The organism is Amycolatopsis panacis (assembly GCF_003600245.1).
In the GTDB taxonomy this organism is placed as follows: Bacteria; Actinomycetota; Actinomycetes; order Mycobacteriales; family Pseudonocardiaceae; genus Amycolatopsis; species Amycolatopsis sulphurea.
Genome location: NZ_QZFV01000066.1, coordinates 1 through 101,678 on the forward strand (window position 1 = coordinate 1; position 101,678 = coordinate 101,678).

General features: G+C 70.8%; 100 protein-coding genes and 3 pseudogenes. 60 read left to right on the plus strand and 43 right to left on the minus strand.

What is annotated here, in order from left to right:
• Positions 1-402: 402 nt before the first annotated feature.
• The 9 genes and pseudogenes from ruvC to D5S19_RS08305 form a co-directional block, all read left to right on the plus strand.
• Positions 403-969: pseudogene (gene ruvC, locus D5S19_RS08265) on the plus strand (crossover junction endodeoxyribonuclease RuvC); the annotation flags it as partial.
• Between the two features lie 290 nt (positions 970-1,259).
• Positions 1,260-1,856, plus strand: coding sequence for a Holliday junction branch migration protein RuvA (ruvA, locus tag D5S19_RS08270; protein ID WP_120022742.1), 597 nt, complete (start codon positions 1,260-1,262; stop codon positions 1,854-1,856).
• 3 nt (positions 1,857-1,859) lie between these two features.
• Positions 1,860-2,942 carry a Holliday junction branch migration DNA helicase RuvB gene (ruvB, locus tag D5S19_RS08275; RefSeq protein ID WP_120022743.1) on the plus strand — a complete coding sequence of 361 codons (1,083 nt, stop codon included), beginning with the start codon at positions 1,860-1,862 and terminating at the stop codon, positions 2,940-2,942.
• 120 nt (positions 2,943-3,062) lie between these two features.
• Positions 3,063-3,479, plus strand: a complete 417-nt coding sequence (yajC, locus tag D5S19_RS08280; protein ID WP_120022744.1) for a preprotein translocase subunit YajC — start codon at positions 3,063-3,065, stop codon at positions 3,477-3,479.
• 207 nt (positions 3,480-3,686) lie between these two features.
• Positions 3,687-5,399: a protein translocase subunit SecD gene (gene secD, locus D5S19_RS08285; RefSeq protein ID WP_199730396.1), complete on the plus strand. Its 1,713-nt coding sequence runs from the start codon at positions 3,687-3,689 to the stop codon at positions 5,397-5,399.
• A 46-nt stretch (positions 5,400-5,445) separates the two neighbouring features.
• Complete coding sequence (gene secF / locus D5S19_RS08290) at positions 5,446-6,654, plus strand: protein translocase subunit SecF (protein WP_120022833.1); 1,209 nt, start codon at positions 5,446-5,448, stop codon at positions 6,652-6,654.
• 4 nt (positions 6,655-6,658) lie between these two features.
• The gene (locus tag D5S19_RS08295) at positions 6,659-7,177 is read left to right on the plus strand and encodes an adenine phosphoribosyltransferase (protein WP_120022745.1); all 519 of its coding nucleotides are present in this window, start codon (positions 6,659-6,661) and stop codon (positions 7,175-7,177) included.
• Between the two features lie 250 nt (positions 7,178-7,427).
• Entirely contained in the window at positions 7,428-9,821 is a 2,394-nt protein-coding gene (locus tag D5S19_RS08300; protein WP_407641732.1) for a RelA/SpoT family protein, read from the plus strand.
• 31 nt (positions 9,822-9,852) lie between these two features.
• Positions 9,853-10,629 carry an enoyl-CoA hydratase/isomerase family protein gene (locus D5S19_RS08305; protein WP_120022746.1) on the plus strand — a complete coding sequence of 259 codons (777 nt, stop codon included), beginning with the start codon at positions 9,853-9,855 and terminating at the stop codon, positions 10,627-10,629.
• A gap of 92 nt (positions 10,630-10,721) precedes the next feature.
• Here the strand turns inward: D5S19_RS08305 and D5S19_RS08310 are convergent, their stop codons facing one another.
• Positions 10,722-11,603: a peptidylprolyl isomerase gene (locus D5S19_RS08310; RefSeq protein WP_120022747.1), complete on the minus strand. Its 882-nt coding sequence runs from the start codon at positions 11,601-11,603 to the stop codon at positions 10,722-10,724.
• A 135-nt stretch (positions 11,604-11,738) separates the two neighbouring features.
• Between D5S19_RS08310 and D5S19_RS08315 the strand changes: the two genes are divergently transcribed.
• Both D5S19_RS08315 and D5S19_RS08320 read left to right on the plus strand, forming a co-directional pair.
• On the plus strand, positions 11,739-12,323 hold the full coding sequence (locus tag D5S19_RS08315; RefSeq protein ID WP_120022748.1) for an MBL fold metallo-hydrolase: 585 nt from the start codon (positions 11,739-11,741) through the stop codon (positions 12,321-12,323).
• Positions 12,320-12,973 carry a hypothetical protein gene (locus D5S19_RS08320; RefSeq protein WP_120022749.1) on the plus strand — a complete coding sequence of 218 codons (654 nt, stop codon included), beginning with the start codon at positions 12,320-12,322 and terminating at the stop codon, positions 12,971-12,973. The genes D5S19_RS08315 and D5S19_RS08320 overlap by 4 nt, the downstream gene beginning before the upstream one ends.
• Before the next feature lie 7 nt (positions 12,974-12,980).
• Here D5S19_RS08320 and D5S19_RS08325 read toward each other — a convergent pair whose 3' ends face one another.
• The 3 genes from D5S19_RS08325 to D5S19_RS08335 form a co-directional block, all read right to left on the minus strand.
• Positions 12,981-13,247 carry a hypothetical protein gene (locus tag D5S19_RS08325; RefSeq protein ID WP_120022750.1) on the minus strand — a complete coding sequence of 89 codons (267 nt, stop codon included), beginning with the start codon at positions 13,245-13,247 and terminating at the stop codon, positions 12,981-12,983.
• 77 nt (positions 13,248-13,324) lie between these two features.
• Positions 13,325-14,725 (minus strand): YibE/F family protein, encoded by a 1,401-nt coding sequence (locus D5S19_RS08330; protein ID WP_199730397.1) that lies wholly within the window; start codon positions 14,723-14,725, stop codon positions 13,325-13,327.
• A 692-nt stretch (positions 14,726-15,417) separates the two neighbouring features.
• The gene (locus tag D5S19_RS08335; protein ID WP_120022751.1) at positions 15,418-16,395 is read right to left on the minus strand and encodes a GlxA family transcriptional regulator; all 978 of its coding nucleotides are present in this window, start codon (positions 16,393-16,395) and stop codon (positions 15,418-15,420) included.
• Positions 16,396-16,494: 99 nt separating this feature from the next.
• Between D5S19_RS08335 and D5S19_RS08340 the strand changes: the two genes are divergently transcribed.
• From D5S19_RS08340 to D5S19_RS08350, 3 genes are all read left to right on the plus strand, one after another.
• Entirely contained in the window at positions 16,495-17,193 is a 699-nt protein-coding gene (locus D5S19_RS08340) for a DJ-1/PfpI family protein (RefSeq protein ID WP_120022837.1), read from the plus strand.
• A gap of 641 nt (positions 17,194-17,834) precedes the next feature.
• Positions 17,835-18,188, plus strand: a complete 354-nt coding sequence (locus D5S19_RS08345; protein WP_120022838.1) for an STAS domain-containing protein — start codon at positions 17,835-17,837, stop codon at positions 18,186-18,188.
• Between the two features lie 83 nt (positions 18,189-18,271).
• Positions 18,272-18,631: an SPW repeat domain-containing protein gene (locus D5S19_RS08350; protein WP_120022752.1), complete on the plus strand. Its 360-nt coding sequence runs from the start codon at positions 18,272-18,274 to the stop codon at positions 18,629-18,631.
• 4 nt (positions 18,632-18,635) lie between these two features.
• On the opposite strand, the gene D5S19_RS08355 is transcribed toward D5S19_RS08350, so the two are convergent.
• A complete protein-coding gene (locus tag D5S19_RS08355; protein ID WP_120022753.1) occupies positions 18,636-19,382 on the minus strand; it encodes an SRPBCC family protein in 747 nt (248 codons plus the stop codon).
• Positions 19,383-19,503: 121 nt separating this feature from the next.
• Between D5S19_RS08355 and D5S19_RS08360 the strand changes: the two genes are divergently transcribed.
• On the plus strand, positions 19,504-21,252 hold the full coding sequence (locus D5S19_RS08360; protein ID WP_120022754.1) for a pyruvate dehydrogenase: 1,749 nt from the start codon (positions 19,504-19,506) through the stop codon (positions 21,250-21,252).
• 269 nt (positions 21,253-21,521) lie between these two features.
• Entirely contained in the window at positions 21,522-21,773 is a 252-nt protein-coding gene (locus D5S19_RS08365) for a hypothetical protein (RefSeq protein ID WP_120022755.1), read from the plus strand.
• Between the two features lie 48 nt (positions 21,774-21,821).
• On the opposite strand, the gene D5S19_RS08370 is transcribed toward D5S19_RS08365, so the two are convergent.
• From D5S19_RS08370 to D5S19_RS08380, 3 genes are read right to left on the minus strand one after another with little or no spacing between them, the layout of a single operon-like run.
• Complete coding sequence (locus D5S19_RS08370) at positions 21,822-23,768, minus strand: ABC transporter ATP-binding protein (protein ID WP_120022840.1); 1,947 nt, start codon at positions 23,766-23,768, stop codon at positions 21,822-21,824.
• Between the two features lie 56 nt (positions 23,769-23,824).
• Positions 23,825-25,558: an ABC transporter ATP-binding protein gene (locus D5S19_RS08375; protein ID WP_120022756.1), complete on the minus strand. Its 1,734-nt coding sequence runs from the start codon at positions 25,556-25,558 to the stop codon at positions 23,825-23,827.
• Between the two features lie 49 nt (positions 25,559-25,607).
• A complete protein-coding gene (locus D5S19_RS08380) occupies positions 25,608-26,261 on the minus strand; it encodes a TetR/AcrR family transcriptional regulator (protein ID WP_120022757.1) in 654 nt (217 codons plus the stop codon).
• Between the two features lie 214 nt (positions 26,262-26,475).
• Between D5S19_RS08380 and ku the strand changes: the two genes are divergently transcribed.
• Both ku and D5S19_RS08390 read left to right on the plus strand, forming a co-directional pair.
• Entirely contained in the window at positions 26,476-27,354 is an 879-nt protein-coding gene (gene ku, locus D5S19_RS08385; RefSeq protein WP_120022842.1) for a non-homologous end joining protein Ku, read from the plus strand.
• A gap of 406 nt (positions 27,355-27,760) precedes the next feature.
• A complete protein-coding gene (locus D5S19_RS08390; RefSeq protein WP_098509728.1) occupies positions 27,761-27,973 on the plus strand; it encodes a hypothetical protein in 213 nt (70 codons plus the stop codon).
• Between the two features lie 191 nt (positions 27,974-28,164).
• On the opposite strand, the gene ahcY is transcribed toward D5S19_RS08390, so the two are convergent.
• The 5 genes from ahcY to D5S19_RS08415 all read right to left on the minus strand — a co-directional run bounded on the left by ahcY (position 28,165) and on the right by D5S19_RS08415 (position 33,249).
• Entirely contained in the window at positions 28,165-29,655 is a 1,491-nt protein-coding gene (ahcY, locus tag D5S19_RS08395) for an adenosylhomocysteinase (RefSeq protein ID WP_233573772.1), read from the minus strand.
• A 231-nt stretch (positions 29,656-29,886) separates the two neighbouring features.
• Positions 29,887-30,921 carry a DNA polymerase IV gene (locus D5S19_RS08400; protein ID WP_120022758.1) on the minus strand — a complete coding sequence of 345 codons (1,035 nt, stop codon included), beginning with the start codon at positions 30,919-30,921 and terminating at the stop codon, positions 29,887-29,889.
• A 117-nt stretch (positions 30,922-31,038) separates the two neighbouring features.
• The gene (locus D5S19_RS08405) at positions 31,039-31,308 is read right to left on the minus strand and encodes a DUF3040 domain-containing protein (protein WP_120022759.1); all 270 of its coding nucleotides are present in this window, start codon (positions 31,306-31,308) and stop codon (positions 31,039-31,041) included.
• 308 nt (positions 31,309-31,616) lie between these two features.
• Entirely contained in the window at positions 31,617-32,192 is a 576-nt protein-coding gene (locus D5S19_RS31950) for a hypothetical protein (RefSeq protein ID WP_158605507.1), read from the minus strand.
• A 277-nt stretch (positions 32,193-32,469) separates the two neighbouring features.
• Positions 32,470-33,249 carry a GNAT family N-acetyltransferase gene (locus tag D5S19_RS08415; protein ID WP_199730398.1) on the minus strand — a complete coding sequence of 260 codons (780 nt, stop codon included), beginning with the start codon at positions 33,247-33,249 and terminating at the stop codon, positions 32,470-32,472.
• A 146-nt stretch (positions 33,250-33,395) separates the two neighbouring features.
• Here D5S19_RS08415 and D5S19_RS08420 point away from each other — a divergent pair, with 146 nt between their 5' ends.
• The 9 genes from D5S19_RS08420 (at position 33,396) to D5S19_RS08455 (ending at position 40,579) form a co-directional block, all read left to right on the plus strand.
• On the plus strand, positions 33,396-34,034 hold the full coding sequence (locus D5S19_RS08420) for a GTP cyclohydrolase II (RefSeq protein ID WP_120022760.1): 639 nt from the start codon (positions 33,396-33,398) through the stop codon (positions 34,032-34,034).
• Between the two features lie 52 nt (positions 34,035-34,086).
• Positions 34,087-34,851, plus strand: a complete 765-nt coding sequence (locus tag D5S19_RS08425) for a sulfite exporter TauE/SafE family protein (protein WP_120022761.1) — start codon at positions 34,087-34,089, stop codon at positions 34,849-34,851.
• A gap of 332 nt (positions 34,852-35,183) precedes the next feature.
• Positions 35,184-35,537 carry a ketopantoate reductase family protein gene (locus D5S19_RS32380; RefSeq protein ID WP_199730399.1) on the plus strand — a complete coding sequence of 118 codons (354 nt, stop codon included), beginning with the start codon at positions 35,184-35,186 and terminating at the stop codon, positions 35,535-35,537.
• 19 nt (positions 35,538-35,556) lie between these two features.
• Positions 35,557-35,994: a ketopantoate reductase C-terminal domain-containing protein gene (locus tag D5S19_RS32385; RefSeq protein ID WP_199730400.1), complete on the plus strand. Its 438-nt coding sequence runs from the start codon at positions 35,557-35,559 to the stop codon at positions 35,992-35,994.
• Positions 35,995-36,165: 171 nt separating this feature from the next.
• A complete protein-coding gene (locus tag D5S19_RS08435) occupies positions 36,166-37,017 on the plus strand; it encodes an ESX secretion-associated protein EspG (protein WP_120022762.1) in 852 nt (283 codons plus the stop codon).
• Positions 37,018-37,084: 67 nt separating this feature from the next.
• Positions 37,085-37,579 (plus strand): hypothetical protein, encoded by a 495-nt coding sequence (locus D5S19_RS08440; RefSeq protein WP_233573773.1) that lies wholly within the window; start codon positions 37,085-37,087, stop codon positions 37,577-37,579.
• 13 nt (positions 37,580-37,592) lie between these two features.
• On the plus strand, positions 37,593-39,545 hold the full coding sequence (locus D5S19_RS08445; RefSeq protein ID WP_233573774.1) for a hypothetical protein: 1,953 nt from the start codon (positions 37,593-37,595) through the stop codon (positions 39,543-39,545).
• A 7-nt stretch (positions 39,546-39,552) separates the two neighbouring features.
• On the plus strand, positions 39,553-39,879 hold the full coding sequence (locus D5S19_RS08450) for a type VII secretion target (RefSeq protein WP_120022851.1): 327 nt from the start codon (positions 39,553-39,555) through the stop codon (positions 39,877-39,879).
• A 121-nt stretch (positions 39,880-40,000) separates the two neighbouring features.
• Positions 40,001-40,579: a YbaB/EbfC family nucleoid-associated protein gene (locus D5S19_RS08455; RefSeq protein ID WP_120022763.1), complete on the plus strand. Its 579-nt coding sequence runs from the start codon at positions 40,001-40,003 to the stop codon at positions 40,577-40,579.
• Positions 40,580-40,955: 376 nt separating this feature from the next.
• On the opposite strand, the gene D5S19_RS08460 is transcribed toward D5S19_RS08455, so the two are convergent.
• Positions 40,956-41,297: an MmcQ/YjbR family DNA-binding protein gene (locus D5S19_RS08460; protein WP_120022764.1), complete on the minus strand. Its 342-nt coding sequence runs from the start codon at positions 41,295-41,297 to the stop codon at positions 40,956-40,958.
• Positions 41,298-41,449: 152 nt separating this feature from the next.
• On the opposite strand from D5S19_RS08460, the gene ligD reads away from it, so the two are divergent.
• Positions 41,450-42,448: a non-homologous end-joining DNA ligase gene (gene ligD, locus D5S19_RS08465; protein ID WP_120022765.1), complete on the plus strand. Its 999-nt coding sequence runs from the start codon at positions 41,450-41,452 to the stop codon at positions 42,446-42,448.
• A gap of 186 nt (positions 42,449-42,634) precedes the next feature.
• A complete protein-coding gene (locus tag D5S19_RS08470) occupies positions 42,635-43,936 on the plus strand; it encodes an MFS transporter (protein ID WP_199730407.1) in 1,302 nt (433 codons plus the stop codon).
• On the opposite strand, the gene D5S19_RS08475 is transcribed toward D5S19_RS08470, so the two are convergent.
• Entirely contained in the window at positions 43,917-45,119 is a 1,203-nt protein-coding gene (locus tag D5S19_RS08475; protein ID WP_120022766.1) for an SGNH/GDSL hydrolase family protein, read from the minus strand. The two genes, D5S19_RS08470 and D5S19_RS08475, sit on opposite strands and share 20 nt — an antisense overlap.
• 152 nt (positions 45,120-45,271) lie before the next feature.
• On the opposite strand from D5S19_RS08475, the gene D5S19_RS08480 reads away from it, so the two are divergent.
• The gene (locus tag D5S19_RS08480; protein WP_233573775.1) at positions 45,272-46,798 is read left to right on the plus strand and encodes a S53 family peptidase; all 1,527 of its coding nucleotides are present in this window, start codon (positions 45,272-45,274) and stop codon (positions 46,796-46,798) included.
• Between the two features lie 49 nt (positions 46,799-46,847).
• Here the strand turns inward: D5S19_RS08480 and D5S19_RS08485 are convergent, their stop codons facing one another.
• Together D5S19_RS08485 and D5S19_RS08490 are read right to left on the minus strand one after the other, a co-directional pair.
• Positions 46,848-48,371, minus strand: a complete 1,524-nt coding sequence (locus D5S19_RS08485; RefSeq protein ID WP_120022854.1) for a multicopper oxidase family protein — start codon at positions 48,369-48,371, stop codon at positions 46,848-46,850.
• On the minus strand, positions 48,368-48,760 hold the full coding sequence (locus D5S19_RS08490; RefSeq protein ID WP_120022767.1) for a hypothetical protein: 393 nt from the start codon (positions 48,758-48,760) through the stop codon (positions 48,368-48,370). Before D5S19_RS08490 ends, D5S19_RS08485 begins: the two co-directional genes overlap by 4 nt.
• Positions 48,761-48,821: 61 nt before the next feature.
• Here D5S19_RS08490 and D5S19_RS08495 point away from each other — a divergent pair, with 61 nt between their 5' ends.
• A complete protein-coding gene (locus D5S19_RS08495) occupies positions 48,822-49,247 on the plus strand; it encodes a MarR family winged helix-turn-helix transcriptional regulator (RefSeq protein WP_120022768.1) in 426 nt (141 codons plus the stop codon).
• A 19-nt stretch (positions 49,248-49,266) separates the two neighbouring features.
• On the opposite strand, the gene D5S19_RS08500 is transcribed toward D5S19_RS08495, so the two are convergent.
• The 5 genes and pseudogenes from D5S19_RS08500 to D5S19_RS08515 all read right to left on the minus strand — a co-directional run bounded on the left by D5S19_RS08500 (position 49,267) and on the right by D5S19_RS08515 (position 52,275).
• Entirely contained in the window at positions 49,267-50,529 is a 1,263-nt protein-coding gene (locus tag D5S19_RS08500; protein ID WP_407641733.1) for a UDP-N-acetylmuramate--L-alanine ligase, read from the minus strand.
• A gap of 23 nt (positions 50,530-50,552) precedes the next feature.
• Positions 50,553-50,666 (minus strand): annotated as a pseudogene (locus tag D5S19_RS34080) (Mur ligase domain-containing protein); the annotation flags it as partial.
• A 113-nt stretch (positions 50,667-50,779) separates the two neighbouring features.
• A complete protein-coding gene (locus D5S19_RS08505; RefSeq protein ID WP_120022769.1) occupies positions 50,780-51,820 on the minus strand; it encodes an LLM class flavin-dependent oxidoreductase in 1,041 nt (346 codons plus the stop codon).
• Between the two features lie 26 nt (positions 51,821-51,846).
• Entirely contained in the window at positions 51,847-51,984 is a 138-nt protein-coding gene (locus D5S19_RS32390) for a hypothetical protein (protein WP_199730402.1), read from the minus strand.
• Between the two features lie 78 nt (positions 51,985-52,062).
• On the minus strand, positions 52,063-52,275 hold the full coding sequence (locus tag D5S19_RS08515; RefSeq protein ID WP_120022770.1) for a hypothetical protein: 213 nt from the start codon (positions 52,273-52,275) through the stop codon (positions 52,063-52,065).
• A gap of 82 nt (positions 52,276-52,357) precedes the next feature.
• Between D5S19_RS08515 and D5S19_RS08520 the strand changes: the two genes are divergently transcribed.
• Positions 52,358-52,783, plus strand: coding sequence for a pyridoxamine 5'-phosphate oxidase family protein (locus D5S19_RS08520; protein WP_120022855.1), 426 nt, complete (start codon positions 52,358-52,360; stop codon positions 52,781-52,783).
• 13 nt (positions 52,784-52,796) lie between these two features.
• Here the strand turns inward: D5S19_RS08520 and D5S19_RS08525 are convergent, their stop codons facing one another.
• Positions 52,797-53,213, minus strand: coding sequence for a VOC family protein (locus tag D5S19_RS08525; RefSeq protein ID WP_120022771.1), 417 nt, complete (start codon positions 53,211-53,213; stop codon positions 52,797-52,799).
• Positions 53,214-53,478: 265 nt separating this feature from the next.
• On the opposite strand from D5S19_RS08525, the gene D5S19_RS08530 reads away from it, so the two are divergent.
• From D5S19_RS08530 to D5S19_RS08545, 4 genes are all read left to right on the plus strand, one after another.
• Positions 53,479-54,066: a helix-turn-helix domain-containing protein gene (locus tag D5S19_RS08530; protein ID WP_120022772.1), complete on the plus strand. Its 588-nt coding sequence runs from the start codon at positions 53,479-53,481 to the stop codon at positions 54,064-54,066.
• A gap of 61 nt (positions 54,067-54,127) precedes the next feature.
• Entirely contained in the window at positions 54,128-54,646 is a 519-nt protein-coding gene (locus D5S19_RS08535; protein WP_120022773.1) for a bifunctional nuclease family protein, read from the plus strand.
• Positions 54,647-54,852: 206 nt separating this feature from the next.
• Positions 54,853-55,131, plus strand: a complete 279-nt coding sequence (locus D5S19_RS08540; RefSeq protein ID WP_233573776.1) for a DUF1490 family protein — start codon at positions 54,853-54,855, stop codon at positions 55,129-55,131.
• A gap of 2 nt (positions 55,132-55,133) precedes the next feature.
• Complete coding sequence (locus tag D5S19_RS08545; RefSeq protein ID WP_120022774.1) at positions 55,134-57,290, plus strand: heavy metal translocating P-type ATPase; 2,157 nt, start codon at positions 55,134-55,136, stop codon at positions 57,288-57,290.
• Positions 57,291-57,294: 4 nt separating this feature from the next.
• On the opposite strand, the gene D5S19_RS08550 is transcribed toward D5S19_RS08545, so the two are convergent.
• Positions 57,295-58,695, minus strand: a complete 1,401-nt coding sequence (locus tag D5S19_RS08550) for an extracellular solute-binding protein (RefSeq protein ID WP_199730403.1) — start codon at positions 58,693-58,695, stop codon at positions 57,295-57,297.
• 167 nt (positions 58,696-58,862) lie between these two features.
• Entirely contained in the window at positions 58,863-59,762 is a 900-nt protein-coding gene (locus D5S19_RS08555) for an NAD-dependent protein deacetylase (RefSeq protein WP_120022776.1), read from the minus strand.
• A 1-nt stretch (position 59,763) separates the two neighbouring features.
• On the opposite strand from D5S19_RS08555, the gene D5S19_RS08560 reads away from it, so the two are divergent.
• Entirely contained in the window at positions 59,764-60,075 is a 312-nt protein-coding gene (locus D5S19_RS08560; RefSeq protein WP_120022777.1) for a hypothetical protein, read from the plus strand.
• Between the two features lie 414 nt (positions 60,076-60,489).
• Here D5S19_RS08560 and D5S19_RS08565 read toward each other — a convergent pair whose 3' ends face one another.
• Complete coding sequence (locus D5S19_RS08565) at positions 60,490-60,909, minus strand: PI-PLC domain-containing protein (RefSeq protein WP_233573777.1); 420 nt, start codon at positions 60,907-60,909, stop codon at positions 60,490-60,492.
• Positions 60,910-60,982: 73 nt separating this feature from the next.
• Here D5S19_RS08565 and D5S19_RS08570 point away from each other — a divergent pair, with 73 nt between their 5' ends.
• The 5 genes from D5S19_RS08570 to D5S19_RS08590 all read left to right on the plus strand — a co-directional run bounded on the left by D5S19_RS08570 (position 60,983) and on the right by D5S19_RS08590 (position 64,488).
• The gene (locus D5S19_RS08570) at positions 60,983-61,750 is read left to right on the plus strand and encodes a nucleotidyltransferase domain-containing protein (RefSeq protein WP_120022778.1); all 768 of its coding nucleotides are present in this window, start codon (positions 60,983-60,985) and stop codon (positions 61,748-61,750) included.
• A 164-nt stretch (positions 61,751-61,914) separates the two neighbouring features.
• Positions 61,915-62,664, plus strand: a complete 750-nt coding sequence (locus D5S19_RS08575; RefSeq protein WP_120022779.1) for a dienelactone hydrolase family protein — start codon at positions 61,915-61,917, stop codon at positions 62,662-62,664.
• 184 nt (positions 62,665-62,848) lie between these two features.
• Positions 62,849-63,439, plus strand: a complete 591-nt coding sequence (locus tag D5S19_RS08580; RefSeq protein ID WP_120022780.1) for a TetR/AcrR family transcriptional regulator — start codon at positions 62,849-62,851, stop codon at positions 63,437-63,439.
• Between the two features lie 76 nt (positions 63,440-63,515).
• Complete coding sequence (locus D5S19_RS08585) at positions 63,516-63,833, plus strand: hypothetical protein (protein WP_120022781.1); 318 nt, start codon at positions 63,516-63,518, stop codon at positions 63,831-63,833.
• A 10-nt stretch (positions 63,834-63,843) separates the two neighbouring features.
• Positions 63,844-64,488: a phosphate signaling complex PhoU family protein gene (locus tag D5S19_RS08590; protein ID WP_120022782.1), complete on the plus strand. Its 645-nt coding sequence runs from the start codon at positions 63,844-63,846 to the stop codon at positions 64,486-64,488.
• Between the two features lie 262 nt (positions 64,489-64,750).
• Here D5S19_RS08590 and ftsW read toward each other — a convergent pair whose 3' ends face one another.
• Both ftsW and D5S19_RS08600 read right to left on the minus strand, forming a co-directional pair.
• Positions 64,751-65,914 (minus strand): putative lipid II flippase FtsW, encoded by a 1,164-nt coding sequence (gene ftsW / locus D5S19_RS08595; RefSeq protein WP_120022783.1) that lies wholly within the window; start codon positions 65,912-65,914, stop codon positions 64,751-64,753.
• Positions 65,915-65,959: 45 nt separating this feature from the next.
• A complete protein-coding gene (locus tag D5S19_RS08600) occupies positions 65,960-66,547 on the minus strand; it encodes a TetR family transcriptional regulator (protein ID WP_120022784.1) in 588 nt (195 codons plus the stop codon).
• Between the two features lie 102 nt (positions 66,548-66,649).
• On the opposite strand from D5S19_RS08600, the gene D5S19_RS08605 reads away from it, so the two are divergent.
• Positions 66,650-67,579, plus strand: coding sequence for an aldo/keto reductase (locus D5S19_RS08605; RefSeq protein ID WP_233573781.1), 930 nt, complete (start codon positions 66,650-66,652; stop codon positions 67,577-67,579).
• 75 nt (positions 67,580-67,654) lie between these two features.
• Here D5S19_RS08605 and D5S19_RS08610 read toward each other — a convergent pair whose 3' ends face one another.
• Both D5S19_RS08610 and D5S19_RS08615 read right to left on the minus strand, forming a co-directional pair.
• Positions 67,655-68,314, minus strand: coding sequence for an FAD-dependent monooxygenase (locus tag D5S19_RS08610; protein WP_120022785.1), 660 nt, complete (start codon positions 68,312-68,314; stop codon positions 67,655-67,657).
• Positions 68,315-68,317: 3 nt separating this feature from the next.
• Positions 68,318-69,265 carry a DMT family transporter gene (locus D5S19_RS08615; protein WP_325050246.1) on the minus strand — a complete coding sequence of 316 codons (948 nt, stop codon included), beginning with the start codon at positions 69,263-69,265 and terminating at the stop codon, positions 68,318-68,320.
• 44 nt (positions 69,266-69,309) lie between these two features.
• On the opposite strand from D5S19_RS08615, the gene D5S19_RS08620 reads away from it, so the two are divergent.
• A complete protein-coding gene (locus tag D5S19_RS08620) occupies positions 69,310-70,218 on the plus strand; it encodes a LysR family transcriptional regulator (protein ID WP_120022787.1) in 909 nt (302 codons plus the stop codon).
• An 807-nt stretch (positions 70,219-71,025) separates the two neighbouring features.
• Here D5S19_RS08620 and D5S19_RS08625 read toward each other — a convergent pair.
• Both D5S19_RS08625 and D5S19_RS08630 read right to left on the minus strand, forming a co-directional pair.
• Positions 71,026-71,748, minus strand: coding sequence for a hypothetical protein (locus D5S19_RS08625; protein WP_120022788.1), 723 nt, complete (start codon positions 71,746-71,748; stop codon positions 71,026-71,028).
• A gap of 60 nt (positions 71,749-71,808) precedes the next feature.
• Positions 71,809-72,150, minus strand: coding sequence for an alpha/beta hydrolase family protein (locus D5S19_RS08630; protein ID WP_325050248.1), 342 nt, complete (start codon positions 72,148-72,150; stop codon positions 71,809-71,811).
• A 64-nt stretch (positions 72,151-72,214) separates the two neighbouring features.
• Between D5S19_RS08630 and D5S19_RS08635 the strand changes: the two genes are divergently transcribed.
• From D5S19_RS08635 to D5S19_RS08655, 6 genes are all read left to right on the plus strand, one after another.
• Positions 72,215-73,039, plus strand: coding sequence for a DUF72 domain-containing protein (locus tag D5S19_RS08635; protein WP_120022789.1), 825 nt, complete (start codon positions 72,215-72,217; stop codon positions 73,037-73,039).
• 161 nt (positions 73,040-73,200) lie between these two features.
• Positions 73,201-73,446, plus strand: coding sequence for a hypothetical protein (locus D5S19_RS08640; protein ID WP_199730405.1), 246 nt, complete (start codon positions 73,201-73,203; stop codon positions 73,444-73,446).
• A 46-nt stretch (positions 73,447-73,492) separates the two neighbouring features.
• Positions 73,493-73,645 carry a hypothetical protein gene (locus D5S19_RS31955; protein WP_158605508.1) on the plus strand — a complete coding sequence of 51 codons (153 nt, stop codon included), beginning with the start codon at positions 73,493-73,495 and terminating at the stop codon, positions 73,643-73,645.
• Positions 73,646-73,745: 100 nt separating this feature from the next.
• Positions 73,746-74,627: a formylglycine-generating enzyme family protein gene (locus D5S19_RS08645; RefSeq protein ID WP_120022790.1), complete on the plus strand. Its 882-nt coding sequence runs from the start codon at positions 73,746-73,748 to the stop codon at positions 74,625-74,627.
• 24 nt (positions 74,628-74,651) lie between these two features.
• A complete protein-coding gene (locus D5S19_RS08650) occupies positions 74,652-75,179 on the plus strand; it encodes a TetR/AcrR family transcriptional regulator (RefSeq protein ID WP_120022791.1) in 528 nt (175 codons plus the stop codon).
• Between the two features lie 290 nt (positions 75,180-75,469).
• A complete protein-coding gene (locus tag D5S19_RS08655) occupies positions 75,470-76,993 on the plus strand; it encodes an APC family permease (protein WP_120022792.1) in 1,524 nt (507 codons plus the stop codon).
• 125 nt (positions 76,994-77,118) lie between these two features.
• Here D5S19_RS08655 and D5S19_RS08660 read toward each other — a convergent pair whose 3' ends face one another.
• The 4 genes from D5S19_RS08660 to D5S19_RS08675 are packed head-to-tail and all read right to left on the minus strand — an operon-like array spanning position 77,119 to position 82,872.
• Positions 77,119-78,579 carry an aldehyde dehydrogenase family protein gene (locus D5S19_RS08660; RefSeq protein WP_120022793.1) on the minus strand — a complete coding sequence of 487 codons (1,461 nt, stop codon included), beginning with the start codon at positions 78,577-78,579 and terminating at the stop codon, positions 77,119-77,121.
• Positions 78,576-79,733 carry a Zn-dependent alcohol dehydrogenase gene (locus tag D5S19_RS08665; protein WP_120022794.1) on the minus strand — a complete coding sequence of 386 codons (1,158 nt, stop codon included), beginning with the start codon at positions 79,731-79,733 and terminating at the stop codon, positions 78,576-78,578. The genes D5S19_RS08660 and D5S19_RS08665 overlap by 4 nt, the downstream gene beginning before the upstream one ends.
• 31 nt (positions 79,734-79,764) lie before the next feature.
• Positions 79,765-81,459, minus strand: coding sequence for an FAD-dependent oxidoreductase (locus D5S19_RS08670; RefSeq protein WP_120022795.1), 1,695 nt, complete (start codon positions 81,457-81,459; stop codon positions 79,765-79,767).
• 42 nt (positions 81,460-81,501) lie between these two features.
• On the minus strand, positions 81,502-82,872 hold the full coding sequence (locus D5S19_RS08675; RefSeq protein ID WP_120022796.1) for an aldehyde dehydrogenase family protein: 1,371 nt from the start codon (positions 82,870-82,872) through the stop codon (positions 81,502-81,504).
• Positions 82,873-83,216: 344 nt separating this feature from the next.
• Between D5S19_RS08675 and D5S19_RS08680 the strand changes: the two genes are divergently transcribed.
• From D5S19_RS08680 to D5S19_RS08710, 7 genes are read left to right on the plus strand one after another with little or no spacing between them, the layout of a single operon-like run.
• Complete coding sequence (locus D5S19_RS08680; protein WP_120022798.1) at positions 83,217-84,590, plus strand: glutamine synthetase family protein; 1,374 nt, start codon at positions 83,217-83,219, stop codon at positions 84,588-84,590.
• A gap of 44 nt (positions 84,591-84,634) precedes the next feature.
• Positions 84,635-85,408 carry an SDR family NAD(P)-dependent oxidoreductase gene (locus D5S19_RS08685; protein ID WP_120022800.1) on the plus strand — a complete coding sequence of 258 codons (774 nt, stop codon included), beginning with the start codon at positions 84,635-84,637 and terminating at the stop codon, positions 85,406-85,408.
• A gap of 1 nt (position 85,409) precedes the next feature.
• Entirely contained in the window at positions 85,410-86,126 is a 717-nt protein-coding gene (locus D5S19_RS08690; RefSeq protein ID WP_120022801.1) for a gamma-glutamyl-gamma-aminobutyrate hydrolase family protein, read from the plus strand.
• Between the two features lie 12 nt (positions 86,127-86,138).
• Positions 86,139-87,302, plus strand: coding sequence for a cytochrome P450 (locus D5S19_RS08695; RefSeq protein WP_120022802.1), 1,164 nt, complete (start codon positions 86,139-86,141; stop codon positions 87,300-87,302).
• A gap of 5 nt (positions 87,303-87,307) precedes the next feature.
• On the plus strand, positions 87,308-87,508 hold the full coding sequence (locus D5S19_RS08700) for a ferredoxin (RefSeq protein ID WP_120022804.1): 201 nt from the start codon (positions 87,308-87,310) through the stop codon (positions 87,506-87,508).
• A gap of 5 nt (positions 87,509-87,513) precedes the next feature.
• Entirely contained in the window at positions 87,514-88,683 is a 1,170-nt protein-coding gene (locus D5S19_RS08705) for an NAD(P)/FAD-dependent oxidoreductase (protein ID WP_120022806.1), read from the plus strand.
• Positions 88,684-88,694: 11 nt separating this feature from the next.
• Positions 88,695-90,512: a helix-turn-helix domain-containing protein gene (locus tag D5S19_RS08710; protein WP_120022807.1), complete on the plus strand. Its 1,818-nt coding sequence runs from the start codon at positions 88,695-88,697 to the stop codon at positions 90,510-90,512.
• 4 nt (positions 90,513-90,516) lie between these two features.
• Here the strand turns inward: D5S19_RS08710 and D5S19_RS08715 are convergent, their stop codons facing one another.
• A complete protein-coding gene (locus D5S19_RS08715) occupies positions 90,517-92,169 on the minus strand; it encodes a PucR family transcriptional regulator (protein WP_158605509.1) in 1,653 nt (550 codons plus the stop codon).
• A 59-nt stretch (positions 92,170-92,228) separates the two neighbouring features.
• Between D5S19_RS08715 and D5S19_RS08720 the strand changes: the two genes are divergently transcribed.
• Entirely contained in the window at positions 92,229-93,566 is a 1,338-nt protein-coding gene (locus D5S19_RS08720) for an aminotransferase class III-fold pyridoxal phosphate-dependent enzyme (protein ID WP_120022814.1), read from the plus strand.
• Between the two features lie 179 nt (positions 93,567-93,745).
• Here D5S19_RS08720 and D5S19_RS08725 read toward each other — a convergent pair whose 3' ends face one another.
• The 6 genes and pseudogenes from D5S19_RS08725 to D5S19_RS08745 form a co-directional block, all read right to left on the minus strand.
• Entirely contained in the window at positions 93,746-94,933 is a 1,188-nt protein-coding gene (locus tag D5S19_RS08725) for an MFS transporter (protein ID WP_120022816.1), read from the minus strand.
• Positions 94,934-95,396: 463 nt separating this feature from the next.
• The gene (locus tag D5S19_RS08730) at positions 95,397-96,590 is read right to left on the minus strand and encodes a S8 family peptidase (protein ID WP_120022819.1); all 1,194 of its coding nucleotides are present in this window, start codon (positions 96,588-96,590) and stop codon (positions 95,397-95,399) included.
• A 61-nt stretch (positions 96,591-96,651) separates the two neighbouring features.
• Positions 96,652-97,116, minus strand: coding sequence for a thioredoxin family protein (locus D5S19_RS08735; RefSeq protein ID WP_120022820.1), 465 nt, complete (start codon positions 97,114-97,116; stop codon positions 96,652-96,654).
• 10 nt (positions 97,117-97,126) lie between these two features.
• Positions 97,127-97,522: a rhodanese-like domain-containing protein gene (locus D5S19_RS32930; RefSeq protein ID WP_233573782.1), complete on the minus strand. Its 396-nt coding sequence runs from the start codon at positions 97,520-97,522 to the stop codon at positions 97,127-97,129.
• Positions 97,523-97,639: 117 nt separating this feature from the next.
• Positions 97,640-98,815, minus strand: a pseudogene (locus tag D5S19_RS32935) (purine-cytosine permease family protein); the annotation flags it as partial.
• A complete protein-coding gene (locus tag D5S19_RS08745) occupies positions 98,812-99,495 on the minus strand; it encodes a tRNA-dependent cyclodipeptide synthase (RefSeq protein WP_120022824.1) in 684 nt (227 codons plus the stop codon). The pseudogene D5S19_RS32935 and the gene D5S19_RS08745, both read right to left, overlap by 4 nt.
• Before the next feature lie 226 nt (positions 99,496-99,721).
• On the opposite strand from D5S19_RS08745, the gene D5S19_RS08750 reads away from it, so the two are divergent.
• Both D5S19_RS08750 and D5S19_RS08755 read left to right on the plus strand, forming a co-directional pair.
• Positions 99,722-100,663: a LysR family transcriptional regulator gene (locus D5S19_RS08750; protein WP_158605510.1), complete on the plus strand. Its 942-nt coding sequence runs from the start codon at positions 99,722-99,724 to the stop codon at positions 100,661-100,663.
• 17 nt (positions 100,664-100,680) lie between these two features.
• Positions 100,681-101,604, plus strand: coding sequence for a LysR family transcriptional regulator (locus D5S19_RS08755; protein ID WP_120022830.1), 924 nt, complete (start codon positions 100,681-100,683; stop codon positions 101,602-101,604).
• The last annotated feature ends 74 nt before the right edge of the window (positions 101,605-101,678 follow it).

The following is a 101,678-nucleotide window of genomic DNA, read 5'->3' on the forward strand; positions in this document are numbered from 1 at the left end:
GCAACCGGCTGCCCCGGCACGAACACCTCCATCACGAACCGCTCCAGCTCACCATTCAAAGCCCGCACCACAGCAAGATCCACACCAGAATCACACCACAAGATCAACAACTCCTGACAAAGCCCTATCAGAGTCCGTGAAGGGTCCCTTCACAGACCCGAAACCGGTCCGGCGCACGCCACGAGGTGGTCGCACACACCTCCGCATCGCCCACTGCCGGGCCCCCGACCAACTTTGCCGGGACCCTGGACTCTGGGGCTGTGAAGGTGGCCTTCACAGCCTCTTCGGGAGTCGCGCCGGGATCGTCCGGACCGGCGGGGCGGGCGTGTCCGTCGGCGGTGGCGCGGGGGCGACCGCTAGCCTGCATGTCGAACGGATGTTCGCGCGGGTGAAGGAGAACGGGTGCGGGTGCTCGGGGTCGACCCCGGACTGACCAGGTGCGGCCTGGGGATCGTCGACGGCGGCAAGGGCCGGTCCGTGCGCCCGGTCGCGGTCGGGGTGGTGCGCACGCCCGCCGGTACCGACCTCGCGCAGCGGCTGCTCGGCGTCGCCGACGAGGTGGAGCGCTGGCTCGACCGGTACCGCCCGGCGGCGGTCGCGGTGGAGCGGGTGTTCGCCCAGCACAACGTGCGCACCGCGATGGGCACCGCGCAGGCGGGCGGGGTGGTCGCGCTGGCCGCCGCCCGGCGCGGGCTGCCGGTGGTGTTCCACACCCCGAGCGAGGTCAAGGCCGCGGTCACGGGGTCCGGGCGGGCGGACAAGGCCCAGGTCACCGCGATGGTGATGCGCCTGCTCGGACTCGAGGTCAAACCCCAGCCGGCGGACGCGGCGGACGCGCTCGCGCTGGCCATCTGCCACCTCTGGCGCGAACCGATGCGGGTCCGGCTGGCCGAAGCCGAGCAACGCGCGGCCGAACTGGCCCGCGGGCACAAGGCCCGGCTGGCCGCGGCGGCCAAACAGGCCGGAGCGGCGAAGCCGCCGAACGGGTCCCTCAAGCACCGGGCCGGAACTTCCCCGCCGCAGGCCGGATCGCCTCGGGAGATCGGGTCGCCGCCCCAGCAGGCCGGCGCCTCGATCGATCAGATCGAGCCACCGCGGAAGAAGTCTCGGCCTCCGGCCCGGTACCCGGGTGCCCCGAAGCGCCAGGCCGTGCGTCCAGCGCAGCCTGAGCCTCCGGACCGGCAGCCTGATACCTCGAAGCACCAGCCCGACCCCCAGGCCGACCCCCCGAAGACGCAGGACGAAACAGGAGCACCACGATGATCTCCTCGGTACGCGGCGAAGTGCTGTCCGTCGGGCTCGACCACGTGGTGGTCGAGGTCGGCGGGGTCGGCCTCGCCGTGCAGGCCACCCCGGCGACGCTGGCCACGCTGCGCCGCGGCGAGCAGACGCGGCTGCACACCGCGCTCATCGTGCGGGAAGACTCGTTGACCCTCTTCGGGTTCGCGGAGCAGGATGCGCGGGAGCTGTTCGGCCTGCTGCAGACCGTCTCCGGGATCGGGCCGCGGCTCGCGCTGGCCACGCTCGCCGTGCTGGAACCGGACAAGCTGCGGGCGGCGTTGGTGGAAGGGAACATCACCGTGCTCACGCAGGTGCCCGGCATCGGCCGCAAGGGCGCCGAACGGCTCAGCCTGGAACTGCGCGACAAGGTCACCGCGCTCGGCGGGACGGGGGACGTCCCGGCTGTCGCGGCGCCGGGGGCGTTGCGTGGCGAGGTGGTGGAGGCGTTGTCCGGCCTCGGCTTCCCGGCCAAGCAGGCGGAACAGGCCGTCGACCGGGTCCTCGGCGAAGGGGAGGGGCACACCACCTCCTCGGTGCTGCGTGCCGCGCTCGCCGTGCTCGGCCGCAAGCAGTAGCCGATGGACCCCGAGGTGACCGAGTTCGAAACCGGCGGGTACGAGACGGCCGACGAGACGCTGTCCGCGCTCGCCCAGACCGGCGAGGGCGATCTCGAGACCACGCTGCGCCCGCGCCGCCTGGACGAGTTCGTCGGCCAGCCCCGCGTGCGCGAGCAGCTGGAGCTGGTGCTGGAGAGCGCCCGGCGGCGCGGGGTGCCGCCGGACCACGTGCTGCTGTCCGGCCCGCCTGGACTGGGCAAGACGAGCATGGCGATGATCGTGGCCGCGGAACTCGGCGCGGCCATCCGGATCACCTCGGGGCCGGCCCTGGAACGGGCCGGCGACCTGGCCGCGATGCTGTCCAACCTGGCCGCGGGCGACGTGCTGTTCATCGACGAGATCCACCGGATCGCCCGGCCCGCCGAGGAGATGCTCTACCTCGCGATGGAGGACTTCCGTGTCGACGTCGTGGTCGGCAAGGGCCCGGGCGCGACCAGCATCCCGCTGGAGATCGCGCCGTTCACGCTGGTCGGGGCCACCACCCGGTCCGGCTCGCTGACCGGGCCGCTGCGCGACCGGTTCGGGTTCACCGGCCAGATGGAGTTCTATTCCGACGCCGAGCTGGAGCTGGTGGTCCGGCGGGCGGCGACCATCCTCGGCATCGCGATCGACCGCGACGGCTGCGCGGAGATCGCCGGCCGCTCGCGGGGCACCCCGCGGATCGCGAACCGGCTGCTGCGCCGCGTCCGCGACTACGCCGAGGTACGCGCGGACGGCTCCGTCACCCGCGAGGTGGCGCAGGCCGCACTGAAGGTCTACGACGTGGACGAGCTGGGGCTCGACCGGCTGGACCGGGCCGTGCTCGGCGCGCTGACCCGCTCGTTCGGCGGGGGACCGGTGGGCATTTCCACACTCGCGGTGGCCGTCGGTGAGGAGGCGACCACGGTGGAGGAAGTGTGCGAACCGTACCTGGTACGCGCGGGTATGCTCGCCCGCACGCCGCGGGGCCGGGTGGCGACCCCGGCCGCGTGGGCGCATCTCGGCCTGGTGCCGCCGGCCGGGCGGCCGGATCAGGGCGGCCCGACGCTGTTCGACCAGGGCTGATGAGGTGCGAACCGACGGTGGGTGCTGGCGTTCTCGCGAGCACCTGGCACACTCGAACCCAGCACATCCGTCAAAACCGGGCGCGGCCCTCGGCCGGCGGCGTCCGTCGAATGGAGAGTCATGAATAGTTTACTGCTGCCGTTGCTGCTGCTGCTCGTGGTGGCCGTGCCGCTCATCATGGGTACCCGCAAGCAGAAGAAGCAGCAGGCCGCCCAGCAGGAGCTGCAGAACACCCTCGCTCCCGGCGACCGGGTGATGACCACCTCGGGCCTCTACGCCACGGTCGCGGACTCGACCGGGGACACCACGATCGATCTCGAGATCGCCCCCGGTGTGGTGACCACCTGGCTGCGGCAGGCGGTGCGCGAGAAGGTCGAGCCGGCCGTCGAGACCGACGAGACCGAGGAGAGCACCGGGGCGGCCGTCGCGGAGATCTCGTCGACCCCTTCGGAGGCCCCCGCGCAGGAGACCATCACCGTGGAGGCCGAGCAGTCGGGCGCACAGGTGGCGCCGCCGCTGGAGCACGAGAAGAAGTGACCTCCCGCTCAGCGGGGCACTGAGCCGCCCGCGGCCGGCCGCGTCGCAGGGCGAACGCCGGGCTCACGCAGCACCGAGTAGGGTCTCGGTGCTGCGTGCGTGTCCGTCGTCACGGTCATGCCCGCCGCGTCCGGGAGGACATCGCTTCCCGGCTCGCCGACCGCACCTGTCGGGGGTTCACCCCCAGTCCGAGGAGACCGAAGTACCGTGGCACCATCGGCCGGGCATCTCCGCCCGGGACGCTATCTCGCCTTCTTCGCCCTGATCGTGGTCGCGCTGTACGCCCTGGTGTTCTTCACCGGCGACGGCAAGCCCACCCCGAAGCTCGGCATCGACCTGCAGGGCGGTACCCGGGTCACGCTCACCGCGCGCACCCCGGACGGCGGCCAGCCCAGCCGTGACCAGCTCAACCAGGCTCGGCAGATCATCGAGACCCGGGTCAACGGCATCGGCGTGGGCGGCACGAACGTGGTGCTCGACGGCAGCAACGTCGTCATCACGGTGCCGGGTGAGCAGGGCGACGAGGCGAAGAACCTCGGCCGGACCGCGAAGCTGGGCTTCCGCCAGGTGATCACCTCGGTGCCCAACGCCCCGGCGGCGCCCCAGCAGGGCCAGCCGGGCGCGCCGGGCAAGCCGGGTAGCTCGACCGCGCCGAGCAGCAGCCCGGCCAAGCCGGGCGGTGGTGGCGCCGCGGGCGCCCCGGCGCAGCAGCCCCCGGGCAGTACGCCCTCGGCACCGCCGTCCTCCTCGGCGGCGGGCACGGGCGGGCCGACCCCGGTCGAGCAGGCCAGGAAGCTCCGGCAGAACCCCGACCTGACCTCCACCGACCAGGCCAAGGCCCAGGCCGCCCAGCAGGCTGCGCTGTCCGCGCTGGTCTGCGCGCCGAACGAGCCCGACCCGCTGGAGGGCAACGACCTGCCGAACCAGCCGCTGGTCGCCTGCGGGGACAAGGACGCGACCAAGTACGTGCTCGGCCCGGAGTTCCTGCCCGGCACGGAGATCTCCGACGCCAACTCGGGCTACGACCAGACCAAGGGCCAGTGGATGGTCGACCTGAACTTCAAGGCCGGCGGCAGCAAGACCTGGGGTGACTTCACCTCCGCGAACGTCGGCAAGCAGGCCGCGTTCGTGCTGGACACCGACGTGGTGTCGGCGCCGACCATCCAGGGCGCGATCCTCGGCGGCCAGACCCAGATCACCGGCCAGTTCAACCAGTCCGACGCGAAGAACCTGGCGGACATCCTCAAGTACGGTTCGCTGCCGCTGTCGTTCGACTCCTCCGACGCCACCACGGTGTCCGCGACGCTGGGCCTGGCCTCGTTGCAGGCCGGGCTGATCGCCGGCGCGATCGGCCTGTTCGTGGTGTTCGTCTACTGCCTGTTCTACTACCGGCTGCTGGGCATCCTGACGATCCTGTCGCTGGGCATGGCCGGACTGCTGGTGTACGCGACGCTGGTGCTGCTGGGCCGGTGGATCGGCTACACGCTGGACCTGGCCGGGGTGGCCGGCCTGATCATCGCGATCGGCATCACCGCGGACTCGTTCGTGATCTACTTCGAACGGCTCAAGGACGAGATCCGGGAGGGCCGCACCTTCCGCTCCGCGGTCCCGCGCGGCTGGACCCGGGCCCGGCGCACGATCCTGGCCTCGGACGCGGTCAGCTTCCTCGCCGCGGCGATCCTCTACCTGATCGCGGTCGGCGACGTGCAGGGCTTCGCGTTCACCCTCGGCATGTCCACGGTGCTCGACCTGGTGGTGGTCTACCTGGTCACGCATCCGCTGGTGGCGCTCGTGTCCACCTCGAAATCCCCGTTCCTGTCGAACCCGCGGCACCTCGGTCTCGGTTCCGTGCAGCGGCTGAGCGCGCAGCGCAAGGCCACGCGCCGGCCGGCCGGCCGCACGAACCCGAAGGAGGCCTGACGTGGCTACCGAAGACCCCACCCCGGACGCCGGTACCCCGGCAGGCGTGCCCGGCGCGCAGGACGCCCCCGCCTCCGCCCCGGCGGGCGCGGAGGAGAAGAAGGAGACCTTCTTCCACCGGCTCTACGTCGGCACCGGCGCGCTGGACATCATCGGCGCCCGCAAGCGCTGGTACCTGTTCTTCGTCCTGCTGCTGCTGGCCTGCATCGGCTCGATGGTCTTCCGCGGCTTCCAGCTCGGCATCGAGTTCGAGGGCGGCACGCAGCTGCAGCTGCCCGCGCACGGCGCGCACGGCGAGATCACCAAATCGCAGGTCATCGAGTCGTTCCAGAAGGCGCTCGGCGAGCAGCCCGCGGAGACCCAGCAGGTCGGCGCGGGCTCGGCCTCGACCTTCCAGCTGCGCACCGAGACCCTCGACGCCGCTTCGGTGGCGAAGGTCAAGCAGCAGCTGTTCACCGACCTCGCGCCGGAGGGCAGCAACGGCCAGCCGAGCGTGGCGGCGATCAGCGACAGCGCGGTGAGCGCGTCCTGGGGCGGGGAGATCTCCCGGCAGGCCCTGATCGCGCTCAGCGTGTTCCTGGTCGCCGTGGTGATCTTCCTGGCGATCTACTTCGACACGCGGATGGCGCTGGCGGCGCTGATCTCGCTGCTGCACGACATCGTGGTCACCGCGGGTGTGTACTCGCTGGTCGGCTTCGAGGTCACCCCGGCCACGGTGATCGGCCTGCTGACCATTCTCGGGTTCTCGCTCTACGACACGGTGGTGGTGTTCGACAAGGTCCGGGAGAACAGCCGTGGGCTGCTCGGGCTCAGCCGTCGCACCTACGCCGAGGCGGCGAACCTGGCGCTGAACCAGACGCTGATGCGCTCGTTCAACACCGCGTTCATCGCGCTGCTGCCGATTCTCGGGCTGCTCATCGTCGGGTACATCCTGCTCGGCTCGGGCACCCTGCAGGACCTGGCGCTGGTGCAGCTGACCGGGACGCTGGTCGGCGTGCTGTCCTCGGTCGCGCTGGCCACTCCGTTGCTGGTGGACTTCAAGATGCGCGATCCGCGGTACAAGCAGCAGGCCGAACGGGTCCGGGCGCGCCGGGCGAAGGCAGCCTCCCGCGAGGGCGCGGACTTCGACGCGGGCGACGACGACCAGCTGGCCACGGAGCTGCGCAAGGAGAAGGCGTACGCGGCGGCGGCCGGGGTTCCCGCGCGCATCCCGAAGGCGAAGCCGCGTTCGTCCGCGCCCCGGAAGAAGCGCTGAGCGGATGCGGCTGGAGGCGGCCCTCGACCTGATCGCCGAGGTGCCGGACTTCCCCGAGCCGGGGGTGCTGTTCCGCGACCTGAGCCCGCTGTTCGCCGACGGTGCCGGGTTCGCCGCGGTGACCGACGGCCTCGCCGCCACGCTGGCGCCGGAGGCCGAGCTGGTCGCCGGGGTCGAGGCCCGGGGATTCCTGCTCGCCGCAGCGGTGGGTTACTTGCGGGGTCTCGGCGTGGTGCTCGTGCGCAAGCCGGGCAAGCTGCCCGCGGTGGCCGGGCGGGTGGACTACGCCCTGGAGTACGGCACTGCGAGCGTCGAGCTGCCGGCCGGGGTGGTTCGGGCCGGGCAGCGGATCGCGGTGCTCGACGACGTGCTCGCCACCGGTGGCACGGCCGTGGCCGCCGGCAAGCTGCTGGAGGACGCCGGGGCCACGGTGACCGGCGTGTCGGTCGTGCTGGAACTCGCCGCGCTGGGCGGCCGGGCTGCACTCGGCGGCCGTTCCGTGCACGCGCTGCGGTCAGTCTGACCTGCAAGGGCTGTGAAGGGACCCTTCACAGACTCTGCGTCCGTGAAGGGTCCCTTCACAGCTTCGGGGTGAGTGGCCCGGCTCACCCGGGAACGGGGCGTCGCCGGGGGGCGGCGGGGGCGCAGCGGTTACGCTGGAGGTTCAGAAGCCGCACGAGCAGCAGGAGGTGCGGGTGAGCCAGGAGCTCGACGCCGATGTGCCCGCCAAGGGCTCGGTCTCCGGGAAGAGCCCAGTCTCCGGGAAGAACTCCGTGTCCGGGCAGAATCCGGGCTCCCCGAAGAGCGCGGCCCCCGGGAAGAACCAGGGCACGGGCTCGGCGGCCGGGAAGGACGCCGGTCCCGGGAAGGGCTCCGGCGCGCAGCCGCCGCGGGGCAACGGCGCGGCGCCCATTCCCTCGGCGACCCGCCGGGTGCGCGCGCGGCTGGCCCGGCGCATCACCGCGCAGCGCGCGGCCCCGGTCAAGCAGGTGCTCGAACCGCTCGCGGTCAGCCACCGGGAGCTGCATCCCAACGCGGATCTCGGGCTGCTGCAACGGGCCTACGACGTGGCCGAGGAGCTGCACCGTGAGCAGCGGCGCAAGTCCGGCGACCCGTACATCACGCATCCGCTCGCGGTGGCCACGATCCTCGCCGAACTCGGCATGGACACCACCACGCTGGTCGCGGCGCTGCTGCACGACACGGTGGAGGACACCGGGTACTCGCTGGAGCAGCTGAAGGCCGATTTCGGCGACAAGGTCGGCGAGCTGGTCGACGGGGTCACCAAGCTGGACAAGATGAAGCTCGGCACCTCGGCGGAGGCGGAGACCATCCGCAAGATGGTGATCGCGATGGCGAAGGACCCCCGGGTGCTCGTCATCAAGCTGGCCGACCGGCTGCACAACATGCGCACCATGCGGTTCCTGCCGCCGGAGAAGCAGGCCCGCAAGGCCCGCGAGACGCTGGAGGTGCTCGCCCCGCTCGCGCACCGGCTCGGCATGGCGACGGTGAAGTGGGAGCTGGAGGACCTCGCGTTCGCCATCCTGCAGCCGAAGAAGTACGACGAGATCGTCCGGCTGGTCGCCGACCGCGCGCCGTCTCGGGACACCTACCTGCGCAAGGTGATCGCGGATCTGACCGCGAACCTGGTGTCCTCACGGGTCACCGCAAAGGTCGAGGGGCGGCCCAAGCACTACTACTCGATCCACCAGAAGATGATCGTCCGCGGCCGCGATCTCGACGACATCCACGATCTGGTGGGCGTGCGGATCCTGGTCGAGGACGTGCGGGACTGCTACGCCGCGATGGGTGTGGTGCACGCGCTGTGGCAGCCGGTGCCCGGCCGGTTCAAGGACTACATCGCGCAGCCGCGGTTCGGCGTGTACCAGTCCTTGCACACCACCGTGATCGGCCCGGACGGCAAACCGCTGGAAGTGCAGATCCGCACCTACGAGATGCACCGCACCGCGGAGTACGGCATCGCCGCGCACTGGCGGTACAAGGAGACCAAGGGTACGCACGCCACCAACGGCGGCGGCATGGAGCTGGACGAGATCGCCTGGATGCGCCAGCTGCTCGACTGGCAGCGGGAGGCGGCCGATCCGGGTGATTTCCTGGAGTCGCTGCGCTACGAACTCGGCGCGCGGGAGATCTTCGTGTTCACGCCCAAGGGTGACGTGATCACGCTGCCCGCCGAGTCCACCCCGGTGGACTTCGCCTACGCGGTGCACACCGAGGTCGGGCACCGCTGCATCGGCGCCCGGGTGAACGGGCGGCTCGTCGCGCTGGAGCGCAAGCTCGAAAACGGCGAGGTCGTGGAGATCTTCACGTCCAAGGCGGACAACGCCGGGCCGAGCCGGGACTGGCTGCAGTTCGCCGGGTCGCCGAAGGCGCGGGCGAAGGTCCGCCAGTGGTTCGCCAAGGAACGCCGCGACGAGGCGATCGACGCCGGCAAGGAGGCGATCACCAAGGAGATCCGCAAGGTCGGCCTGCCGATCCAGCGGCTGGTGTCGGCGGAGTCGATGGGCTCGGTGGCCAAGGAGCTGCGCCACGGCGACATCTCCTCGCTGTACGCGGCCGTCGGCGAGGGGCACACCAGCGCCAAGCACGTCGTGCAGCGGCTGGTCGCGCTGCTCGGCGGGGTGGACGAGGCGGAGGAGGAGCTGGCCGAGCGGGCCACGCCGTCCACCGTCACGCGCCGCCGCGGCTCCAATGACGTGGGCGTGATCGTCAAGGGCGCGGGGGACATCTGGGCGAAGCTGGCGCGCTGCTGCACCCCGGTGCCGGGCGACGAGATCCTCGGGTTCGTCACCCGCGGCGGCGGGGTGAGCGTGCACCGCACCGACTGCACCAACGCCGGCGATCTGCGCGCCCAGCCCGAGCGGCTGGTCGAGGTGGAGTGGGCGCCGTCCTCGTCCTCGGTGTTCCTGGTCGCGATCCAGGTCGAGGCGCTGGACCGGCACCGGCTGCTCTCGGACGTGACGAAGGTGCTCGCGGACGAGAAGGTCAACATCCTCTCCGCCTCGGTCACCACCTCGCGCGACCGGGTCGCGGTGAGCCGGTTCTCCTTCGAGATGGGCGATCCGAAGCACCTCGGGCACGTGCTGAAGGTGGTGCGCGGGGTGGAGGGCGTCTACGACGTGTACCGGGTCACTTCCGCGTCCTGACCGGGGCCCGGTTCCGGCTAGGGTGCTGGCCATGACCGACGGTTTCTCCTTCACCTCCGACGGCGCGATCGGCAGGCTCACCTTCTGCAGGCCGGCGAAGATGAACGCCATCACGCACGAGATCTGGTCGGCGATCCCGGACGTCGTCGCGCGGGTCGAGGCGGATCCGGGGCTGAAGGTGCTCCTGCTGACCGGCGAGGGGCCGCACTTCTCCGCCGGTGCGGACATCGGCGAGTTCCGCACGCTGCGCGCCACCGCCGAGGCCGTCACGACCTACGACCAGGCCGTCGACGCCGCGGTGGCCGCGCTGACCGGTATGCGGAAGCCGTCCGTGGCGATGATCCAGGGCAACTGCATCGGCGGCGGCTGCCAGCTCTCGGTGGCCTGCGATTTCCGCTTCGCCGCCGGCGACGCCCGGTTCGGCATCACCCCGGCGCGGCTGGGCATCGTCTACCACTTCGCCTCCACCCGGCTGCTGGTCTCGCTGGTCGGCCCGGCGCACGCGAAATACCTGCTGCTGTCCGGAGAACTGGTGGGCGCCTCGCGCGCCCGCGAGATCGGCCTCGTGCACGAGGTGGTCCCGGCCGCCGAACTCGAAGCCGCCACCGCGCGGTTCATCGGCACGCTCTGCGCGCGTTCGCAGGGCTCGGTGCGCGGGATGAACCGGATCATCGAGAAGATCGTGGCCGGCCAGACGGAACCGGACCAGGAGACCGAGGACCTCCGGCTGTCGGTCCTGCACGGCGCGGACTACGCGGAGGGCGTGGACGCGTTCCTGACCCGCCGCACGCCGGAGTTCACCGACTGACCCCGCGCTGCCGGACCCTGAAAGCTGTGAAGGGACCCTTCACGGACTCAGAGTCCGTGAAGGGACCCTTCACAGCTTGTGGTCGGGAGTGGTCAGGAGACGGTGACCGAGGTGAACTTGACGGGTTCCTTCGGCTCGCCGGTGACGCCGTCCTGGCCGACCGAGCCGAGGCCGGCCTTCGCGATCTTGTCCAGCACCTGCAGCCCGGAGTCGGCGATGCTGCCGAAGACGGTGTACTGCGGCTGCAGCTGCGCGTTGCCGTAGAGCATGAAGAACTGGCTGCCGCCGCTGTTCGGCTGGCCGGTGTTGGCCATCGCGAGCAGGCCGCGGCCGTACTTCGTGGTGTCGACGACCTCGTCCGGCACCGTGTAGCCGGGGCCGCCGCGGCCGTCCTGGCTGACGTCGCCCTTCGCGGTGGGGTCGCCGCACTGCAGCATCTGCAGCTGGTCGTCCACGCCGAGGCGGTGGCAGATCGTGTCGGTGTAGAAGCCGGCCTTGGCCAGGCTCACGAAGCTCTGCACGGTGCACGGCGCGAGCGCGCGGTCCAGGGTCATCGGGATGTCGCCCTGGGTGGTCTTCATGGTGACCGTGACGGTGCCGCTGGAGGACACGTTCTTGCCGTCGGGCACCGGCGGCTTCTTCGCCGGCGCCTGGCCGGTCTTGTCCTCCGGGTAGGCGCACGTCGCCGGGTTCGGCAGCGCCTTGGGGCGGGTCGGCATCGCGGCCCGCTCGGACGGGATGTTCTTGACCGTCGGCATCGGCGGGTTCGAACTCGACGGCGGGGTGGCGGCGGCCTGGTCGCCGTTGCCCCCGCTGTTCACGATCCACACGACCAGACCGGCGACGATGAGCACCACACCGCCGACCACTCCAGCGCCCACGATCTTGCGCCGCTTCGCTCGCTCGGCCCGGCGCACGAGCTGCCGCTCGAGTTTGCGCTTCGCAGCCTCGCGGCGCTGCTGGTTGGTCGCCACCCGCCCTCCAGTTTCCGCTCGGAGTCACACGTCTGAGGTAGCGGCAGTGTATTGCCACGGCCTGTGAGGACTCTGTACAGGGGCGGCTAGTCTCTTCGTGATCGTGATCGGGACGACTTCGCCGGAGGATATTTCGTGCTCGTCGCCGGATTCTCCGCGGGCCCGCTGCAGTCGAACTGTTATCTGCTGGCGCGCGTGTCGGGAGGCCCGTGCGTCGTGGTGGATCCGGGGGAGGGCGCGGCCGAGCCGCTTGCGGCCGCGCTGGCCGAGCACGGCCTGACGCACGCCGCGCTGCTGGCCACGCACGGGCATCCGGACCACATCGGCGGGGCCATGGCCGCGTCGGAGCGATACGGCGTGCGGCTGCGGCTGCACCCGGCGGACGCGGACGGCTACGAGGGGCCGTGGGAACCGCTCGCCGAGGGACCGTTGACTGTCGCGGGCCTGACCGTCGGGGTGCTTCCGTTGCCGGGGCACACGCCCGGGTCGGTGGCCTTCACCGTCGAAACGGACGAAGGTGGCAGGCTGGTGCTCACGGGGGACACGCTGTTCGCCGGGTCGATCGGGCGTACCCGCGGCTCCGGCGCCGACCTGGAGAAATCGTTGCGTACCTTGCTCACCTTGGCCGACGACACCGTCGTGCTGCCCGGCCACGGCCCGGCCACCACACTCGGGCGGGAACGCGCCGGCAACCCGCACCTGCCCGGCGCGGCGCGGTGAGCGGCGGGAACGGCGCGCCGTCGCCGGAGCGCACGCCGTTGTTCGAGCAGGACCCGAAGGGGCGCCGCCGCCGGCTGTGGTCGGGGATCGTCGGCGTGCTGATCGTGGCGGCCGCGTTCGGCGGGATCGCCGGGCTGATCGGCGGCCGGGTGCCCGGACTGGTGACCGCGGGGGTGATCGGGCTGCCGCTGGTGTACGTGGTGCTGTTCGCCTTCCGCCGGCGGATCTGGCTGGAGGGTACCGAACTGGTGGTCCGGACCTGGGGCGTGCGGCGGGTGGACCTGATGGCCGCGCCGCGGGTGGAGGTGGTGGTCACCGACGTTCGCGGCACCCGCACGGTGGGCCTGCTGGTGCACGCCGGTCACCGCCGCCGCTCGGTGAAGCTGGACGTGGCCGCGTTCGCCGGCACCGGCGGACGGGAACTCGGCCCGCTGGTGCTGCGCCGGCTCGCGGACGCGCTGCTGAACAACACCGAGGCCAACGGGCTGGTCTTCTCCGAGTTGCTGGTGGCCGAACTCCGTGCGGAAGCCCGGGGTGACGCGGTCGCGGAACGCCCGCTGTACCGGTTCGCCTCGGCCGCTCCGTCCGGCCGTTACCTGCAGCGCTTCCCGATGGAGGCCGTGAGCCGGTTCGTGGCCACGCTGGACTGACCCGGCCTCAGGACCGGGCCGTCTCGGTGCGGTGCCGTGCCTGTTGTTCGAGGCCGTCCACCCGGGCGCGGATGCGGTCGAGCTGGTCGGACAGCTCCGGCAGCTCCTCGGCGACGTAGGTGAGCAGCCGTTCCAGCTGACGGAGCGTGGCGCGGACGTCGTCGAGGGCGGTGGCGATGCGCGGCACCGATTCGGCGGCCTCCAGCGCCGCGGCGAAGAGACGGCGGACGAGGTGCACGGTGACCCGGGGCCCGGCCAGGACGGCTGTGAACACGGTCCCTCCTCGAGTGCGGCGTCGGGCACTTCGTACCGCACCTGCCGACGACGGGCGAGACCGGGGCGGAGCCGGTGTTACTGCTGTGGCGCGGCGCGTTTGGTGGTGCTGATGAGGTGGTCCACCGGCTCGCGGGAGGCGATCAGCGCGGCCAGCACGGTGGTCACCGGGACCGCCGCGACGATGCCCACCGAACCGGCCAGCGTCCGGATGATCTCCGAGGCGATGTCCTCGCTGGTGAGCAGCGAACCCAGCCCGACGCCGGAAATCGCGGAGTACAGCATCACCGGCAGCGCGGCGCCGGCGTAGGCCATCACGAGCGTGTTGACCGCCGAACCCACGTGGTCACGGCCGATGCGCAGGCCCGCGCCGTACAGCTCGCGCCAGCCGAGCGACGGGTTGGCGCGGCGCAGTTCCCACACCGCGCTCGTCTGCGTGATCGTCACGTCGTCGAGCACGCCCAGCGCGCCGATCACGATCCCGGCGAGCAGGAGACCGCGGGCGTCGATGCCGTGGCCGAGCGAGCCGATCAGGGTGGTCGTGGCGTCGTCGAGGCCGGTGAGTGAGGCGGCGGCGGAGAAGATCGCCGACAGCACGCCGATCAGGGCCAGGCTGACCAGCGTGCCGAGTACCGCCACGGAGGTTCTCGCGGACAGCCCGTGCGTCAGGTACAGCGCCAGGAACATGATCGCGCCCGCTCCCGCGATCGCGACCAGCAGCGGGCTTTCCCCGGCGAGGATCGCGGGCAGCACGAACAGCACGATCACCACGAAGCTCAGCCCCAGCGCGACCAGCGCGGCCAGGCCCTGCCAGCGGCCCAGCACGAGCACCGCCACCGCGAAGAGCGCGGCCAGCAGCACCAGCGGTGTGCTCCGCTGGAAGTCGACCAGCTGGAACGACTGGGGATCCAGCGCGTTGCCGCCGTTGTAGGCGAGCACCACGTCGTCGCCCGCGGAGAACCGCGGCGTGCTCGGCTCGATCGGCACGGTCAGCTGCAGGGACTTGCCCGGCGCCGGACCGTTGGTCATCCGCAGCTGCACGGTCAGGCAGGGCTTGTCGCCCGGCGCGGGCTGCGAGCCGACCTGCACTTGCCCCGGTTGCAGGCACGGCCCGGAGGCGGCGGTGACGATGTTCGCCGCCACCGGCGTGCCCTGCGTGACGGTGCTCGACGGCAGCGCTTTTCCCCAGGGATAGAGCACGATCATCGCGACGACGGTCGCGACGGCGAGCGGGGCCAGCAACCAGGTGAGCAGGGTGCGGACCCGTTCCGAGGCGGGGGCGGCGGGGCCGTGGCCATGCCCATGTCCGTGGCCGTGTCGGTGGCCAGGGTCCGGCTCGTGGTCGTAGCCGGTCTCGTGGTCGCCGGCCTGCCGGTGGTCCGGCCCGTCGTCGTGGTCCGGTCGCGGCCGGTTCCGGGTGCCCGGCCCGGTGCGTGCCCGGCGGATCGGCGGGTGCGGACCGGTTTCCGCGGTGTCCACTTCGGACGGTCCGGCCGGGCCGCGGTCTTCGCCGGGTCGCCCTCCGGCCCGCGGACGGCCGGGAGCCGGATGCTCGCCGGTGGTCCGGCGAGGCCTGGCCGGAGGCGGGGTGTCCCGGTCTCGGCGCGCCGGGCGCCGGGGTGAATCGCCCTCCGCCGGGACACTTTCGTCGCGCGGACGGCGCGCACGGCCGGTCCCGTCCGTGGGGTGTCCGGTGCGGGTACGGCGTGGTGCGTCGGGCCGCTCGGGACGAGGGGGATGGGGCTCGTGTCGTGGTCGGCGAGGCGGCTCGGCGCCCTGCCACGCACCGGTCGGTTCGCCGCTGGGCCGCTGCCTGCGTGACTGTTCGGGGCCGGGCCAGGGTGCGGCCGGGTCACCGCCAGTCCACCCGGCATCTGAATCCGCCCCATGCCACTGCCCACTGGAGTCCACTCCGGGATGGGGATCGCCGCCGGGCCGTCGCGCCGGGACAGAGCGTTCCGGTCCGCCGGCGCGGGGACGCCGGGCTCGGCGTGGGTCGTCCGGGGGCACCGGCCGGGCGCGCGAAGGGGGCGGTGTGCCGGGGTCCCGGTGTTCGGGGCCGGGGTCGTCGTCGGGGTAGTCGCGCGGTGCCACGGCGCACATCCTGCCCTCCCGGCGGCGGGTTCACCGGTACCGGGTGGGGGAGGAGCCGGGCGGATCCGGCGTTTCGCTCACGCGTACGCGGTGCGCACGTGCACCCGCCGGTAAGCCGAGGGCGGGGTGTCGAAGTGGTCGAGGAACGCCTGTCGCAGCGTTTCGGTCGACCCGAAGCCGCAGCGCCGGGCGATGGCGGTGAGCGGGAGGTCCGTGCCGGACAGCATGCGGGCGGCGTGTTCGGCGCGCACGGTGCGGACGTATTTCCCGGGCGTGGTCCCGAGATGGGCGTCGAACAGCCGGGTGAGCTGCCGGGCGCTGATGCCCGCCTGCCGCGCGAGCACGGGCGTGCCGAGGTCCCCGGCGAGGTGCTCGGCGACGTAGGCGGTGAGGTCGCGGACCTGCCGGTGCTCCGGCGGCGGCCCGGACAGGAACATGCTCACCTGGGCCTGATTTCCCGGCCGCTGCAGGTAGGTCACCAGCGCGCGGGCGGCTTCGCGGGCGAGGGTCGGGCCGTGGTCCTCCTCGACGAAGGCGAGGGTGAGGTCGAGCCCGCTGGTCACGCCGGCCGAGGTGTAGGTGTCGCCGTGCCGCACGAAGAGCGGGACCGGGTCCACCGACACGGCCGGATACCGCGCGGCCAGCTCCGTCGCGTGGGCCCAGTGCGTGGTCGCGCGGCGCCCGCTGAGCAGCCCGGCCGCGGCGAGCACGCCGGATCCGGTGCACACCGACGCGGTCCGCCGGCTTCGCTGGGACAGCCGCCGGACGTGTTCGAGCAGCCGCTGATCCGCGGCGGCCGCCCGGTGCCCGATGCCGCCCGCGACCACGAGCGTGTCGAGTTCGCCGCGGATCTGGTCGAGCCGCGCGTGCGGGGTGAGGGTGAGTCCGGACTGGCAGGGGAACGGCTGTCCGTCCACAGTGGCCAGACGGACCCGGTACGGCCGGCCGGCGCCGAGCCGGTTGGCCACGTCGAGCACGTCCGCGACGCAGGCGATGTCCAGCAGTTCGGCGTCGGCGTACCCGATGAGCACGACCTGCCGCGGGGCACCCGGCATGGCCGGTACGGTAGCAGCCCCGCCCGTCCGGAAGACAGGGTTCGCAGGATTCCGGACATCGGCCGGGCGGCGCCCGGCGTGCGGCGGGACGGTGGGGACATGATCGAAAAGACCTTCGCCTTCGTCGTGTACCCGGGTTTCACCGTGCTGGATCTGGTCGGCCCGCTTCAGGTACTCAACCACCACGCGGCAACCGATCCGTCGGTGCGGGTCGTGGTCGTGGGCGAGACCCGGGAGGTGCTCGGCACGGACACCCCGCTGCGGGTCGCGCCGAGCCACACGTTCGCCGAGGTCCCGGATCCGGACTGGGTGCTCGTGCCCGGCGGCGCCGCGCCCACGCTGCGCGCGCTGTCCGACACCACGCTGATCGGCTACCTCCGCCGCGCCGCGGCCGGGGCCGCGCTGATGACGTCGGTGTGCACCGGTTCGCTGCTGCTCGGCGAGGCGGGCCTGCTGGAAGGACGGAAAGCCACCACGCACTGGCTGTTCCGGGATCTGCTGCGGGCCTTCGGTGCGGAGCCGGTCGCGCAGCGGTGGGTGGAGGACGGCCCGGTGATCACCGCCGCCGGCGTGTCGGCCGGCATCGACCTCGCCCTGCACCTGGTCGAACGGATCGCGGGCCCGGCCGCGGCCCGGAGCGTGCAATTCGCCATCGAGTACGACCCGCAGCCGCCGCACGGCCCGCTGGACTGGGCGGAGGCACCGCACGAGGGCCTGCGGTCACGGCGGGAGGCCGTTCTGCGTGATGGCCTGGCCGATGCTCCGCAACTGCGGGACAAGCTGCTCGCCCAGGGGTGAGCGCCGGTGCGGGTGGTGGCGTGGCCCAGGGCGCCTGTGACCGGTCCGGATCGCGTGCTGCTCCGCGGTAGGTCGACGGGCGCGGGGCGGGTTCGCAGGGTGACGGTGGAGATGCTTGGCCTCACCTGTGTGGGTAAGGCTGTTCCACCGCGGGCGTGAATGGCTTGCGGTGGAACAGCTTGCGCGGGTTCCGTGGGCGTGATCGGTGCCGTAGCCGATGGTAGATGGGGGACTTTCGGGCGCAGGGTCGCTGCGCACCGGGGTGATCGCAGCGCATGGGGTTGGCCGCGCGGTTGGGTCAGTGATGCGGCCCGCAGGCATGTATGGACAGGCTCGATGAAACATGGAGGCTCAAGCGACGCCGGTTTTTGCGGGCGCGGGCCGCATCGGCGCGAGGCGGCATTGCTTCGCTCAGTCCGAATGACCCCGGCGAAGCTGCCACAGGGGTTCGTTCGGCATGCCCTGGCTCGCGCACCACCCGAACGATCCGTTCCCGATGCTGCCGCACCACGGAACGACCCGTCGCGCACCGCCCGGACCGCACGACCCGGTACCGGTATCACGCACCGCACGCGTCCATCTCGGTGACCTGCCCTGCCGGAACCTTTGACCGGCCCCCGGGGGCGCGTACCGTCGTGTGGATGGCTTCCTGCCGCGGGGCGAACGGTCTCACTCTCCTCACCACCGTCCGTGACGGTGACGTGGTGCTGGTGACCGCCGCGGGGGAAATCGATCTGGCCTCGGTCGGGTACTTCCGCGCCGTGCTGTCCGATGCGTGCGGGGCGGGGGAGAAGCTGGTCGTCGACCTTACCCGGGTGGGTTACCTCAGTTGTGCCGGATTGCGGGCATTGGAGGAGGCTCTGCGGTCCCGTCCGGCACTCTCCGTGGTCGCGACGGGATCGCTGGTGCTGCGGGCGTTCGCGGTGTCCGGGGTCGGTGCGGCCGTCCCGGTGCGGCCGCGGTTGCGGGAGGCGTGCGCGGCGGCCGGGGCCTGAGCGCGGGGTACGGATCCCGGCGTGAACGCGGGCCGGAGCGGGTATCCCCCCAGGGAAGCCGATTTCTGCTGAGGTGATCCGAGATGTCCCATGGATCCGATACCGCGTCCGGGACCGGCGCGGTCACGGCGGCCGCGGCGGGGCTCGCCCTGCTGGCAGGGCTGTACCTGATCGCCGCGCCGTGGCTGATCCGTTTCGGCGGCTCCGCGGAGCTGGCGGTGAGCAACACCGTGGCCGGGCTGGCCGTCGTGCTCCTGGCGGCGTTGCGCCCACGGCCGTTGACCTGGGTGCTGCCGGTCCTCGGCGCGTGGGCCGCGGTCTCCCCGCTGGTCCTGCGCTACGGCGACGAAACCGCTGCGTCGTCCGCGGCTTTTCTCGGCAACCTGGCCGCCGGCGTGGTCGTGGCAGCGGCCGGGGTCGCGTTGCTGGCGCGCCGCGGCTGACCGGTCAGAGTGCGTTTACGAGCCACGCACGCCACTTCGCGCTTTCCGCCGCATCGTCCACGTCGGACTCGAACAGGTGATGCCCGATCGCGATGGGCAGGCCGAGGCCGGATCGTTCGTGGAATCGATACAACGCGTCCGGCGTGCGGATGCCGAGGTAGTGCGCAGTGGTGTAGTCCAGCACGCCTTCGAGCGTGGGTAACCCCTTCAGGTGGCAGCGGATCTGTTGTCCGGCAACAGGTTCTGCCGGAATCCCGAGTGTGGAGAGCAGCTTCGGCCACGCCTCGGGGACTGCGGCGGAGGCCGGGCCGTCGGCGGTCACGTACGTGGCGAAGCGGCCCGGAAAGTACCGCAGCAGCTCGCCCAGGGTGTGCAGATACATGTCCCAGCCGAGCGAGAATGCCTCGTAGTACTCGTCGCCCCAGTCGGTGGCGCTGAAACCACGGTGCACGAACCGCAGCACCGAAGTGCCGCCCTCGGCCGCTTCGATGAGGTACTCGAACGCGTCGAAGGAACCGTCCTCGCCGGGCGCGGCCCGGTAGGCGAACCGGCGGGGCGGTTCCCAGGCGGTGATCTCGGCGTCGGACTGCATATCGCCGAGCCGGAACCGGACCCGTTTCGCCGTGGCGTCCACCTCGTGCTTGCCCATGAACCAGGAATCGATGCCCGGCCCGCTCGCCACCGCCTGCCACACCGCCTCCGGCGAGGCGGGCAGCCGGACCTCCTTGGCGGTCTCGAACTCGTGCGCCATCGTGTGCCCTCCGTTCGGCTCGCCCGGTACGCTGCCATTGACAGAAATTATTGTCAATGCCGCGGCGGATCCCCGGAATCGATGTCAGACTGCGGGAGGAGCCTTCGAAGGGAAACCCGGCATGGCGACGGTGGCCGAGCAGCTGATCGACGTACTCCGGCAATCCGGCGTGCGCCGTATCTACGGCGTGGTGGGCGACAGCCTCAATCCGGTGGTCGACGCGGTGCGTCGCTCGGGCGGGTCGGACCGCGGCGGGATCGACTGGGTGCACGTGCGCAACGAAGAGGCCGGTGCGTTCGCCGCCGCGGCCGAGGCCCAGCTCACCGGGCGGCTCGCGGTGTGCGCGGGCAGCTGCGGGCCGGGGAATCTGCATCTGCTGCAAGGCGTCTACGACGCGCACCGCTCTGGGGCGCCGGTGCTCGCGATCGCCTCGCACATCCCGGCCGCCCAGATCGGCACCGGCTTCTTCCAGGAAACCCGTCCGCAGCACCTGTTCGCGGAATGCTCCTACTACTGCGAGCTGGTCAGCACGCCCGAGCAGATGCCGCGGCTCGCGCGGATAGCCGTGCAGAACGCGGTGGGCCGCCGGGGCGCGGCGGTACTCGTGCTGCCCGGCGACGTTTCCCACGAAACGGCCGCGCACGCCACCGGCGAGTCGGCCTCGCTCGGCAGCCCGCCCGCGATGCTGCCCGCCGAAGATGACGTGGCCCGCCTGGCCGAGCGGATCGACCGCGCGGAGAAGGTGATGATCATGGCCGGCGCGGGCTGCCGAGACGCGCACGCGGACGTTCTCGCGCTGGCGGACGCGGTCGGCGCTCCGGTCGGGCATTCGTTGCGGGGCAAGGAGTTCGTGCAGTACGACAATCCGTTCGACGTGGGCATGAGCGGGCTGCTCGGGTACGGCGCCTGCTACCAGGCGATGCACGAGGCGGACCTGGTCCTGTTGCTGGGCACGGATTTCCCATACGACACGTTCCTGCCGCAGCGCAACACCGTGCAGGTGGACATCGACCCGGCGCGGATCGGCCGCCGCACGGTGCTGGAGTTCGGCGTGCAGGGCGACGTCGGCGCCACCATCCGCGCGGTACTGCCGAAACTGCGCGGGCGCGAGGATCGCTCGTTCCTGCACGACATGCTGCGCAAGCACGAACGCAGCCTGCAGCGGGTCGTCGACGCCTACACCGCGGACGTTTCGCAGCACGTGCCGCTGCACCCGGAGTATGTCGCCGACGTACTCGACGAGGAGGCCGCTGCCGACGCAGTGTTCACTGTGGACACCGGGATGTGCAACGTCTGGGCGGCCCGGTACGTTTCCCCGAACGGGAACCGGCGGATCCTCGGTTCGTTCGTGCACGGCAGCATGGCCAACGCGCTGCCCCACGCGATCGGCGCGCAGTCGGCCGCTCCCGGCCGCCAGGTGATCGCGATGTGCGGCGACGGCGGCTTGGCCATGCTGCTGGGCGAGCTGCTCACTCTGAAGACCCACGGCCTGCCGGTGAAAGCCGTGGTGTTCAACAACTCCTCGCTCGGCATGGTGAAGCTGGAGATGCTCGTGGACGGCCTGCCGGAGTTCGGCACCGACCACGACCGGGTGGACTTCGCCGCCGTCGCCCGCGCGGCCGGCCTGCACACCCGCCGGATCGAGGACCCGGCCGACGTCCGCGACGGGATCCGCGAAATCCTCGCCTGCGACGGCCCGGCGCTGCTCGACGTGGTCACCGACCCGAACGCCCTGTCCATCCCGCCGAACATCACCGCCGCGCAGGTCCGCGGTTTCGCCCTCGCCGCGAGCAAGACGGTCCTCGGTGGCGGGGTGGGCAGGATGCTGACCCTGGCGAAGTCCAACCTGCGCAACATCCCACGGCCGTGAGCTGCTGAGGGACCCCGCGGTTCGGGCGGTGGCGGCTTGGTGGGGAGATCCGGCGGCCCGGCTCGACGGTGGGTGGTCGTGCGGTCTGGACTACCGCGTCGCCTTTACCGCGGGCGAGGGGACCGCACCGGCTGACACGACCGTTCGGGCTCATTCGGGGCGGGCTTGGGTGCGTGTTCGGGCAGATCTCGCACCGTCCACTGTGACCTGCGCGGACGCGCTGGAAGAGTCGGCCACGCCCATCCGGACAACCCCGAGGAGTGCTACGCATGACCAGTTTGCGCACGATCCGGTCCGCCGGTCTGCTGGTGGCCGCGTCGGCCGCCATCGCCGTGTCGTCGGCGGGTACCGCCGCCGCGGACGCCTCGCCCCCGCGGATCTACGCCTCGTACGGCGCCTGCATGTCAGCCGGCAACATCCTTGCCCAGCAAGGACAGGCGCACGTCTTCGAATGTGTCCCGCGGGGCGCGGCCCCCGCCGGGGCGCCGCCGAGCGAGTGGGAGCTGATCATCCGCTCCTGACCGGACTCGGCGAGGCCCCGCACGTACGGGGCCTCGCCGGGCCGCGGATCAGTCGGTCTCGGCCATCGCCTCGGCGAACTGCGCCGCGTACAGCCGGGAGTAGGCCCCGCCGGCGTTCAGCAGGGTCTCGTGGTCGCCCTGCTCCACGATGTGGCCGTCCTCCATCACCAGGATGACGTCCGCGTCGCGGATGGTGGAGAGCCGGTGCGCGATGACGAAGCTCGTCCGGCCGGTGCGCAGCGAGTTCATCGCCCGCTGGATGAGCACCTCGGTGCGGGTGTCCACCGAGCTGGTCGCCTCGTCCAGGATCAGGATGGCCGGCTTCGCCAGGAACGCCCTGGCCACCGTGATCAGCTGTTTCTCGCCCGCGCTCACCGTGTCGCCCTCGTCGTCGAGCACGGTGTCGTAGCCCTCGGGCAGCATGCGCACGAACCGGTCCACATAGGTCGCCCTGGCCGCCTCGACGATTTCCTCGCGGGTCGCCTCGTCCGCGCCGTAGGCGATGTTCTCCGCGATCGTCCCGCCGAACAGCCAGGCGTCCTGCAGCACCATGCCGGTCTTGTCGCGCAGCTCCTCGCGGTCCATCTCGCCGATGTCCACCCCGTCCAGGGTGATCCGGCCGCCGTCGATCTCGTAGAACCGCATCAGCAGGTTCACCAGGGTGGTCTTGCCCGCCCCGGTCGGGCCGACGATGGCCACCGTCTGGCCCGGTTCCACGGTCAGCGACAGATCCTCGATCAGCGGGGTGCCGGGCAGATAGCGGAACGACACGTGCTCGAACTCGACCCGCCCGCGGACCACCTCCGGATGCGCCGGGTGATCCGGCTCCGGCTCCTGCTCGTCCGCGTCCAGCAGCGCGAACACCCGCTCCGCCGAGGCGACCCCGGACTGCAGGAGGTTGGCCATGCTGGCGATCTGCGTGACCGGCTGGCTGAACTGGCGCGAGTACTGGATGAACGCCTGCACGTCGCCCAGCGACAGGCTGCCCGAGGCCACCCGCAGCGCGCCGATCACCGCGACCAGCGCGTAGTTCAGGTTGCCGAGGAACATCATCGCCGGCTGGATCGTGCCGGAGATGAACTGGGCGCGGAAACTGGCCCCGTACAGGGTCTCGTTCTGCTCGGCGAAGACCTGCTCGGACTCCGCCCGCCGGCCGAAGATCTTCACCAGCGAGTGCCCGGTGTACATCTCCTCGATGTGCGCGTTGAGCTTCCCGGTGGTCGCCCACTGCCGGATGAACTGCGGCTGGGCCCGTTTGCCGATCTTGGCCGCCACGATCACCGAGACCGGCACGGTCAGCACCGCGATCAGTGCGAGCAGCGGCGAGATGAGCACCATCATCACCAGCACGCCGATCACGGTGAACAGCGACGTGACGATCTGCGACAACGTCTGCTGCAGCGACTGCGCCAGGTTGTCGATGTCGTTGGTGACCCGGCTCAGCACCTCACCGCGTGGCTGGCGGTCGAAGTAGCGCAAGGGCAGCCGCGCGAACTTCTCCTCGATGTCCTGGCGCAGCCGGAACACCGCCTGCTGCACCAGGCTCGTGGTCAGCCGGGCCTGGACCAGGCCGAGGAACGACGCGATCACGTACAGCGCCAGCACGATCGCCAGCACTCGCCCGACCGAGCTGAAGTCGACACCCTGCCCGGGTGTCAGATCGACCCGGCCGAGAATGTCGGCGAGCGTGGTGTCGCCCCGCGCCCGCAGCCCGTCGACGATCGCGTCCTTCGGCGTGCCCGAGGGCAGCGACCGGCCGAGCACCCCGGCGAAGATCAGGTCGGTGGCCTCCGCGAGCACCTTCGGCCCGATCACCGTCAGCGCGACGCTTGCCGCGCCGAACACCAGCACGCCCAGCAGCGCGGCCCGCTGCGGCTTCAGCAGGCGCAACAGCCTGCCGAGCGAACCACGGAAGTCGAGCGCCTTCTCCGGCGGCATCGCTCCGGCCATGAACCGTCCGGGACCGGGACCCGCGGGGGCCGGGCGGTTCTGCATGCGCTCCGCCGTGGCCCGTTCCCCGGTCTCGGTGGCGACGGTGCTCCTCTCCTCGCTCACGCGGCCTCCTGCTCGGTCAGCTGCGACAAGACGATCTCGCGATAGGTCTCGTTGCCGTCCATCAGCTCGCGGTGCGTCCCCGTGCCGACGACGCGGCCGTCGTCGAGCACGATGATCCGGTCCGCGCCGCGGATCGTGCTGACCCGCTGGGCCACGATGACCACGGTCGCGTCCCGGGTCTCGGTGGCCAGCGCGCGGCGCAGGGCCGCGTCGGTCGCGTAGTCCAGCGCGCTGAACGAGTCGTCGAACAGGTAGATCTCCGGCCGGTGCACCAGCATCCGCGCGATCGCGAGCCGCTGGCGCTGCCCGCCGGAGACGTTCGTGCCGCCCTGGGCGATGGGGGAGTCGAGGCCCGCGTCCATTTTCTGCACGAAGTCCTTGCCCTGCGCGATCTCCAGCGCGTGCCAGAGCTGCTCGTCGGTGGCGCCCGGATTGCCGTAGCGCAGGTTGCTCGCGACCGTCCCGGAGAACAGGTACGGCTTCTGCGGCACCATGCCCACCGTCGCGGCCAGCACCGCCGGGTCCAGCCGGCGCACGTCCACCCCGTCCACCCGGACCTCGCCGGTTGTGGTGTCCATCAGCCGCGGGATCAGGTTGAGCAGGGTGGTCTTCCCGCTGCCGGTACTGCCGATCACCGCGGTCGTCTCGCCGGGCCGCGCCAGCAGGCTCACGTCCTGCAGCACCGGCTTCTCCGCGCCGGGGTAGCAGAACCCGGCGCCGGTCAGCTCCAGCTGCCCGCGCACGGTGCCGGGGGAGACCGGCTCGGCGGGCGGGAGGACGCTCGGCTCGGTGTCGAGCACCTCGCTGATCCGCTCCGCGCTGACCTCGGCGCGGGGCACCATCATGAACATGAAGGTGGCCATCATGACCGACATCAGGATCTGCAGCAGGTAGGTCAGGAACGCGGTGAGCGCGCCGATCTGCATCTGCCCGTCGTCGATCCGGTGCCCGCCGAACCACATCACCGCGACCGTGGACACGTTCATCACCAGCATCACGGTGGGGAACATCAGCGCCATCAGCCGGCCGACCCGCAGCGAGACGGTGAGCAGCTCTTCGTTGGCATCGCCGAAGCGGGCCCGCTCGTGCCGGTCGCGCACGAACGCCCGGATCACCCGGATGCCCATGATCTGCTCGCGCAGCACCTGGTTGATCTTGTCGATCCGGGTCTGCATGAGCCGGAACGCCGGGCGCATCCGGGACACGATCAGACCCACCGCGATCGCCAGCACCGGCACGATGACCAGCAGCAGCAGCGACAGCGGGCCGTCCTGGCCGATGGCCAGCACGATGCCGCCGATGCACATGATCGGCGCGGACACCATCAGGGTCAGCGTCATCAGCACCAGCATCTGGATCTGCTGGACGTCGTTGGTGGTCCGGGTGATCAGTGACGGGGTGCCGAACTGGCCGACCTCCCGGGCCGAGAAGTCCTGCACCCGGTGGAACACCGCGGCGCGCACGTCCCGGCCGACCCCCATCGCGGTGCGCGCGCCGAAATACACCGCACCGATCGAGCCGGCGATCTGGACCAGCGTGACCAGCAGCATCACGCCACCGATCCGCAGGATGTACCCGGTGTCCCCCTTCACCAGGCCGTCGTCGACGATGTCCGCGTTGAGCGTCGGCAGATACAGCGCGGCGATGGTCTGCGCCAGCTGCAGCACGACGACGAGCCACAAGGTGGCTTGATAAGGGCGCAGATGCCTGCGCAGCAATCTGACCAGCACGGTCGTGGTTCCCCCAACATCTGTGGTGATTCGGGTCGGTTCGGGTGGATCAGGACGCCTGCGCGGCATGCTCCTGCGGGGCGGAGCGGGCCGCCAGGGCGGTGAGGTCCGGCATGCCCGCCTGCGCCTGCCGCAGCAGCTCGGCGAACACCGGCATGTTCCCCTCTTCGGTGTCCGAACCCAGCCAGCTGTCGAAGGCGACGCGGGACGCAACCTGCACGATCCCCGCCATCATCCGCGCGTGCAACGGATTTGCGTCCGCTCCGGCGCGTTCGGCGATCGCCTCGGCGAGCACCCGCTCGACCTTGGCGTGCGAGCGGAGCATTTCGCCGAACAAGGCGGGGTGGCGGAGCATCTCGCGGAACCGCCGGACCTCCTCGCGGCTCGGGCCGCCCTGCTCGGCGTGCTGCTCCGCCAGCGCGGTGAGCACCGCCTCCCACAGCGGCTCGTGCGCCGGCCGGGCCAGGAGTGCCTCTCGCAGGCGCTCCTGCTGCTCGACGATGAACGAGCAGACCGCTTCCTCCTTGCTCGAGAAATAGTTGTTGAACGTCCGCGGGGACACGCCCACCTCGTTCGCGATGTCCTCCACCCGTACCTGGTCGGCGCCGCGTTCGAGGGTGAGCCGCAGCGCCGCCTCGGCGAGCGCGCGGCGGGCCGCCTGCTTCTTGCGTTCACGCAGGCCGGGTCGGGAAGGGGAGGACACGACCGCGAGGATAGCAAGAAAAATTGCGGGGTGCGAAGAATTATGCGGCCCGCGAAACTTTGTCGCCGACGCTGCTCACTCAGGGTCACCAATGCGCGGTTCTCCGGTGAGCCGGGTGGGTTCGCGACGGGCGCGGACTGTCGCGCTGGGACGATCCCGGCTACGGTTGTTACCGAGCGTGAGTACGTATCGGCGACCGGTGGAGGTGCGCGGCATGCGGTCGATGTGGAAGGGCTCCGTCTCGTTCGGGCTGGTCAACATCCCGATCCAGCTGTACGCGGCCACCGAGAACAAGAACGTGTCGCTGCGGCAGGTGCACGTCGCCGACGGCGGGCGGATCCAGTACAAGCGGTTCTGCACGGTCGACGGCGAGGAGGTGCCCTACGCCGAGATCGCCAAGGGCTACGAGCTGCCGGACGGGGAGATGGTTGTGCTCACCGACGCCGACCTCGCCGAGCTGCCGCTGCCCACCCAGCACGCGATCGACGTGCTGGAGTTCGTGCCGCTGGAGTCGATCGACCCGATCCGCTTTGACCGCACGTACTACCTGGAGCCGCAGAAGAACGCGGTGAAGCCGTACGTGGTGCTTCGCGACGCGTTGCACAAGGCGGGTCACGTGGCGATCGCGAAGGTCGCCGTACGCCAGCGAGAGAGCCTCGCCCTGCTGCGCGTGGTGGACGACGTGCTGGTAATGACCACGATGCTGTGGGCGGACGAGGTGCGTACGCCGGACTTCGGCTTCCTGCGCGAGGACCCGCCCCAGGTGCGCCCGCAGGAGCTGACCATGGCCGGCTCTCTGATCGATTCGCTGTCCGAGCCGGTGTTCGAGCCGGACAAGTATTCCGACAGCTACCGCGAAGCGCTGGAATCGATGATCGAGACGAAGGCGGGCGGCGGGGAGACGGCCCGCCCTGCGACGCAGGGGGAAAAGGCCGAGGTGGTCGACCTCATGGCGGCCTTGGAGGCGAGCGTCTCGGCTGCGAAGAAGTCCCGCGGCTCGGCGAAATCGGGCAAGGCGGGAGCTTCCGGCGAGAGCGGCGAAGGGGGCCGGAAGAAGGCGGCGTCCCGCACGCGGCGGCCGAAGAGCGCCTGATCGGCCGCGCTGGGAGAAGCGGCTCGCGGATCTGGCAGGGTTGGTGCCTGTATCCGGGTGAACCCGTGGTCGCGGTGCCCGTGTATCTGCTGTGGTGCTGGTGCCCGGTGCGGGACTGGCGATTTTCTTGCTGTCGCAGGAAATTGCCTGGCTGAGCATCGGTGTGGGGTCGGCGCGTTGCCGCGGCGGATCGGTCCCGGCCGGCAGTCGTCGCGGGTTCGCGAGCAGCATCACCCGTCGGTGTGACGGCGGTGACCAGGCCGGTCTCCGGGCCGGTCCGCGGGCGGCTCCGACACGCCGGGGGTATGCCGGGCGGAGCGGGGTGCCGGTGGTACCAAGGAGCCGTCCGGGGGCTCGCCAGGTTGTGCGGCCCGACGCGGACGTGACGCGGAAGGCGGCTCGAATCATGGAATGCGCGTTCTGCACCGACGGCATCGACCACTGTCACGGCACCCTGGTCGTCCATCCGGACGGCGGGTACGCCGAGTGCACCGATCCCTGCTGCGAGGATCTCGACCGGGTCCGGCACGGGCTGATCGTGGACTGTCACGCCGTGGATCCGGCGTGCGGCTGTGTCCCGGCGGCGCTCCCCGCGCCGGTGCTGCGCCGCGCCTCGTGAAAGGGTTTCGTGTTACGGGTTTCGTGGCGAAACGCCTCCCAAGTCCGTGATCCTTACCCGATCGTGTGCGTCGCCGTGTACAAGCGGCTTGGCGGTGTGCTAACACTAACGGGGTCCTTCGGCTCTCCCTCCCCCTCGGAGCCGGAGGACCCTTTTCGTCCCCCGGCTCCGGCGCGGCCTCCGCGGGAGCGTCAGTAGCGGTAGTGATCCAGTTTGTAGGGCCCGTCCACGTCGACGCCGAGGTACTCCGCCTGCTCCGGGCTCAGCCGGGTCAGCCGTGCGCCGACCGCGTCCAGGTGCAGCCGCGCGACCTGCTCGTCGAGCTGCTTGGGCAGCCGGTGCACCCCCACCGGATAGTGGCCGGGCCGGGTGAACAGCTCGATCTGCGCCAGCACTTGATTCGCGAACGACGCGGACATCACGAACGACGGGTGCCCGGTGGCGTTGCCGAGATTCATCAGCCGGCCCTCGGACAGCACGATGATCGCGTGGCCGTCCGGGAAGACCCATTCGTGCACCTGCGGCTTGATCTCCGCCTTCCGCAGGCCCGGCACCTTCGCCAGCCCGGCCATGTCGATCTCGTTGTCGAAGTGCCCGACGTTCGCGACGATCGCGTTGTGCTTCATGCGGGCCATCTGCGCGGCGGACACGATGTCGCGTCCGCCGGTGGTGGTGAGGAAGATGTCCGCGCGCTCGACCACGTCGTCCAGTTCGACCACGTCGAGGCCGTCCATCGCGGCCTGCAGCGCGCAGATCGGGTCGATCTCGGTGATCACCACGCGCGCGCCCTGCCCACGCAACGCGGCGACGGCGCCCTTGCCGACATCGCCGTACCCGCAGACGACGGCGAGCTTGCCGCCGATCATCACGTCGGTGGCGCGGTTGAGCCCGTCCACCATGGAATGCCGGATGCCGTAACGGTTGTCGAATTTGGACTTCGTCACCGAGTCGTTCACGTTGATCGCGGGGAAACGCAGCGCACCCTGCTCGGCCAGCCGGTAGAGCCGCTTGACGCCGTTGGTCGTCTCTTCGGTGACACCGAGGACCTGCTCGGCGATGCGGGTGAACCGCCGGGGATCCTCGGCGAGGCTCTGCGCGAGCGTGCGCAGGATGATTCGGTATTCCTCGGGATCGTTCTCGTCGGGCTGCGGCACCGTGCCCGCCGCTTCGTACTCCGCTCCTTTGTGGACGAGCAGGGTGGCGTCGCCGCCGTCGTCGAGGATCATGTTCGGCAGTGCTCCGCCGGGGAAGCGGAACAACTGTTCGGTGCACCACCAGTATTCGTCGAGGGTTTCGCCCTTCCACGCGAACACGGCGGAACCGGCCGGATGCTCGGCGGTGCCGTCCGGGCCGGCCACGACCGCGGCCGCGGCTTCGTCCTGGGTGGAGAAGATGTTGCAGGACACCCAGCGCACCTCGGCGCCGAGCGTGACGAGCGTCTCGATCAGCACCGCGGTCTGCACGGTCATGTGCAGCGAGCCGGCGATCCGCGCGCCACGCAACGGTTTCGTCTCCGCGAACTCGCGCCGGAGCGCCATCAGCCCGGGCATTTCGTGCTCGGCCAGGCGCAGCTGCGTGCGTCCGGAAGCGGCGAGGGACAGGTCCGCGACGGCGAATTCGAGATCGCCCGCGGTCTGCACCACAGGGTTCGTCGGAACAGCGTTCATCAGCGCAGGGGTCATCGGTGGTTCCCTTTCCGGGTCCGCGGGTGTACAGGCCAGGGCAGGAGGCTGTGCGGAATCCGGGGAGCACGAGCACCGGACACGAAAGGCGCCTCCTTCACAGGAGGCGCCCTTTGCTCGGTTACGCACGAGCCGAGCGTGGCGGGAAACCCCGTCACAGCGCCTCTCGGCTCGTGGGCCGCGCCGGCAGGACGCGCCGGGATCCACCTTGGCAACTGCCGGGTGGCGCTGTCAAGCGTCCGGCGGACGGGGGAATTCGGCCCGGACCCCGAGCAGCCGCACCGGCCTTCCGGACGGGAACCGGCCGAGCAGTTCCCGCGCCGCGCGGGCGAGCACGGCGGGGTCGGACGACGGTTCGGGCAACGTCATGCTGTGCGTCTGGGTGAAGAACGGCGCGAAGCGGACCTTCACCGCCACTCGCGCGGCCGGGCGCCCTTCGTCGGCGACGTCCTGCGCGACCCGTGCGGCCAGCACGTCGATCTCTTCGGTGATCCGGGCCGGGTCGGTGAGGTCCTGCGGGTAGGTCGTTTCCCGGCCATGGGAACGGGCGACGTACGGGGTCGCGCTCACCTCGGCCTCGCCGATGCCTCCGGCGAGCAGCCGGTACCACGGACCCATCCGCGGCCCGAACCGCGCGGCGAGTACGTCCGGATCGGCGCCCGCGAGTTCGAGCACGGTGGGGTAGCCGGCGGCGATCAGCTTCTTCGCGGTCTTGCGGCCGATGCCCCACAGCGCGTCCGGGGCCCGCTCGGCCATGACCTCCCACCAGTTTTCCTGGGTCAGCCGGAAGATCCCGGCCGGCTTGGCGAAGCCGGTGGCGAGCTTGGCCCGCAGCTTGTTGTCGTCGATGCCGACCGAACAGGACAGCCCGGTCTCCTCGGCGATCCCTTGCCGGACTTCCGCCGCGAGCGCCTCGGGATCGCCGGTGTCCGTGCCGAGGAACGCCTCGTCCCAGCCGAGCACCTCGACCACCACCGGGAACTCCCGCAGCCGCGCCATCACCCGGTCGGAGACCTCCTGGTACACCGGCCCGTCAACCGGCAGCAGCACCGCGTCCGGGCAGCGTTTCATCGCCAGCCGCAAGGGCATTCCGGAATCGACCCCGAACGCCCGCGCCTCGTACGAGGCCGTGGCCACCACCGCGCGCGCCGCCGGATCCCCGGTGCCGCCGACGATCACCGGCCGCCCGCGCAGCTCCGGTCGCCGGGCCACTTCGACCGCGGCGAGGAACTGATCGAGATCGATGTGCAGGACCCAGTCGGACACCTTGTCAGTGTGCGGCGTGCGGGTGGGATTCGCAGGGGGACGGCGCGCTGCACCGGTGCTGTCCTCGAAAACCCCGGCGCGCGGCGATTCCCGGGCACTACCGTGGCAGTGCGACGGTCACCGGCCTTCGCGGAAGTGGGCGAGGTGCGCGACGGCTCCGCCGGCGGCGGCCAGCAGCGCGCACAGGGTCAGCGCGGGACTCGTGGTGAGCAGCCCGGCCGTCAGCAGTCCGGCGGCGGTGACGTCGAGCAGCACGGTGAGCACGAGCAGTGGCGCGGTCGAAGGGATCGGCTTGCCGCGGCGGAGCGCGGTGGCCAGCGCCGGGTCGGCGGTCTCGAACCAGTGCTCGATCTTGTCCAGCTCGGCACGTTCATCGTGACTCAGCATGGAGGTCTCCCTTCGGCCCCGCCCACCGTTGCCGGAAAGGTACCCCCGCGCGGCCGTCGCGAACCGCGATTCACCCGGCTGCCTCGGCGCGGCGCGCTGCGTGACCCAGGAGCTCACTGTGCGTACCCATCGGTGCGGGGGATAGGGCCGGACCGGCGAAAGTGCGCCGTCACGGCGTGTACGGTCCGAAAGTCCACAGCGGACAGTCCACAGTGGCCGGACGACGGCGAGCCGGCCCGGCCGGCGGTGACCTGAGACCGCCAGGGCGGGTTATGCCACACGGCGTGATGCAGTATGGTCACGGCGAGTTACCTGAACCAGGGGCATCCGAGCCTGGCGCTGGGGCTCGCGTCGCCGCCGGGCACGCTGGGGGTGCTCGGGCTTGCCGGGGAGTCCTGGTGCCGCCCGCCGACCCGGAGCCGGTGAGCTTCGGCCGCAACAGCGCCGAGGTGACCGTGCCGCTGGGTGAGGACGACCGGCGGGTCAGCCGGCACCACGGCGTGCTGCACCAGCACGGTGGCCGGTGGTGGGTCCGGGCCACCGGTAAGGTCCTGCCGCGGCCCCGGCTGCTGTTCCCCGGCGCCGGGCCGGTCGCGCTGTCGCCGGGATACCTGCCGGTGTTCGTCCGCGGCTCGGGTGGCCGTGAGCACGTGCTGGAGATCCGTGTCGCCGACGGTGTCCCCGCTGCCTCGGCCCCGCCGCTGACCGATCGTGAACGGCTTGCGCTTGTCGTGCTGGGGCGGGGATTCCTGTGCTGTGAGGAACATCCGCGGCCGGTGCCGCCCGTGCTCGCTGCCGCCCTCCTGGCCGTTCTCGACCCCGGCGGTGGTCGGGGCGCGGATGAGGTGACCGCCGTTGTGGCGGCGGTTCGTGCCCGGTTGCACCCGGGCGTTCCGGTGGAGCGGCTGCTGCCCGCTCTGGTGTCCGCTGGCGTCTTGGTGCCGCCGGATCTCGCTTTGCTGGCAACGATTTCCGGGCGGGAGCCGGCGGTGGCGAAGTGGATGCCGCCAACCTGGGGAGACTGGGGCGCGTTCCCTTCTGGACACTGTGGACGGTCGGTCGTTCCGGCTCTGGGGCGATCGCGAACTCCGCGTACTGCCCACCTGGGTGGAGACCAGGACCTGTTCTCCTCTGGACATTGTGGACGGTCGGCGACTTCGGTCAAGGAAGGATCGCGAACTCCGTATACTGCCCGCACGGTCGGAAGCCGAGCCGCCGGTAGACCGGTTCCCCGTCCGCGGAGGCCTGCAGCGTGATCAGGTCGGCACCCGCATCGCGGGCGGTCTGCATCGCGGCCAGGGTGATCGCGCTGCCGAAGCCGCGGCGGCGGTGGGCAGCGAGCGTGGACACGTTGTACAGCCCGGCGGTTCCTTCGTGCAGCAGGATTTCCGCCGCGCAGACCGGGATTCCGTCCCGGTGGCCGAGCAGCAGGCGGCCGGGACAGCCGGGGGCGAGCAGCCGGGCGGCGGCGTATCGGTAGAACGCAGCCACTCCTGGCGAAGGCGGAGTCCCGTTAGCCGCCTGGATCGCGGCGAACTCCCGGACCTGTGCGGCGGTCGTGACCGGGGTGATCACCAGGTCCGGTGCCGGGCCGGGCGGACCGGACGGCGCGGCCCACATCGCGGTCGCGGTTTCGGTCGGCGTCAGCCCACGGGCGGCCAGCCGCTCGGCGAGATCGTCCGGTCGTGCGGCGGGGCCGATCCACCAGGAGAACGGGCGTCCGGTGGCGCGCAGCGCGGTGATCGTCTCCGTGATCCGCTGCTCCGCCCGGTCCGGGGTGAAGTCGGCCGCGGCGACGATGTTGAAGGTGTCGTCGGCGATGCCGCTGTCGGCTATCACCAGGTCGCCGGTGCGGTGCACCCGGGCGCCGGGCAGCGCCGCGTGCAGGTAACCGGCGTGCTCGGCGAGATTGCGATCGATCCAAGCAGGGTATGAGTCCATTGTGGAGCGTCCTTCGGGGTGGCGGGGCGGCGGTCCTTTTGTGAGCGACGACACGATTTTCGTGCAGCGGTCAAGCGAATAGGGAGCCTCAGTCCGGCCGGGGCCGCGGGTAGGGTCGGATCATCAAGGGGTACAGGGAGTGATCGATGAACACAGGCCGGGCAGCGGTGCGGACCCGGGTACGGATTCCGCTGCGGTTCGAGGACGGCACGGGCGCCGAGGCCGAGGCGATCACCTTCACCGGCTTGCCGGACGGGCTGGAGCACCTCGTATTCGTACTCGGCGATCCGGGCCCGGTGCCGTTGGTCCGGCTGCATTCGGAATGCCTGACCGGCGACGTCTTCGGCTCGGCGCGCTGCGATTGCGGACCCCAGCTGCGCGAGGCGGTCGGCCGGATGGCCGGGACCGGCGGTTACGTCGTGTACCTGCGGCAGGAAGGCCGGGGAATCGGGCTGTACCGCAAACTCGACGCGTACGCCCTGCAAGACGGCGGCCTCGACACCTACGCCGCCAACCATGCCCTCGGGCTGCCCGAAGACGCGCGCGACTACACCCCCGCCGCGCAGATGCTCGATGCCCTCGGCGTGCGACGGCTCGATCTGCTGACCAACAACCCGGACAAGGTCGCCCAGCTCGAAGCGTACGGGCTGCAGGTTCGCGAGCGTGTCCGCACCGGCGTCTTCGCGACCGAGACGAACATGCGCTACCTGCGGGCGAAGGTCGAGCACACCGGGCACAGTCTCAACTTGCCGGGCGGCCTTGATGCGGCGGGGCTGGCGGGCTGAGCGTGCTGTATAACGCCCTATACCTCCGCGCTCTTGTGCCCTGCTGTCCGGGGTGACCGTGGACGTGGGGGAGTTCGCTCTGCTGGTACTCGCAGGGCTCGGAGCGGGACTGGTGGGGGCGACGGCCGGGCTCGCTTCGCTGGTGTCCTATCCGGCGCTGCTCGCCGCGGGGCTGCCGCCGGTGGTGGCGAACATGACCAACACCGTGGCGATGCTGGGCACCACGGCCGGTGCGGCCACCGGGGCGCGGCCGGAGCTGTCCGGGCAGTGGCGCCGGCTGCTGCCGTTGTGCGTGATCACCACCGCCGGGGGTGCCTGCGGGGGAGTCCTGCTGCTGGCCGGCCCGGCGGATTCGTTCACGGCGGTGGTGCCGTGGCTGATCGGCGGTGCTTCGCTGGTGCTGATGGCCGGTCCGCGGCTGCGGCGGTTGGCCGAGCACCGGGCGCACCGGGGGATCGGGCCGGGCACCGGGATCGCGGCGTTCCTGGCCGGGGTCTATGGCGGCTACTTCGGCGCCGCGGCGGGCGTGCTCATGCTCGCGCTGCTGATGACGGTGTGGGACCAGTCGCTGGCCCGCACGAACGCGGCGAAGAACATCGCCACCGGCTGCGCGAACCTCGTCGCCGCGGCGGTTTTCGCCGTCACCGGCGACGTGTGCTGGCCGGCCGCGATCGCGCTGTGCCTCGGCTCGGCCGGTGGATCGTGGCTGGGCTCGGTGGTGGTGCGGTACCTGCCCGCGACCCCGCTGCGGATCGCGATCGGCCTCGGCGGGCTGACGCTCGCGATCGTGCTGGGCTGGCAGGCCTACCGGACGTGACCGCCCGGTGGTGCCGATCGCGGCGTCCACTGAGGACGGTCCGGCGCGCACTGGTCGCCGCCGGTCCGGATGGCGGTACAGATACCGCCAGGTGGCCGACGAATCCCGCCACGGTCCGGGTCTCCTTGTCCGGTAACGTACGTTTCGCGGCAGTCCGGCGGCACGCTCCACTGTGGACGGTCCGGCTTGCCTGGTGAATCCCGGCGGCCTACCGTCGGCGGAGTGGTGAGCGGAACACGGATTCTGGTGGCAGGGGCCGGGGCGACCGGCGGATTCTTCGGCGGCAGGGTGCAGCAGGCAGGCCGGGACGTGACCTTCCGGGCCGGGCGCGGGTGCTGGCCGAACGGGGCCTGCGGATCACCGGGCTGGGCGAGCAGAGCGTGCTCACCCCGAAACTCGTGCAGGCCGGGCGTCTCGACCAGCCGTACGACGTGGTGCTGTGCACCGTCAAGGCGGCCGGGCTCGACGAGGTGCCCGAGGACCTGGTGTCCGCGGTCGGCCCGCGGACACTGGTGCTGCCGGTGCTCAACGGGATGCGCCACCTCGCCGCGCTGAGCGCGCGGTTCGGCGAGGACCGGGTGCTCGGCGGGGTGGCGTTCGTGATGACCACGCTCGAAGCCGACGGGGACATCCGGCGGCTGGCCGATCTCCAGTCGCTCACCTACGGCGCGCGATCCGGGCGCTGACCCGGAGCGTCTCGGCGCGGTGCACGAGGTGCTGTCCGGCGCGGGCTTCGACACCGTGCTCTCTCCGGACATTCTCGGGCAGATGTGGGCGAAATGGGTCTTCATCGCCTCGATGAGCGCAGTGACCACGCTGATGCGCGGGACGATCGGCGAAGTCGCCGATCAGCCCGGCGGAATCGGTTTCGCCACTGCCGTGGTGGCCGAATGCGCGGCGGTGGCGGCGGCTGCCGGGCACCCGGTGCCGCTTGCCCGGCTCGACCGGATCCGCGCGGACACGACCGAACCCGGGGCCGCGCGCGCCACCTCGCTGTATCGCGATCTCACCGCGGGGTACCCGATCGAAGGGGAGCAGATCATCGGCGATCTGGTGGAGCGCGCGCATCGGCTGGACGTCGCGGTGCCGCTGCTGGAACTGGTCCGGCTGAACCTGCGGGTGTATCAGGCCCGGGTGGGCTGAGCGCGTCTGCCCGGCCCGGCCGTCCGTGGCGAACTTTCGGGCAGGCGGAGGAGTTCGGCAGTGCGACAGCTGCCGGACTGCTAATGTCGATCATGACGGGATGTGCCGCGCGGGCTGGCGCGGCTGCGGCCGCGGGGCGCGGAACCGGGTTGGGGGAAGGAACTTTCGGCTATGGCGGACAGGTTCGAGTTCGTGCTCGACGTGGTCGAATCCCTGGTGATCGCGCAGGCAGCCGGGGGCGACATCCGCCAATACCCATTGCGTATCGGCACGGTGCCCGCGGACCCGGTGCGCTACGTGCGCGTGGCGGCCCAGGTCTACCGGGGGCTGGAGGAACGCCGGCTGACCGTGCAGGGCGAACTGCATCCCAGCGTGGAAAAGGCCTTCGGGCTGCTGGCGAAGCCGCGGGTCTCGGTGGCGGTCACCGGGGTGGACGGGCTCGGCGCGGACATCGCGGTGCTCGCGCTCACCGACGGCAGGCAGGCGGTCGGCATCACCCAGGAGCCGCGGACCGACGACCTGCTCTTCTCGCTCTTCGACGACGAGGACCTCGTCGAGGTCGTCACCGGGGTGCTGCCACCGGCCCGCGCGGCCACCACCGGGGCGCACACCGTGCACCAGGAGGCGCCCCGCGTGGTCTCCGCGATGACCGCCCGGCGGCGCGCGGAAGCCGCCGAGGACGAGGAGGAGACCGACGCCTTCGGCACCATCGAGGTGAGCGGGCGGGTGCAGCCCGGCCGGCCCGAGCCGCGCTCGGCCCGGCCGTCGCGGGGCGGGGCCGAGGTGCTGGAGCGGGTGCTCGCCGAGCCCCGGCTCGGTGGCGGCCACGTGATCGTCACCGGCTGGGGGCGGCGCGGGGAGCGGCGCGCGGCGAGCCCGCTGAGCTGGCTGGACACCGCCGACGGCCGCTATCTGGTCAAGACCACCGAAGGGGAGTCCGGGGACCTGAGCGCGGACTACCTGCCCGCCGGGCGATCGGACCTCGCCCGTGCCGTGCGTCACGCCGTCTCCGCCGTTTACTGACCGCGCCGACTGCCGGACGGTGACCGACCGTGCCGGGCAGAGCGGGCCGACGAGGAGGGAAAGTCCGATGACCGAGGAGATGCCGCCGCGATCGGCGGAGGTGAGCCCGTCCCCGGTGAACGTGGAGTCATCGGCGGCCCAGTGGGCTTCGGCGGCGCAGCCGGCCGAGCCGGCGTCGGCCGGATGGGCCCCGGTGCTGTCCGGCAAGCGGATGACGGAGCTGGCGAAGAGCGGTTCCTTCGCGGTGGACGAGGGCACCGGGGACAAGATGATCTCCGCGCTGCAGGGCGTGATCGACTCGCTGCAGGCCCGCTGGGACGCGCTGCAGAAGGTGGGCGAGCTGCCGATGATGTCGCAGTCCGCGGCGGGCCGGTGGGTCGCCGGGCACATGGTCGCCACCGCCAGCGACTCGCAGGGCCTGCTCACCCAGCTGCGAGCGGCGCGGGACGAGTTCCCGTCCTACATCGAGGCGATCGAGCTGGCGAAGAAGACCTACCGCGAGCGGGAGCACACCGCGACCGAGTCCTTCCGGCACCTGCCGGGTGACCCCGGACCGCACTGAGGAGGGATTTCCCGTGGCCATCACCGACAAGACGAACTCCGCTGCGGACGTGTCCGATCCGTCCTCGCCGCACTACGACCCGCACAGCCCGTACTACGAGCTGACCGCCGACCCGTCGTCGAAGTACTACGTGGGTCCGCTGCGGTCCGACGAGATGCACTCCGGCGGCGAGATCCGCGACGAGGCCAACCAGAACGCCGACCTGCAGGCGATCCTGTTCGGCGCCATCGGGATGAACCTGCCCCCGAAGCTGCGCGAGCAGTACGCGCAGGAGCTGTACCTGCGCCAGATCGGCGAATCGGGGCAGGGCCTGCGGGACGGGCTGGACATGCGCACTCCGGGCGCACCACCGCGGACCCGGTGGGAGAACGCGTCGCACGAGCAGATGGTCCGGGCGATCAGCGAGGACGCGAATGCCCCCTCGGTCGCCGAATCGGCGGAAGAGTGGGTGCGGGCCGGCGGCGAGCTGACCGAGCACCAGCGCTCCCTCGCCGAGGCGATCACCGCGAGCGCGGCCGACTGGAAGGGCGAAGGCGGCGACGCGGTTCGCGAGCACATGGCGAACGTCGGCAAGTGGCTCGGCACCACCGCGCAGGGCGCGACGCTGTCCGGACGGCAGCAGGAGATCCACTCGCAGGCGCTGGACCAGACCCAGCAGGCCATGGGGGCCAACCCGCCGGTGGAGTTCTCGGTGCGGTCGGCGAACGCGCGCCTGCAGGGGATCACCGATCCGGTGGAGTACGCCCGGCAGGCCGTCCAGGCGTCGCGGACCTACACCGAACAGCAGGCCGCGCGCGAGCAGGCGGCCCAGATCATGACTCGCTACGACCAGACGATCGGCTCGGCGGTGGCCACGCCCCGGTTCGCGGCGCCGCCGAAGCTCGCCACCGCGCTGCGGGCGGACCGGCTCATGCCCAGCCCCACCGCGCGTGGCCGCACCGTCGCCGGGGACCTGATCGACCCCGACATGCGTGGGCGGTCCTCTGTCCCGGACCGGCGCGACCCCCGGCAGCTGTCCCCGGAGGAGGGCACCCCGGTCGGCGGTCCCGGCGACCCGGGCGGTCCCGCTCCGAGGGGCGACGACGGGCGGCCGCCCACGGGTGGTCCGGGGGACGGGGTGCGCCCCAGCTTCCAGCCGCCGCCCGCGCCACCGGCCGGCAGCCCCGGCAGTCCCGGCGGTGGCGGCCCGGGTGGTGCTCCGTTCTCTCCGCCGCCGTTCGTCCCGCCCGGCGGTACTCCGCACGGTGGCAATCCCGGCAGCCTGCCGCCGATCTCGCTACCCCCCGGCGACACGACGAAACCGTCGTCCACCACTCATCCCTCGTTCGTCCCGCCGCCCTTGTCCCCGCCTGGGGGCGAGCCGCTCGGCGGCAACCCGGGGCGGCTGCCGCCGCTGTCCCCGCCGTCCGGCGGACCGGTCGGCAGCCCGCTCGGCAACCCCGGCGGCCTGCCGCCGATCTCGCTGCCGCCCGGCGGTCCCAGCGGACGGCCGGGCGGTCCCGGCCCGCGGATCCCGCCGTTGAAGCTGCCCGACGGCGAGCCGCTTGGCGGCAGTGGTCCTGGTAGCGGTCCCGGCGGTGGTTCGGGGAGTGGCAAGGTCCCGACCATCGGCCGGGGCGGCGGGATCAACGGCGAGAGCATCGGCAGCAGGCTCGGCGGCGGCGGTCTCGGCGGTGCCGCCGGTGGCCGTGGCGGCTCGCTCAGTGGTGGTCCCGGCACCGGGGCCGGTGTGCCCGAGGAGCCGGTGCCCGGCCGTGGTGGTGCGGCGGGTGCCGGGGCGAAGGGCACGCCCGGCAGCCCGGGCATGAACGGCATGGGCGGCGGCAACAAGGGCGGCAAGGGCCCGGAGGACAAGGAACACAAGATCGCCGACTACGTCGAATCGGACGATCCGTCGTTCTTCTCCGCGGACGAGGTCGTCGCGCCGCCGGTGATCGGCGACTGGAAGAACACCGACTGGAAGTGAGGTGGCGATGGCAGGACAGGGCGGGTTCGAGGTCCAGGCCGACGAGCTGACGGCGCACGCGAGCCACGTCGAGGCGCTGGTCGATCGCCTGCACACGGCCCAGCAGGCGGCGAACTACGCGATGTCCGATGACGCGTACGGGCTGCTGTGCGCCTTTCTCCCGCCGATCATCAACCCGGCTGGCGAGAAGGCCAAGGAGGCCATCGATGCGGCCGCCGAGGGCGTGCAGTCGACCGCGGACAACGTGCGTGCCGCGGCGAAGTCCTATCAGGACGGTGACGACGGGCAGGCGCAGCCACTGCGCAAGGTGCTCTCGACGCCCGGAACGCTGTGAAGGGTCCCTTCACGGACTCCAAGTCCGTGAAGGGACCCTTCACAGCACGGTGCTCCGGTGCGCGAGGACGGTGAGGTGGTCTCCGAGGCGGGGACCGGTATTTCGAGGGAGTACGACGAGTATGACCGGTGCGGGCGGCGGCCTCGGCGAGGCGATGAGCGACCCCGACGAGGCGATCCGGCGGATGGACGAATGGTCGGCGGGGTTCGCGCGCAAGGCGCAGCGGTACGCCGCCGCGCAGCAGGAGACCGAGCGGCTGCGCCTGACCGCGTCCAGCCCGGACGGCACCGTGCGGGTCACCGTCGGCGCGGACGGGGTCGTTCGCGAGCTGGTGTTCGGCTCCCGCACCCGCACCATCCCGCCCGAGGAGCTGTCCCGGATGGTGCTCACCACGATGCGCAAGGCCCAGGCGGGCATCAGCGAGCAGGTCGCCGAGGTGATGAGCGAACGCCTTGGCGACGAGGACCAGGAGACCCGCGCTGTCCTGCTCGACTCGCTGCGCGACCGCTTCCCCGACCCGCAGGATCCGCCCGGCGATGCGGAAGAGCCCGATCCGGAGCCCGCGCCGCCACCTCCACCCCCTCCGGCGCCCGCGGGTGGGGCGGCGAGCCCGCCCCCGGCGTCTCCGCCGCCTGCCGACGGCCCGGCACCGCGTCGGGGCGGGGTCGATCCGGAGGAGCAGGACAACAACCCCTGGTGACGGTTGAGGGGTAGGAGTCGGCTGTCCTTTGTGGATGGTTGGTGTGGTGAGCCGGGTGCCGGTGGGCTGGGTTCGTGGAGAGGTGCGCGCAGGTCTGCCGGGCTCGGACGGGCGGGCCGGGCTCTCGGGCTCCGGCGGGTGGCGAGCCGCGGTCGATCAGCGTCCGGTTGATGGCGGTCCAGCCCTGACCGAGGGTGCCGGGGACCGTTGCGGCGGACCTCGCTTGGGCGGATGGCGGATTTCGGCTGACGGTGCTGCGGCGGTAGGACTGGGATGGACCGGGCTGCGGCGGGTCGCGGACTCTGCCTGGCCGGAACCGGACGCAGCCGAACCGGACCCCGCCGGCCCGGTCACCCAAGCGACCGCCGACCCGGGGTCACAGCCGGGGAAGCGGAACCTCCGCAGCCAGGTCCTCCGGGGCCGAGAGCCGCCAGGCCTCGTAGACCAGCTCGGCGAGTTCGTCCGCGGGCAGGCCGGGCAGGTGCACCACCACCCAGCCGAACCCGCCCGAGGTGAACTGTTCCTCGAACACGTCCGGCCGTTCCGCGACGAGTGCCTGCTGCTCGCTGATCGTCTGTTTCAACCCGACGGTGTCGGTGCGCGGCCAGTGGTAGCCGAACCGCTTGCCGCGCACGCTGAACGACGTGTAGTCGCGGCCGCGGCCGCGCTCGACGTCGCGCAGGGCGGCGATGATCCGTTCGAAATCCGTGCTCGGCACCCGGACATCCTAGGCCGCGGCCGGCGCGTGTTCGAGCATCCGGACCGGAACCGGCCCGCGCCGCCTGCCGCGGACCGGAGCCGCCCTGCCGTCGACAGTCATCCGGAGCGAAACCCGCCCGCGCGCCCTACCGTGGAGCACGGAGGTGGCCGATGCCCGACGACGCACGGCCCGGGATGCCGGCCGCGATCGAGCCGATGCTGGCGACCCCGGACGGTGGCGTGCTCCGGGACGACCCCGCCTGCGCGTACGAGTTCAAATGGGACGGTTACCGTGCGGTGCTGCGGATCGCGCCGTCCGGCGAGACGATGCTGACCAGCCGCAACAATAACGATTTCACGCCCCGGTTCCCGGAGCTGGCCGGCGCGTTCGGCACGGCGCTCGGCGGCCGTGCGGCGGTGCTGGACGGCGAGATCGTCGCGCTCGACGAGCACGGGCGGCCGGATTTCGGGTTGCTGCAGCAGCCCGGACCCGGCGGGCGCACGATCGCCTACTTCGTCTTCGACGCGCTGAGTCTCGGCCGGGAGAGCCTGCTGGAGGCGAGTTACGACGAACGCCGCGAAGTGCTGGCCGGGCTCGAACCGCCGGATCCGCGGCTGGTCGCGATCACCCCGTCCTACACCCACGCCGAACTCGCCGCCCAGGACCTGACCCCGGCCGGCCTGCTCGAAGTGGCCCGCAAGATGCTGCTGGAAGGGCTGGTGGTCAAGACCCGCGCGTCGAGGTATCACCCGGGGCGGCGCAGCCCGGAGTGGCTCAAGCATCCACTGGTCCAGACCACGGAGGTGATCGTCGGCGGCTGGCGTCCCGGTCGTGGCCGCCGCGAGGGCACCATCGGGGCGTTGCTGCTGGGCGGGTACGACCGGGAGACGGGCGAGCTGCGCTACCTCGGCGACGTCGGCACCGGCTTCACCGACGCCGCGCTGCACGCGCTGCAGGAACAGCTGACCCCGCTGGAACGGCGCGCGAGCCCGTTCGCCGACGAAGTCCCGCGTGAGCGGGCGCGCGGGGCGCGCTGGCTGTCCCCGGAAACGGTCGGTGAAGTCGTCTACCGCAGGCTGACCCCGGGGGACGGCAGGCTCCGCCACACGGCCTGGCGCGGGCTCCGGCCGGACCGCCGCCCGGCGGAGGTGCGCGCGCCAGGCCGGTGACGCGGGAGCAAGGGGTGGACGATCGGTCGCCCGGGTGTGACCTTGCTCGCCGGCGGTGGGCGTTGCGCCAGCTCTCCCGAGCCCGGCCCGGACGGCGGCGCCGATTTCCAGCCTTCCGGCCCCTCGACCGCACTGGACCGCCGTGCCATCCTGGCCGCTGGTTTTCACGGCGGGGAAAGGCAGGACGTGCTCGATCAGGATGGGGACACCAGGGGCCGGATCCGGCGGGTGGCGCTGGCCAGCGCGATCGGCACCACGATCGAATGGTACGACTACTTCGCCTACAGCACGGCCACCGCGCTGGTGTTCAACCACGCGTTCTTCCCGAAACTGTCCGCGGCTTCCGGCACGCTCGCCGCGTTCGCCACGCTCGGGGTGGGATTCGTGGCGCGGCCGCTCGGCGGAATCGTCTGGGGGCATTTCGGCGACCGGGTGGGGCGCAAGGCGATGCTGGTCGCCTCGCTGCTGCTGATGGGCGTCGCGACCGCGGGTGTCGGGGTGCTGCCGACCTATGCCGAGGCCGGGGTCGTGGCGCCGGTGCTGCTGGTCGTTCTCCGTGTGCTGCAAGGGATTTCCGCGGGCGGGGAATGGGGTGGGGCGGCGCTGATGGCGGTCGAGCACGCGCCGGAGGGGCGCCGTGGACGGTACGGTTCGTTCTCGCAGATCGGCGTGCCCGCCGGGCTGATTTTGGCGCAGCTGGTGTTCTTCGCGCTGAACAGCTCGCTCACGCCGGAGGCGTTCCGCTCCTGGGGCTGGCGGGTGCCGTTCCTGCTCAGCCTGGTGCTCGTCGCGGTCGGCCTGGTGATCCGGCTGCGTGTGGAGGAAAGCCCGGTGTTCGCGCAGCTGCGCACCGACGGCAGGCGCAGCAAGCTGCCGATCGTGGAAGTCCTGCGCGCGCGGCCCTGGCAGGTCCTGATCGCCGCGGTGAGCTTCATCGCGAACACCGCGCTGGGCTACGTCTTCTTCGCCTATCTGCTCTCCTACGGCACTTCGGTCCTGAAGCTGTCCAGCGCGACGATGCTCGTGGTGGTGATCACGGGCAGCGTGGTGTGGCTGGCGAGCATCGTCGGCGCCGCGATCTGGTCCGACACGGCTGGGCGGAAACCCGTGTACCTGGCCGGATCCGTGCTCCTGGTGGTCTGGTCCATCCCGTTCTTCCTGCTGGTGGACACGCGGCAGCCGTGGCTCCTGATCGTCGCGGTGGCCGTGCTGAACGTCGGTCTCGGCGCGACCTACGGACCGCAGGCGGCGTTGTTCGCGGAGCTGTTCGAGCCGCGCTTCCGCTACAGCGGTTCCTCGTTCGCGTACGCCGTGGGTGCGGTGCTGGGTGGCGGGTTCGCGCCGTTGATCGCGACCGCGCTGCAGAACGCCACCGGCACGTCGATGTCGGTGGCGCTCTACATGGTCGGCGTGAGCGTGCTCAGCCTGCTGGCGGTGCTGGCGTTCCCACGCCGCCCGCTCGTCGCGGCTACAGCAGGCCGAGGTTGACCGAGTCCGCCATCCTGCGGTAGCCCGCGTCGTTCGGGTGCAGGTGGTCGCCGGCGTCGTAGGCCGGGAGCATGGCGTGCGGGTCGGCCGGGTTCCGGATCGCCGCGTCGAAGTCGATGACCCCGTCGTAGGCGCCGCCGGTGCGGATGAACCGGTTCAGCGTCTCCCGGGTGTTCTCCAGGGTCTCGTTGTAGGCAGCCCAGCCCTTGAACGGCACGAGGGTGGCGCCCAGCACGCGGATTCCGTGCGCCTTGGCCCGGGCGATGAGCTGCCGCTGCGCGGAGATCAGCAGCTGCGGATCGGTCTGGTTCGGTTGCTGCTGGATGTCGTTGATGCCTTCGAGGATGATCAGCGTGCGCACCCCGGTGGCGGCGAGCACGTCGTGGTCGAAGCGGGCGAGTGCGTTGGGGCCGTACGGCGAACCGGGCACGTCGAGCAGCATCCGGTTGCCGCCGATGCCCGCGTTGAGCACGCCGTAGCGCCCGTGCAGCCGGTCGCTGAGCAGGTCCGGCCAGCGGTGGTCGGTGCCCGGGGTGGAGCCGGTGCCGTCGGTGATCGAGTCGCCGAGGGTGACCACCGCGCCGGCCGCGGCGCCCTGCACGTCGACTTCGGTGACGTAGTGCCAGGCGCCGGTCTTCTCGGTGAACGACGCGCCGGATTCCTCCGCGGTGAAGTCGCCGTCGCGGGTGAAGAACGAAGTCTGCTCGGCCGCCGCGTGATAGGTCACCGGCCCGGATTTCGCCGGCACGAAGGTGGTCACGAGCAGATCCGCGTCCGCGGGCACCCGCACCGCCGCCGGGTCGCTCAGCACGTCGGCACCCGCGGGCACGACGACGCTGCGCTGCCCGCCGAAGGTAAGGGAGCGCACGGTGCCCGAGGCGGCACGCGGGCTGCCGGGTGCCGCGGCGACCGCGACGGTCACATGCCCGAAAATCAGCGGGGCCGTGCCGAATCTGTTGGACAGCCGCACTCTCGCCTTCGCGCCGCCGGCACTGGTGTGCACGACATTGCGGATCGAATAGTCCGGATATCCGCCGGGCGTGTCGGCGACGCCGGTGCCCGGGGACGCGGACCAGGTGCCGGTCCAGCCGTCCGGGGTCTGCGGTACTTGCGCGGTGCTCGCCGTGGTGAGGACGCCGAGACCGATCGCCACGGCCGCGCCCAGGATGGCCATTCTTCGCATGGAAAAAGTCTGTGATCCGGATCATGGCGCTGTCCAGCGGCGCTTCGGGCAGAAACACGGGTACCGCCGGACAGGTGATCCCCCGTCCGGACGGTGTGGCTTCCTGCGGGTGGGGGTACCTCACCGTCATGAACCGAGTACAGCACGTATCCTTGTCAGGCAGTCTTCGTTCCGAGCTGTCCGGGGTCGAGGTTCTCGGCCCGGTCGATCCGGACGCCACGATCACCGCGACCGTGGTGCTCCGGCGGCGTGCGGAGCTCTCGGTGGCCGATCTGGCCGCACCACTGAGTCCCGGCGATCTCGCCGAGCGGTTCGGCGCCGCGCCCGAAGAACTCGAGCAGGTCCGGACCGTGCTCACCGACGCCGGGCTCACGGTGACCGAGGCGCACGCCGGGTCCCGGCGGGTGGCGGTCCGCGGCCCGGCCCGGGTGATGGCCGCCGTTTTCGGCACGGAGCTCAATCGGGTCCGCGGTGCCGGATCCGCGGAGTTCGCGGCACGCAGCGGGGGACTCCACGTGCCCGCGGAAATCGGCGATTTCGTGGTCGCGGTGCTGGGCCTGGACGAACGGCCGCAGGCGCGGGCGCAGTTCCGGGTGCACACCGAAGCCGCCGGGCAGGGGTACCGCCCGGACGAAGTCGGTTCGCTGTACGGCTTCCCGGCCGGGACCGACGGCCGGGGCAAGACCGTCGCGGTGATCGAACTCGGCGGGGGATACCGGCCCCAGGACCTGAAGAACTACTTCGCCGAATTGAAGATCCCCGAACCGAAAGTGACCGCGGCGGGGGTGGACGGCGCGCACAACGCACCGGCGGGCGACCCGAATTCCGCGGACGGTGAGGTGGCCCTCGACATCGAGGTGATCGGCGCGCTCGCCCCTGGCGCGGCCCAGATCGTCTACTTCGCACCGAACACCGACCAGGGTTTCCTCGACGCGGTCAGCACCGCGGTGCACGCCAGCCCCACACCCGTCGCGGTCAGCATCAGCTGGGGCCAGTCCGAGGACCAGTGGACGGCGCAGGCCCGGACGGCGATGGACCAGGCCTTCGCCGACGCGGCCGCGCTCGGGGTGACGGTGTGCACGGCCTCCGGCGACAACGGCAGTGCCGACGGCCAGAAGGACGGCGCGCAGCACGTGGACTTCCCGGCGTCGAGTCCGCACGCGCTGGCCTGCGGCGGCACCCGGCTCGAAGGAACACCGCCGGCCACGATCACCGCGGAGAAAGTCTGGAACACCTCCGGCGGCGGCTCGACCGGCGGCGGCGTCAGCGACGCGTTCCCGGTGCCGGACTTCCAGAAGACGGCCGGGGTGCCCGTCCGGGCCGGTGCGGGCAAGCCGGGCCGCGGCGTGCCGGACGTGGCCGGCGACGCCGATCCGGCCACCGGGTACCGGATCCTCGTGGACGGGCAGCACGCCGTGGTCGGCGGCACGAGCGCGGTGGCACCGTTGTGGGCGGCGTTGCTCAGCCGCATCGCGCAGCACACCGGTCATGGTTTCGGCCTGGTGCACAACAAGCTCTACGCCGCCGCGGCGGCGGGCAAGGCCCAGCCGGGCTTCCGCGATATCACCCAGGGCAACAACGGTGCGTATTCGGCGGCCGCGGGCTGGGACGCGTGCACCGGGCTCGGCGCACCGGACGGTGCGGCACTGCAGCGGATTCTCGGAGGTGCCAAGGCCTGATCTCATCTGTCCGAAGTGGACTGACGGCACGCTCGCGAACCCGGGGCGTTCAGGTCACCACGAAGTTCCCCATCATGGCCATGTCCTCGTGTTCGAGGTTGTGGCAGTGGAACACGTACTTGCCGCGGTACCCGTCGAACCGGACCGCGATCGCCGCATCTTCGGCCGGTCGCAGGTCGATCGTGTCCTTCCAGCCCGCGTCGAACGGGCCGGGGCCGGCGAGTCCGCGCGAGAGCACCTGGAACGGGTTGAGGTGCAGGTGCACGGGATGGTGGAAGTCCGACACCAGCCGCCACACCTCGGTGCTGCCGAACGTCGGGCTCGCGGCCACCGTGTCCACGCCGAACGGGGCGCCGTTGATCCGCCAGCCGTCCGTGCCCGCGGACGCGAAATGCATCGTCCGTGTCACGGACGGCGGGCCGAGCGGTTCGACGGTGCCCAGCCGGCCGGGCAGGCGGAACCGGTCCGGTGCGCGCTCGCCCACGGCGAAGCGCAGGATCTCGCCCATGCGGCCCTCGCCGAAGTCGTTGACCAGGGTGACGATCGTGCCCGGCCGGTAGGCCGAGAAGTCCACGACCACGTCCAGGCGCTGGGCCGGGGCGAGTTCGAAATGGTTGTGCTGCAGGGGAGCGGCGAGCAGGCCACCGTCGGTGCCGATCTGGGTCAACGGGGCGCCCGGATCCAGCCGGAGGTCCAGGCGGCGGGCGTTGCACGCGTTGAGGATCCGCAGCCGGTACTGCGCGCCTTCGACGGTGGCGACCGGCCAGGGTGCCCCGTTGACGAGCATGACGTCGCCGAGTACGCCCGCCATGTAGGCGTCGGTGACGCCCGGCTCCCTCAGCGCCGGTTCACGGCTGGGATACCGCAGTGAACCGTCCGCGTCGAAGCTGCGGTCGGTGATCATCAGCGGCAGTTCCCGCGGGCCGGACGGCAGGCCGAGCGCGTCCTCCTCCTCGTCGCGCACCAGGTGGAACCCGGCCAGCCCGCGCCAGACGCTCGGCCCGGTGAAATCCATCCGGTGGTCGTGGTACCACAGCGTCGCTGCGCGCTGGTCCATCGGATAGGTGTAGGCGCGGCGGACCATCCGGGTGCCGCCGGGCATCCCCATCCCGGGCATCCCGGGCATCGGGCCGTCCGGGTACAGGAAGTCCACCGGGTACCCGTCGTCGGTGTGCGGGGTCCGGCCGCCGTGCAGGTGCACCACGGTCGGCACGGGCAGCCGGTTCGTGTGCGTGACGACGGCCGGCCGGCCGCGGCGGGAGACCAGGGTCGGGCCGGGGAAGATCCCGTTGTAGCCCCAGATTCCGGTGCGCAGGCCGGGCAGCAGGCAGACCTGTGCGGGAGCCTGGGTGATCTCGTAGTAGTCGGCGTGCGCGTCGCGCCGGACCGGGCTCAGCACCGGCGGGATCGGCAGCGGCACCGCGAACGCGGGAACCGGCGGAAGCAGGCTGGGCAGCACCGCGCCGGTACTGGTCGACCCGCGGGCACCGAGCGCGAACGGGATTCCCACGCCGAGGCCGATGCCGGCGGCCAGCCCGGCGCCGAGGAACACCCGGCGGCTCACCCCGGTCATCGGCGCCACGCCGCGACCGCCATCGCCGTGGCGAGCAGGATCGTGGCCACCCCGACCGGCACGTGCACCGTGATCAGCCGCGCGAAACCCAGCACGATCTGCAGCGCGATCAGCCCGAAGAGGCCGAGGCTGCCGAGAATCGGCCACCACGGCCCGCGGCCGGGCCGGCGCACCAGCACCGCGGCCACCGCGGAGACGAGTACCGAGATCCCCGCGTAGGTCGCGTTCTCCCGATGTGCCTGCAGCGAGTCGTAGCCGCCGGAGAGGAACTGGCCCGCGAAGACCGCCTGGTCGAACAGCATGACCGCGCTCACCAGCGTGGTCGCCCGGAACACCAGGCGCGGCCAGCGCGGCGGCGCCGGGGCGCGGACGGCTTCGGTCGTGGACACGGCGACCCCCTTTTAGGTTCATATGGATCGGATTCATATGAATCTAACATAGGATGGGCCGGTGACCACCCCACCTCCGACGATCCGGCTCGGCCTGCTGCTGCGCCAGGCGCACCGGCGCGCGGCGGCGGCGCTGAACGAGGCCCTCGGGCCGCTGGGCCTCACCGGCCGGCATTTCGGGGTGCTGCTGCTGATCGACCGGGACGGCGCGACGACCCAGCGCGATCTGATCCGGGAGACCGGCAGCGACAAGGCGGGCATGGTGCGGACCGTGGAGGATCTCGAACGGCTGGGCTACCTGACCCGCACCCGTTCGGCGACCGACCGGCGGGTCGCGGACCTGACCCTGACCCCGGCCGGTGAGGAGGCCTTCGCCACCGCCCGCGAGCTGGCCGGGAAGGCGGCCGGGGAGCTGTTCGGGATGTTCCGCGCCGAGGAGACCGAGGCCCTCGAAGACCTGTTGACCCGCTTCCTGGCCGTCGACTGACCGGCCGCCGCGGGTGGTCTCAGCCGGCGCAGGCGGCCGTGGTCTCCAGGGCCTCGACGGCCTGCCCGGCGAGCGTGGCCATCTCCGGGGAGCCGAGGGTGACGACCACATCACCCGGGCGCGCGCGTCGGACGACTTCGGTGATGGCGTTGGACGCCGTGCCGGCGAACGCCTTGGCGTCCTGCGGAAGCGGGATCGCGTCGGTGAGGGCGCGGCCGTCGACGTCGGGCGTGACCGTCTCTCCCGGGGCGAAGATCTCCAGGACCACCGCTTCGTCGGCGATGGCGAGGGAGCCGGCCGTCTCGTGGAGGAACTGGCGCATGCGCCACACGCGGTTGGGCTGGCACACCACGATGAGCCGGTGGTCCTCGGCGACCGTACGCATCGCTCGCAGCGAGGCGGCCATCGACGTGTGATGGCCGGCGTAGTCGTCGTACACGCGTACGCCGTTCGCGACGCCGCGCAACTCGAAACGCCTTCGTACGCCGGGGAAACGCTGAAGCCCACGTACGCCACCCGGTACGCCGAGATGGCGCGTGACCAGGAGTGCGGCTGCGGAGTTGAGCCCGAGATGGGTTCCCACGACCGGGACGCGGACAGGACCGATCAGGGCGCCGTCGAGTACGGCGTCGTAGCGGATACCGTCGGTGACCGTGGTGAGCCCGACCACCTTCAGGTCCGCGTCGTTGGCTTCGCCGTAGGTGAAGACCGTGCGGCCTTCCTCACGCAGGGTCGCGGCGAGCCGGCGGCAGGGTTCGTCGTCGGCGTTGGTGACCACGAAACCGGTCGGCGGCACACGGCGGCAGAAGTCGAGAAACGCTTCCGCGAGACCGTCAACATCGCCATACGTATTCAGATGATCGGAGTCGATGTTGGTGATGACAACGACCTCGGGGCTGTACGCGACGAACGAGCGGTCGCTTTCGTCCGCCTCGACGACGAAGTGCGGACCGGAGCCGTGCCCGCCGGAGCCGAGCGTGAGGACGTCACCACCGATCACATAGGACGGATCCGCCCCGCCGGCCCGCAACGCGACGGTGATCATCGCGGTCGTGGTGGTCTTGCCGTGTGTGCCCGTGACGGCGATGGTGCGCCGGCCCGCCAGCACCCTGGCCAGTGCCTCGGAACGGTGCAGGACCGGCAGTCCGCGATCGTGCGCCGCGACGAGTTCGACGTGGTCGTCGGGGATCGCGGTGGAGCGCACCACCGTGTCGGCGTTCCACAGGTTGCCCGGCTGGTGCTGCCGGTGGATCGTCGCGCCGAGCCGGGCCAGCTTGGCCAGACCGGGCGGTCGCCGGTCTCGCTGCCGCTCACCGGCACCCCGCGGCGGAGCAGGATCTCCGCCAGCCCCGACATCCCGACTCCGCCGATGCCGATCAGGTACACATGGCCGAGGTCCCGTATGGTCGGCTCGCTCATCACGCACTCCTCCTGTCCGGGGATGTTCCCTCGGAATACAGGGTTCGGCGGGCATGTCAGGAACGATCATGAGTCGTGTCGCAGCCATGTCCCAATCGCGGTGGAAGCCCGTTTCAGGGGGCCGAGCCGAACTCTTTCCGGACGGCCGGGAGCACCTCCGTGCCCAGCAGCTCGATCGCTTTCAGCACCACGGGGTGCGGGACGCCCGACCAGTCCATCTGCAGGGCGTAGCGGCTCGCGCCGGTCAGCCTGCCCACGGTGATCAGGCGCTCGGCGACCTCGGCGGGGCTGCCGGTGAACAGCGCCCGGGCATGATGGGTGTAGGCGTCGTACTCGGCTCGTGACGGGATCGCCCAGCCGCGGGCGCGGGCGCCGTACTTCATCGTCTCCAGCCAGTACGGGTAGAAGATCTCCTTGGCGTCCTGGGACTTCTCCGCGATCAGGCCGATCGCGCTCATGGTCACCGGCAGCTCGTCCGCGGTGTGCCCGCCCGCCTCGCCGGCCTGCCGGTACAGGTCCACGAGCGGGGCGAACCGCTCCGGCTCGCCACCGATCACGGCGTACACCACGGGCAGCCCGAGCAGCCCGGCGCGGATCGAGGACTCCGGATTGCCGCCGGTGCCCACGGAGATGCGCAGCCGGTCGCGGTACGGGCGCGGGTACACGTGCGCCTGCTCCAGCGGCGGGCGGAAACGGCCGGACCAGGTGATGGGGTCCTCACGGTCCAGGCGCAGCAGCAGCGCCAGCTTCTCCTCGAACAGCTCGTCGTACTCGGCGAGGTCGGCGCCGAAGAGCGGGAACGACTCGGTGAACGACCCCCGGCCCGCGAGCAGTTCAGCCCGGCCGCGGCTGAGCTGGTCGAGCGTGGTGAACTGCTGATACACCCTGACCGGATCCTCGGTGGAGAGCACGGTGACCGCGCTGGAGAGCGTGATCCGCTCGGTCACGCTCGCCGCCGCGGCCAGCACCGTCGCCGGGTTGGAGATGGCGTAGTCCGCGAGGTGATGCTCGCCGAGGCCGTAGAAACCGAGGCCGAGTTCGTCCGCGAGCCGGATCCGCTCGACGGTCTCCGCCAGCCGCTGCGCGACCGGCACCTGCACCCCGGTCAGCGGGTCCGGCGGCCGGTCGCCGAAGCTGTAGATGCCCAGTTCCATCGCCGCCCCTTTTCTTCGCTGCTGCCTCAACCTCGGCGGCTGCCGGGAAATTCCGGCGTGATCCGCGGTGGAAGCTCCTCAGTGGACAGCGAGGCCCAGGCTGCTTCGATCATCCCGAACACCTCGTCCACGGCGGCCTCGGGCTCGTCCGCCTCCCGGGCCACCGAACAGGCGTCGCAGACGGACTTCGCGATCGCCTGGCAACAGGCGGCGGCCAGCGCTTCGGCATGGCTTCGTCGTACTCACGCAGCGCCGGCGAACCGTCGATCATCGGCCAGAGCGGTGCAATGCCGCACCACGGCGTGGATCTCCCCGCGCAGTTGGTAGGCGCCGACGATGAGCGTGGTGCGGCCTTCCGCCGTGCCCCCGGCGATGACCGTCTCGCGGGCGCGAAGGGGCCACGGCCGTCCGGCGGGATCCAGCCTTCGCCGGATCAAGTCGCTGAAGGCGTCCACGGTGCCGAGGCGGGACGAATACCGGGGGTGATCCGGCGTTTCACCTATGGGATTGTCCGGGACGGTCGGGTTGACTGGGTTCATGCCTACCGACGCCGCCCTGACCGCCCCGGACATCGAATTCCTGCGCCGCCCGCTGCACGGCTTCTTCTCGGCAGCAGCAGGGCCGCGCCCGCCGCAGCCCCGCCCGGTGTGGTTCGAGGTGACGGACGAGGGCACGGTCGAGCTGTTCACCGCCCCGGATTCGAGCAAGGTCCGGCGGCTGGCGCGCGACCCCCGCGCGTCGCTCGTCGTGGCCGCGCCGGCGGGGGAGCGGGAACAGTGGGTGTCGATCGCGGGCCCCGCCACGGTGGAACCCGGCGGAGCGCACGACCTGGCCCGCCGGCTCGCGGCGCGCTACTGGGACCTCGGCGATCCGGCGCGCGCCGCGGACCTGGACGGGATCCTCGCCACCGAGCAGGTCCGGCTCGTGCTGCGCCCGCGGATCGTGCACCGGTTCCGGTTCTGAGCGGGCTTCCGGCTCAGCCCGCAGGCTGCCCGATGTTCACCATCCAGGTGATGCCGAATCGGTCGGTGCACGAGCCGAATTCGTCGCCCCACATCTGCTTCTCCAGCGGGACGGCCACGGCGCCGCCGTCGGAGAGCTTCGCCCAGTAGCCGCGCAGCAGCTCGGCCTCGTCGCCGCTGAGGCTGATGGAGATGTTCGTGCCCGGCCGGTGTTCCATGCCCGGCGGGGTGTCCGCGGCCATCAGCGTGAAACCCTGGTCGGTGTCGAGTGAACCGTGCATGATCTTGTCCGCGTAGCCGTCGTCGGCCGACGCGCCGAATTCGCCGAACGTGTTGAGCGCGAGGTCCCCGCCGAACACCTCATGGTAGAACTCCAGCGCCTCCCGGGCGTTGTCGCGGAAGCTGACGTAGGGGTTGAGTTTCGCTGCCATCGGAACCCTCCAGAGTTCGGGACGGTTCCGAATCCTCGCAGATCCTCGGGGGTGCGACAACGCAATCGGGCTCGTCCGGGGGACCTCTTCCCCCGGCCGGGTGCCCTGGTGCCGGGGTCCCGGAAGCCTGCTGTAGCCGGTGGGTTTCCCACGGCGGCCGAGCCGGGATTTTCGTTGCCGGCGAGGGGGTCCACGGTCTTCGCACGCCCGGACGAAACGGCAACCGGATTTGCCGGAACCGCAAACCCGGGCGCACAGTGGAGCCATGACCGACGAGTTCGACGAGGTGCTCAGCGCGGTGGGGCCGCGGCTGCGGGAGCTGCGGCGGCGCGCAGGGATCACGCTGGCCGGGCTCTCGGCGAGCACCGGCATCCCGGTCAGCACGCTTTCGCGGCTGGAATCCGGGCAGCGTCGCCCGGGACTGGAGCTTCTTCTCCCGCTGGCGAAGGCGTACCGGGTGCCGCTCGACGATCTGGTCGTCGCGCCGGCCACGGGCGATCCCCGGGTGTACCCGCGGCCGTTCACCCGGCACGGGATGACCGTGGTGCCGCTGACCCGCAACCCCGGCGGGCTGCAGGCGTTCAAGCACATCATTCCGGCCGGGCTGACCCGGCGCGAGCCCGATCCGCGCTCGCACGAGGGCTACCACTGGCTGTACGTGCTCAGCGGGCGGCTGCGGGTGATGCTCGGGGACCAGGACCTCGTGCTGACGGCGGGCGAGGTCGCGGAGTTCGACACGCATCTGCCGCACTGGTTCGGCAACGCGGACGAGCGCGCGGTGGAATTCCTCAGCATTCTCGGCCCCCAGGGTGAACGGTTCCACATTCGCGCGCGATACCGTCCGGGCAGGTGAGAAACGTGGCCCGGCTGGGTATTCCTTCTTCGAGAACTCCACGGGAGGCAGGGTGATCCCCATGGTGGCGGTGCGGGTTCAGGGACTGGCCGTGGTCGCGCAGGATGTGGCGCCGGTCGTGCTGCTGCGCGAGGAGAGCGGCACACGCCGATGGCTGGCGATCACGATCGGCGCGCCGGAGGCGCAGGAGCTGGCCGCGGCGCAGGAGCACGTGGTCTCCGCGCGGCCGGGCACGGTCGAGCTGATCATCGACGTGCTCGGCGCGCTCGGCCAGCGGGTCGTGCGGGTGGAGATCACCCAGCTGCGCGACAGCGTCTTCCACGCCGATCTGGTGCTGGCCGACGGGGTGCGGGTCTCCGCCCGGCCCAGCGACGCGATCGCGATCGGGCTGCGCACCGAGGCGCCGCTGGAGGTCGCCGAAGCGGTCCTGGAGGAGGCGGCGGTCGACGTGACCGTGGCCGCGGGCGACGAACTGCCGAGTGAGCCGGACGGTGAACCGGACGAGGAGCAGATCCGCCGGTTCCGCGACCTGCTCGACGAGATGAGCCCGGAGGACTTCCGCGACCCCGGCACGGAGTGACCGGCCGCGGTCCATTGTGGCCGTCCGCGCGCTGTGCGGTGCTGTGAAGGGACCCTTCACGGACTCTGCGTCCGTGAAGGGTCCCTTCACAGCTTTGCGGTGCCCAGCCGAGAGGCTAGGCTGCGCGGCTCGACGAGGGCGCCGCCGGTCCGGCCGGGCCGGCGGCGCAGGGGCCATGACATCGGCCTGGAGCTGCGGAGGTGGGCATGAAGAGCGAGATCGCCGGCAGGGCGGTCGGGCTGGTCGTCACCGGTCTGGCCGGGGCGGCGGCGTACGACGGGGTGAAGCGGTTCGCCCGATCGAAGGGTTTCCGGTCGGCGGCCGTCTCGGTCACCACGTGGGGGCTGCGCAGTGTCCGGGCGGCGGAGACCGGGGCGGAGAAGGTCCGGCTCGCGACCGCGGACCTGGTGAGCGAGGCTCGCGACCGGATCGGTGAGCAGGCCCCGCCGCCCGGTGCCGCCACGGGCCACGGCCACGAGCACTGACCGTGGCCACGGTCGAACCGCAGGTGCTGTCCGACGCGGCGGGACGGGTGCGTTTCCACGTCCCGCCGCTGTCCGGCGACGCCTCGCGCGCGGTCGCGGTGGAGGACGTCGTGGACCGCGTGCCCGGTGTGCGCCAGGTGCATGCGTATCCGCGCACCGCGAGCGTCGTCGTGTGGTACGACCGGGCGCGCTGTGACCGCGCGGAGTTGCTCGCCGCGATCCGGGACGGAGCCGCGCGGCCCGCGCCGTCCGCCACCCGGTCGCCGCGCTCGGCGGACGTGCGCAACGCCGACCTCGTCCGGATGGTCGTGGGCGGGCTCGCGCTCGTGGTGCTGGGGATCCGCCGTTACGGCCTGCGCCGTCCGCCGGTGCTCGGTGCGGCCGGCCGGACGGCGGCCACCGGCGTCACCATCTTCACCGGCTACCCGTTCCTGCGCGGTGCGCTCCGCTCGCTGGGCGGCGGACGGGGCGCAGGCACCGACGCGCTGGTCTCTGCCGCGACGGTGGCGAGCCTCGTGCTGCGCGAGAACGTCGTGGCGCTCACCGTGCTCTGGCTGCTCAATATCGGTGAATACCTCCAAGACCTGACGTTGCGACGAAGCCGCCGCGCGGTTTCCGAGCTGCTGACCGGCACACAGACCCGAATCTGGCGCCGCATCGGCACGGTCGAGGCGGAGGTCGACATCGCCGATCTCGCCGTGGGCGACGAGGTCGTGCTGCACGAACACGTGGTGCTGCCGGTCGACGGGGAGGTGGCCGAGGGTGAGGGGATCGTGGACCAGTCCGCGGTCACGGGGGAGCAGCTGCCGGTCAGCGTGACCGCCGGGACCGCGTTGCACGCCGGTTCGGTGCTGCTGCGGGGAAGGCTCGTGGTGCGGGCGAGCGCGGTCGGCGCGGACACCGCGATCGGCCGGATCATCCGCCGGGTCGAGCAGGCGCAGGAGGACCGCGCGCCGATCCAGACCGTGGCCGAGGTGTTCTCGCGGCGGTTCGTGCCCGCCTCCTTCGCGCTCGCCGGGCTGACTTTACTGGCCACCCGGGACGTGCGGCGGGCGATGACCATGCTGCTGGTCGCGTGCCCGTGCGCGGTCGGGCTGGCCACGCCCACCGCGATCAGCGCTGCGATCGGCAACGGCGCGCGGCGCGGCATCCTGGTCAAGGGCGGCGCGCACCTGGAGGCGGCCGGCCGGGTGGACGCGATGGTCTTCGACAAGACCGGCACGCTCACCCTCGGCCGTCCGGTGGTCACGAACGTGATCTCCTTCGCCGAGGACTGGACGCCGGAGCGGGTGCTGGCGCACGCGGCCAGCTCGGAGATCCACTCCCGGCATCCGCTGGCGCAGGCGGTGATCCGCTCCACCGAGGAGCGGCGGATCCGGATCCCGCCGCACGAGGAGTGCGAAGTCCTGCTGGGACAAGGGATGCGGGTGGCCAGCGACGGCCGGGTGCTGCTGATCGGCAGCGCGGAACTGGTGCAGGGCGAGGGCGTGGAGCTGCCCGGCGAGGCTCGCCGCTGGGTCGCGAAACTCCGTGAGGCGGCCGAAACCCCGTTGCTGCTGGCGGTGGACGGCGCGCTCACCGGGCTGGTTTCGTTGCGGGACAAGGTACGTCCCGAAGCGCGTGAAGTACTTCAGGCGTTGCGCGCGGACGGTGTGCGCCGGATCGTGCTGCTGACCGGGGACCACCCGGGCACGGCGGCCGCGGTCGCCGCGGAGCTGGGCGTCGAGGAGTTCCAGGCGCAGGTGCTGCCCGAGGACAAACAGGACGTGGTGCGGCGGCTGCGGGAGGACGGGCATGTGGTCGCCGTGGTCGGCGACGGCACGAACGACGCTCCCGCGCTGGCGCTGGCCGACATCGGCATCGCGATGGGCGTGAACGGCACGGACGTGGCCGTGGAGACCGCGGACGTGGCGCTGGCCGGCGACGACCTGCGTGCCCTGCTGTCCCTGCGCGACCTCAGCCGCCGCAGTGTCACGCTGATCCGGCAGAACTACGGCCTGTCCATCGCGGTCAACGCGCTGGGCCTGGTGGTCTCCGCCGCGGGCGCGCTGTCCCCGGTGGTGGCGGCGGTGCTGCACAACGCGTCGTCGGTCGCGGTGGTCGGGAACAGTTCCCGGCTGATCCGGCACCGGGTGCCCGGCGGCCGCGCGGCGCGCTGAGCGGTCACTTCTTCCGGTACTGCGCCGCGACCTTCTCCGCCATCCCGCGGATGTCGGCGAGCGCGTCGTCCAGTTTCGTCTTCCCTTCGAGCACCCCGGCCAGCGCCTGCGAGGCCTGGGTGCCGAGCTGGCGGAACTCCGGCACCGCGACGAACTGGATGCCCGCCGTGGGCCGCGGCTGCAGCCCCGCCTTGCGCGGGTCGACCGAGGTGATGGACAGGAAGGTGGGCATGGCGAACGCCCCGGCGTCGGCCAGGTATTCGGGATCGTTGTAAGTCGAGTACCGGGTGCCCGCGGGCGCCTTCGCCTGGCCGACGACCTTGCCCGCCAGCCGCTGGTAGTCCCGGCCGCTCGCCCAGGACATGAACTTCCAGGCCTCGTCCGGGTGATCGGTGCTCTCCTCCATCCCCCAGGCCCAGGTGTAGAGCCAGCCGGCGGTCGAGGTCTTGAGCACGGGTGCGGAGAGGTAGCCGATCCGGCTGCGGACCGCGCTGGTGGGCGCCTCCAGCTGCGCGGCGCCCGCGGTCGAGTCGTACCACATGGCGACCTTGCCCTGTTCGATCGCGGTGGCGCACTCCTGATAGCCGCTGCGCTCCGGAACGTCCTCGCCGGCCTTGTGCAGCAGGTCCAGATAGAACCGCACGGCCTCGCGGAACTCCGGGGCGTCGGTGCGCACGTTCCAGCCGGCGTCGAACCAGGTGCCGCCGAAGGTGTTGATCATCGTGGTCAGCGGCGCGATCATGTTGCCCCAGCCGGGCTGGCCGCGCAGGCAGATCCCGTGCATCCCGTTCTTGGCGTGCTCCACGGCCTCCGCGGCGTCGGAGACCTGCTGCCAGGTCGGCGTCGCCGGCAGCCGGATACCGAGGTTGCCGAGCACGTCGGTGCGGTACATCAGGATCGAGGATTCGCCGTAGAACGGCGCCGCGTACAGCCGTCCGTCCGGCCCGCGCAGCGAGTCCGCGATCGGGGCGATCAGGTCCTTCACGTCGAAGGTGCTGTCGTCCTTGGTGTACGAGTCCAGGGCCTTGAGCTGATGGCGGCCCGCGTAGATCGGCGTCTCGAAGTTGCTCACCGACGCCACGTCGTACTTGCCCGCCTGCGCGGTGAACTCGCGGTCGACCTCGTCCCGGAGCCGGTTCTCGGGCAGCACGGTGAAGTTGACCTTGATCCCGGTCCGCGGGGTGAACTCGGTCGCGGTGAGCTGCTGCAGCTCGACCATCTGCGGGTTGTCCACCATGAGCACGTCGATGGTCACGTCGGACTTGCTCGCGCACGCTTGCGCGGACAGCAGGACCAGGACCGTCGCCACCGCCGCCGAGGATCGGCGCACCCGCCTTGCCCCGTGCCCGCTCCGTTGTTCCCGCACCCCGGTTCCTCCCGCTTCGGCCGCTTTGCGGCGACTCACGCGAGAAATCTAAGAGCACGAGGCGAAAAGCCCAGAGCGAACGTTCGGGGCCTGGAGTGTTCGTGCAGTTCTCCTGCCCTTGCGGGCCGCTTGTACAGCGGTAGGCCCTGGTCCTGGCTTCGCTGGAGGACGGCTGTGCCTCCGTCCATCGTGGACGCGCGGTCCTGCTAGGGCGTGGCCGCCGCGTCGGGCACCGGATCCAGCAAGGAGCGCAACTCCACGAGCGCCGCACCGAGCGGCCGGTCGACCCGTATGGACGCGTACTCGTCGCCCCGGGTCTGGCCGCGGTTGACGATCATGACCGGCTTCCCGGCCTTCGCGGCGTGCCGGACGAAGCGGAGCCCGGACATCACCGTCAACGAGGAGCCGAGCACGAGCAGCGCGGCCGCCCGGTCGACGAGCCGGTAGCACCGCTCGACCCGGGCGCGGGGCACGTTCTCGCCGAAGAAGACGACATCGGGTTTGAGTATTCCGCCGCACCGCAGGCACTCGACGACCGTGAAGGCGCGGACGGCCTCCTCGGCCAGCTCGACGTCACCGTCCGGGTTGATCCGGGAGGCGGTGCCGCCGAAGTCCGGATTGGCCGTGCGAAGCCGGGTGTCCAGCTCTTCCCGGGCACTGCCGCGGCGGCAGCCGAGACAGATCACGCGATCGAGATTGCCGTGCAGCTCCACCACTCCCGGGGTACCGGCCGCGCGGTGCAGGCCGTCCACGTTCTGCGTGATCACGCCGGAAACCCGGCCACTCGCGCGCAGTGCGGCGAGGGCGTGGTGCCCGGAATTGGGTGCGGCGCGCGCGATGGTGCGCCAGCCGAGATGGCTGCGTGCCCAATACCGGCGCCGCCCGGCGGCACTCGTGGTGAACTCGTCGTAGGTCATCGGCGTGTGCCGGCGCAGGCTGCCGGACTCGCCGCGGTAGTCGGGAATGCCGGACTCGGTGGAGATCCCGGCCCCGGTCAGCACCAGCACCCGGCCGTCGGCGAGCACTTCGGCCACCTCGGCGAGGTGGCTCGTGCGGGGGAGCGGATCGCCCGGAGCGGCCCAGGTCAGCGTCGGTCGGGTACGCACGATGCCAGCTTACGTGCGCGGGCCGTGCGCGGTGCCGGGCAAGCGCGACACGCCGGATCGCCGCCGTTTCACCGGGACCGGTGATCACCTGGCCGGGCGACACGGGGATTGGCCCGCCGGGCCGCTGGGTATCCGAAGGACCATGTGGTTCGCGCTGGCTACGCCCGTGGTCGTGATGATCGCCACCGTCCTGATGGAACGGTTCGAGCGATATTGCGACCGGGCGGAGGCCGGGGCGCGCGTGCGAGTACCCGAGCCCCGGGGCGAGCCGGTCCGTCCGGTCTCGTTCGGGTCCGTGGTGCTGCGGCACTAGGCGCGAGGCGCGGACCGGGCGCGGACGCCCGGCAGGGCGAGCGGTGGCCGGTGTTCTTGGGAGGAACACCGGTCCCGCGGCCCGGGTTCTCCCCGTCGGGGTGAGAGAGCGCGGGCCCTCTGCCGGGCTTCGGATGCCTCGCGGTGACCGGCGAACCGGCCCTGCTCACCGGAGCACGGTGCAGGGTTCCGGCAAAGTCGGTGTAGAGGTCTGTGAAGGGTCCCTTCACGGACTCTGAGTCTGTGAAGGGTCCCTTCACGGACCCGAAAACGGTCCGGCGCACGCTACGAGGTGGTCGCACACACCTCCGCATCGCCCACTGCCGGGTCCCCGACCAACTTTGCCGACACCCTGGGAGCACGGTGCGTTCGGCGGCGGATCGGTTCGCCGGTCGGCAGTCCTTGTCCCCGCAGGTCAGCGCGTCGCGTTCCAGGTGGCGTTGTCGGTGAGGTCGTCCTTGAGGTCCAGCATCACCATGATCGGTGCGGCCGTGGGGTGCGCGGTGGACCAGGTGTTCACCAGGGCGAGCCAGTCGCGGAGGTTGTTCGAGGCCGGGTTGCCGGCGTGGTCCACGAGGTCGCCGGGGGAGCTGTGGCCGATACCGTAGTCGTGTGCGGTGGCGTAACCGTTGTCGTGCACGTCCAGCTCGATGAAGCGCACGCCCCGGTTCAGCTGGCCGGCGATCGGCCCCTTGGCGCCGTCGACGTTGCCGGAGTAGCTGTTGTGTGTGGCCAGGAAGGTCGATGGCTCCGCGGCCTGCGCTGCCGGAGCTGTCGCGGTGAGGAGTGCGGTACCGATCAGTGCGGCGAGGACGGCAGTGCCAAGGCGATGCATGAAACCCCCTGTTCGGGATGGTATTCCGGGAAAACGTAGCGATCTTGCCGCGGTTTCGTGGCATCTTCGGGAGATGCCGGAGAACTCCAGGGACACCTTCGCCGAGGACGTCGCCGCCCTGCTCGCCGCGCTGCCCGGGGTGCGCGCCGTGGCACTCGGCGGCTCGCGCGCGCAGGGCACCCATCGCCCGGACAGCGACTGGGACTTCGCCCTCTACTACCGCGGCCACTTCGATCCCGGCGATCTGCGCGCGCTCGGCCTGCCCGGCGAGGTCTCGGACCTCGGCGCCTGGGGTGGCGGCGTGTTCAACGGCGGCGCCTGGCTGAGGGTCGAGGGCCGGCCGGTGGACGTGCACTACCGCGATCTCGACGTGATCGACCACGAGCTGGCCGAAGCCCGGGAAGGCCGGTTCCACTGGGAACCGCTGGCGTTCCACCTGGCCGGGATCCCGAGTTACCTGGTGCTCGGCGAGCTGGCGGGCAACCGGGTCCTGCACGGGGAGCTGCCGCGCCCGGCCTACCCGGACCCGTTGCGCAGCACCGCGGCGGAGTTCTGGCGCGCGGCCGCCGACCGCACCCTCGGCTACGCGGAACCGGCCTACGTCGCCCGCGGCCGCGTCACCGAGACGGCGGCCTCACTGGGCCTGGCAGCGCTGCAAGCCGCACACGCGATCCTCGCCGCACGGGGGGAATGGGTGACCAACGAGAAGACCCTGCTGGACCGCGCCGGCCTGCGGGCGCTGGATGACGTCGTCTCCGGGCTCGGCCACGACCTGCCGGGCGCGTTCGCCACCGCACGCGCGCTGCTGGCCGCGGCGTACGACCGTCCACAAGGGACTTGACCAGGGGGCGGTGCCCGAACGTTGTATAACGTCCTATACGACGAGCTTTCAGGTATCGGATTCCGTTCACAAGCAAGGAGAATCGGACGAATCCCCACCCGGCGGGCCCCGTCCCGGCCGGGCTAGATTGGAGTCGATACCCCAAGCAACAGGAGTGACTGCGCATGCGCAAGGACTACGTGGACGTGCCGGCCGGTGACGGGGTCGCCGATGCGTATCTGGTCGTCCCCGACGGTGGGCCGCACCCGGGTGTGATGCTGTTCATGGACGCCTTCGGGGTCCGCCCGCGGATCGAGGAGATGGCGGAGCGGATCGCCGCGGCGGGCTACGCCGTGCTCGCGCCGAACCTGCTCTACCGGGGCGGGCGTTCGCCGATGGTGGAGGATATGGCCGCGCTGGCCGACGCGAGCCGGCGCGAAGCGATCTTCGGGCGGCTCATGCCGATGATGAGGCAGCTGGACACCGACGCGATCGTGCGTGACGCCGGGAAGTACCTGGACTTCTTTCATGCGCAGGAGGGCGTGGCCGAGAAGCCGGTGGTGATCACCGGGTACTGCATGGGCGGGCTCAACGCGCTGAAGGTGATCGAGGCACTGCCGGAGCGGGTCAAGGCGGTCGCGAGCTTCCACGGCGGCAGGCTGGCCACCGACGATCCGGACAGCCCGCACCTGCGGGTCGGCTCGATCACCGGCGAGGTCTACTTCGGGCACGCCGACCAGGACCACTCGATGAACGCCGACCAGATCGCGACCCTCGAACGGGCGCTGGACGAGGCCGGGGTGACCTATCGATCCGAGGTGTACGAGGGTGCCGCGCACGGATACACGATGACCGACACGGCGGCGTATCAGGAGAAGGCCGAGAAGCGGCACTGGGAGAACCTGTTCGCGTTGCTGGAGCGGGTAAACGGGTAGCGGGTTAGGACCACTGTGGACACTCTTGTCCGCCTGTGTGTCTCTTGTGGACGGTCAAGGGCAGTCGTGAGGCGTGGGTGAGCTGGCCGGGCTGGGTCCTGGACTGAAACGTCTAGACGGCGCAGTCCAGTCCTGCTCCGGCTAGACTCGGCCGTCCCGAGCCGGAGGAGCGAGAAAGCCACCGATGAGCGCCGTGACCACCGTTCCGCACCGCGAGAAGCTGCTCCGTGAAGGACTTCGCCAGCTGTATGCGCGCGGGTTCCACGGCACCACGATCGACGGGATCCTGGACGCGGCCGGGGTGCCGAAGGGTTCCTTCTACCACCACTTCGGGTCGAAGGAGGCGTTCGCGCGCCAGGTGCTGGCCCGGTACATGCAGTTCCAGCTCGATCAGCTGGCGGAGTGGAGCGGGCGGGCCGAGCTGCCGGTGCCCGCTCTGCTGGCCGGATACTTCCGGGCGATGGCCGCGCGGTTCACCGGGTCCGGGCACCAGCGGGCCTGCCTGGCCGGGAAGCTGGCGACCGAGCTGGCCGCCGGGCACGAGGGTTTCCGGGCCCGGCTGGCCGAGGACCTGGGCGGCTGGCGCGAGCGGATCGCCGGGCTGCTGGAGACCGGGCAGCAGCGCGGGGAGGTCCGCGCGGACCAGCCGGCCGGGCTGCTCGCGGACGCGGTGCTCGCGCTGGTACAGGGCGCGTTCGTGCTCGCGCTCGCCGCGCGGGAGGAAGCGTCGCTGGAGTCCGTGGCCACCGCGATCGAGCTGCTCGTCGCCGGGTGAAGCGCGGACCTGCGGAGTTGGGCCGACCGTGGACTCCGGGCGCGCCCGGGTGAGCCGGTTCCCTTAAGCTGATCACATGGCCGAAGGCGTGCTGTGCCGGGAATCGGTGGAGCTTTCCGGACGGGAGCGGTCGGTGCTGCGGAGCATGGCGCTGCGCGGGACGGGCTCGGAACTGTATTGCGCACTCGAAGCCGGTCACGGGCACGAGCACGTGGCGCCGGTCGTGGTGGGCGAGTGGTGGCTGAGGTGGTGGCCGGGGCGACGCGTGCTGGAATCGCGTGCCGAATGCGAGGCGGTGTCCGAGACGGGCGTCGGGTGTTCCGGCCCGGGCGGCCACGAGGGCGGCCACAGGTTCACCCCGGCCGACGCCGCGCGGCACGCCGAACGTCGGTAATCTCGGGTTCATGCGCGACGGCTTCCAGGGCGATCTCGTACAGCTGGACGGCAAACTGGCCACGATGGCCGATGCCGCCGCCGAGGCCATGCGGCGCGCCACCCGTGCGCTGCTCACCGCGGATCTCTTGCTGGCCGAGGAAGTCCTCGGCGCCGACGACCAGCTCGACGAACTGCGCGCGGTCTGCGAGGAGGACGCGTACGCGCTGCTCGCCCTGCAGGCCCCGGTCGCCGGTGACCTGCGCGGGGTGCTGGCCGTGGTGTACTGCGCGGAGAAGATCGAGCGCATGGGTGACCTGGCCGCGCACATCGCCGGCACGGCCCGTCGCCGCCATCCGGACCACGCCGTGCCCGCCGAGCTGGAGCAGGTGTTCACCGACCTGGGCCGGGAAACCGCCGGCATGGCCGACCGCGTGGCCTCCCTCGTCCGCGACGGCGGCCGCGGCGGCTACGCCGAGCTGAGCCGCACCGACGAGACCGTGGACGCCCTGCACGCTCGTGTGCTGGCCACGATCACCTCCCCGTCCTGGCCGCACGACCAGCGCGTCGCGGTGGCGCTGACCTTGGTGACCCGGTTCTACGAGCGGTTCGCCGACCAGGCGGTGTCGGTGTCGAAACGCCTGGACTTCGCGGCGACGGGGGATCTTCCGGAGTAGGCGCGGATTGCTCCGAAACGCATGACACGTCGTTCTCGTGGGGAGAGCTTCGCGTTCGCGGCCGGTGTCGTTGCCACGGAGGTGCTTTCGTGGCAACGATATGGACGCTTTGAACAACCTGGGTCGGGTCCAGTCGCCCAACCCTCCGGCAAGGGGTGCGGTCACCGAGGTGTCGCGTCGGCGTTGACGATCACGTTCTGTTTCCAGGACAGCGCGCGCAGACCGTGAGCCCGGCGCCGCCCAGGCTCGGCGAGGGACTTGATCACGCCCGGACGGTGCCGACTGGACTCGTGCGAGCCTCCTGCCGGGCGGCCTGGGCCAGGACGCCGAACTGCAGCATGGTGATCACCAGTGAAGTGCCGCCCGAGGAGACGAGTGGCAGCGTCACCCCGGTCACCGGCAGGATCCCGGTCACGTATCCGATGTTGATCAACGCCTGCGCGACCAGCAGCAATGTGGTCGTCGCCGCGACCAGGCGGACCCACGGGTCGGCGGCGTCTGCCGCGGTCCGTAGCCCGGCGACGGCGAGCAGGCCGAACAGCACCAATACCAGCACACAGCCGGCGAATCCCAGCTCTTCGCCGATGAGGGCGAAGACGAAGTCGTTCTGCACGTCGGGCAGGTAGCTCCATTTCGCCGCGCCCTGGCCGAGCCCGACGCCGAACCAGCCGCCGTCGGCGAGTGCGTATTGCGCTTGCTGGGCCTGGTAGCCGCTGCCGCTCACGTCCGCGTCCGAGGACAGGAAGGACAGCACGCGCGCGAGCCGGTAGTTGGCGAACAGTGCGAGCACGAGAATTCCGGCACCGCCTCCGGCGACCAGCGCGAGGAACAGCCGCCTGGGCGCGTCGGCGAACCACAGTAGTCCCAGCGCGATCAGGGCCAGGGTGACGGTGCCGCTGAGGTTTGGTTGGGCCAATACCAGGGCACACAGCACCAGCGTCACCGGGACGAGTGGTACCAGCAGATGCCGCCATTGCTGAACCAAGTGGCGCTTCGCCACGAGCAGGTGCGCGCCCCACAACACGAGCGCGACCTTCGCGATCTCCACCGGTTGCACGGTGATCGGGCCCGCCGCGAGCCAGCGCTGGGCACCGCCGTGATCGCTGCCGAGCGGGGTGAGCACCAGGACCAGTCCGACGATCGCGACGCCCAGCGCCGGGACCGCGGCCCGGCGCAGTTTCGCCAGCGGAATCCGGAGTCCGGCCACGAATGCGGCCAAACCGATTGCGACATAAAGGAGATGTCGTGCGAAACCCTGGTATACGCCGACGCCGGAAGCGGGATTCGCCGCGGCGGCCGTGGCCGACAATGCCATCACCGCGCCGAGGACGGTGAGTGCCAGGCCCACAACGACGATGATCCGAAACGACGCGAGCGGGTGCGCGAAGAAATCCCGGATCGCGGATCCGCCGGCTCGAAAGTCCACAGTGGATGTTTGCGCGACGGCGCTGTGGGGACGCTGAGAAACGGTTCAGCGGGCGCGGATGCCGTCGAGAAGAAGGGATACGACCGCGGCGGATTCCGCTTCGATGCCCGGATTCCGCCAGTCGCCGGCGTGTCTCGGATCGTGGAAGCGGCTGGTCCCGTCGAACACCGCGCGGGCGATGGTGTCCGGTTCGCCCGGCGCGAATTCGCCGGCGTCGATTCCGTCAGTGACGATTTCGCGGATCTGCTCGAGCAGAAAGGCGACGTGTGCCGCGGAGGTGCCGCTGTGCTCGGACGCGAGGGTGAGGAAGGCGGCGAACAGCTCCGGATCCTCGTCCGCCTTGGCCCATTTGACGCGGAACAGGGTGGTGAGCAGTTCGCGGAGTCGTTCGACAGCCGGCTGCCCGGGATCCCCGGTGGTGCCGGCGAGCTGGTCCCGCGTCCGGTCGAGCCAGCGGCTGATCACCGCCTCTCGCAGCGCCGCCTTGGACGGGAAGTGCCGGTACACGCTGCCGTGGCTGACGCCGAGGAGCCGGGCGACGTCGAGCACCGTGGTCTTGTCCGGCCCGTACCGGCGCAGCGCGTCCTCCGCGGCCGACACGATCGTGCCCGCGTCGAGCGGCTCTTTCCGCATGCGGTCTCCTCCTCACGCCGGGCCGCTTCGGCGGGCAGCCTACCCCGCGGGACGCGGACCAGCTTGCTGACAGATATTGAAATCTGTCATCTGTTGTCGGTACTGTGCGGGCGACGGACATCGACCGAGGAGGTTCCCATCACCACCGCACTTGCCCCGTTCGCCGGCCGGACCGTGGCCCGGGTCGGCTACGGCGCGGCCCAGCTCCCGCGGCTGCACGAACGGCGTGCCGACGCCGTCGCCCTGGTGCGCCGCGCCGTCGAGCTGGGCGTGAATCACTTCGACACGGCCGAGTTCTACGGCTTCGGGTTCGCCAACTCGGTGCTGAGGGAAGCCCTCCGCCCCGACGACGGCGCGCTGGTCGTGACGAAAGTCGGCGCGGATCCGGACCCGGGCGGGCGGCTGCCGCTGCGCACCGCGCAGCGGCCCGAGCAGCTGCGGGCCACCGTCGAGGACAACCTGCGCAGCCTCGGCGCCGACCGTCTCGACGTGGTCAACCTGCGGCGCCTGGACACCGGGCCGGGCCTGCGCCCGGCCGGGGATCAGGCCGTGGACCTCGACGATCAGCTCGCCGTCCTGACCGCGCTGCGCGACGAGGGCAAGATCGGCGCGATCGGGCTGAGCAGCGTGACCCTCGACGGCCTGCGCACCGCGCTGCCGGCCGGGATCGCCTGCGTCCAGAACGCCTACAGCCTCGTCTCCCGAGACGACGAGGACATGCTGCGGCTGTGTCTTTCCACGGGCATCCCGTGGGTCCCGTTCTTCCCCCTGGGCGGAGCGTTCCCGGGCCTGCGGAAGCTCGCCGACGAGCCGGTCGCGCACGCGGTGGCGGAGTCGCTCGGCGTGACCGTCGCGCAGGTGGGCCTGGCCTGGCTCCTGCACCACGCGCCGAACACGCTGGTGATCCCGGGTACCGCCGAGATCGCGCACCTGGAGGCCAACGCCGCGGTCGCCGGGATCGGCTTCGACGCCGGAACGCTGGCCGCGCTGGACGCGGTGGAATCCCGTTCGAACGAAGTCCCGCTGGGCTGAGCACCGTGCCGTGCGCCTGCCGGCCGGCAGGCGCACGGCACGGGATCGTTGCGCACCAAGAGAATCGGGCGTGTTTCAGCCGACCCCGGCTGCGGCGAGATGTCCGTCCGGCCGGACGAGTCCCATTCCGGTGGCGACGTGTGTTCCGGTGCGCAGCTTCTCGAATAGCGTGCTGCCGTTCGGAAGTTCGAGGTTGCGGACGCGCTTGCCGGTCGCGTAGGCGACGTTGAGCCCGGACAGCCGTTCGGCGAGTTCCCTGGACATGTCCGGGGTTTTCGCGAGCAGCTCGCTCAGCAATGCGCGCAGTGCCTGCCCTTCCGGCGAGAACGCGCCCATCAACGCGGTCTGGGCGCGGGTGTGGCCGAGCAGTTCGGTGCCGACGGGGTGCCGTTCATCGTGGTAGGTGTCGAGCAGGGTTTCGTCCGTGCGCCCGGCCAGTACGGCGGCGAGCTTCCAGCCCAGGTTGTGCGCGTCCTGGATGCCGACGTTCATGCCGACACCGCCGGTCGGGTAATGCATGTGGGCGGCGTCCCCGGCCAGGAGCACGGTGCCTGACCGGTAGGTCACCGCCTGCCGGTTCGCGTTGCCGAAACGGGAGGGCCACACCGGATCACGCATGCCGAAGTCAGTGCCGGCGATCCTGAGCACCGTCGACCGCAGCTCCTCGAAGGTGAGCTCGCCCCGCCCGTTGTTCCGGGGACCGCTGCCGACGATGCGGTGGAGCCCGCCCGGCAGCCGTCAGCGCCGTCGTGCCCGCCCTGCGAAGCACACTGCGGCGAGCACGACCGCGCAGCCGATCAGCTGCAGCGCACTCGGTTCCTCGCCGAGCAGCACGATGCCGAACAGCACTGCGCCGATCGGCTGCAGCAGCATCAGCACCGCCCCGGTCGACGAGGGCATCCGCGGCAGCGCGCCGGCGATCAGCAGCCAGCCGGCCACCTGACCGAGCAGGCCCAGCGCCACGAACCAGCCGAACGCGGACCAACCCGGCGTGAAGTCCAGCTGGTGGAACGGCAGGCCCAGCGCCAGCGACACGGCACCGGCGGACAGCGTCGCCAGCAACAGGGAGCGAACCTGCGTCGAGGGCGTGGTGCTGAACCGGATCAGTAGCAGATACACCGAATATCCGGCACCCGCGGCGAGCGCGAAGAGCGCGCCCAGCAGCGGGTCCGGGCCGGTCACCACGGTGCCGACGAACCCGCCGGCCAGCACGATGCCGACGAGCAGCACCGGTGTGGTGATCAGGAACCGGCGGTCCGGACGGTCCCGCAGGAACAGAAACGCCAGCAGTGGCACGAGCACGACCTGTACCGACAGCAGCACCGTGGCGATCCCGGCGCCGACCCGCGGGATCGCCTCGCCCCACAGCACGAAGTCCACGCCGATGCCGAGCCCGGCGAACAGTGGCGCGACGACGTTCACCCGCACCCGCGTGCGCCGGGCCTCGTTTCGCGCGAGCAGCGCCAGTATCGGCAGCGCGATGAGGCAGCGCCAGAACGCGCTGGTCGCCCCGCTCGCTCCGGACAGCTTGATGAACACCGACGACAATGCGACGCAGAGACTGCCGGCCGTCGCCAGCAGCCGCGGGTCGAAGCGGCCGGTGAACGCCGCGATCGGCCCGGCCGGTGGGGCGGTGGGGAGTTCGGTGGTCGTCACGACGTCCAGCCTGCGAGTGATGACTGTCAAGGACAAGCGAATATTCGTATGGAGAATTCGGTAGTATCACTACCGTGTTCAACGTGGATCGGCTGCGTGCGCTGCATGCGGTGGCGCAGCACGGCTCGGTCGCCGCCGCGGCCGCTGCGCTGCACGTCACGCCGTCGGGTGTGTCACAGCAACTGGCGAAGCTCGAACGGGAGGCGGGGCAGGGGCTGCTGGAGCCGCGCGGCCGGGGCGTGCGGCTCACCCGTGCCGGGCGGTTGCTTGCCTCGCACGCCGAACGGGTGCTCGCGCAGCTGGCACAGGCCCGCACGGATCTGGAACGGCTGCGCGAGGATGTTCTGGGGCCGCTCCGCATCGCCGCGATCTCCACTTGCGTGCACGCGCTGCTGCCGCCGACGCTGGCCGCACTCGGCGAGCAGCACCCGCGGCTGGAGGTGACGCTGCGCGAGGGTGAGGCCGAGGTGACGCTGCCGCAGCTGGTCACGGGCGACGTCGATGTGGCGGTGGTGGAAAGCTGGGCGGACCTGCCGACCGTGGTACCGCCGTCGGCGACGCGCGTGACGCTGTTCTCCGACGTCGCGGACCTGGCGCTGCCCGCCGGGCATCGGCTCGCCCACCGCCGGGTCGTCGACCTCACCGAGGTTGACGACCTCCCGTGGATCGCGTGGACCGCCGGTTCCCGGTGCCACACCTGGCTCGTGCAGGTGCTGCGGGCACAGGACGTGGAGCCGCGGATCAGCTGCACCGTCGGTGGTTACCCGACACAGCTGGCGCTCGTGGCCGGAAACGCGGGCGCCGCACTGGTGCCGCGGCTCGCCCGCGGCCGGGTACCGGACGGCGTGCGCATCGTCGGCACGCGCCCCGCACTCGACCGCACGATCATGGCCACCTGCCGGACGGGCGAGGAGTCGCACGGCGGTGTCCGGGCGGCGCTGGACGCGTTGCGGGCGGCGTCGGCCCGGTTCACGGGGTGGTGAGCTGCTTCGGTCCGGTGAGGACGGATGGGGTGGGGTCGCGGGGGTGGGGTTGGGGTTGGCCGGTGGGTTCGGATGGTGGGTTCGACGGTGGCTGATGATGCGGCGGGGTGGTCGGTCGGGGTGTACCGGCTGGTGTCCGTCCAGTGAGGACGGATGTGGGGTTGGTGGGTTTTGCTGCTGCTGGGGTGTTTCGCTGAATATGTCGCTTGGGGCTTGCGATGGTGGTGGTGTGTTCCGTGGGGTTTGGATGGCGCTGCGTTCGTGACTGCCTGGCCCGCGGTGCGGGGTTCGTGTCCGTCTGGCAGGGACGGTGGGGGATTGTTGTTGCTGCTGCTGGGGTTTGCTTGGCTGGACTTCTTGTCTGGGGTGGCCTGTGTTGGTGAGGGTGCGATCGCTTCGCGGGTTCGGGTGGTCCTCGACGCGTTCGTTACTGCCTGGCCCGCGGTGCGGTTCGCGTCTGTTCGGTTGGGGCGGTGGGGTGTGGTGAGATCGTTGCTGCTGCTGGGTTCTGCTCGGATGGGCTGGCAGTTGCGAGATGGCCTGCGCTGGCGAAGCGTGGCTGCGCGGCGGGGGGTCGAGGGGCGCCCGATGCGCGCGGCGACCTGCGGGGCTCGCCGAGTGCCGGTCCGTATCCGTCCGGAAAGGACGGCCACAAACCAGCGAATTGCGGCGGCGAGGATCCCGGATGCCCCCTCGGGCGCTGCGTCCGCCCGGCGTGCCATGCGAGGACGTCCGGTTCACCTCGCATCGCCCGCAACCGTCCGGAAAGGACGGATGCGGGCCAGCAGATCGTTGCTGCCGAAGGATTCAGCCGGTTGCGGTCCCACCCGCCCCGGTCTGCGGGGCACCGACCGGGACGACGCTCGTCCGAGGTGTGGTGGTCTTCGCCGGTGGTGTCCCATTGCCCGGCGAGGTGCCCGTGCTCGGCGGCGTGCCGAGCACGGTGAACTCCGCTTTCGCCACGTACGGCGTCGCGGCGCACTTGAGCGTCGCGACGTACTTGCCCGGGGTGGCGACCACTGTGGTGTGCCCGCTGAACCGGCCGAAGTTGCCGCCCTCGGTGAAGTTCAGCGGTGCGGCGAATCCCGGCGAGGTGGCCGGGCCGGTCGGGCCGCCCGGGCAGCCGTTGATCGAGTCCGAGCCGCCGTTGATCTGGCCGCCCGGCTGGACCTCGGCCGGATACAGCGACAGGACCGGATGCTGGTATGGCAGAACGGTGAAGGTCGTGGTCAGCCGGGCGCCGTCGCAGGTCACCTTCGCGGTGTAGGTGCCCGCCTTGGTGACCGAAGTGCCTTCGCCCCAGGGGTTGGTGCCGTCTCGCAGGGCCAGGTGGACCGGTGCGGCGAAGCCCGGTGAAGTGGCCTCCGAGAAAGTGGTGCACTTGCCGATGATGCCGGTCTCGAATCGGTCGCCCGGCCGCATCGACGTCGGGTAGACCCCGAATTGCGGCGTGTCCGCGGCGAATGCCGCCGGTGCGTACGCAAGCCCGAGCGCGGCCACGGCCAGTGTCGTCGTGATCGTCCTGTTCATCTTCGTTCCTCCCTCTCCGACAGGGGGAACACGCGGCAGACGGCGCCGGGGTTGCCTCGGTCAGCAGAGCCATCGGCCGAACCACGCTCGGGTGCGGTGCAAGACGTCGAACTGGTGGCCCCGTTCGCGGATCGAATGTCCCTCCCGCGGGTAGACCACGTACTCGTGCGGAACGTCGAAGTGCTGCAACGCCCGGTGCAGGTATTCGGCCTGGCCGAGCGGCACGTTGGTGTCTTCGGCGCCGTGCATCAGCAGCATCGGCGTCCGCATCCGGCTCGCGAAAGAGACCGGGCTGAGGGCGTGGGGCGGCCCGACGGGGATCGGATTTCCTCGACGGGTGCGTAAGGTGACACGACTCGGGGTCTGGTGGGCGCGGGGGTGTGCGGGGAAACGGCCGTCCAGGTAGTAGTTTCAGGCAAGATCGAGGGGAGCTGACGGAGTGGCGAGTCTTCATGTCGGCTGCGCGATGTGGAATCACAAGGCGTGGGCCGGGCGGTTCTTGCCGCAATCGCTGCCGGCGAAAGAGCGTCTGCGGGCGTATGCAGGCTGGTGCAACGCGGTCGAAGGCAACACCACGTTCTACGCGACCCCCGCCCGGAGCACTGTCGTGACATGGGCGCAGCAGGCCGGGGCCGGCTTCCGGTTCGTGGTCAAGGTGCCGAAGGCGGTTACGCACGAGCGGCGGTTCGTGGGGGTCGAAGCCGAGATGCGGGCGTTCCTGGACGCGATGGAACCCCTCGGGCAACGGGCGGTCCTGTGGACTCAGCTGCCCGGGTCGTTCGGCCCTTCGGAGGTTGATGCGCTCGGTCGTTTCCTGCGTCGGCTCCCGGCCGATCGTCGGCGTGCGGTGGAGGTGCGGCACCCGGGGTTCTTCACCGACCACAGCTCGGCGGCGTTGCTGGAGAGAGCGCTCGCCGGGGCGGACGCCGAGTGGGTGCCGTTCGACACCACCGTTTTCTTCCAAAGCCCACCGGTCAGCGAGGCTGAGCAGGATGCGTGGGCCAAGAAACCGCGGCTGCCCCGGCGGACGAGGGCGTTGACCGGCCAGCCGATCGTCCGTTACCTGGGCCGGGACTCGGTGGAGGACACGGTGGCGGGGTGGCGGCCGTGGACCGAGGTGGTCGCCGGGTGGCTGCGTGAAGGCCGGTCGCCGACGGTCTTCCTGCACACCCCGGACAACGTCGATGCGCCGGCGCTCGCCCGCCGGTTCCATGACGATGTGCGGGTGCTGGTGCCCGGCCTTGAGGCATTGCCCGAGCCGGAGCCGGTCGAGCCCGCGACGTTGTTCTGAATCGTGAGGGGGCATCGGCCGGCTAAGACGTCAGGATTGGTCCTATAAGGACGGTTATCCGAACGACTACAATGGACCGGAATTCGACTGGCCCGCCTACCAGAAGGTGTCCGAGCCGGTGGCGCACGCGCGGGACGAGTACGCGGCGCTGGTGTCGAGGTGTGACCGGTTCTGTGGGGCGGGTGCTGGACTTCATGGACGCGCACGAAATGTGGTGCGACACGATGCTGATCGTCAACACCGACCACGGTTTCCTGCTGGGCGAGCACGGCTGGTGGGCGAAGCCGGTGCAGTCGTGGTTCGAGGAGCTGGTGCACCTGCCGATGTTCTGCTGGGAACTGCGTACCGGCGTCGCCGGAGGCCGCCGAGCCGACCGGGCGGGAGGGCGCGCCGTTCAGCGTGCATGACGGGCACTGAACGTGACGGACGGCCGGTTCGCCCGCGGCGCGGAAGGTGCTGGAACGTCATCTCCCTGGCCTGAACCAGACGGAGCTGATGGGCCTGCCCGGTCCGTCGAGCCTGCCGTACCTCGCCGGGCGCTCGGTCATCACTGCGGGTGAGCTGCGCCGGATCGCCGAAGATCTGACCGCGCATCCTGCGCTCTGAAATCGATTCTGCCCTGCCGTGGCTATGCTGAGGCCGTCAAGACCGGGCCGGGCGCGGTTCCGTCCCCGGGTCCGGCCGTGAGCCAGGAGGTGTGTCCAGGGTGTCCGGTTGCTGCCCGCCGTCCCGGTCGGCCCCCTCGTCCGTCGCTGCGGCGGACCGCGGAGCGGCCACGAACGCCGAGGGCCTGCTCGTGCTGCCCGGCGGCACGTTCCGGATGGGTACGGCGGACAAGGACGGCTTTCCCGAGGACCACGAAGGTCCGGTCCGGGAGGTCACCGTGCCGTCGTTCGCGATCGACGCCTACGCGGTGACCAATGCGCGGTTCGGCGAGTTCGTGGACGCGACGGGATACCGTACCGAAGCGGAGAACTACGGCTGGACGTACGTGTTCGCCAAGTTCGTGCCCGCCGGGCTGCGCAAGATCTCCCCGCGCCCGGAGCAGACTCCGTGGTGGTGCGGGGTTTCCGGTGCGTACTGGCGCGCGCCGGAAGGTCCGGGCAGTGACGTCGGTGAGAGTGGGGACCACCCGGTGGTGCACGTGTCCTGGAACGACGCGGTGGCCTACTGCGCGTGGGCGGGGCGTCGGCTGCCGACCGAAGTGGAGTGGGAGTACGCCGCGCGGGGCGGGCTCGACCAGGCCCGTTACCCGTGGGGTGACGAGCTGACTCCGGGCGGCGAGCATCGCTGCAACATCTGGCAGGGCCGGTTCCCCGTGCGTGACACCGCCGAGGACGGCTACTCGGGCACCGCGCCGGTGGATGCGTACCAGCCTAATGGGTTCGGGCTGTACAACACCTCCGGCAACGTGTGGGAGTGGTGCGCGGACTGGTTCGACGAGGCGCAGTCCAGCCGGGCGATGCGCGGCGGCTCGTACCTGTGTCACGACTCGTACTGCAACCGTTACCGGGTGGCCGCTCGCACCGCGAACACCCCGGACAGCTCCAGTGGCAACCTCGGATTCCGTACCGTCGCCGACGTCTGAGCGGGTTCCGGCGACCGTTCCGGTATGCCGTCGAGGAACGCCCGTGGCTATGCGAAGGGGCGCGCCCGTCGCCACGAGATCCTGCTCGTCGCTCTGAACGCCTTCGCCGAGCAGGGTTTCCGCGCGAGCTCGATGCGGGAGATCGCGGATCTGGTCGGGTTGAGCCGGGCCGGTCTGCTGCACCACTTCTCCTCCAAAGAGGAGGTGTTGCGGCTGCGTGACGAACAGCAGACGGCGTTCAACGAGCGGTTCGGCCGTGAGGGCGGGCTCGATGCCGTGCGGTACCTGCTCGACCTCAACGCCCGCCAGGTGGAGCTGGTCGGTGACCGGCGGTGCGCCGGTGCGTTGCCGGAGTGCGTGGGCTTCCTCGTCGATGCTCGCGAGAACGGAGACCCCGCTGCCGAACAAGGTGATGTCCTGGACCGGTTCACTCGGCCGGCCGATCGCCTCGACGGCGCGTTCATCCAGGGGTTTGCGGCCGGGCACGGAGGGGAGGAGCAGGCCGCCTCGCCGCTCACTGGACATCGCGGCGCGTATTACGGTGCCCGGTGAGTGTGGCAGGGCGAGGTGAATATCGCCGGCCGTCGTGTACCTGCTCCATTCGGCCCGGAATGGCCGTTTCGCGCGGGTTTCGGGGCGGCGTGCGTCCGGCACACCGGTGCGCCCGACGGTGTGCACCCTGACCACAGACGCACATCACATCGGCGACCTAGACTTTCCGGAAACCAGCTCTTGCCGGCCGGGTGGAGACCGTTTCGGCGCGGCGGGGCCGGGTACGCCGGAGGGCCGCACAATGCGTCCCGACCGGCGGTCGCGAGCACTGTGAGCAGGGAGTTCGAGGCATGGTATCGAAGAGCAGATCAGGAAAAGAATCGCTGGTACAGCACGGAAATGAACTCCTGCGCGGTTCGATCCGGTTCTTTCACGTCGTCCTGATGGTCACGGCCGCGGCGGCCCCGCTGGTGGTGGCCTCGGCCTACATTCCGATTTCGATCTCGTCCGGCGGCGGGAAGGCGACCGCGTTCATCTATCTCGCGACCACCGTGATCCTGCTGGTCTTCACCGTCGGATACGCGGAGATGGCCAAGCGGATCACCGCGGCCGGCGCGTTCTACACCTACACGACCCAGGGTTTGGGGAAGTCGGCGGGCCTGGGCGCCGGGTTTTCGATTCTGGCCGCGTACAGCATGATCGCGCCGGCGATTCTCGGCGGGTTCGGGTTCTACGCCTCGCAATTGCTGCACCAGTATCTGGGCATCAACCTCGCCTGGTATTGGTGCTCACTGATCGGGCTGGCACTGCACGTGGTGATCTCGTACTTCCGGGTGACCCTCACCGCGCGGATCCTGGGTGTGCTGCTCGCGGTCGAGGTGCTGGTCATCCTGATCGTGAGCGTGGCGACCGTCGGGCAGGGCGGGGCCGAGGGGCAGGATCTCGGGCTGCTGAGCCCGTCTTCGCTCGGCGGTGCCCCGGCGATCGGAATCGGGTTCTTCCTCGCGTTCTGGTCGTGGATCGGGTTCGAAACGAGCGCGATCTACAGCGAGGAGACCGCTGACCCGAAGAAGAGCGTGCCGCGCGCGACCTACATCGCGGTCATCACGCTCGGGGTGTTCTACGCACTGACGGCGTACGCCGGCCTGATCGGTTTCGGCAGCAAGGCCGAGGGCGAGGCGGCTTCCGCCACGTCGAACTACTTCTTCCTGCTGGCGGACCGCTACACCGGCCACTTCATCCACGTGCTGATGGACATCCTGGTGGTCAGCAGCTTCTTCGCCTGCTCGTTCGCCTTCCACAACAACGCGGCGCGCTACCTCTTCTCCCTCGGGCGCGACAAGATCCTGCCCTCCGCGCTGGGGAAGACCCACCGCGCGCACAAGTCGCCGTACGTGGCCATCGGCGTTCAGGGGGCGGTCGCCGCCATCACGATCGGACTGTTCGCGTTCGGTGGTGCGGACCCGCTGCTGCAGCTGGGTACATGGTTGCCGATCTTCTGCACCCTGGCCGTCATCGTCGTGCAGTTCCTGGTCTCCCTGGCCGTGATCGGCTACTTCGGAAAGGTGGGCAGACGCTCGACAGCCGACCACCTGCGCACGCTGGTCGCACCGGCGATCGGGGCGCTGGCTCAGGGCGTGGTCGTGTTCCTGCTGTGGCAGAACATTTCCTTCCTCGCCGGTTCGGACAGTCTCGTGGTGTCGCTGATCCCGCTTTATGTGGGCCTGATCGTGGCGATCGGCGTCGGGTACAGCTTCTGGCTCCGCAAGTACCGGCGGGACCGCTACGAGCGGATCGGCATGCTGCGCGAGGAAGAGGACGAGGGAGACGAGGTCGCGCCGGTGCCGCTGGTGGAGCCGGAGACCAGCAGCTAGAGCGGGAGCTGCTCCATGCCCGAACCGCCCGGCCGCACAGTCCACATCGGACTGTGTGGCCGGGCGGTTTCGGTCCGGAGTGCACGGAAAAGGTGCGCCGGAACGTTCCGGCGCACCCTCCCCGGTCAGATCGGGAAGCCGGGGTCGTCGACGCCGATGACCCGGCGGCCCTGGAAGAACCGGACCATGTCCGTCGGGCCGTGCCCGCCGATGCCGGCGTTGTTCCAGAAGGACTGTTCCGACCCGTCGGCGAGATCGGCGAGGTTGCAGCCGTTCACCCGGACCTCGCCGACCGGCAGCCGGGCCGCGGTGTCGAGGGCGGCATCGAGATCGGTACCGAACACGAAACCGGCCAACCCCGTCTCCGGGCCGTGCGCGGCGGCGAGGGCTTCTTCGATCGAAGAGACCGCGTGCACAGTCACCGCGGGGCCGAAGAGTTCGCTTTCCGACGCGTGCGGGGGCAGGCCGAGCACGAGCGTGGGGGAGAAGAACCAGCCGTCCAGATCGGGAAGTGCGGCACCGGCGCGGATCTCGCCGCCTTGGGCGGCCAAGCGGTCGACTGCTCGCTGAAGGCGCTCACGGTGGGCCGAGTAGGCGATCGGCCCGACGTCGGTCGTGTAGTCGAGGCAGTGGCCGACCCGGAGTTTGGCGAGTTCGCCGGTCAGAGCGTCGATGAGGTCGTTATGGAGGGCGTCCGGCACCAGCACCTTGCCGGGTGCCTCGCACCATTGACCGTTGAGCTTGGTCATCCCGGCCGCGAGGGCGGAGGCGGTGACGGCGAGGTCGGCATCAGGCCGGACCACGGCCGGATTGTGCCCGCCGAGTTCAAGCTGGAGCGCGGTGAAATGCGGAGCCGCCGCGGCTGCCACCGCGGCCCCGCCCGCGCCCCCTCCGGTGAAGGAGATCGCCTTGATCCGACGGTCCGCGGTGAGCTGCGCGCCGACCTCTGCAGCGCCGTGTACCAGCTGGAACACCGCTGTCGGAAGTCCCAGCGCGGCCACTGATCCGGCGATCACCTCGGCGACGATCTGACAGCCGGCGGGTGCCCATTCCGAGGGCTTCAGAATGACCGGACAGCCCGCGGCGAGCGCGCTGGCGACCTTGGCCGCGGCCACGAACGTCGGCGCGTTCCACGGGGCGAGTACGGCAGCGGGTCCCAACGGCCTGCGCAACAGGCGGACGTCCCGGTTTCCGGCGGGGAGGGCAGCGGACTCGCCGACTTCGGTGAGCTGGTCGGCAGCCGCCTTGACCCGGGGAGCGAGGTAGGACGTCATCTGCGTGGTCGTCCGGAGGGGATTTCCGGTGGCCATCGCGTCTTCGTAGGCCAGTTCCTCCGCACGCCGGGCGATACCGTCCGCGATGAGTTCCAGCAGTTTGGTGCGGCGACTGATCGGCACCGCCGACCAGTCGCCGTGTTCGTGGAGCGCAGCGGCCGCGGCCAGTGCCCGCTCGACATTGCCGGCTGCGGTCGCCATCTGGTGCTGGCGGGGGACGCCGGTGTTCGGGTCGTCGATGGTGGCCGCGAGGGTCACCGCGGGCTCGGTCCAGACCCCGTCGATGAGGTCGGTCTGCGCAGGTGTGGTCATGCCGCGCCTTTCTGCGAGATACGGTCGAGAGTGGACGGACGGTTCGGTGCGGCCCGCAAGCCGAGGACGATCCGGATCGTGGCCGGATCGGCCATGGCGGCGAACCCTTCGTTGATCTGCCCGAACGGGAGTTCGGCGGTGACCATGGAGTCGAGATCGAGGCGGCCGGACCGATAGTGGTCGGTGAACATCTCGACGTCGCTGAGGAAGCGGTTGGCACCCATGTAGGCGCCTCGCAGGATGCGATCGCCGTAAACCAGGGCGTCGGCGGGGATGCTCAGCCGCTCGCCTTCGGGCATCAGCCCCAGCACCGTCGCGGTGCCGGTCGGGGCGAGGATGGCGAAGGCGAGTTCCGCGGTCTGCGCACGCCCGACCGCCTCGATCGCGTGGGACACGCCGCCGGTCACCAGCTCTTTCAGCTGCCGCACCGTGGCCTCGGGATCGGAGCCGGCCAGCAGGACGTCCGTGGCCCCGAATGTGCGGGCGAGCCCGAGCTTTTCGCCGACCGCGTCGATGGCCACGATCCGCCGGGCGCCGGCGATGCGCGCACCCTGTACGGCTGCGATGCCGACTCCGCCGCACCCGATCACCGCGACGGTGTCTTCGGCGGTGATCTTCGCACCGTGCACCGCAGCTCCGAAACCGGTCGTAATGCAGCATCCGAGCAAACACGCGGCCGACGACGGGACGTCCGGGGTGATCTTGGCAAGGGCGCCTTCGCCGGCAAGGAACGCCTCGGCGAACGCCCCGAGGCCACCGAGCACTTCGACGGGAACACCCTGGCGGGTCACCAGTTTCGGACGTTCCCGATACCGGATCCGGTCGACCCGAGTGCACTGGGTCGGCCGTCCGCGGGAACAGGACGGGCAGATCCCGCACGACGGTGTGACCGTCGCGACGACGCGATCTCCCGGCGCGACCCGCGTGACCGCCCTGCCGACGTGTTCCACGACGCCGACGGCCTCGTGGCCCAGCACCGCGGGCAGCTCGATCGACAGCGCGCCTTTCACGTAGTGCAGGTCGCTGTGGCACAGGCCGACATGCTCCGGCCGTACCACCACCTCGTGCTCGGCCGGCTCGTCGAGGAGGACTTCGGTCATCCGGAGCGGACGGCCCGGCTGTTCGAGCACGGCGGCGTTGATGGGTGTTCGCATGCTTCTCCTCGGTGTCTCCTCGATGGGGCGGTCACATCGGTTTTCGCGCGTCTTCGACGACTTTGCGCATTTCCGCCGCGGATGTGAGCTTGATCCGTGGCCGCCGCAGCGGTTTCGCGGTCGTCCGTTCGTGCCGGTCGACGACCGTCCATGACGGGTAGTCGAGCGCGTCCGGTTGCCGTTCGGAGATCAGCGTTTCGAGTGCTTCGCCCCCGTTGGCGGGGGCCGGCAGACGTCCGGCCGCAAAGTCGGCGAAAAGGGCTTCGACGGTCTCTTCCGCACATTTCTTGTTCGTGCCGATGACCCCGGACGGCCCGCGCTTGATCCAGCCCGCGGTGTAGACGCCGGGCAGCGGCGCACCGGTGTCCGGATCGACCACGCGGCCGGATTCGTTTGGGAGGCGGCCGAGGAGGTCGTCGAAAGGCATTCCCGGCACCGGTTCGCCGCGGTAGCCGATCGATCGCAGGACCAGCCCGCAGTCGAGTTCCTCGGCCGTGCCGTCCGGACGCGCGACGAGCCGTCCGTCCACTTCGGTCAGTTCGTTGCGCCCGACCCGGATCCCCCTGACCCGGTCCGTGCCCAGGACTTCTTCCGGTGACCCGAGGAAACGCAGGACGACCCGCCTGCGGAAGCCGGACAGGGGCCGATCGGCGAGTTCGCCGAGGATCTTGACCTTCAGCGCGGCCATGGCGTGCGGGTCCAGCGAGGCCGCGGTCACCGGGTCGAGACGCGCCTGCGCGGGATCGGCCACGACGTCGAAATCGCCGGTGCCGGCCAGCCCCAGCAGCTCCGGGATGGTGAACGCGGCTTGTGCCGGGCCACGCCTGCCGAGCACGACCACTTCGGAGATCTTGCTGCCCGACAAGGCGGCCAGCGCGTGCTCGGCGATGTCGGTGCGGGCCAGCCGGTCGACGTCGCTCGCGAGGATGCGGGCCACATCGAGCGCGACGTTGCCGTTGCCGACGATCACCGCTCGTTCGGCGGAGAAATCGAAGGTGTGTCCGGCGTAGTCGGGATGGCCGTTGTACCAGGCGACGAAGTCGGTGGCCGGGTGGCTGCCGGGCAGGTCTTCGCCGGGGATGCCGAGCCGCCGGTCACGCGGCGCGCCGACCGCGTAGAGCACCGCGTGATGGTGCGCCAGCAGCTCCTCGTGCGAGAGGTGCTTGCCCACTTCCACGTTGAGGCGCAAGGAGAAACCCTTGCGTTTCGCCGTGGCCGCGAAGAGATCCGCGACGGACTTGGTGGCCTGGTGATCGGGCGCGACACCGAACCGGACCAGCCCCCACGGCGCGGGGAGACGCTCGAACATGGTCACTTCGACGTCGATTCCCTTGCGGGCAAGCAGTTCCTCGGCCGCGTAGCACGCCGCGGGCCCGGAGCCGACGATCGCGACCCGGAGCGGACAGGGCTGCGCGACCTCGATCTTGGGCTTCGGATGCTGGTACGGAGCAGGGGAGTAGTCCTGTTTGCCCGGAGCGGTGAAGTAGTGCGCGTTGAGGTCGGGATACCGCTCGGCGCCCTCGGCGAGTTCGAAGTCCGGCTGGATGGCGTTGACCGGGCAGACGTCGACGCAGGCGCCGCAGTCGATGCAGCCCGCCGGGTCGATGTAGAGCATCTCCGACGTCGCGTAGTCCGGCTCGTCGGGCGTCGGATGAATGCAGTTGACCGGGCAGACGGTGACGCAGGTCGCGTCGTTGCAGCAGTTCTGCGTGATCACATACGCCATCTGGCACCCCCTGCCGGCCCGGTTCGGTGGTGGCCGGACATGTCACGGTTCCGTTCGGATGAAGACGTTCTTCAGCTCGGTGTAGCCCTCGATCGCGGTCAGCCCCAGCTCACGCCCGTGACCCGACTGCTTGAACCCGCCGAACGGCGCCTGGATGCGCACCGACGAGTTCGAGTTGACCGACAGCGTGCCGCTCTGGATTCCCCGTGCGACGCGCAGCGCACGACCTATGTCGGCCGTCCACACCGACCCGCTCAGCCCGTAGATGGTGTCGTTGGCCAGCCGGACCGCCTCTTCCTCGGTGTCGAACGGCACGATCGCCGCGACAGGGCCGAAGATCTCGTCGCGGAGGATGCGCGAGTCCGGATCCGGCCGGACCACGACCCGCGGCGCCATCCAGTAGCCGGGGCCGCCCGGGGTCTCACCGGCGACGGTGGTGTCGAGATCGCCGGTCAGGAAGGACGCGACGTGGTCGCGATGCGCCGCGGAGACCAACGGGCCGAGCCGGGTCTTCTCGTCCAGCGGATCGCCGATGGTCAGCGCACGGCTCGCCGCGACGAAACCGGCGACGAAATCGTCGAACACGCGGCGCTCGACCAGGATCCGGCTGCGCGCGCAGCAGTCCTGGCCGGTGTTGCCGAACACCGCGCCCGGTGCTTCGGCGATGGCGCGGGGGAGGTCGGCGTCGGCGAAGATCACGTTGGCGGACTTGCCGCCGAGTTCGAGAGTGAAGCGTTTCATCGTTTCCGCGGCCGAGCGCAGCACGTCCTGGCCCGTGGCGGTGGACCCGGTGAAGGAGACTTTGCCGACCAGAGGGTGGCTGGTCAGGACCTTCCCGACGGTCCGCCCTGGTCCGCAGACGACCTGGATCAGGTTCTCCGGCAGGCCGAGCCCGGCCACCAGCTCGCCGAACCGCCGGGTGGAGAGCGGGGTCTGGTCGGCCGGTTTGACCACGACGGAGTTGCCCGCCGCGAGCGCGGGCGCGATGTTCCACGAGGCGATCGGCAGCGGGAAGTTCCACGGCGCGATGACCGCGACCACGCCGATGGGCTCCCGGAAGGTGAGGTCGACACCGCCGTCCACGGGAATCGTCTCGCCGAGAATCTTGTCGACCACCCCCGCGTAATAGTGGAAGCACTCGGCCACTCCGCCGATCATTTCGCCGCGGGCGTCACTGATCGGTTTGCCGACGTCCTTCGACTCCAGTTCGGCGAGTTCGCCGGCGTGTGCCTCGACGACGCCCGCTATCGCGCGGAGCGCGTCCCGGCGTGCGGACAGCGAAAGACACATCCATTCCCGTTGCGCTGCCGAAGCCCGTTCGACGGCACGTTCGGCGTCGGCGACGCCGGCCATCGGGAATTCCGCGAGGACCTCTTCGGTCGCGGGGTTGATCACGGTGTTCACAGCAGACACGGCAGGTTCCTCGGTTTCGTGACGGGGCCACAGGCAGGACAACAGGAGAGGTCTCTCCATGCTCGGTTCCGCCCCGGCGGCGGGCAACGTGCGCGCTGCCCTCTGCCTGACCCAACGATGTGCACGATGCACACCGGCCACCGCGCCGCCCGCCCGGGACCACCAGGCCGATGAGCTGGTGGAGCGCCCGCTGCGTACGCCGGGCGTACTCGGTCCGGGGGCAGGTATGCCCAGCCGGTGCAGGCTGCACTCCGGTGGCTTCAACCATGTACGTCGTGCACACAGACGGGACCGATCCCGGCCGCTTAGAGTTCAGGGAAACCCGGACTTTGGAGCGAGGAACCATGGCATCCAACGAAGCGGCCACTGACCAGAAATGGCTCAGGGACTTCGTCGCGAAGAACCGGATTCACACGTTCAAGATCGGAACAGTGGATCTCGACGGACTCTGGCGGGGAAAGCGCATATCGAGCGATTACTTCGTCGACAGCGTCGCCGGGAACGGGACATTCATCTGCAATATCCTGTTCGGCTGGGACATGCAGGACGAACCGATCCCGGATCTCGCCTACACCGGGTGGCGGACCGGGTACCCCGACATCAACCTCCGCCCGGACCTCTCCACGCTGAAAGTGGTCCCGTGGGAGCCCGGCACGGCGTCGGTGATCTGCGACATCCACGAGCGCGACGGCAGCCCGATGGAGCTTGCGCCGCGCACGCTGCTCACAACGATGGTCTCGCGCGCGGAATCGCTCGGCTACCAGCCGATCGCCGCGTACGAGTTCGAGTTCTACCTTTTCCGCGGGACTCCGCGCGAACTCGCGACCCGGCACTGGCGCGACCTTGAGCCGCTGTCGGAGGGGCACCACACCTACAGCGTCTACCGCGACACCGGCAACGAGTTCCTGATCGGCGAGGTACGACGGCAGCTCGCCGAGTACGGCATCGTGATCGAGGCCAGCAACAGCGAGCACGGCCCCGGCCAGTTCGAGGTCAACCTCCACTACTCGGACGCCGTCCAGGCCGCCGACCACGCACTGCTGCTGAAGCACGCGGTGAAGGAATTGGCGGTGCGGCACGGGTACACCGCGTCGTTCATGGCGAAGGTCAGGCCGGGCTGGGCCGGTTCGTCGGGGCACGTGCACCAGAGCCTGTGCAGCGAGGACGGGTCGCCCGCGTTCGCGAACACGGCGGACCCGGGCAACCTCAGCGATGTCGGCGGCAACTACCTGGCCGGGCTGGTGGAGCACGCGGCCGAGCTGACCGCGCTGTTCCTGCCGAGTATCAACTCCTACAAGCGGACCGAGGGCGGGGAATGGGCCGGGTCCAGCTCGACCTGGGGCCTGGACAACCGGACGGTCGCGATGCGCGCGATCCCCGGGGCCGGCGCGGCCGCCCGGATCGAGAACCGCATCGCCGGTGCCGACGCGAACCCGTATCTGGTGCTCGCGGCGAATCTCGCCGCCGGGCTCGACGGGATCGAGCAGAAGCTCACTCCACCGGCCCCGGTGGTCGGCAACGCCTACGAACTCGCCGACGGCAAGGCCCCGCGCCTGCCCGAGTCGCTGGCCGACGCCGCCGGTCGGCTGGAGAACAGCGTGTTCGCCCGGAAATTCCTGGGCGATCGCTTCGTCGAGCATTTCGTGGCGACTCGCCGGTGGGAGCTGAAACAGTTCGCCGCCGCGGTCACGGAATGGGAAATCGCTCGCTATCTGTAACACATCTGAGGACGAGTCCGCGGACTCGATGATTGGGGTTTGCCGTGGGTGGTTACGACGGTCGTTGTTCTGCGGTGACGGGCGCCGGTTCGGGTAACGGGCGCGCGATCGCGGAGACCTTGCTCTCCGATGGGGCCCGCGTGGCCCTGCTGGATGTGGTGCCGGGGCCGGTGAAGGAGATCGCGTCGGAGTACCCCGGCGCGGTCGCGGTGACCGTCGACGTCGCGGATCGTGCTTCGGTCCGGGACGCGGTCGCCTCGATCGAGGCGGAGTTCGGCCGGCTCGATCTCCTGGTGAACAACGCGGGCATCGTGCGGTCCAGCAATTTCGCAGACCTGCCGGTGGAAGAATGGGACGAGGTTTTCGCGGTCAATTCGACGGGGCCGTTCCTGATGAGCCAGGCGGCGCTGCCGTTGCTGCGCACGGGTGCGCGGCAACGGGGTGCGGGCGCGACCTCGGCGATCGTGAACATCACCTCGGTCGAGGCGCACATCGTGATTTCGAGCAGCGGTCATCCGCAAGTGCACTACAACGCGTCGAAAGGCGCGCTGCTGCAGCTGACGCGTGCGCTGGCGGTGGAGTGCGCGGCGGATCAGGTCCGGGTGAACGCGGTCGCCCCGGGCTTCATCGAGACGCCGTTCACCAAGAGCGTGCTGGGCAATGCCGAGGTGAAGAACTGGCTGCTGGAGCGCACCCCCCTCGGCCGGGTGGGCCGGCCGGAGGACGTGGCGAACGCCGTGTCCTTTCTGGGCAGCGAAAAGGCCGGCTGGGTGACCGGCTCTACGTTGTTCGTCGACGGCGGCTGGACGGTCTACTGACATGGCACGCCCGCTCATCGCGGTCTCGGCGCCGAGGGAGGAAGTGCCCACGGCGTTCGGGACGATCGACTGCACGAAGCTGACCGCGCACTACACCGACGCCGTCTACGCCGCCGGTGGCCAGCCCGTCGTCTTTCCCGTCACCGCCCCGCCGCCGCCGGACCTCGTGGCCAGAATGGACGGACTGATGCTGACCGGCGGGGGAGACCTCAACCCCGCGCTGTACGGCGAAGCGCCGGAGGAGAGCGTCTACGGGGTCCGGGACGATCGGGATGCCTTCGAAGTGGCCCTATACCAGGAGGCGCTGGCGCTCGGGCTGCCGATTCTCGCCATCTGCCGCGGGCTCCAGCTCGTCAACGTCCTGCGCGGCGGGAGCCTGCTGCAGGAGATCGAAGGCGAGCAGAACCACTGGCAGGAAAACCCTTCCACCGAACCCAGCCACGACATTGCCGTGGCCGCCGGGTCCGCGCTCGCCGAGGTATTCGGCCGGACCGCGCGCGTGAACAGCTACCACCACCAGAGCGTGAAGCAGCTCGGCAACGGACTGCGGGTGGCCGCGACCTGCGGCGACGTGATCGAGGCCGTAGAGGCCACGGACGCGGATCTCGTCGGCGTCCAGTGGCATCCCGAGCACATGGCCGCGACCGACCCGCGGCAGCTCGCGCTCTTCGAGTCGTTCGTGAAGCGAGCGGCCGCCAACCCCCGAACGATGCGGTAGAAGGTGAGACACATGTCCGACAACACCTCAGCGGGTCACGACTTCGACTTCCACGGCCGGTCGCTGGACACGATTTTCGAGACCTACAAGGAACTTCAGGCGAAGTGCCCGGTCGGGCGCAGCGACAAGCACGGTGGCTTCTGGTTCCTGACCAAGAGCGACGACATCTTCGCCGCCGAGCAGGCACCGGACACATTCTCGGTCGCGCCGTCCATGCTCCTGCCGGATTTCGCGACCGACGTGCCGCTCATCCCGATCGACATCGATCCGCCCGAGCACACCGACTACCGCAGGATCCTGCTGCCGCTGTTCACGCCGAAGGTGATCGGGCGGCTCGACGAGGGCATGCACCGCACGGCGCGCGAGCTGGCCGTCGAAGTGGCCGCGCAGGAGGTGGCGGACGCTTCGCACCTGTTCGCCCGGCCGATGCCGACGATCATCTTCAGCCGGCTGGCCGGGTTCCCCGAGCAGGACTGGCCGAAGTTCGACCAGTGGGTCGACGACATCATCTACGAACGCACCGTCGACTACGAACGCGCCCGCCAGGCCGCCGACGAGGTCTTCGCCTACTTCGACGCCCTGCTCAAGTCGCGTACCGACGATGCGGGCAGCGACGACCTGATCTACTACCTGCTCACGGCGGAGATCAAGGGCCGCAAGCTCACCCACGAGGAGCTGCTGTCCTACTGCTACCTGCTGTTCGTCGCCGGTCTGGACACGACCGCGTGGGCGATTCGCTCCAGCCTCTGGTACCTCGCGCAGAACCCCAAGGCGCAGGCCCGATTGCGGGAGAATCCGGACGAGATCCCCGCGGCCGCCGAAGAGTTCCTCCGCACCCTGTCACCGGTGCAGGCGATGGCCCGCACCTGCCTGAAGGACACCGAGGTGCGGGGCCAGGAGATCAAGGAGGGGGACCGAGTGGTGCTGGTGTTCGGGGCGGGCAACCGCGACCCCGAGGCCTACGAGCAGCCCGACGACATCATCCTCGATCGGCAGAACAACCGGCACCTCGCCTTCGGCGGCGGCATCCACCGGTGCCTCGGGTCCAACCTCGGCCGGCAGGAACTGGTCGTCGCGCTGGAGGAATTCCTGGCTGTCGTGCCCGAATTCTCGCTTGCGGACCCGTCCGAGCCGTGGCACGGGGTCGGTTCCCTCACGCTGAAGATCGGACGGTGAGCCCGATGCCGCACGTGCGGGTCGATCCCGGCAAATGCCAGGGCCACGCCCGGTGCCTGGTCTTCGCGCCGGAGATCTTCGACCTCGACGACGAGGGCTATTCCTTCGTCCCCGAGGAGCACCGCCACCGGGAGCAGATGACCGAGGACCTCCGGCTCGCGGTGGCGAACTGCCCGGAACGAGCGATCGTCGTGAAAGAAGACTGATCATTGTGGACACTTCGGTGCGCGTGCTCGTCGTCGGTGCCTCGGTCGCGGCCGGTGCGCTGATCGGGCAGTTGCGCGCGGACGGTTTCGCGGGCCGGGTCCTGGTGGTGGACCAGGACCCGGACGCGCCCTACGACCGTCCCCCGCTGTCGAAGGAATTCCTGGGCGGCGAGACGCCCCGGCCGGAAGCGCCATGGTGGGACGAACGGTGCGAGCTGATCCGCGGCCGCGCGACCTCCTTGGACGTCACCTCCGCCGCCGTGAAAGTCGACCTCGCCGACGGGCCTGCCGGCACGATCGGCGCGGACCACATCGTCCTCGCGACCGGATCGGCGCCGATCCGGCTGCCGGACGAGCCGGACGGCGTGGCCCAGCTGCGCACGGCGGCCGACGCGCGCCGGATCCGGGACTTCGCCGCGCCGGGCCGCCGCGTGCTCATCCTCGGCGCGGGGACGATCGGCACCGAACTCGCGTCCAGCCTGGCCGGGGCGGGGTGCGACGTGGCGATCGTCGATCAGGCGGACCGCCCGCTCGACCGGTTCCTGGGTGGTCACCTCGGCGATGTGGCGGCCGAATGGATCCGCGCGGCCGGTGTCGAGTTGCGCCTCGGGTGCCGGGTCGCGCGGATCTCCCGGGCGGGGGAGCGCTGGACGGTGTCCACGAGCGCTGGTGATCTGTCCGGCGATCTGGTCGTCAGCGCGATCGGCGCCCGGCCCGCGACCGGGTGGCTGGCCGGTTCCGGTCTGGACGTCACGAACGGTGTCCGCTGCGATGCGCACGGCGCAGCCCTGGACGCATCCGGCGCAATCATCGGTACGGTGCAGGCAATCGGCGACGTGGCAGCGTGGTGCGAGCCGGGTACCGGCCCGCAGCGCTACGAGGACTGGACGACCGCCCAGCGCCAGGGACGGCACGTGGCGAAGCGGCTGATGGGAGGCACGGATCCGGCCGACTTCGGGCTTCCGTACTTCTGGACCCACCAGTTCGGCCGCCGGATCCAGGTCCTCGGCCATCCGAAGCGAGACGGCGACCTGGTGCAGCACACCGGCAACCCGGCCCGTAACGCCGCGTACTTCACCGTGCGCGCGGGCGGCGCGGACGTCGCGTGTGTTGCCATCAACTCGCCCAGGGAGTTTGCTGGTGCCATGCGCACGTCACTTCGGGAATCCGGCTGAGCGGCCGGAAGATGGCTGCCGAGCCCGCCGAACGCCGGGGATTCCAGGCTCAGCTGGAGCAGATGACCCAGCAGCTGCTCGCGGTCGAGCGCCGGGCCAAGACCCTCGCCGAGCTGAACCGGCTGCTGTCCCAGGGCCAGGATCCGATCGCGCTCGCCCAGCGGGCGGTGGACCTGGTGATGCGCGCGACCGGGGCGTCCGGGACCTTCGCGTATCTGTGGGATCCCGACACCGAACGGCTCGTGCTGCGCGTGGCCACGACCGGAACGCAGGCCTCGCACGTCGGGCGGATCCGACTGCGCCTGGGCGAGGGCGTCACCGGCTGGTCGGGGCTGATGAAGCAGACGGTGGTCATCAGCGACGACATCCTCGCGGACCCGCGCTTCGCGCGATTCCCCGTGCTGGAAGAGGAACAGTTCCGGTCGATGGTGGCCGTTCCGATCGTCGTGCCCGGCGGTGACCTGCTGGGCGTGTTCAGCCTCTACAGCGAGCAGCCCGGCGCCTTCGACAAGAACGACGTGGACCTGGCGACGGAGGTGGGCGGGCTCCTGGCCAGCGGCCTCGTCCACGCGCAGACCCTGGACGACCTCCACCGGCAATCGGCGGCGGCGAGGATGCTCACGGCGTTGCCCGCCGACGCCACCAGTTCGCCGCAGCGGTGCGTGGACGTGCTGGCCGAGTCGATCCGTGAGCAGGCCGGCGCCGCCGTGTGCGTCCTGGAGCTGGCCGACCGGGGCGTTGCGGACAGCCACGTCCGGCCGGGGGTGGCGTGCGCCGATGGGGTGCCGGACCCGGTCGCTGCGGCGTCGCGGTCGGTGCGCTCGCGTGCCGACCTGCAGAACCTGATCCCGCGGTTCGCCGCCGGGATGGAGAAGTTCGCCACGCCGTTCGGCGGGCTGTTCCCGCTCGGCGCGATCACCTGCTTCCGGACCCGGGCCTTCACCAAGGCCGACATCAGCATCATGGAAGCCCTGGCGGCCCAGGCCGCGGCGCTGATCGCCTCGGTCGGCAGCCCGGTGATGACCATTCCGCTGGCGGGCCGGCTGGCCGCCGCGCCCTCGCCGGACGGAGCCGAGCGCATCCTGCGTGATCTCGGCTGGTGGGGCGGGCCGGCCCAGCCGGTGCTGGTGCGCCTGCGTGCCGCGAATTTCGCGGCACCGTCGGCCTTCGACCGGGTCGTCGACGCGGTGCGGCAGCTGGCGAACATGCTCGACGGCGCGGTGCTCGTGCCTTCGGCGCCGTTGCTTTCGGTGCTCGTCCGGTACCAGCCGGACCAGTGGAAGAGCTTCGAACCGGCACTGCACGCCACGGTCCGGCAGCTCCGGTCCGCGCTCGGTGGGGGAGTGTCGGCCGGAATCGGGCCGCTCGCCGGCGACGCGCGGCAGCTGGCCCCGGCCCTGGACGGGGCCGAATCGGCGCTGGGCTGGGCGGACCTGCTCGGCGAGTCCGCGCCGGTCGTGCATCACCAGGACGTCGCGCACCTGCGTCTGCTGCCGCGGGTCGCGTTGGAGATCGGCGAGCAGCTGCGGGAGGTTTCGACCAGATTCAACGAGGTCATCCGCTACGACCTGCGGCACGGCACCGCGCTGGCGGCGACGCTCGACACGTACCTGTCCCGGCGCTGCTCGGCGACCGAGACCGCCGGCGACCTGTTCATCCACCGCAACACGCTGCGGCAGCGGCTGGGCCGGATCGAGGAACTCACCGGGCGGCCGGTGGAGCAGTTCGGCGACTGGGCGGTGGCCTCGCTCGCCGCGCGGCTGGCGCTCGCAGCCGAACCTCAGGTGAGTTCTTCCGCCCAGCTCCGCAACACCGCCGCGGAAGCGTGATTTCTCAGGTGCGGGCGAAGACGTCGAGGGCGTGAATCGCGAATTGGAGGGAAAGCGCGGTCCGTGGTTCTTCTATATCGGCCTTGAGAATGCGGCGGATGCGTTCGAGCCGGTCGTAGAGCGACGGACGGCTCAGGTGCAGCTGCCGCGCCGTCTCGGCCTTGTTCCGCCCGTGGTCGAGATAGGTCCGGAGCGTGACCAGAAGGAGGTCCCGCTCGGCGGGCGCCAAGCGCAGCAGCGGCGCCAATTGCCGGTCGGTGTAGTTCTGTAGCCGTGGGTCTTCGTGCAGCAGGCGGAGAAAGCCGTGGATTTGCACGTCTTCCAGACGATAGTAGGGCTGTGGGTCGGCGGTTCGGCTCGCAGCCACCACGTCGGCGGCTTCGTGGCAGGACCGGCGAATTCCGTCGATGGCCTGGATCGTCGAGCCGAACCCGAGGACGGGAGGCTCTGTTTCGCCGGCGAACCGGCGCTCGCGAACGCGATCGGCGAGCTTCGCGAAGACCGCTTCGAGCGCGTTCTCGGTCGGTCCGTGCACGATCAGCCGCAGCTGCCCAGGGCCGGCCAGTCCGGCGAGGACCGGCAACCCGTGATCACGGACGATGCGGTTGATCCACGCCAGGCTTTCCCTGAGCCGCGCGGCCGAGACTTTGCCCTTGCCCGCGGCGAGACCGGGCAAACGCAGGCCGCCACCGGCGAGAACCTGTCCGTTGAGCGGAAAACCCTGTGCGCGGCACCGCATCAACGCGTCTTCTTCGGTGGCGTACTGCTGCTCGAACAGGATGTCGACGAGGGTTTCCCTGGTCTGCCATTCGAGCATCTGGTGGTCGGCGTCGAGCAGGCGCTGGAGCGCGAGGGCGTCGGCCGTCCGGTCGGCGGTGAGGCGTTCGGCCGTGGTCGGCGTGTGCCCGAGGGGAATGACGAGCCGTCCCCACTGCTCGTCGGGGGTGCCCACGGGGACGACGAGGGTGCCGGTCTCGTCGTCGTAGGCGGCCTGGTCGACGTTCGGGCGGCGCAGGGAGTGCTCGCGCCAGTCGGCCATGACCGGCGCCGGCGAATCATCGGCCCGCGCGAACGCGACGAGGCGGTGGGCCAGGTCTTCCAGATAGACCTCGCGGTGCAGCACCGAGCGGGCGAGCTGCAGGATCTCGCCCGTCGACGGTCCGGTGAGGCCGAGCTTGGTGAACGCGGCGTGCATCGTGGCGATGCGTTCCAGCTCGTGCGTGTGGCGTTGGAGGATGCTGCGGTGGACGCTGTGGATGATCTCGACGAACCTGGTCTGCCGCCGGAACACGGCCAGCGCCAGGCCCGTTTCCTCGGCGCGCTCCACAACTTCGGCGGGGAACCGCTCGAAATAGCGGCCGAGTTCCAGGAAGAGGCCCGATGCGCCGCGTTCGGTGAGAGTCTCCAGCACCGGCAGCCACTCCTCGGGGTGATTCTGCAGGCCCATCCCGCTGGTCAGCACCAGGTCGCCCGCGTCGATGAAGCGGGCCAGATCCGGCTGCTCGCACACGTGCACCCAGCGCACCGGCCGGTCCGCCCAGCGTTCGCCGACCAGTAGGCGGGGATCGCCGGCCAGGACCGGCGGGAGGGTGAGGATCTCCCGCACGGTGGGGAGCAGGCGCCCCTGGTCCATGGCTACGGATGTGTAATCCGACACGCGGAAATCATACATTTTCGTACCGGTCGAGAACCAGCTGGCGGGCCTAGAGTTCGTCCATGGAGTCCAGGAGTGCGCTGCTCAAGCAGCGGGTCGACGGCCACTACCCGACCGTGACACACGGGAAGGGCGTGTTCTTGTTCGACAGCGCCGGCAAGCGCTATCTCGACGGTTCATCGGGCGCGATGACCGCGAGCCTCGGCCACGGCGTCGAGGAGATCGCCGACGCCATCAGCGACCAGCTTTCGCGGGTCGCCTTCACGTATCGGACCCAGTTCACGAACCAGCCCGCCGAGGATCTCGCGCGGCGGCTCACGGATCTCGCGCCCGGGGATCTCACCACGGCCTTCTTCGTCAACAGCGGTTCCGAGGGAACGGAATTCGCGATGCGGGCCGCCGTCGCGCATTGGCGGGAGCAGGGGCGGACCGAGAAGGTGAAAATCCTCGGCCGGCACATCAGCTATCACGGCATGACGCTCGGCGCCCTGTCCATGTCGGGCCATGCCGCCCGTCGTCCGGACTACGGTTCGCTGCTGCATCCGTTCCCGGTCGGGCCGCCCGCCTACGCGTTTCGCTACGCCCGCCCTGGGGAGAGCGAGGAAGACTATGCCGCGCGGTCCGTCGCGGAATTCGAAGCGGCAGTCGTCGCCGCCGACCCCGCGACAGTTGCCGCCGTCATCGTCGAACCGATCGTCGGCGCCGCCGGTGGAGCTCTCGTGCCTCCTGCGGGATATCTCCGGCGCCTGCGCGCGATGTGCGATCGTCTCGACGTTCTGCTGATCATGGACGAGGTGATCACTGGCATCGGGCGCACCGGCGAATGGTTCGCGAGTGGTGAGGAGAAGGTCATCCCCGATCTCCTGGTGACCGGCAAAGGCCTCAGCGCCGGCTACGCCCCCATCGGCGCGGTGCTGCTGCGTGACCGTCTCGTCCAGACCATCCGGCACGGCAGCGGAATCGCGCCTTTCGGCCACACTTTCTCCGGAAATCCCCTCGGCGCGGCCACTTGTCTCGCCGTGCTGGACTACCTGACGGACCACGAGATTCTCGCCAACGTCCGGCAGCGCGGCGACCAGCTCGAAACCGGCCTGCGAAAGATGGCCGCGAGATTCCCTTTCCTGGCCGATGTGCGCGGCCGGGGCCTGCTGTGGGGATTCGAGTTCGTCCTGGATCCGGAGACCCGCGCTGCCCCGGCCGCCGGGGACAATGTCTCGGCGCGGTTCGTGGAGGAGTGCTTCGACCAGGGATTGATCGTTTACCCGGCGGGGATTGCGCCGCTGAACAATGCAGTGGTCGTTTCGCCGCCGTTGACCATTGCGGCGGGTGAGGTCGAGGTACTGCTCGAACTGCTGGAGGCGGCGTTGGAGAGGATGGAGAGCGAGGTGTTTTCAGTATAGGGCGGTTGCTCCCGGGGCTGCGGTTGGCCGATCAGCTGTGAAGGGACCCTTCACGGACTCTGAGTCCGTGAAGGGTCCCTTCACAGCCTTTGCGGGGTCGCATGCGGGCTGAGATGCTCGACGTGGTCGTCACGACGAGAGGATTCGTCGACGGCGGCAGGCTACATACCCGGAAGCCGTCACGCATCCGGCGACGTTCCTCCCGGCATGACCCGTCCGGCGAGCATGATCGGCACCGTCATCAGCGCGATGGCCGTCCAAGGCAGTGCGCCGGGAGCGGTGTCGAGCAGGATTCCGCCGGAGAGGGCTCCGCCGGCGACGGCGGCGTTCCAGCTTGCGATGGTCAGGGATTGCGCGGTGTCGGCGCGGCGACCGGCCAGCCGTGCGGTGATTGCCTGGAAGGACGTCGGCGCGCCGCCGAAAGCCAGTCCCCACAACGTGCTTGCGGCGAGGAGTGGGACGGTTTCCCGGCCACCGACGGTCAGGACGAGCAGGCAGGAGGCGGCGGTCGCGGCACACAACAGGAGGACGGCGCGGGGGTGCCGGTCGAGGGTGAGCCCGACCAGCCACAGACCGGCGACGGTGGCGGCGCCGAACAGGAGGAGGCCGGTGCTCAGGAGCCCGGCGTGTCCGTGGTCGGCGTAGAACGGGCCTAGGTAGGTGTAGAAAATGTTGTGTGCCAAGGAGAATGCGACCACGAGGAGGAGCAGTGGGCGGAGGCCCGGGGTACGCAGCACGGTGCGGAGCGGCGTCCGTGTGCCGGGTTCCTCGCCGGGCAGGGGTGGGACGACCGTGGTTATCCACCACAGGAGCGGCAGCGCGGTGAGTGCCATCCCGGCGAAAACCCAGCGCCAGCCGACGAGTTCCCCGAGCGCGGATCCGATGGGTACGCCGAGCGCGAAACCCACGGGCGTACCGGCCATAGCGATGGCGAGCGCACGGCCGGACCGTTCCGCTGGGACGAGCCGCATCGCGTAGTTCGCGACGAGCGACCACAGGATTCCCGTCAGGGCACCGGAAACGACCCGCGCCACGAGCACGAGCGCGAACCACGGCGACAGCGCGACGACCAGATTGGTCACCACGAACCCGCCGACCAGCACGAGCAACAGCTTCCGCCGCGGCATCCTGGCCGACATCGTGGTGAGGGGGAGCGCGGTCACGGCGGTCGTGATCGCGTACACGGTTACGAGCTGACCGGCCGCGGCGGGCGAAACGCCGAGGTCGGCGGCGGCCGGAAGCAGGATCCCGGCCGGGACGACCTCGGTCAGGCAGCCGAGGAACACCGCGGTGGCCAGCGCGAGAAGCGCCGGTAGGACCCGCGGCGGGAGCCCGCGGGTACGGCCGGGTGGCGTTGTGACGTCCATGGTCGAGTCTCCACAGTCGTGGCGGCCGGGGTGGGTCGGGAGTGACCCGGTGGTTCGCTCGGGGGCAGCAGGGGTGTTGCCCGTGTGTGGTGGGGGAGTCGGGGCCGCCACAACCACCTGGCTGCGGGCGGGCCGTAAGGTTGCGCCTTGGACCGCTGGCCGCGTAGTCGGTGTGGCGACCGGGACAGGTCGGGAGCGACCGTGTCGGTTCACCGTGCGTGCAGCGAGCATGCCCCCCCACCACCGATGCGCGGGAGGTGTCGTGGCCAGGGGACCGGCAATGGCCGCACCGACCCCGGCAGCTCACCAGGTGTCCAGCGAGCCACACAGCAGCCTCGAACCGCGGGGACGCAGCAGCAACTCCACTCCAAACCCCGGCGTCACCAATCCCGCCAGGCCACCCCGCCCACAGCAGATGCGGCGGCCAGACACCCGGCCGCCGCACCAAAACCGGCCGCACCGACTACGCGGTGTGCAGCAGGAGGTTGTGCGATCCCTCGCCCGCGTCCGCGATCTTGTCCTTCGTCGCGGCCGAGGTCAGGGCGGTGGTCAGGGCCTGGGGGGTGGCGTCGGGGTGGGTGGACAGGTACATCGCGGCGACGCCGGCGGCTTCAGCGGATGCGATGGACGTGCCGGAGACGGTGGTGGAGGCCGTGTCGTTGCTGCTGTCGGCCGTGTGGATGTCCTTGCCGGGGGCGTAGAGGTCCACGCAGCTGCCGAAGTTCGACGACGGTACCCGGTGGTCCGCGTCGTCCGTGGCGCCGACGGTGATGCCGGTCGTCTGCCTCGCCGGGGTGGTGTCGCAGGCGTTGACGCCGGCGTTGCCTGCGGCCGTCGTGTACGCCAGGCCAGACTGGGTCATCTTGTACAGCTGGATGTCGACGACCGAACCGCCCGGACCGGCGAAGCTGAGGTTCAGCAGGGCCGGGCGCTGGGCGTGGACGTTCACCCAGTCCAGGGCAGTGAGAATGTGCTCGGTGGTGCCTTTGCCGTCACAGCCGAGCGTCCGCACCGATTCGATCGACGCTTCCTTCGCGACGCCGTACTGGTTGCCCGCGATGGCCGAGGCGACGCGGGTGCCGTGGCCGTTGCAGTCTTCGCCGCCGGGGGTCGCGTCGGGGTCGACGGCATCGAAGGCCGCGTGTGCGCGTCCGCCGAAGTCTTCGTGGCTCGTGCGTACGCCGGTGTCGAGGACGTAAACGTGCACGTTCGATGCCGTGTTCGGGTAGGCGTAGCTGTGATCGAGTGGGAGATCGGCCTGGTCGATCCGGTCCTGTCCCCACGACGGCGGGTCCGCCTGGGTCCCGGCCGTGGTGTAGACCTGGTTGGCCCCGATGGTGCTGACCGCCGCGTCGGTGAGGTACTTCGTGCGCTGTTCTTGCGTCAGTGAAACGGAAAACGCCTGGGACACGGAGTAGTAGACACGGCGCAGCGTGCCGCCGTACTTGGCGATCATCGCGTTCGCGACGTCGGTGACCTTGGCCTTGTCCGCGGCCATCGGCTTGAGCCGCACGATGTACACCGCGGCCTCGCCCGGCTGCCGCGCGACGGACGGAGGGGGAGCAGGGGTGGCGGCGGAGGCGGGCACCGTCGGCAGGATTCCGGCCGCGGTGGCGAGAAGAGCCACCAGGATGGCGGATTTCGGCTGGTGTTTCATGGCAGATCCTTCGAGAGGGGAAAGCCGCCGGGGCACGCGGCCCCGGCGGCGATCGGTCGCGTCAGAGGTTGTTCAGCCAGGTACGCAGGTCCTCGGCACCGCTTTCGCCGTCGTCGAAGCCGACGACGCGGCTGCCCTTCTCCTGCCCCTTGTCGATGTTCACCAGCGTGGGGATGTACTCGACACTGTACTTGTCCGCGATGTCCTTGTTCTGCCCCTGTTCGCTCATGTCGACCTTCGCCCAGATCCACTTGTCCTTGTCGTCGGCGTGGTACTTCTCCAGGTACGGAGCCATCTTCTGGCAGGGCCCGCACCAGGAGGCGAAGAAGTCGAGCACCACGTGCTTGGTCTTGGACATCTCCATGACCTGGTCGTAGTTCGCCGAGGTCACGTCGATGACGCTGCCCTCCTGCGGCGCGACCGAGGACGGCGCCTGGGTGGCGAGCGCCGGGGTGACCGCCACGCCGCCGAGCAGTCCCGCCGCCATCGCGACCGCGGCCGCCGCCGAGCGAATCCTGGTTCCCATTCTCTCTCCTTTACTCGGTGTGGTTGACCGGAACCGACGCGGGGGGCGCCGGGTGCTGGTGGCCGGACTCGGTGGCGTGCCCGGCGGCCACCCAGTCCTCGATCCCCTCGCGGTACTTCCGGACGTCGGTGTAACCGAGTTCGATCAGCCGGGCGCCGACGAACTCGCTGTTGCGGCACGGGGTGTTGGCGCAGTAGACGACGATCGTGGCGGCCTTGTCCGGGACCACGGCCGGCGCGTGCTCGTCGGTGAATTCCGCCGCGCGTTCGTAGGGGAAGCCCGGGATGTTGCGGGCGCCGGGCAGGTGTTCGCGCGCGTAGTAGTCGACCGGCATCGTGTCGACCACGACGACCGTGCCCTCGTCCATCGCGCGTTTGAGTTCTTCGCGGCCGATCAGCGGCACCATGTCCGTTCCTTCCGGAGTCCGGCGGCGGGCCCGCAGGAGCAGGCACGCCGCGAGGTAGCTGGCGAACGCCACGACCACCGAATTGATCGTGGGAATCCCGAAATCGAGGAAGTGCCCGCACGCCGAGCCGAGCCCCCAGCTGACCAGCGCGGCCGGGGCCCAGTCGCGTTGCCGTCCGGGCACTTGACGGCCGGCGCGCAGTGCGTCGAAGGCCGGACGGCAGGTGCGGATGACGAAGTACTCCGCGATGAGCACCCCGGCGACCGGCGGTGTGAGCACGCCGACGGCGGTGAGGAAACCCTCGAAGTCGTCGGCGATGCCGAGCGCGGACGCGGCGGTGCCGAGCGCGCCGAGCAGCAGCACGACCCGCACCCGGCTGACCTTCCGGCCGAACAGCACGTCGACGACGTTGACCAGGCCCAGCGACGAGGAGTACAGGTTCCAGTCGTTGATCTTGAGGATCGCGGTGGCCAGCACCAGTGTGCCCAGCACGCCCGACGAGGAGGTGATGATGCCAACGATGTCGGAAGTCGCCGTGGCGTGCGCGAGCAGAACGCCGATCAGCCCGATCAGGTATTCGCCGAGCGTCACGCTGATCAGCGTCTGCTTGACGACGTCGCCGGTCGTGCGGTTGAACCGGGTCATGTCCGGGGTCATCAGCGCGCCGAGGATGAACGCCCCGGACACGAGCGTGGTCGCCGCGCCGAGGGACAGCGGCGGGCCCGGCGGCGGTGTGGACACCAGGTCGCCGAGTTCGTGGCTGCTCAGCGTGTCGATCACGGAATACCCGGCCAGCACAAGGAAAGCGGGCACGGTCAGGTAGGCCGTCCAGGCCATGAGCCGGAAGCCGTAGACGGTGATCACGGTGATCACGACGCCGCCCAGCACCGCCCACACCCACTCCGGCACACCGCCGCCGAGGGCGTGCATGCCGTGCGCGAAGACGCCGTTCTGCACGCCGAACCAGCCCGCGAGACTCACCGCCACCAGCAGGCCGACGAGCGCGGAGCCCTTGCGGCCGAAGCCCGCCCAGCGCGCGAGCACCGAGGTCGACAGGCCTTCGCGTACCCCGGCGATGCCGAGCAGCACGGTGATCACTTCCAGCAGCACCGAACCGATCGTGATGGCCAGGACCGCCTGCCAGAACGGCATGCCGTAGCCGAGCAGGGCACCGACGATGAACTGCTGGAAGGAGGAGACCTGGCCGAACCGCTGGATCGCGACCGACGGCCAGGACCGGCGGGCGGTTTCGGGGACCCGGGTCAGGGAATAATCGTCGTGGCGATCGGTCATGGCCCGGTCACTTCCAGCGCGCTTTCCCGCACCACGAGAAAGCCCTGGCCAGGATCGGGCCGGAGGGCGAATTCGCCGTCGAAGAACTTCTCCAGAAACGGCACCCGCTGGTGGTAGGCGAACATCGAGCGGGAGTTCCCGGTGATCGCCCCGGAGGCGGCGAACAACGGCAGTTCGGCGAGAAAGTACCGGACCGCGAGCCGCAGTGCGTCGTCGCCGGGCGGATTTCCGACTTTGTTCTGCAGAACCCAGGTGGACGCGCCGTAACAGGCGGACCGGAAAGCGACGTCGGTATCGAAGAGCCGCTCCGCTTCCCGGGCGACGCGGCGGTAGGCGGGCAGCTCCCGCAACCGTGTCATGCCGAGGATCCGGCTCGCCGGATCGGGCACGCCGGCGGCGGTCAGCGCGGCGGCGATCTTGTTGTGCACGTGGCAGGACTGACGATGGGCCTTCTGTCTCGCCCGTGCGGGCGGATAGCCCAGCGCTTCGAGTGTGTAGGCCGTGACGTCGTCGGGGACGAAGAAGTGGAAGTCGGCGAAGTGCTCCACGGTCCACTCGGCGAGCCGGATCAGCCGCTCGGCGGTGAAATACCCGTTGAACGGGCTCACGCCGATGCAGACGTGCGGCACGCCGGGAAATAGCCGGGCACAGCCGGACGACAGCGGAGTCGCGTCGAACATGAAAGCGCCCCTTTCTGGGGTCTCGCTTCGGTGATTTCCGCCGACGGTGGTGCAGTGGTGGCATCACTGTGCCCAGGGGCCGCGGAGGCCGGTAATGCCAGTGGGTTATGCCGTGGCACGGGAACCGGGCGCACCGGGGACTGCGAGTCTTTACTACTTTGGTCGGGTGCCTGTCCCACTTTCGTCCGGTGCAGGTACGCCCGGAATTGCCTTACCGTGCATGATCATGGAGCTGGAACTGAAGCATCTGCGCCACCTCCAGGTGATCGCCAGGGCCGGCAGCCTCAACCGCGCGGCCGCCGAACTGGTGCTGCCGCAGCCCGCGCTCAGCCGTGAGCTGCGCAGGATCGAGGAGTCGCTGGGCCGGTCGCTGTTCGACCGGGATCGCACCGGTGTCCGTGTCACGCCGTTCGGGCGGCTGATCCTCGACTACGCGGACGGCATCCTCGCGCGCACGGCCCGCATCGGCGCGGATCTCTCGCACCTGCGCGCTCAGCGGGACGGCGCCCTGCGCGTCGGCTGGTCGGAAACCACGCTGTCTGGCCATTTGCTGGACGCGCTGGAGGTCACCGGCTTCGGCGACCGGGCCGAGATCCGGACCGCGGGCTCCACCTCCGAGATGCTCTGCTGGTTCGGCCGCGGGGAACTCGACCTCGCGGTGCTGTCCGAGCAGTGCCCGGTGCCGCTGCCGGCCAACACCGGCCGGATCGACCTCGCCGACGAGCCGCTGTCGGTGATGCTGCCGCAGTGGCATCCGCTCGCCGCGCGGCCCTCGGTGCGTTTCGCCGAGCTGGAACACGAGCGCTGGATCTCCTCGACCGGGCCCGATCGCTGCCGCGAGTTCCTCGCCAGGGTGTGCGGCCCGTTCGGCTTCTCGCCGGTGATCGCCCACCATGTGCCGGTCTCCGGCCCGCGTGACGAAATCGTTCGCCACCAAGGCGACATCACGCTCATCCAGTCGACGCGTCCGCTCGCGCCGGGCGTCGTGCACCGGCCCCTCCCGGAGCTGCTGGTCCGGACCAGTCACTTCCTGCTCTACCGCGAGGACAGCCGCATCGCCCCCGGCGTCGAGCGGCTGGCCGAGGTGATCGGCGAGGCCTACCGGCCGCGTGGCGGCAAGCGCGTGTCCGGGGAAAGCCGGCCGCGGCTGGCCGCCCGGACGAGCTGACGGCCACCGGGTCCACAGTGGACATCGAGCTGCGGCAGCTGCGGATCCTCGTCGCGGTCGCCGATGCCGGGAGCGTGCCCGCGGCCGCGGCCGCGCTCGGCATCACCCCGGCGACGCTGCGGCAGCGGATTCACCGGCTGGAACGGACGATCGGCTCCGTGCTGCTGACCGACGGCACGGCCGGGAACCTGTTCACCGAGACCGGCGAGCGGCTGCTGGAACACGCCGCGGTCGCGGTGCCGCAGTTCGACCGGATGCTCGCCGCGGCGCAGGCGAGCGTCGAATCGGCACCGGACCTGATCCGGATCGGCGCGGTCGCCACCCCGGTGCTGCCCCGGCTGGTGCGGGAGGTCCATGCCCGCAAACCCGGCGCCGACCTGTCCGTGCGGGTCGCCGAACCGGGTACCGAGCTGGTCGAGGCACTGCTGCGTGACGAGCTGGATCTGCTGGTGTTGCGCCAGAACGGTGCGGGCGGCCCCGTCGTGCCGGGTACCTTCGCCTCGGCACCGGTGGCCACCGAGCCGCTGGTCGTCGGTATTCCGCCGGGGCACGCGCTCGGCGTGCCCGACTCGCTCACGCCTTCGATGCTCTCCGGGCACCGATGCGTCCTGCTCGACCAGATCGTGCAGCCGATGACGAGGACCGTGCTCGCCGCCTTCTCCGACGCCGGCGCCGACCCGCGATTCTGTTACGCGGACCGCGAATGGGCGGCGCTGAGCCTGGGCCACGGCGCCGGGATCCTCACCGTGACGCCGCCGCCGACCGCGCCTGTCCGCGGCACTGCCTACCGTCCGCTGCGCTGCCCGGCGACGATCTCGACGCTGGTCCTCGCCTGGTCTCCCGAAGGTCCGCTCGCCGGCTGCGTGCCCTCCGTGCGAGAGGCGGCAGCGCAGGCCCACGCCGCTCTTCTGTCCGCCCTCGTCAACGGAAACCACGATTGAAGGGTTCCTTGACCGATCAGGTGGCGCTGTGAAGGGTCCCTTCACGGACTCTGAGTCCGTGAAGGGCCCCCACG

Coding starts and splice junctions, on each gene's coding strand:
- D5S19_RS08670 (WP_120022795.1), bottom strand. CDS start 81,459: ATGGCGTATGTGATCACGCAGAACTGCTGCAACGACGCGACCTGCGTC.
- D5S19_RS32930 (WP_233573782.1), bottom strand. CDS start 97,522: ATGGTGCCGCTGATCGGCCGCGAAGAACTCAAACGCGCGATGGACGAG.
- D5S19_RS08665 (WP_120022794.1), bottom strand. CDS start 79,733: ATGCGAACACCCATCAACGCCGCCGTGCTCGAACAGCCGGGCCGTCCG.
- D5S19_RS08345 (WP_120022838.1), top strand. CDS start 17,835: ATGGCTTCCTGCCGCGGGGCGAACGGTCTCACTCTCCTCACCACCGTC.
- D5S19_RS08750 (WP_158605510.1), top strand. CDS start 99,722: ATGGAGCTGGAACTGAAGCATCTGCGCCACCTCCAGGTGATCGCCAGG.
- D5S19_RS08435 (WP_120022762.1), top strand. CDS start 36,166: ATGGCGGACAGGTTCGAGTTCGTGCTCGACGTGGTCGAATCCCTGGTG.
- D5S19_RS08340 (WP_120022837.1), top strand. CDS start 16,495: ATGATCGAAAAGACCTTCGCCTTCGTCGTGTACCCGGGTTTCACCGTG.
- D5S19_RS08350 (WP_120022752.1), top strand. CDS start 18,272: ATGTCCCATGGATCCGATACCGCGTCCGGGACCGGCGCGGTCACGGCG.
- D5S19_RS08455 (WP_120022763.1), top strand. CDS start 40,001: ATGACCGGTGCGGGCGGCGGCCTCGGCGAGGCGATGAGCGACCCCGAC.
- D5S19_RS08295 (WP_120022745.1), top strand. CDS start 6,659: ATGCGGCTGGAGGCGGCCCTCGACCTGATCGCCGAGGTGCCGGACTTC.
- D5S19_RS08560 (WP_120022777.1), top strand. CDS start 59,764: ATGCCAGCTTACGTGCGCGGGCCGTGCGCGGTGCCGGGCAAGCGCGAC.
- D5S19_RS08680 (WP_120022798.1), top strand. CDS start 83,217: ATGGCATCCAACGAAGCGGCCACTGACCAGAAATGGCTCAGGGACTTC.
- D5S19_RS08305 (WP_120022746.1), top strand. CDS start 9,853: ATGACCGACGGTTTCTCCTTCACCTCCGACGGCGCGATCGGCAGGCTC.
- D5S19_RS08695 (WP_120022802.1), top strand. CDS start 86,139: ATGTCCGACAACACCTCAGCGGGTCACGACTTCGACTTCCACGGCCGG.
- D5S19_RS08485 (WP_120022854.1), bottom strand. CDS start 48,371: ATGACCGGGGTGAGCCGCCGGGTGTTCCTCGGCGCCGGGCTGGCCGCC.
- yajC (WP_120022744.1), top strand. CDS start 3,063: ATGAATAGTTTACTGCTGCCGTTGCTGCTGCTGCTCGTGGTGGCCGTG.
- ligD (WP_120022765.1), top strand. CDS start 41,450: ATGCCCGACGACGCACGGCCCGGGATGCCGGCCGCGATCGAGCCGATG.
- D5S19_RS08390 (WP_098509728.1), top strand. CDS start 27,761: ATGGAATGCGCGTTCTGCACCGACGGCATCGACCACTGTCACGGCACC.
- D5S19_RS08355 (WP_120022753.1), bottom strand. CDS start 19,382: ATGGCGCACGAGTTCGAGACCGCCAAGGAGGTCCGGCTGCCCGCCTCG.
- D5S19_RS08650 (WP_120022791.1), top strand. CDS start 74,652: ATGCCGTCGAGGAACGCCCGTGGCTATGCGAAGGGGCGCGCCCGTCGC.
- D5S19_RS08655 (WP_120022792.1), top strand. CDS start 75,470: ATGGTATCGAAGAGCAGATCAGGAAAAGAATCGCTGGTACAGCACGGA.
- D5S19_RS08590 (WP_120022782.1), top strand. CDS start 63,844: ATGCGCGACGGCTTCCAGGGCGATCTCGTACAGCTGGACGGCAAACTG.
- D5S19_RS08405 (WP_120022759.1), bottom strand. CDS start 31,308: ATGCTGAGTCACGATGAACGTGCCGAGCTGGACAAGATCGAGCACTGG.
- D5S19_RS08420 (WP_120022760.1), top strand. CDS start 33,396: ATGAACACAGGCCGGGCAGCGGTGCGGACCCGGGTACGGATTCCGCTG.
- D5S19_RS08730 (WP_120022819.1), bottom strand. CDS start 96,590: ATGAAACACCAGCCGAAATCCGCCATCCTGGTGGCTCTTCTCGCCACC.
- D5S19_RS08565 (WP_233573777.1), bottom strand. CDS start 60,909: ATGCATCGCCTTGGCACTGCCGTCCTCGCCGCACTGATCGGTACCGCA.
- D5S19_RS08335 (WP_120022751.1), bottom strand. CDS start 16,395: ATGCCGGGTGCCCCGCGGCAGGTCGTGCTCATCGGGTACGCCGACGCC.
- D5S19_RS08660 (WP_120022793.1), bottom strand. CDS start 78,579: ATGACCACACCTGCGCAGACCGACCTCATCGACGGGGTCTGGACCGAG.
- ahcY (WP_233573772.1), bottom strand. CDS start 29,655: ATGACCCCTGCGCTGATGAACGCTGTTCCGACGAACCCTGTGGTGCAG.
- D5S19_RS08475 (WP_120022766.1), bottom strand. CDS start 45,119: ATGCGAAGAATGGCCATCCTGGGCGCGGCCGTGGCGATCGGTCTCGGC.
- D5S19_RS08575 (WP_120022779.1), top strand. CDS start 61,915: ATGCGCAAGGACTACGTGGACGTGCCGGCCGGTGACGGGGTCGCCGAT.
- D5S19_RS08735 (WP_120022820.1), bottom strand. CDS start 97,116: ATGGGAACCAGGATTCGCTCGGCGGCGGCCGCGGTCGCGATGGCGGCG.
- D5S19_RS08745 (WP_120022824.1), bottom strand. CDS start 99,495: ATGTTCGACGCGACTCCGCTGTCGTCCGGCTGTGCCCGGCTATTTCCC.
- D5S19_RS08505 (WP_120022769.1), bottom strand. CDS start 51,820: ATGGAACTGGGCATCTACAGCTTCGGCGACCGGCCGCCGGACCCGCTG.
- D5S19_RS08530 (WP_120022772.1), top strand. CDS start 53,479: ATGACCGACGAGTTCGACGAGGTGCTCAGCGCGGTGGGGCCGCGGCTG.
- D5S19_RS08710 (WP_120022807.1), top strand. CDS start 88,695: ATGGCTGCCGAGCCCGCCGAACGCCGGGGATTCCAGGCTCAGCTGGAG.
- D5S19_RS08700 (WP_120022804.1), top strand. CDS start 87,308: ATGCCGCACGTGCGGGTCGATCCCGGCAAATGCCAGGGCCACGCCCGG.
- D5S19_RS08570 (WP_120022778.1), top strand. CDS start 60,983: ATGCCGGAGAACTCCAGGGACACCTTCGCCGAGGACGTCGCCGCCCTG.
- D5S19_RS08370 (WP_120022840.1), bottom strand. CDS start 23,768: ATGCAGAACCGCCCGGCCCCCGCGGGTCCCGGTCCCGGACGGTTCATG.
- D5S19_RS08690 (WP_120022801.1), top strand. CDS start 85,410: ATGGCACGCCCGCTCATCGCGGTCTCGGCGCCGAGGGAGGAAGTGCCC.
- D5S19_RS08365 (WP_120022755.1), top strand. CDS start 21,522: ATGACCAGTTTGCGCACGATCCGGTCCGCCGGTCTGCTGGTGGCCGCG.
- D5S19_RS08625 (WP_120022788.1), bottom strand. CDS start 71,748: ATGAACAGGACGATCACGACGACACTGGCCGTGGCCGCGCTCGGGCTT.
- D5S19_RS08520 (WP_120022855.1), top strand. CDS start 52,358: ATGCCTACCGACGCCGCCCTGACCGCCCCGGACATCGAATTCCTGCGC.
- ku (WP_120022842.1), top strand. CDS start 26,476: ATGCGGTCGATGTGGAAGGGCTCCGTCTCGTTCGGGCTGGTCAACATC.
- D5S19_RS08535 (WP_120022773.1), top strand. CDS start 54,128: ATGGTGGCGGTGCGGGTTCAGGGACTGGCCGTGGTCGCGCAGGATGTG.
- D5S19_RS08635 (WP_120022789.1), top strand. CDS start 72,215: ATGTGGAATCACAAGGCGTGGGCCGGGCGGTTCTTGCCGCAATCGCTG.
- ruvA (WP_120022742.1), top strand. CDS start 1,260: ATGATCTCCTCGGTACGCGGCGAAGTGCTGTCCGTCGGGCTCGACCAC.
- D5S19_RS08360 (WP_120022754.1), top strand. CDS start 19,504: ATGGCGACGGTGGCCGAGCAGCTGATCGACGTACTCCGGCAATCCGGC.
- D5S19_RS08415 (WP_199730398.1), bottom strand. CDS start 33,249: ATGGACTCATACCCTGCTTGGATCGATCGCAATCTCGCCGAGCACGCC.
- ruvB (WP_120022743.1), top strand. CDS start 1,860: ATGGACCCCGAGGTGACCGAGTTCGAAACCGGCGGGTACGAGACGGCC.
- D5S19_RS08585 (WP_120022781.1), top strand. CDS start 63,516: ATGGCCGAAGGCGTGCTGTGCCGGGAATCGGTGGAGCTTTCCGGACGG.
- D5S19_RS08600 (WP_120022784.1), bottom strand. CDS start 66,547: ATGCGGAAAGAGCCGCTCGACGCGGGCACGATCGTGTCGGCCGCGGAG.
- D5S19_RS08720 (WP_120022814.1), top strand. CDS start 92,229: ATGGAGTCCAGGAGTGCGCTGCTCAAGCAGCGGGTCGACGGCCACTAC.
- D5S19_RS08580 (WP_120022780.1), top strand. CDS start 62,849: ATGAGCGCCGTGACCACCGTTCCGCACCGCGAGAAGCTGCTCCGTGAA.
- D5S19_RS08540 (WP_233573776.1), top strand. CDS start 54,853: ATGAAGAGCGAGATCGCCGGCAGGGCGGTCGGGCTGGTCGTCACCGGT.
- D5S19_RS08525 (WP_120022771.1), bottom strand. CDS start 53,213: ATGGCAGCGAAACTCAACCCCTACGTCAGCTTCCGCGACAACGCCCGG.
- D5S19_RS08440 (WP_233573773.1), top strand. CDS start 37,085: ATGACCGAGGAGATGCCGCCGCGATCGGCGGAGGTGAGCCCGTCCCCG.
- D5S19_RS08450 (WP_120022851.1), top strand. CDS start 39,553: ATGGCAGGACAGGGCGGGTTCGAGGTCCAGGCCGACGAGCTGACGGCG.
- D5S19_RS08725 (WP_120022816.1), bottom strand. CDS start 94,933: ATGGACGTCACAACGCCACCCGGCCGTACCCGCGGGCTCCCGCCGCGG.